The following is a 115,343-nucleotide window of genomic DNA, read 5'->3' on the forward strand; positions in this document are numbered from 1 at the left end:
AGCGTTCGTCCTGAGCCAGGATCAAACTCTCCATCAATGAACAGTTTAATCGAGGCAAATTAATGCTCTCAAAGGAACCTCAAACGAGGTTCAAAATACATAAGCTCTACTGGCTTAGTTCACTAGCACACTGTTGAGTTCTCAAGCAACACACTCCGGATTGACCGCTTTATCAGCGGCTTCATCCTCGGCATTTGTTCCAAGCGATATTCACAAGCTTTTGGTCGAGCATGCCTAAGCCTACGGTGTTAGTCGTAGGGATTCGGCGGCCGCTCGTGGGCCGACGCTGAACATTACCCGGTCCGATCCGCGGTGTCAACCCGCTCGTCCCGGCCTGGTCTCCGGGGCTTGCGGCCCCGGTGTGACCCGGTGTTCCTGGCGACGAAGAGAAGATTACATGCCCCGGAACGGGCCCCGAACAGGGGGGTCACTTAACGGCATCGCCGCAGGTCAGAAGGTATACGGAGGGCTACGACGACAGAGCGGGGCCGGTACGAAGAACGGCGGCCGGCGCCGAGAGGACTCGGACACCGGCCGCCGCTTCGTTCAAAGCCGCTCGGTCAAAGCACCGGGAGCAGGGTGCGGAGCTCGTACGGGGTCACCGCGCTGCGGTAGTTGTCCCACTCCACGCGCTTGTTCCGGAGGAAGAAGTCGTAGACGTGCTCGCCGAGGGCTTCCGGCAGGAGCTCGGACTTCTCCATCTCCGACAGCGCCTCGCCCAGGTTCTGCGGCAGCTGTGAGTACCCGGCGGCGCGCCGCTCGGAGTCGCTCAGCTGCCAGATGTTGTCCTCGGCGGGTGGCGGCAGCTCGTAGGCCTTTTCGATCCCCTTGAGCCCGGCGGCGAGGATGACCGAGTACGCCAGGTACGGGTTGCACGCCGAGTCGAGGGTGCGGATCTCCACCCGTCGGGAGGACGCCTTGCCGGGTGAGTACATCGGCACCCGAACGAGTGCGGAGCGGTTCGCCCGGCCCCACGAGACCGTGGTCGGCGCCTCGCTCCCGCTGATCAGGCGCTTGTAGGAGTTCACCCATTGGTTGGTGACCGCCGAGATCTCCTTCGCGTGGTGGAGCACCCCGGCGACGAAGGCCTTGCCGGTCTCCGACAGCTCGTGCGGGTCCTCCGCGTCGTAGAACGCGTTGCGGTCGCCTTCGAACAGGCTGACGTGCGTGTGCATCCCCGACCCGGGCTGGTCGGTGAACGGCTTGGGCATGAACGTCGCGCGCACACCCTGGGTCAGCGCGACCTCCTTGACGACGTAGCGGAACGTCATCACGTTGTCGGCCATCGTCAGCGCGTCGGCGTAGCGGAGGTCGATCTCCTGCTGGCCTGGGGCGCCCTCGTGGTGACTGAACTCGACCGAGATGCCCATCGCCTCGAGCGTCTCGATGGCGTGCCGGCGGAAGTGCGTCGCCGTGGCGTGGCTGGCCTGGTCGAAGTAGCCGCCGTTGTCCGCCGGCTCCGGCTCGCTGCCGTCCTCGGGGACGCTCGAGAGCAGGAAGAACTCGATCTCAGGGTGGACGTAGCAGGTGAACCCCGCTTCCGCCGCCTTCGACAGCTGACGGCGCAGGACGTGCCGTGGGTCGGCCCACGACGGCGAGCCGTCCGGCATCGCGATGTCGCAGAACATCCGCGCCGAGTACGGCCCGCCCTCCGGCGTCTCCCACGGCAGCACCTGGAACGTCGACGGGTCGGGCTTGGCGACCATGTCGGATTCGTACACCCGCGCGAAGCCTTCGATGGCCGAGCCGTCGAAGCCGATCCCATCGTTGAAGGCGCCTTCGAGCTCCGCCGGCGCGACCGCGACGGACTTGAGGAACCCCAGCACATCGGTGAACCAGAGTCGGACGAAACGGATGTCGCGCTCCTCGAGCGTGCGAAGCACGAATTCCTGCTGGCGATCCATGGCCGCACCCTAACGACAGCGTGTTAACGGCGTGTTTCGCGACGCGCCGATGGTGACCCAGTCAATGCGGGCGGGTCACGTCGCGAGCACCGGAGCGGGCTTCTTCGCCCGGGTGATGGCCAGCGAAGCGACCGACGCGAGCACCGCCAGGACCGCCGCCGAGTACCAGGCGAGGTCGTAGTTCCCCAGCTGGTCGCGGACCAGGCCGGCCGCCGAAGCCGCGAAGGCGGCGCCGAGTTGGTGGCAGGCGAAGACCCAGCCGAACACGATCGGGCCGGCGTCGCCGAACGCGCGGACACAGAGCGCGACCGTCGGCGGGACCGTGGCCACCCAGTCTAGGCCGTAGAACAGGATGAACGCCCACATGCTCGGCTGCACCGAGCCGGTGAACAGCTGCGGCAGCAGTGCCAGCGAGAGCCCGCGCAGGGCGTAGTAGACGCCGAGCAGGATCCGCGGGTCGACGCGGTCGGTGAGCCAGCCCGAGAAGATCGTGCCGACGACGTCGAAGACGCCGACCAGTGCCAGCAGGCCCGCGGCGGTCGTCTGCGGCATGCCGTGGTCGTGCGCGGCCGGGACGAAGTGGGTGCCGACCAAGCCGTTGGTCGTCGCGCCGCAGATCGCGAAGCCGGCCGCCAGCAGCCAGAACGTCCGGGTCCGGGCCGCCTGGCCCAGCACCGAAAGCGCCCGGCGCGCCGAGCCGGTCTTCGACGCCGGGCGCGCGACCTCCACGTCGGCCGGCGCGCCGTAGGCCGTGGTGCCGACGTCGGCCGGGTGGTCGCGGATCACCAGCAGGACCACCGGGACGACGGCGAGCGCGGCGATCGCGATCACCAGCGACGCCGTGCGCCAGCCCGAACCCACCGCGAGGTTCGCGATGAGCGGCAGGAAGATCAGCTGGCCGGTGGCGCCCGCCGCGGTCAGGACGCCGGTGACGACACCACGGCTGCGGACGAACCACCGGGCCGCGACGGTCGCGGCAAAACTCATCGCCATCGAGCCGGTGCCCGCGCCGATCAGCACGCCCCAGCAGAGCACGAGCTGCCAGCTCGCGGTCATGAACACCGTGCCGGCCGCGCCGAGGGCGATGACGAACAGCGCCGTCGCCGAGACCCGGCGGATGCCGAAGCGCTCCATCAGCGCGGCCGCGAACGGCGCGAAGAGTCCGTAGAGCACGAGGTTCACCGAGACGGCGGAGCTGATCGTCGCCGTCGACCAGCCGAATTCCTCGTGCAGCGGGTCGATGAGGACGCCGGGGGCGGAGCGGAAGCCGGCGGAGGCGAGCAGCGCGACGAACGCGGCACCGGCGATCAACCAGGCGCGGTGCAACTTCGGGGCAGGGCGGGTCTCGACAGTCACCTCAGCAGTTTCATCGCGCGCGGCAGAACCCGAAAGTGGCCGGAAGGACATCCTCCGTAAGGATCGGGCCAACAGTAGGCTTTGGGGATGGCCCGCCTCGCCCTGCTGCTCGTGCTCCTGCTGACGGCCGGCTGCACCGGATCGCCCGACACGCGCGGGCCCTTCCCCGCGGGCGCCGAGCTGGTCCGCGACGCCGCGACGTCGTTCGCCTCGGTGCGGAGCGTCCACTTCGCGGCCGGGGTCAACGGGGTGCTCGAGGGCTTCCCGCTCCGGCAGATCGAGGGCGACGCGACCCTGGACGACGGCGGGACCGCGACCGGTACGGCCGACGTCCAGGACGGTGACGGGCACACGAAGTTCCCCTTCGACGTGCGCGACGGGCAGGGTTCGTTGCCCGAGGCGTACGCGGTCAGCGCGTTCCTCGGCCCGGCCGGCGGGCTGAAGCGGCTGCTCGACGGCTTCACGGACGCCAAGACCGAAGGCCGCGAGAACGTCGACGGCGCGGCCGCGCTGCGGGTCGGCGGCCGGGTTCCGGCCCCCGTCGCGCACGGCGTGCTCGCGCAGGTCGACGCCGATCTCAACGTCAAGGTGTGGGTCTCCGACGCCCTGCCCCGGCGGTTCGTCCGGCTGTGGGTGCAGATCCCGGCCCCGGACAACCATCTCAGCCCGGTGATGATCGAACTGTCGCTGACCAAGCAGGCGTAACTACTGCCCCGAGCACCGGGTTCCGTCCGGGGGCACCGTGCCGTCGACGAGGTAGTCCGTGCCCGCCTGGTCGACGCACTTCACGCCCTGCAGGAACACCGTGTGCTGGGTGCCCTCGAAGGTGAGCAGGGCGCCCTTCAGGCCCTTCGCGAGGTTGACCCCGGCCTGGTACGGCGTCGCCGGGTCGTTGGTCGTCGAGATGACCAGCGTCTTCGCCAGGCCTTCGACGTTCGGCACGTGCGGCTCCGAGGTGTTCGGCACGGGCCAGAACGCGCACGCGTCGCGGGCCGCGCTCGCCGGGCGGCCGTCGTCGAGGAACGGCGCCACCTTCACGTACTCCTCCTGCGCCTTGAGGATGACGTTCGGGTCGGTGACGCGCGGGTCGTCGACGCAGCGGATCGCCGTGAACGCGTCCTGGGTGGTGCCGTAGCGGCCGTCGGAGTCGCGCTCGTTGTAGATGTCGGCGAGCTTCTCCAGCGTCGCGCCGCGCTGCTGCTTCAGCTCGTTGAGGCCCGAGTTCAGGGCGTCCCAGAGGCTCTCCTGGTAGAGCGCCTGGATGACGCCGGTGGTCGCGTCCTCGTAGGAGAGCTTGCGGCCGTCGCCGACCGGCACCGGGAAGTCGATCAGCGGCCGGACCAGCCCCTGGAAGGCCTTGACCGCGGCGTTCGGGTCCGAGCCGAGCGCGCAGTCCTGCTGGGCCGCGCACCACTTCGCGAACTGCGTGAACGCCGTCCCGAAGCCCTGGCCCTGCGCGACCAGCGACTCGACCGCGTCCTGCTCCGGGTCGACCGCGCCGTCGAGCACCATCGCGCGGACGTTCTTCGGGAACGCCTCGGCGTAGGCCGACCCGATCCGGGTGCCGTAGGAGTAGCCCAGGTAGGTCAGCTTCTCGTCGCCGAGGACCGAGCGGAGGACGTCCAGGTCCTTCACGACGTCCCGGGTGCCGACGTTGGCCAGCATCCCGGTGCCGTCCTCGGTGCGCTGGGCGCACTTGGCGGCGAAGTCCTTTTCCTGCGACTCCTGCTTGAGCACGCCCGGCGGCGAGCCGTCGGTCTCGCTGTCGTCGGCGCGGTCGGCGTCGCGCTCGGCGTCGGTCAGGCAGTGGATGGCGGGCTGGCTGGCGGCGATCCCCCGCGGGTCGAACCCGACCAGGTCGAAACGCTTGCCGAGCCCGGTGCTCGTGGCCGGCTTGACCAGCCCGGCGGCCGCGACCATGCCCGACGCGCCCGGGCCACCTGGGTTGACGACCAGCGACCCGATCCGCGCGCCGTCGTCGGTCGCCTTGTGCCGGAGCAGGCCCAGCGTGATCGTGTCCCCGGCCGGCTTGGCGTAGTCCAGCGGCACGGTCAGCCGGGCGCACTGGACGTCTTTCGCCTGGAACGCCGACCTCGCGTCCTCCGATGTCGCGTAAGGTGCGCAGTCGGCCCAGGTCAGGCTTTGGCCGTAGAAGCGCTCCAACCCGGCGGGCACCGGCCCGGACGGCGGGTGCGACTCGGTCGTCGGCGCCGGTGGCGCGGTCTTGCCGGTGGACGTGCAGGCGGTCAGCGAGACCGCGAACAGCACGGATGTCGCGATCGCGGTGATCCGGCGGGCACGGGACCTGGCGCTGGGATGAGGGAACACGGTTGGATCGTCCCATCCGGCCGCGGAACTCGAACGCACCACCGTGGCGTTGGGTGGTGGAGGCCGGTCGAGCGAGAGAGAACGGGAGACCAGGGGTGGCAGCACTGATCAGCCGGGTGGGCAAGAAGCTCCGCCGGATCATCCAGCGGCCGGGCAGCGTCGAGCTGACCCGCTACGAAGCACTGCTGCCCGCGGTCGAGAAGCTCGAACCCGAGCTGGAGAAGCTCTCCGACGAGGAGCTGACCGAGCGGGCGAACAAGCTTCGCGAGACGCTGAAGGAAACCGCTTTCGGCGACAACCAGCTGGTCGAGGTGTGCGCGCTGGGCCGCGAGGCCGCCCGGCGGGCGCTCGGCGAGCGCGCGTTCGACGTGCAGGTGCTGGGCACGATGGGCCTGCTCACCAAGCACGTGGTGCAGATGGAGACCGGTGAGGGCAAGACGCTCGCCGGCGCGCTGGCCGCGGCCGGGTACGCCCTGCGCGGAAAGCGCGTGCACGTCGTCACCGTCAACGACTACCTGGCCCGGCGCGACGCGGAGTGGATGGGCCCGGTCTACGCCCTGCTCGGCGTGTCGGTCGGCTGGGTCGAGCCGGCGCACACGCGGGAGCAGCGCAAGGAGGCCTACGCCAAGGACGTCACCTACGGCGCCGTCGCCGAAATCGGCTTCGACGTGCTGCGCGACCGCCTGGTCACGCACGTGGACGACCTCGTCCAGCCCGCACCCGAGGTCGCGATCGTCGACGAGGCGGACTCGGTGCTCGTCGACGAGGCCCGCGTCCCGCTGGTGATGGCCGGCTCGATCGACCACACCGACGCCGACGAAGAGGTCGCGAAGGTCGTCCGGCGGCTGCGCCTGGGCCTGCACTACGAGACCGACAGCGAGGGCCGCAACGCCTGGCTGACCGACGCCGGCGCGTCCGTGGTCGCGAAGTCGCTCGGCCTGGAGGTCGACGACCTCTACGGCGAGACCGCGTCGGACCGGCTGCCCGCGGTGAACGTCGCGCTGCACGCGCACGCGCTGCTCACCCGCGACGTCGACTACCTGGTCCGCGACGGCAAGGTGCAGCTCATCAACGCCGCCCGCGGCCGCGTCGCCGAACTGCAGCGCTGGCCGGACGGCCTCCAGGCCGCCGTCGAGGCGAAGGAGCAGGTCAGCGCCACCGACCGCGGCGAGATCCTGGACTCGATCACCGTCCAGGCGCTGCTCGCGCGGTACCCCGAGGTGGCGGGCATGACCGGTACCGCGGTCGCCGTCGCCGAGCAGCTGCGGGAGTTCTACGAGCTCGAGGTCGCGGTCATCCCGCCCAACACCCCGAACATCCGCGAGGACCAGGAAGACCGGATCTTCGCGTCGCCGTCGCAGAAGCTGCGGGCGATCGAGGAGGAGATCCGCACGGTGCACGAGACCGGGCGGCCGATCCTCGTCGGCACCCAGGACGTCGCCGAGTCGGAGGAGCTGGCCGAGAAGCTCGCGAAGGTCGACCTCGAGTGCGTCGTGCTCAACGCGCGTAACGACGCCGAAGAGGCCGCGATCATCGCCGAGGCCGGCAAGAAGGGCGCGGTCACCGTGTCCACGCAGATGGCGGGCCGCGGTACGGACATCCGGCTGGGCGGCACCGACGGCGCGACCCGCGAAGAGGTCGTCGAGCTGGGCGGGCTGCACGTCATCGGCACCGCGCGGTACCCGTCGAGCCGGCTCGACGGGCAGCTGCGCGGCCGCTCCGGCCGGCAGGGCGACCCGGGCAGCGCGATCTTCTTCGCCAGCCTCAACGACGAGCTCGTGCTGTCGAACGCGCCGGACGTGCCCGAGGGCATCACCGACGACGAGGAGACCGGCGAGATCACCGACCCGGCGGCGCTGCGGCAGCTCAACCACGCCCAGCGCGTCGCGGAAGGCGTCGACCTCGAGATCCACCGGAACACCTGGCGGTACACGCGGCTGATCGAACGGCAGCGCGGTGACCTCCTGGCCCACCGCGACAAGGTGCTTCGCACCGCGTACGCGGCGGAGCAGCTGGAGAAGGCGCACCCGGAGAAGTTCGCCGAGCTGAAGGAGAAGCTCGACGACCAGGACAAGCTGGAGCAGATGTGCCGCGAGGTGCTGCTGTTCCACGTCGACCAGCTGTGGTCCGACCACCTGGCGTACCTGACCGACGTCCGCGAGAGCATCCACCTGCGCGCGCTGGCGCGGGAGACGCCGCTGGACGAGTTCCACCGCGCGGCGATCCCCGAGTTCCACAAGATCATCGGCGAGGCGAACACGCGGGCGGCGAAGACGCTCGAAGAGGCGGAGCTGACCGACGAGGGCATCGACCTCGGCGAGGCCGGCGTCCGGCGGGCGAACACGACGTGGACCTACCTGGTGCACGACAACCCGTTCGACTCCGACTTCGAGCAGACCATCAAGAAGGTCCGGAGCATGATCAAGCGCAAGTAGCGGGACCGGTCGTGAGTGGGAAACAGGGTCGGCACACTGTTTCCCGCTCACGACCCGCCGCGAACGGCCTGTGGCATTTCGCCCACATTCGCTCGGCCGGGCGGGTGGCCGTGAGCCAGAATGGCGGCATGCCGCAACTGCGCATCGCGCTCGCCCAGGTCAACCCCACCGTCGGTGACCTCGACGGCAACGCCGACCTGCACGTCGACTGGACCCGCCGGGCCGCCGAAGCCGGCGCCCACGTCGTGGTCTTCCCCGAGATGTCCCTGACCGGATACCCCGTCGAGGACCTCTCGCTGCGCCGCACCTTCGCCGCGGCCTCCCGGGAGGCCGTCGAGTCGCTGGCGCGCCGCCTCGACGGGGCCGGCTGCGGTGACGTGCTGACCTACATCGGCTACCTCGACCTCGACGAGGCCGGCCCGCGCGACGCCGCCGCGGCCCTCTACCGCGGCGAGGTCGTCGCGCGGCAGTTCAAGCACCACCTGCCCAACTACGGCGTGTTCGACGAGCACCGCTGGTTCAAGCCGGGCACCACGCTCGACGTCGTCCGGTTCCACGGCCTCGACATCGGCATGGTCATCTGCGAGGACATCTGGCAGGACGGCGGGCCGATCTCGGCGCTCGGCCGCGCCGGCGTCGACCTCGTCGTGGCGCCGAACGCGTCGCCGTACGAGCGGTCCAAGGACGAGCAGCGCCTGCCGCTCATCGCGCGGCGCGCCGCCGAGGCCGGCGCCCCGCTGGTCTACACCAACCAGGTCGGCGGCCAGGACGACCTCGTGTTCGACGGCGACTCGCTCGTCGTCGCCGCGGACGGCGCCGTGGTGGCGCGCGCGCCACAGTTCGTCGAGCACCTGCTCGTGCTCGACATGGACCTCGCCGCGGGCGGGCACGCCGGCGACGGCGAGCTCGAAGGCCTGCACGTCCGGCGTCGCGTGCTGAGCTCGGAGCCGCTGCCCGCCTACGAACCGACGGCCCGGCCGGTGATCAGCGAGCCGCTGTCCGACGAGGCCGAGGTGTGGTCGGCGCTGGTCGTCGGGCTGCGGGACTACGTCCACAAGAACGGGTTCTCGTCGGTCACCTTCGGGTTCTCCGGCGGTATCGACTCGGCGGTCTGCGCGGCGCTGGCCGCGGACGCGCTGGGCGGCGACAACGTCTACGGCGTCTCGATGCCCTCGCGGTACTCGTCGGGCCACTCGAAGGACGACGCGGCCGACCTCGCCCGCCGGATCGGCGCGCACTACCGGGTCGAACCGGTCGAGGACATGGTCCGCGTGTACGTCGAGCAGCTTTCCCTGACGGGCCTGGCCGAGGAGAACATCCAGGCACGGACGCGGGGCATGCTCCTCATGGCACTGTCCAATCTGGATGGTCATCTGGTGCTGGCCACGGGCAACAAGACCGAGCTGGCCGTGGGGTACTCGACGATCTACGGCGACGCGGTCGGCGCGTTCGCCCCGATCAAGGACGTGTTCAAGACGCACGTCTGGCAGCTGGCCCGGTGGCGCAACGCCACAGCAGCCCAACGCGGCGAAATCCCGCCGATCCCGGAGAACTCGATCTCGAAGCCGCCGTCGGCCGAGCTGCGGCCCGGCCAGATGGACTCCGACTCGCTGCCGGACTACGCGCTGCTCGACGACATCCTCGACGACTACGTCGAGGGCGACCGCGGCTACGCCGACCTGATCGAGGCCGGCTTCGACCCGGAGACCATCGACCGCGTGGTGCGGATGGTCGACAAGGCCGAGTACAAGCGGCGCCAGTACCCGCCGGGCACGAAGATCACGTTCAAAGCCTTCGGCCGCGACCGGCGGCTGCCGATCACCAACGCGTGGCGCGAGGGCAAGGCCTAGCCCGGCTGCTTCAGCTCAGGGCGACCTGGCGGCCTTCCGGCGTCCGGACGGCCGCCGTCAGACCGGCCCGATCGGCGCGGCGGACCAGCAGTTCGAGGCCGAGCGCGTCCGTCACCGCCAGCACCGAATCCGGGTCAGGGTGGTGGCCGGTGACCATCAGCAACGGCAGGGACGGCAGGCCGCGCGTCGTCGGGTGCGGGGTGCCGCCCCAGTCGATGAGGAACGGGTGCAGGGTCCCCGGAGGGCTCGGCGGGGTCAGGCGCCAGCGCAGCAGCTCGCCGTCGCCGGTTTCGCGGGACATCTCGATCGCGTCGCCCGGGTCGAAGCCGTGGGAACGGGCCGCGGCGATCGTCGCGTCGAGGTCGGTCGTGCGGACCGCCCAGGCCACCAGGGCCGGTTCGGTCAGATCGTCGATCCCGAACGGCCGGGGCCGTCCGGGCTCCGGTTGCGCCGGGTCCGGGCCGATCACCTCCAGGTACATCCCGGCGCCGAGGTCGGCGAGGTGGTTGGCGGTGCCTACGCCGACGTGACGGCCGCCGGGCGCGGGCGTGACCCCGGTGAGTTCGGTGACGCGGGCGACGGCCTCGGCGAGGTCCGGGCCGGCGTAGACGAGGTGATCGAGCACGGGGACATCATCCCGCGCCGACGGCGCTCGCCGCATCGACCAATCCGTGGCCGTAGAACGTCGTGCCGGCGTGGGTCTCCCGGCAGACGGCGTCCGGTGTTCCGTCGCCGTTCGGGTCGTAAGGGTTCGGGCACGGCAACGGCGTCGCCGTGTCGAAGAGGGCGCGCTTGATCCGCTCGGCGCCCCAGCTCGGGTGCCGGCTCGCGATCAGGGCGGCGACGCCGCTCGCGTGCGGCGCGGCCATCGACGTCCCGCTCGCCGACCGGTATTCGCCGTTCGGCCAGGTCGACCAGACGCGCGCGCCAGGCGCGGCGACGCTGATCCGGGAGGCGGAGTAGTTCGAGAAACTCGCCTTGAGCAGCTTCTCGTCGAGCGCGCCGGTGCCGACGACGCCGGGCAGCTCGTGCGGCAGCCGCGTGCAGGTCGGGTCGATGCGGCGCTCCACCGGGGTGCTGTCCGCCGGGCTGTCGCGGTCGACCGAACGGGTGTCGAGATCGATCCCGGCGTTGCCGGCGGAGGCGACCACCAGGACGTTCCGGCGCTGCGCGTACGCGACCGCCCGGCCGACGGCCAGCTTCGCCGCGGCCTGGTCCGGCTGGTCGTCGCAGTTGTAGCGCCACGGGATCGAGCGGTAGCTGTTGTTGGTCACGGCGAACCCGTGCTCGGCGGCCCAAACGAACCCGCAGACCATGCTTTCGGCCGTCTCGGTGTCGTCGAGTTCGGCCAGCTTCACGGCGGCGATCCTCGTTCCGGGCGCGACGCCGACGACGCCCTTGCCGTCGCGGGCCGCGGCGATCGTGCCCGCGACGTGCGTGCCGTGGCCGTCGAGCGTCGGCCGCCAGGCGCCGGGGCTCCGGTCCGCCCAGCCCGAGAGGCAGGAGACCGAGCTCTTGGGGTCGAAAGTGTTCTTCAGGTCGGGGTGAGTGTCGTCGACGCCGACGTCGAGCACGCCGACGACGGTGCGTTTGCTGCCTTCGGTGACCTGGTGCGCTTCCGGCAGGTGCAGCGCCGGGACGTCCCAAGCCGTCCCCTCCGGCGGGACCAGGCCGGAGTTCGGCGAGCCGGGGCCGGTGTAGCGGACGTCCTTGCGGGGCGCGAAGAACTCCTTCGGGATCTTCGCGGTGCGCGTCGCGCCGACGGCGTCGATCCCCGGTGTGCGACGGACCTTCGCGGCGAAGTCGTCCTTCGCGGTGTACGCGACGACGACGCCGATCTGCGGGTAGGACGCGACCACGGTGCCGCCGGCCTTCTCGACCGTCCGTTCGGCCCACCAGGTGTGCAGTGGGCCGGCGTGCGTGACGACGACGTGCGGCATGACCAGGGGATCCGCGGCCGCGGGGGTAGCGGCCAAGCCGAGCAGCAGTGCCGTCACCAGGATTGCTCGCCGCACATGTCCTCCTCGAATCGCCCAAACCGAACTTAGCGATCATTCGCGGCGGCGGTACCCCTCTTCCGTCGTGGGTTCGGTCGTAGGCTGGCGGGATGACAACGGGGTTCACGGTGTTCGACACGGCGATCGGGGCCTGCGGGCTCGCGTGGCGCGACGACGTCGTGATCGGCACATCGCTGCCCGAGGGCAGCGCTTCGCGGACCCGCGCGTGGCTGGTCCAGCGGTTCCCCGACGCCGTCGAGGGGACGCCGCCGGCGCCGGTGCGAGCCGCGGTCGACGGGATCGTGGCGCTGCTCGCCGGCGCGCGTCAGGATCTGGCCTCGGTGGAGCTGGAATTTTCCGGCGTACCGGAGTTCAACCGCCGCGCGTACGAGATCGCGCGGACGATCCCGCCCGGCAAGACGCTGACCTACGGCGACATCGCGCACCGCCTCGGCCGGCCGGGGTCCGCGCAGGCCGTCGGGCAGGCCATGGGGCACAACCCGTTCCCGATCATCGTGCCCTGCCACCGGGTCCTCGCGGCCGGCGGCAAGGACGGCGGGTTCTCGGCCCGCGGCGGGGTCGAGACGAAACGCCGGATGCTCGTGATCGAAGGCGCGCTGGCCGACGAGCCGACACTGTTCTGAGCCTCCCGGCCGTGCGCGGAGGGGTATCGCGCGTGACTGGAGAGGCATCTCGCGTACCCAGACGGTCGACTCGCGTACCTGGCGGGTCGGCTCGCGGCGGGGTGGCCGCGAGCCGGGCCTGGTCAGGCTGGTTGGGTGGTTGGCTTCCAGGGCTTGATCCACGGGGACTCCGGCCAGCCCTCGGCCGCCGCCATCAGGGGGATCGCCGTGCCGCCGTCGATGTGCTCGCGGATGATGTCCGCGTGGCCCGCGTGGCGGGCCGTCTCCTGGATCAGGTGCAGCAGCACCCAGCGGACCGACCACGCCTCGACGTCCTGCGGAAACCACGGCACGCCCTTCGGCACCGGGACCGCCTGGCCGAGATCGTCGATGCCCGCGATGACCTCGGCCGTGCGGGCCGCCACCTCGTCGTAGCGCTTCAGCACGCTCTCCAGGGTCTCGTCCGGACCCAGGCGGTGCGCCGCCTCGTACTCCGCGACCGCCTCGCCGAACGGCTTCCGCGGCACCTGCAGCACCGTGTCCAGCCAGCCGTCCTCGGTGCTCGCCACGTGCTTGATCAGTCCGCCCACCGAGAGGGAGCTCTTCGTCGAGGTGAGTCTCGCCTGTTCGTCCGTCAGGCCGTGGGCGGCCAGCTTGAGCACGTACCGCTGCTGCTCCAGGAAGCTCAGCAGCCCGTCACGCTCGTCCGCCACCGGGCGCACGTTTCCCGCCATGTCGTTCCTTCCTCCGGGAATACCTGCCGCGATCGTGCCACCCACCACCGACATTCCGGCGGGAATTCCGCTATCGAGGAGCCTGCCGCGCCGCGGGCTTGCTGACCCGTGACCAGGTCGACCGAGTCGTCACGCCTGCGGACGGACGAACGGGAACAGGACGGTCTGGCGGATCGACGCGCCGGTGAGCATCATCAGCAGCCGGTCGACGCCCAGCCCGAGGCCGCCGGTGGGCGGCATGCCGTGTTCCAGGGCGAGCAGGAAGTCCTCGTCCAGCTCCATCGCTTCGACGTCGCCGCTGGCCGCGCGCAGCGACTGCGCCTCCAGCCGCCGTCGCTGCTCGATCGGGTCGGTCAGCTCGGTGTAGGCGGTGCCGACCTCGGAGCCGAACGCGATGAGGTCCCAGCGTTCGGCGAGCCGGGGGTCCTCGCGGTGCTGGCGGGTCAGCGGTGAGACGTCGGTCGGGTAGTCCGTGTAGAAGGTCGGCAGCACGGTCGCGCCCTCGACGAGGTGCTCGAACGCCTTGAGGACGAGGTCGCCGTGGCTCGGGTCCTCCCCCACCGGCACGCCCGCCGCGACGCACAGCCGCCGCAGCTCGGCCACCGGCGTGCCCGAGTCGATCCGCTCGCCCAGCGCCGCCGAAACGGCCTCGTGCACCGGGATCACCGGCCAGTCGCCGGAGATGTCGTGCTCGACGAGCTTGCCGTCGGCGTCGGGCCTTCGCACGATCTGCGCGCCGTACGCCGCTTCGGCCGCGTGCTGGACGAGCTCGCGCGTCAGCGTCCTCATCGTGTCGTAGTCCGCGTACGCCTGGTACGCCTCGAGCATCGTGAACTCGGGGTTGTGGGTCGCGTCGACGCCTTCGTTGCGGAAGTTGCGGTTGAGCTCGAAGACGCGCTCGACCCCGGCGACGCACAGCCGCTTCAGGTACAGCTCGGGCGCGATCCGCAGGTACATCCGCATGTCGTAGGCGTTGATGTGCGTGACGAACGGGCGGGCGTTGGCGCCGCCGTGCACCGTCTGCAGCATCGGCGTCTCGACCTCGAGGTAGTCGGCGTGGTGCAGCCGCTCGCGCACCGCGCGGACCACTTTGGACCGCAGCCGCAGCATGTTCGTCGACTCCGGGTTGACCGCGAGGTCGAGGTAACGCTGCCGCACCCGCGTCTCCGGGTCGGTGAGGCCCTTCCGCTTGTCCGGCAGAGGGTGCAGGCACTTCGCGGTGACCGTCCACTCGTCGACGAGCACCGAGAGCTCGCCCCGCTTCGACGTCACGACCTGGCCGCTGACGCCGACGTGGTCGCCGAGGTCGACGCCGGTCCGCCAGCCGGTGAGCTCCAGCTCGCCCGCCTCGAGCATCAGCTGGATCTCACCGCTGAAGTCCTTGACCCGCGCGAAGCACAGGCCGCCGAGGACGCGCATCGCCAGCACGCGCCCGGCGATCCGGACCCGGTGCCCGGTGACGGTGTCCGGGGCCAGGTCGCCGAACTTCTTCACGACATCGCCGATGTGGTCGTCGCGGCGGAACCCGACCGGGTACGGGTCGATGCCGGCTTCGCGCAGCTTGGCGAGCTTCGCGATGCGGACGCGGACCTGCTCGGGCCGCCGGGCCGCCGTGACCACGGGCACCGCCGTGGTTTCTTCGATCTCCTGGACGCGCGCGACGAAGCCGTCGCTGACCGTCTCCAGCCGCAGCGACCGCGACCGGCCGGTCGGGACGAACCCTTCGAGCGCGCCGGCGACGATGCCGACGCGCGGCAGCCGCCGCGCCGACTTGTAGCAGAGGAACCGCGGCTCCCAGTCCGGCCCGTACTTGGCGTTGGACCGGTACAGCGACTCCAGCTGGAAGAACCGCGACGCGACGCTCAGCACGCCGCGCCAGGCCCGCAGCACCGGGCCCGCGCCGATCCGCTCGCCCTCGGAGAACACCGCGCGGAACATCGCGAAGTTGAGCGAGATCCGCTGCGCGCCGAGGTGCTGCGCGGCCGCGACGACCTCGGCGATCATGTACTCGTTGAGGCCGTTCTCGGCGTCGCGGTCGCGGCGCATGAGGTCCAGCGAAAGCCCGCGCCGTCCCCACGGGACGAACGAGAGGAGCCCGCGCAGCTCGCCGTGGACGTCGTAAGCCTCCACCATCACGCTGCGGCCGTCGCTCAGGTCGCCGAGCCGGCCCAGCGCCATCGAGAACCCGCGTTCGGTCTCGGCGCCGCGCCAGGCCTGCGCCCTGGCCAGGAGCTCGGTCATCTCGTCGTCGGGGATCTCGCCGTGCCGGCGGACCCGTGAGGTGTAGCCGGCCCGCTCGATGCGCTTGACGGCCTGGCGCACCGAACGCCGCTCCGGGCCCGCGAGGCTGAACTCGCGGACGTCGAGCACCGCCTCGTCCCCGATTTCCAGGGCCCGCAGCCCGGCGCCGGCGTACACCTTCGCGCCGCGCTCGCTCGCCCCGAGCACGCCCGGCGTCCAGCCGTAGGTGCGCGTCTCGTCGAGCCACGCGCTGACCGCGTCCGGCCACGCCTCGGGGTCCCCGATCGGGTCGGCGCTGGCGACGCTGGTGCCGCCGAGCACCCGGTAGGTCACCGCCGCGCGGCCGTTCGGGGAGAAGACGACGCTCTTGTCGCGCCGGGTGGCGAAGTAGCCGAGAGAGTCGTCCTCGCCGTGCTCGGCGAGCAGCTCACGCACGCGAAGCTCTTCGCCGTCCGTACGCAGGCGGCGGCTGCGTACGCCGCGGAAGAGCGTGTACAGCGCCGCGGTGGCGATCGCGGTGGCGCTGAGGTCGATGAGCACGTCCAGCCAGCCGGGCCCCTCGCCGACCCCGATCCGGCGCAGCTGCAGGTTCTCACCGGTGGCGTGGTTCACCACCCAGGCGAAGCGCTCCCACGTGTCGCCGAGGTGCCCGGGGAACGCCTCCGCCAGCCCCCAGCCGACCAGGATGACCGCGGCCAGCCCGACGAACAGCATGGTCAGGCCGTCGCGCCAGGCGCTCGGCGCGAGCCGGGCCGGGAACGCCGGGCGCAGCGCCAGCAGGAGCACGATCAGCCCGATCGACAGCAGATCGGCCACGGTGAGCGCCCACAGCTGGACCGGGATGTGCCGGACCTGCCTCGACCCGAGCGACAGCAGCTCGGGCGACCACAGCAGCGTCGCCTGCAGGGCCACGGTGAGCAGCAGCCCGCCGACCTGGAACAGCACCAGCGTGTAGAGCGCCGCCGTCTTGCGCCGGCGCAGGGCCCCGCCGAGCACCACCAGGAGCAGCACCATGATCAGGCTCGCGCTGGTCGGCACGCTCAGGCCGGAGAAGGCCATGTCGATGCCGTTGAGGAGGCGTCCGTGCGGGCCGTCGGTGATCAGCAGGAGCACCGAGAACACCGCGCCCAGCTGGACCACGGTCGCGACGATGCCGGCCGCCTTCGCCTTCCAGGCGGGAACGCGGGGACGCGTGCTCGCGAGGGTTCCCATCGTTGGTTTCGTCGCCTTTCGCGGCCGATCTGGGGTCATGCCTCTTCCTGACGTCAGTTAACACAGGTTGGTTGTCCCCCGGCATCAACCTGAAGGCTGACCGCGGCTCGTCCTTGGGGGTGTGAAGCTGGTCGCACCAGGTTGGGGCCGGTCCGGGGGCGTGTCACGCTTTGGGACGCCCCTGTTCCACGACCCGGGGACCTCACCGAGGCCTCGAGGGAAGGACGGTCGACGACGATGTCTGCCACCGCGAACGGGCCCGCCGAAGAAGCGGCCCCCTACGGCACCGGATCCGCCGCGAAGCCGGCTACGGGCCGGAAGGTCCGCGTACACCACCTGCGGGAGCTGAAGGAACGCGGTGAGCCGTGGCCCATGCTCACCGCGTACGACATGTACACCGCCGCGCTGTTCGACGAGGCCGGGATCCCGGTGCTGCTCGTCGGCGACTCCGCGGCCAACAACGTCTTCGGCTACGACACCTCGCTGCCGGTGACCGTCGACGAACTGCTGCCGCTCGTCCGGGCCGTCACCCGGTCGGTCAAGCGGGCGCTGGTCGTCGCGGACCTCCCCTTCGGCTCCTACCAGCTCTCGCCGCAGCAGGGGCTGGAGACGTCGGTGCGGTTCATGAAGGAGGGCCGGGCGCACGCCGTGAAACTCGAGGGCGGCCGCCGGTTCGCCGCGCACGTCGAGGCGCTGACGTCGGCAGGCGTCCCCGTGATGGGGCACATCGGGTTCACCCCGCAGAGCGAACACAATCTCGGCGGCTACCGGGTGCAGGGACGCGGCGAAGCGGCGGAAGCGCTGCTCGCCGACGCGCTTGCGCTGCAGGAGGCCGGGGCGTTCGCGGTGGTGATGGAGATGGTGCCCGCCGAAGCCGCGAAGCGCGTCACGGCGGAGCTGAAGATCCCGACGGTCGGCATCGGCGCCGGCCCGGACTGCGACGCGCAGGTGCTCGTCTGGCAGGACATGGCCGGACTGCGGCGCGGCAAGGCACCCCGGTTCGTCAAGCGCTACGCCGACGTCGCGACGGTCCTGCAGAACGCGGCGACGGCGTTCGCGGAGGACGTCCGGCGGGGCGAGTTCCCGGCGGCGGAGCACGCTTTCCACGACTGAGCGGCTCACCGGCGCTTGAACCGTTCCGCGAGCGCCGGGTCGTTCTCCCACCACAGCGCCGACGCTGCGGCGCCCGAAGCGGCTTCGTCGTCCAGCTGGGCGTCGATCTGCTTCGCGCGCCGCTCGTCGTCGCGGGCCCAGCGGACGAAGAGCGCCACCACGAACGGCAGTCCCGCGACGTCGCCGCCGATCCACAGCACGCCCGCGCCGATGATCTGGTCGGTCCGCGGGTCCGGGCCCCGGCCCGGGTGCGCGGCCGCGTAGTGCGCCGGGGCGAGCAGCGGGCCGAGCCACAGCACCAGGCCCAGCGCGCCGTCGAAGATGACCTCGGTGAACGCGATCCACACCGACACCAGGTGCGGGTCCGCCCGTGGCGTCGGGTCGAGCCCGAGGCGCGTCCAGAAGTACGTGAAGCCCGCCAGCACGAGCGCGAGCCGGACGAGGCCGTCGACCACCGGGGACCGCAGCGAGAGGTCGTAGAGCGGCGTCAGGTACAGCACCAGCACCGGCGCGACCAGGGCGAGCGTGACGACCGGCGGGAACGACAGTGCCCGCGCCACCGGGCCGCGGCCGTGCTTCCGCGCCCACCGGGCGGGGACGGTGTCGAGCAGTAGCCGGAGGGGCGCGCCCAGTGCGAGCAGCAGCGGGGTGATCATCAGCAACGTCGTCGTCTGGACCGCGCGCACCCAGAAGAACGTCGTGTCGTAGACGGCCAGCGCCGAGCAGGTGACCACCAGGATGGTCGCGAGCCCGGCGAGGAACGCCGTCGTGCGGCCCGGCGGCCATTCGCGGCCGCGCGCCGCGCGGACGTAGAGCACGCCCAGGACGAGCACGGCGAGCACCGCCGGGGCATCGAAAGTCAGCGGCACGTCAGACCGCGAAGAAGATCAGGCTGCCGATTCCGGCGACCACACAGTAAACGGCGAAAGGGGTCAGCGTGCGCGTTTCGAAGTAACCCGTGAGGAACCGGACGGAAATGTACGAAGCGATGCCCGCGACAACGCTGCCGACGAGTGCCGGGCCGAGCGAAGCCTGGTTCTCCGGGGCGAACAGCGTCGGCATCTTGAGCACGCCCGCCGCGAGGATGACCGGCGTGGCGAGCAGGAACGCGAACCGCGCGGCGTCCTCGTGCCCGAGCCCGCGGCGCAGCCCGGCGACCATCGTGATGCCCGAGCGGCTGATGCCCGGCAGCAGCGCGAGGATCTGCGCCGCGCCGATCAGCACGGCCTCGCCGATGCGCAGCTTCGCCAGCCGGACGTCGGTCGCCTCCTCGACGGTGACCGCCCGCATGACCAGGGTTTCCTCCGCGGAGAAGTCCACAGTGTCCGCTTCCCCGGCGGGACGGCGGCGCGAGAACTTCTCGGCGGCGTAGAGCACTCCGCCGTTGAGCGCGAGGAAGATCGCCGACGGCACGGGCTTGCCGAGGTAGTCGCGCAGCAGTCCTTCGAGGAGCAGGCCGGCCAGCCCGACCGGGATGGTGGCCAGCACGAGCAGCCACGCGAGCCGCTGCTCCGGGGTGCGGATCTCCCGGCGCCGGATCGACGTCCACAGCCCGCCGACGATCCGCACCCAGTCCTTCCGGAAGAACACCACGAGCGCCACCGCGGTGGCCACGTGCATGGCCACGAGCACCGCGAGGTACGGCGAATCCTTTCCGATGCTCAGGTCCCGCTGCCATTCACCGCCGAGCCAGGCAGGCAACAGGATGCTGTGGCCGAGACTGGACACCGGAAACAATTCCGACACCCCTTGCAAGGCACCGACGACAATTGCCTCGACATAGGTCACCGCGGACATTTCGTACCCCTTTTTCGCCGCCCGAACCCGGAAACTACCGGCCCGCGGGTGAGCGCCCCGCAAGGGGGATACGCGAGCCCGATATCCACCTTCAGTGTTCACGTATATGAACATCAGTCATGTTCTTGACTGACGTTCGACTTGTGGCTTAGCGTTTAGCCCGTCGCCGCCACGACGAAGCTTCGATCCCTCGACGAGGAGGACGGAAATGCGTGAGCGGACTGCCGGCCGTCATCGCCACCCCGGCGGCAGCGCGCCCCTGCGACCCACCGAAGGCGGCTGACCCCCCGGACCGGGAGCCCGCTCAGCCCGGCGGCGGGGGCGGGCTCCCACCTTTCTTGGCCGTCGTTCCGGTATCCGGCGGCGGGTTGCCGGGACGACGGCCGAGACCCTGCGGCACAGTGTCGGCATGGACGAGCTCTACCCGCCCATCGCCGCTCGGGCCGAAGCGTTCCTGGACGTCGGCGACGGGCACCGGATCCGGTGCCAGGAGGCGGGCAACCCCGCCGGGAAGCCGGTCGTGGTGCTGCACGGCGGCCCCGGCAGCGGGATCGCGCCGATGGCGCGGCGGCACTTCGACCCCGAGGCGTACCGGATCGTCCTGTTCGACCAGCGCGGGTCAGGCCGGTCGACACCGGGCGTCGAAGACCTCTCGGCCAACACCCTGTGGCACCTGGTCGCCGACATGGAGGCCCTGCGCGAGCGGCTCGGCATCGAGCGCTGGCAGCTCTTCGGCGGCTCGTGGGGCGCGACCCTCGCCCTCGCCTACGCGGAGACGCACCCTTCCCGCGTCAGCGAAATCATCCTGCGCGGGGTGTTCACCGTGCGGCGGAGCGAACTCGACTGGATCTACCGCGGCGGCGCCGCCCACCTGTTCCCGCGGGAGTGGGAAGCCTTCCTCGCCCCGATCGCCCCGGACCGCCGAGACGACCCCCTGGCCGCGTACGCCTCCTTGCTCGACGACCCGGACGAAGAGGTGCGGCACCGGGCCGCGGTCGCGTGGAGCACCTGGGAAGGCGCGACGGTTTCGGTGCGGCCGCAGGACACCTTCGTCCGCCAGTACGCCGAACCGGCGTTCGCGCTGACGTTCGCGCGGCTCGCCGTCCACTACTTCGGCCACGGCGCCTGGCTCGACGACGGACAGCTGATCCGCGACGCGGGCAAGCTCGCCGGCATCCCCGGCGTGATCGTGCAGGGCCGCTACGACACGGTGTGCCCGCCGATCACGGCGTACGAGCTGCACCAGGCCTGGCCCGGGTCGGAGCTGAAGCTGCTCGAAGGCGCCGGCCACGCGGTGACCGACCCGGGCGTCCTCGCCGCCTTGCGCGCGGCGACGGACTCCTTCCGGCCCTGACCCCGGCCGCCCGAGGCCGTGTCTCCCGACAGTGCTCGCGCAGCCCGGAAAGCCGGAGCGCGGGCCGCGCGGTATCGCTCGGCGGCGCGGGGTCCTCACGCGTCCCGGTGGGTGATCGGTTGGGCATCGCCAGCCTCAGAGTGCGCTCATCACGTGCTTGACGCGGGTGTAGTCCTCGAGGCCGTACAGCGAGAGGTCCTTGCCGTAGCCGGACTTCTTGAACCCGCCGTGCGGCATCTCGGCGACCAGCGGGATGTGCGTGTTGATCCAGACGCAGCCGAAGTCGAGCTTCGCGGCGAGGCGCATCGCGCGCTGGTGGTCGCGGGTCCAGACCGACGACGCGAGGGCGTACTGGACGCCGTTCGCGGCGGCCAGCGCTTCGGCTTCGTCGCCGAACCGCTGGACGGTGATGACCGGGCCGAAGATCTCGTTCTGGCTGATCTCGTCGTCCTGGCGGACCCCGGAGACCACGGTGGCCTCGTAGAAGTAGCCTTCGTCACCGACCCGGTGTCCTCCACAGTGGACGGTCGCGTGGTCCGGGAGCCGGTCGACGAACCCGCCGACCTTCTCCAGCTGAGCCAGGTTGTTCAGCGGGCCGTACGCGACGTCTTCGTCGTCCGGCTTACCGGTCTTCGTCGCTTCGGCCTGCCGGGTGAGCGCGGCGACGAAGGTGTCGTGCACCTCGTCGGCGACCAGGACGCGGGTGGCGGCCGTGCAGTCCTGGCCGGCGTTGAAGTAACCCGCGACGGCGATGGCCTCGGCGGCGGCTTCGAGATCGGCGTCGGCGAAGACGATGACCGGCGCTTTGCCGCCGAGTTCCAGGTGCACGCGCTTGACGTCGACGGCGGCGGACCTGGCCACTTCGATGCCCGCCCGGACCGAGCCGGTGATCGACACCATCGCCGGGATGTCGTGCTCGACCAGCGCACGACCGGTGTCGCGGTCGCCGCAGATCACGTTGAAGACGCCGGGCGGGAAGAACTCGCCGGCGATCTCGGCGAGCAGCAGCGTCGACGCCGGAGTCGTGTCGGACGGCTTGAGCACCACGGTGTTGCCGGCGGCGAGAGCGGGCGCGATCTTCCAGATGGCCATCAGCAGCGGGTAGTTCCACGGCGTGACCTGCGCACAGACCCCGACGGGCTCACGTCGGACGAACGACGTGTGCCCCTCCATGTATTCGCCCGCGGCGCGGCCTTCGAGCACCCGCGCGGCCCCGGCGAAGAACCGGACCTGGTCGAGAACCATCGGGATTTCCTCGGCCATGGTCAGCGCGATCGGCTTGCCGGTGTTCGCGGACTCGACGCGGACGACCTCGTCGGCGCGGGCTTCCAGGGCGTCGGCGAGCTTGAGCAGCGCGAGCTGGCGCTGGGCGGGCGTCGTCGCGCGCCAACTCTCGAACGCGGTCGCGGCCACGGTGAGCGCGTTGTCGACGTCCTCGGGCCCGGCGATCGGGGCGGTGCAGTAGGGGCGCCCGGTCGCGGGATCGACGATCTCCGCCGTCCGGCCCGGCTTGGATTCGACGTACGCGCCGCCGACGTAGTGCTTCAGCTCCTGCGGCGGGGTGGGTGGGCAGGTAGAAGACACGGTGACTCCTCGGTGCTGGCGGGAGCTAAAACATATGACCCCATATGTAATATGACAAGAGCATGAGGCAAGATTGGTGCGAACGGGTACCGGCCGGAGGGGCACGATGCGCCAGGGCATGTCGCACAGCGCGCGATCCGCCATGTTCGCGCCGCTCGGCCAGGTCGGGCGGGCGGAAGCGGTGGCGGCGCGGCTGGTCGACGCCATCACGCTCGGCCTGCTCGCCGACGAGGAGCAGCTACCCAGCGAAGCCGACCTGGCCGCGCAGTTCGGCGTCTCGACCGTGACGGTCCGGGAAGCTCTGGTGGCCCTTCGGCACCAAGGCCTGGTCGAGACCCGGCGAGGGCGCAGCGGCGGCAGCTTCGTCCGCGCGCCGGCCAACCCGCCCTCGGACGCCTGGCGCGAGCGGCTGCGCGAAGTGTCCCTGTCCGACCTGCGCGACGTCGGCGACCACTACCTCGCGATCGCCGGGGCCGCCGCCAAGCTCGCCGCCGAACGCAGCTCACCCGAGGACGTCGCGCGGCTGCGGCTGGCCACCGGCGACCTCCGCACGGCGCACGGCATCGACTTCACGCGGGCCGAGCGGCAGTTCCACCTGGAGGTCGCGGCGGCCGCGCAGTCGCCGCGGCTCACCCACGAAGAGGTCCACCTGCAGAGCGAGCTCGGCGGGCTGCTGTGGCTGTCGCTCGGCCCGCACGGGACACATCCGCACGAGGAGCACGCGGCGATCACCGCCGCGATCGCCGGCGCGGACGGCGACCTGGCCCGCAAGCTCACCGAAGAACACGTCCTCGGCGCACTCGACCGGCTCGCGGACGTGCACCTCGACCTGCTCGCCCCGTACTCTGCCGATGGCCACTGATCCGGCCCGTGGCTCCGCTCCAACCCGCGCATCGAGGTGAGCACTGTGAACGACACCCGCACGCTGGCCGGCGACGAGGTCGTCGAGCAGGTTTCCGCGTTGGTGGAAGGGGTTTTCGAGCGGTTGAAGCCCCTGCTGGCAGCGGCCGAGGCGGTGCTGGCCGACGCTCCGGCGGCCGCGGCGCTGCACCGCATCCGGCCGCAGGTCACCGAGGTACTCGGCGGCCTGATCGTCGGCGCGGGGTTCGTCAGCGCGCCCCACGTGCTCACCGACTCGGAGTTCGGCTTCGAGTGGTGGTCGGCGGGTTCGCCGCCGTCCCAGCTGTTCATCAGCCTTGATCCGGGCAGCGAGAACTTCCTGGACTACACGCGCCAGTCGTGGTTCACGGTCCCGCGCGACACCGGGCGGCGGCACATCAACGGCCCGTACGTGGATTACCTGTGCACCGACGAGTACACGCTGACGTTCACGATCCCGGTGTTCCTCGCCGGGTCCTTCGCGGGCGTGGTCGGTGCCGATGTGTTCGTGCGCGAGTTCGAGCGCGCGGTGCGTCCCCGGCTGCGATCCCTGGGGCGCGGGGCGGCGCTGCTCAACGCCCAGGGGCGGGTGATCGTGTCCAACAGCGTCCGGCAGCCGACGGGGTCGCTGGTGCGGGAGGCCGACGTCCCGGCCTGGTGGACGTCCGGCGCCGAGCCGGGGCCGGCCCTGCGCCGCTGCGGCGACTCGCCGATCGTGCTGGCGCTCTAAGCCTGGAGCGCCACCCAGAGTTCCGCGCGGACGCCGGGGGAGTCGAGGTCGCGGCCGAGGAGTTCCGCGACCTTGGTGATGCGGTTGCGGAGCGTGTGCCGGTGGACGCCCAGCCTCGCCGCCGCGACGTCCCAGTGGCCGTGGTGTTCCAGCCAGCAGCGCAGCGACGACTCCAGGTCGCCGCGACCCGTCGCGTCGTGCTCGCGCAGCGGGGCCAGTGCGCCGTGGGCAAACGCTTGCGCCACCACGGGATCGATGAGGGACAGCAGGCCGCGGCCGGTGTGCTCGGCCGCCGACACCAGGATCTTGTCCTCGGCCTCGGCGACCTGGGCCGCCAGTTCCGCCTGCTCCAGCCCGGCGGCGAAATCCGCCGCGGACACCGGCCCAGCGACGCCGCCGTAGAGGCCACCGATGTGGAGTGCCGCCGCCGCCACGATGTCGACCACCGTGCCCGAACCGAAGGCGACGACCGACGCGCCCCACCGTGCCGCGAACACCGGCTCGCCTTCCAAGGCTGCCAAGAGCTTGCGCCGTGAAGCAGGCGTCCCGGCGAACACCAGCACCGACCACGGCGCGTCCGGAGCCTCGCCACCGGAAGTGGTCAGCACCCGCGACGCCAGCTCGCCCTGGCCACCGACGAGCAGCTCCAGCAGCCCCGACCGCAGGGCCTGCCGCGCCGCGGCCTGCGCGCGATCCTGTTCCAGCGCCAGGGAAAGCACCGACACCGCCGTGTTGACGATGTGCCGCGCCGCCGTGTCGAGCGGTGCCGCGGTCCCCACCGCCAGCACCCGGCGCGCGCTGGTGTCGAGCGTCTGCAGCACGACCTCTTCGCCGTCGAGCGAGAAGGCCCGCGTGCCGGTCCGAAGCCGCTCCAGCTCTTCGCGCAGTGAAGCGCCGTACGCACGTGCGCTCGCCGGAGCGGCTTCGGTGACGGTGGTGCGGTCGAAGAGCAGCACCCAGCCGTCGACCAGCTTCGCCAGCTTCCGCAACACGCCCGGCGGGCCGCCCTTGCCGACCGCCGTGCGGGTCAGCTCCTGCTGGGCGCGGCCGATCCGGACCGTCGTCGCGTACTCGTCGGCCGCCACCGCCCGCGAGACCGCGCGGGTGATCGCGATGAACGGCGTCTCGCGCGGCACCTCCAGGACCGGAAACCCCACCGAAGCCGCCGTCGACACGAGCGCGTGGGGCACCTCGTCGTGGCTCAGCCCGACACCGAAGCCGAGCCCGGCGACACCGGCCTCGACCAGCCGGCGCACGTAGGCCGGCGACGTCTCTTCGTCGAGGGCCAGGCCGGTGGTGAGCAGCAGTTCGCCGCCTTCCAGGAAGGCCTGCGGGTCGGTCAGCTCCGTCGGGTGGACCCAGCCGATGGGCCGATCCAGGAGGTCGTCGCCGGTCAGCACCCGGAGCCCGAGCGGGCGGTCGGCGGTCAGTCCGGCCAGCGTCAGTGCCATAACGGCATATTCTACGCCCGGAATTCGCCAGTTCGGCCAGCTGACGGCCGTCGCGCGCGGACCCATCCTGAGGACGTCCACCCCGCCGCTTCCGCAGGAGCACGCCGTGACCGCAAGCACCACCGCCGGGCCGCAGGCCCCGGCGCCCCGGCAGCGCAGGCTGCGCACCGAGATCCCCGGCCCTGTCTCGCGCGAGCTGCAGGAACGCCGTGTGCACGCGGTCGCCGCCGCGGTCGGCTCGGTGCTGCCCGTCTACGTCACCTCCGCCCGTGGCGGCCTGCTCACCGACGCCGACGGCAACGCGCTGATCGACTTCGGCTCCGGCATCGCGGTGACCAACGTCGGGCACTCCGCGCCGGCGGTGGTGGACCGCGTCCGCGAGCAGGCGGGCTCGTTCACCCACACCTGTTTCATGGTCACGCCGTACGAGGGGTACGTCGAGGTCTGCGAGGCGCTGGCCGAGCTGACGCCGGGCGGCCACGCGAAGAAGTCGGTGCTGCTCAACTCCGGCGCCGAAGCCGTCGAGAACGCCGTGAAGATCGCCCGCGCGGCAACCGGGCGCCAGGCCGTCGTCGTGTTCGACCACGCCTACCACGGCCGCACCAACCTCACCATGGGCATGACCGCGAAGTCGGTGCCCTACAAACACGGCTTCGGCCCGTTCGCGCCCGAGGTCTACCGGGTGCCGGGCTCGTACCCGTACCGGGACGGGCTGTCCGGTCCCGAAGCGGCCGCGCTGGCGATCGACCGGATCGAGAAGCAGATCGGCGGCGACCAGGTCGCGGCCGTCGTGCTGGAGCCGATCCAGGGCGAGGGCGGGTTCATCGAGCCCGCGCCCGGCTTCCTGCCCGCGCTTTCCCGCTGGTGCACCGGAAACGGCGTCGTGTTCGTCGCCGACGAGGTGCAGACCGGCTTCTGCCGCACCGGTTCGTGGTTCGCGTGCACCGACGAGGACGTCGTGCCGGACCTGATCGCGACGGCCAAGGGCATCGCGGGCGGACTCCCCCTCGCGGCGGTCACCGGCCGCGCCGAACTCCTGGATGCGGTGGCGCCAGGCGGCCTGGGTGGCACCTACGGCGGCAACCCGATCGCCTGCGCCGCCGCGCTCGGCTCGATCGCGACGATGAAGGCCGAAAACCTGGCTGCGTCGGCGAAACGCATCGAAGGTGTCGTCTTGCCGCGACTGCGCGCGCTGGCTTCGGAAACGGGCGCGATCGGCGACGTCCGTGGGCGCGGCGCGATGCTGGCGGCGGAGTTCGTGCGACCGGGTACCACCGAGCCGGACGCGGATCTCACCAAGCGCGTCGCGGCGGCCTGCCACCGGGCCGGCGTCGTGGTGCTGACCTGCGGCACCTACGGCAACGTCGTCCGGCTGCTGCCGCCGCTGTCCCTGTCCGACGACCTGCTCGACGAGGGCCTTTCGGTCCTCGAACACGCTGTCCGCACGGAGGCCCGCTCGTGACTTTCCCCTTCTGGGTCGCCGGGAAGCCGGTGACCGGCGGCCCGACGGCTTTCGTCCACCATCCGTTCGACGGCTCGCCGGCCGGTTCCCACTTCGTCCCCTCCCCTTCGGACGTCGAGACGGCGGTCCAGGCCGCGCACGACGTCGCCGACGAGTTCGCGACGCTGCCCGCGCACGTCCGCGCCGGCGCCTTGGACCACGTGTCCCGGGCTTTGGGTGAGCGGTCCGAAGAGATCGCGCAGCTCATCACGGCCGAGTCGGGCAAGCCGCTGAAGTGGGCGCGCGGCGAGGTCGGCCGCGCGGTGTCGACGTTCCGCTGGGCCGCCGAGGAAGCCCGCCGGTTCTCCGGCGAGCTGCAGCGGCTCGACACCGACCCCGGCGGCACCGGCCGGCTCGCGCTGGTGCGGCGGGTGCCCCGCGGCCCGGTGCTGGGCATCACGCCGTTCAACTTCCCGCTGAACCTGGTGGCGCACAAGGTGGCCCCGGCGATCGCGGTCGGCGCGCCGATCGTGCTCAAGCCCGCGCCCGCGACGCCGCTGACGGCGTTGGTACTCGGGGAAATCCTGGCCGGAACGGATCTCCCGGCTGGCTCGTGGTCGATCCTGCCGGTGGACAACGAGACGTCGTCACGGCTGGTCGAGGACCCGCGGCTGCCCGTGGTGTCGTTCACCGGCTCGGTCCCGGTCGGCTGGGCCATCCGCGACCGCGTGCCGCGCAAGCACGTGGCCTTGGAGCTGGGCGGGAACGGCGCGGTGCTCGTCTGTCCGGATTGGACGGACCTCGATTTCGCGGCGCGGCGCATCGCCACCTTCGCGATGTACCAGGCCGGGCAGTCGTGCATCTCGGTGCAGCGGGTCTACGCGCACTCCCAGGTGTTCGACGCGTTGCAGGAGAAGGTTCTGGAGGAGGTGCGCGCACTCCGCACGGGCGACCCGCGCGCCGAGGGCGTCGACGTCGGCCCGCTGATCGACGAGGACGCCGCGGCCCGGGTTTCGTCGTGGATTTCGTCGGCGGTCTCGTCCGGTGCCCGCTTGCTGACCGGCGGCGGGCGTTCGGGCGCCACGGTGGAGCCGACGGTGCTGGCGGACGTGCCCGGGGACGCGTCCGTGCTGGTCGAGGAGGTCTTCGGGCCGGTGGTCTCGCTGGTCCGGGTGGCCTCGGTGGCCGACGGGGTGGCGCGGATCAACGCGTCGCGGTTCGGGCTGCAGGCGGGCGTCTTCACCCGTGACCTGCCGACGGCGTTCGAGGTCTCGGCTTCGCTGAAGGTCGGCGGGGTGCTGGTGGGCGACGTGCCGAGCTTCCGGGCCGACCAGATGCCGTACGGCGGGGTGAAGGACTCCGGGATGGGCCGCGAGGGCCCGGCGTCGGCGATGGCGGACTTCACCGAGGAGCGCGTCACGGTCCTCACCGGACTGACGCTCTAGAGCAGGCCCGGGACCGCGAGGCCGGTTTCGTAGGCGACGATCACCGCCTGGACCCGGTCTCGCAGCCCGAGCTTGCTCAGCAGGTTGCTGACGTGCGTCTTCACCGTGTGCTCGCTGACCACCAGCTAGGCTCCTCGGTGGTTGCGGTGCTGCCTTCGATCATGGTTTTCCGCGCCGCGGAGCGGATCGCCGGTGAGAGCGATTCCACGTCTCCCTCTTGAGGACCAGAGACCACCGAGCGCGGTCGTCAAACCGCTCGCCGCACGACCGGCCACGGCGTAGGTTCGTGGCCGACGACAGGAAGGGCACGTGAGTTTGCCGCGCAAGAGTTCCCGGCCCCTCACCGTCGACGGCGTCGAATACCGGTGGACCGTGCGCCGCAAGCCGACCTACGGGCAGGCGATCGGCGGGACCATGACCTACGCCGTCGAACTCGCCGACCGGCCCGGCGCCACCCTGGTCGTCGACACCGGGCGGCCGCGGCCGGACAACTGGCTACATCTGCCCACCGAGCCCATCCGCCCGGCCGAAGTCGCCGACGGCATCCGCGCCGCTGTGGCCCGGGGGTTCGACTTCACAACCCCGCGAGCGCGGTCGTCAGCGCGGCGTGCGCGTCGACCAGCGAAGGCCCGTACCAGGTGAGGTGGCGGCCCGAGACCAGGACGTACCGCGCGTCCGGGAAGTGGTCCGGGCCGTCGTCGTCGGTGAAGACGTACGGCTCGTCCGGCAGCACCAGCAGGTCCGCGTCCGCGCTCAGGTGGGCCCGCAGCTCTTCGACGTCCGGCCGCGGGTAGCGCTCGGTGTCCCCCGCGTAGACGTTCGCCACGCCGACCCGGCGCAGGACGTCACCGGCGAAGGTGTCGCGGCCCAGGACGATCCACGGCTTGCGCCACACCGGGACCACCGCGTGGAACCGCACCGGCCGGACTTCCCGCCAGACCTCTTCGGCTTCGACCAGCCAGTCCGGCTCCTCCAGTTCGTACGCCTGGGTCAACAGGCGCCGCAGCGACCCCAGCGCGGCCGGAACGGACGCCGCCGCGGCCATCACCCAGACCGGGATCCCGTTGGCGCGCAGGCCTTGCACGTCCTCCGGGCGGTTCTCTTCGGAGTTGGCCAGCACCAGGTCCGGCGCCAGGTCCAGCACGCGGTCGAGATCCGGGTACTTCGACCCACCCACCCGTGGCACTTCCAAAGTGGACGGATGAGTGCAGTAGTCGGTGGCGCCGGCGAGCCGTCCGGGCGCGCTCACCTCGACCGCTTCGGTCAGGGACGGCACCAGCGACACCACCCGGGCCACCGGTCCCTCGATCGGGACCGTCTCGCCCAGGTCGTCCACGAGTTCCGAAGTCCTCATGCGCGTTCGAACGACACCTTTCGCTTCTCGACGTCCACGGCGGTCAGCCGGACCCCGATCCGTTCACCGGCGGTCAGCTTCTCCCCCGCGCACTTCGCCATCACCGTCGGGTCCTCGACCAGGATCTCCGCCTTGTTCTCGTCGGCCCGCAGCACGACCGCGCTGAACTCGCCGCCGACGTGCTCGGCCAGCACCCACGCTTCGACCTGGTCGATGCACGCACGCTCGACCTTCGCGGCGAGGGTGTCCGACGCGCTCATCCGCTCCGGGACGTCCGCCAGCGCCGCCCGCGCCCACGCCGGCGGCTCGCGGCCGGCCGACACGGCGAGGCAGATCTCCGTGGCGAACCGGTCCACCAGCCGCCGGATCGGCGCCGTGACGTGCGCGTACGCGCCGCCGATGCCCGCGTGCGTGGTCAACGCGGGCAGCTCGCCGTCGAACGCGGTGTAGCCCGCGCCGCGCAGCAGCCGCGTCGTGTCGGCGTAGAGCGCCATCGACGCCGGCTGGCCGGGGTCCAGTTTGGCCAAGAACTCCGAAACGGTCTCCTCGGGCGCCCAGGCGATGCCGAGCGCGTCGGCCGAACGGCGCAGCCAGTCGACGGCTTCGGGCTCCGGGTCGGGCAACGTGCGCAGGACGCCGACCCGCGCGTCGATCATGATCCGCGCCGCGGCCATCCCGGTGAGCAGCGAGATCTCGGCGTTCCAGGCGTCGACGGCCGTGCGCGGCCGGCGGGCGAGGACCCAGCCGCCGTCCGGGTCGCCGCTGATCTCCTGCTCCGGCAGCTGCAGCTCGACGGCGCCGCGGCGCACGGCCAGCTCGCGGCGGCGCCGGCCCAGCTCGGGCAGCGCGGCCACCGAGGGGTGCGGGTGGCCGGCGTCGAGCGCGGCCTGCACCGTCTCGTAGTCGAACTGCTCGGTGGACCGGACCAGCGCGCGGCGCACCCGGATGGCCGTCGGCTCACCCGCGTCGTCGGTCTCGATGGTCCAGAGCACCGCGGGCCGGATCTCGCCGGGCAGCAGGCTCGCCGCGCCTTCGGAGAGCACCGGCGGGTGCAGCGGGACGTTCCCGTCGGGCAGGTAGAGCGTCTGCCCGCGCAGGCGCGACTCCCGGTCGAGCGCGCCGCCGGGCGGGACGAACGAGGCCAGGTCGGCGATCGCGTAGTGCACGCGGAAGCCGCGCGCGGTCCGCTCGACGACCATCGCCTGATCGAGGTCCTTGGACCCGGGCGGGTCGATGGTGACGAGCGGCAGGTCCGTCGCGTCCTCCCGGGGACCCGCCGAGGCCAGCGGATCGAGCACCGCGGCCTCCGCTTCGGCCAGCACCGCGGGCCCGAAGGACTCCGGCAGCGAAAACTCGGCACGCAGGGGGCCGAAGTCCCCGCCTGCCGAGTGTGTCCTGATCACGAGGGGAGGCACCCCTCAACCCTAACCCCGACGGGGCCCGGAGATCGCCCGATCGGGCGCGGGCCGGTCGGGTGTACGTTGACCTTGGCAATAATGAAAACCGTCTTCATTCCCAGGAAGGGCTCCGACAAGTGAAGATCGCGTTCGTCGGCAAGGGCGGCAGCGGCAAGACGACGCTGTCGTCGCTGTTCGTCGCGTACCTCGCCGACGCCGGCAAGCCGGTGCTGGCCATCGACGCCGACATCAACCAGCACCTCGCGGTGGCGCTCGGCGCGACCGAGGAGGAGGCGCTGGCGTGGCCGACGCTCGGCGACAACATGGCCCTGATCAAGGAGTACCTGCGCGGCGACAACCCGCGGATCCCCGACGCCGCGTCGATGATCAAGACGACGCCGCCGGGGCGCGGTTCGCGGCTGGTCCGGCCGTTCGAGGACAATCCGGTCTTTTCCACCTGCTTCCGGCAGCTGGGCGGCGTGCGGCTCGGCGTCACGGGCCAGTTCGACGAGGACGACCTCGGCGTCAAGTGCTACCACTCGAAGGTCGGCGCGGCGGAGCTGCTGCTGAACCACCTGGTCGACGTGGACGGCGAGTACGTCGTGATGGACATGACCGCGGGCGCCGACGCGTTCGCGTCCGGGCTGTTCACGCGGTTCGACGTGACGTTCCTGGTCTGCGAACCGACGGTGCGCAGCATCGGCGTCTACCGGCAGTACGCGGACTACGCGCGCGACTTCGGCGTGCGGCTCGTCGTGGTCGGCAACAAGGTCACCGACACCGACGACGGCGAGTTCCTGCGGGAGCAGGTCGGCTCGGCGTTGCTCGGGTGGATGTCGGCTTCGCGGCACGTACGCGCGGCGGAGCGCGGCGCGGCCCGGCCGATCACCGAGCTGGAACCGCACAACCTGGAGACGCTGCGCGCGATGCGGGCGACGGTCGACGCGGAGCAGCGCGACTGGACGCGCTACCAGCGTCAGGCCGTCGAGTTCCACCTGCGCAACGCCCGGGCATGGGCCGGCGCCGACCTGGCGGACCAGGTCGACCCGGAGTTCGTGCTGGGGCCGCAGTTGCCGGTCGAGTCGGCTTAGTCGTCGTTCCAGCCGGCATCGGCCGCGTCGGCCTGCCGGGTGCGTTCCTTGGCGATGTCGAGCGCCCGGCGGGCGGTGGCCTCATCCGGGTACGGGCCCAGCAGGTCGACGCTGCGGCCGCGTTCGAGGTGCTCGACCTTGTGGGTGCGGGTGTTGTAGTACCACCCCGGGTCCGGGTTCGGGTCTTTGGACATGACTCAAGCCTGACACCCGACGGCCCGGCTGTCAGCGCTTGTACCGGTACGGGATCTCGGTCGGCTGCCCGGTCGGGCCGAAGTCCTGGGGTTCTTCGGGCTCTTTGGGTTGGTCGGTGAACTCGTCGAACCAGCCACGGGCGGTGCCTCGTGGCGGGGTATCGGCCTCGGAGCGACCGGAGGGCTGAGGCAGGGGCGTGTCCCGGCCGGGGAACACGGGGTGGGCGTTGGGCGCCGGCGGGACGGGCGGCATGGTTCCGGGGCCCGGGAAGACGGGCCTGGCCGGGGCGGTGTGGCGGGCCGGGAAGGGCTGGGGTGTCGATTCCGGACCGGGGAAGACCGGCTTGGCCCGGGGGGCGGGGTTGGCCTGGGGGGCGGGGTTCGGGGCCGGGCCGGGGCTTGGCGCTGGGTTGGTGCCCTGGGCGGGGCCAGGGGCCTGGTTGGAGCCGGGCCCGACGCCCGCGGCCGGGCCGGATGCTGGGCTAGCGCCGTGGACGGGGCCAGAAACCTGATTGGAGCCGGGTTCAGCACCGGCGGCCGAGCCCGGTGCCGGGCTGACGCCCGGAGACTGGCCGGCGCCCTGGGCGGGGCCAGAAACCTGGTTCGAGCCGGGCCCGACGCCCGCGGCCGGGCCCGGTGCAACAGCCGGGCCGGGTGCTGGGCTGGTGCTCGGAACCTGGCCGGTGCCCGGTGCCGTACCGGCAGGCGGACTGAAGCGGGGAGCCGCGGGGTCAGCGGGCCCCCAGGGTGGCCTCGGCAAATTCGAGCCGGCGGCAGGCGGTTGCGCCTGCGGAGAGACGGGCTCCGGCGCCACGGCAGGCAGCTGAGGTGGCGGGGTGGCAACGGGCGCTTGCGGCGGCGAAATGGCGGACTGCACCGGCTGCGGCACGGTGGGCGGCCCCGGCTGGAAATCAGGCGCCACCGGGTGGATCGGCTTGTCCTCGGCCGGCGTCGCCGCGGCCACCTCGGACTCGGCCGCATCCGACGGCGCAGCCTGAGTCGCAGTTTCCTCCGCCTGAGGCGGGTTCTCGACTGACGGCGAAGCCGCGGACTCGGGCCGGACCGCAGGCTCAGGAGACGCCGTCGGAGCTTCTGCGGCAGGCGGTTCCGTGCCGGAAATCTCCGGCTCGACTACCTCGGTCGGCAACAACTCGGCGGCGGGCGGCTCCTCGGCGGCGAGTGATTCTCCCTCGGGGGCCGGCGGTTCGACTGTGGACGCCGCAGACGCAGGCTCGCGCGGGCCAGCCTCCTCCTGCGGGATCTCGGGTTCCACCCCCGCCACCGGCGCATCTGGCCCAGTCACCGCGGCTTCCGTGTCCGGCGCAGACGCCTCCGGCCGAGCCACCTCAGCTTCCGCCTCCGGAGCAGATTCCTCCGGCCGAGCCACCTCAGACGCAACCGCCGCTTCGGTCACCGGCTGCGGCGAGTGATCTGCCTCATCGGAGACCTCCGATGCGACCGGTTCAGCTTCAGCCACCTCACGCGGGGCTTCGGCGACCGGCTCCGGAGCCGCGTGCCACGCGGCCGACTGTGGCGACTCTGGCTGCTGCGGGGCCTTCACCGGCCCCGGCAGGTCCGCTTCAGCCGCCACCGACCACTCAAGCTCCGTCGGCTCGGCACCCGACGAAGCAGTCGGCGAAACAGCCGGCGAAGCGGAAGTGCTCGGCGCAGCGACCGGTTCGGCGGCCGGGTGCGCGACCGGCATAGCCGAAGCCGGACCCTGGCGACCCCACGTCCCCGGCGGGACTGCCTCCTCCGCCCGGCTCCACCCCGGGCTCGGCGCCGAGGCGGCGTCGTCAGGACGTCCCCACCCCGGCGATCGCGGCTCCTCATACCCCCCGGGCACGTGCTGCTCCGGCGTCCCCGGGACCGACTGGGCCGGGGGCGGGTGCGGCGTCGTCCGCCACACCGGGGCCGGGCCGATGTTCATGGGCGCCGGCGCCTGGCCCGGCGGCGCCCCCGCTCCGGGGGGCGGCGGTGCCGGGCGGCCCGCCGCCCTCGGGATCGGGTCCAGGCACGACACCAGCACCGTCGTGTTCAGCGGGTCCTCGACCTTGCGGCCACTGCGCTCGCGGTAGACCATCTCGCCGTCGGCGTCCATCTCCACCAGGTAGCCCGCCTCCGCGAGCTGTTCCTCGTCGAGGTCAGCCAGCTTCTCGTAGCGCGAGGGCACCACCCGGTAGATCGGCCACGCCAGCGACGCGTGCTCCGCGTGGAACTGCGCCAGCAGCGCCGCCATCTGCTGCTGCCACGGCAACGACATCCCCTCGGCCAGCGACCGCGGCACCACGACGTACCCCGCGTCCACGCCCGGGTAGCCCTGGCCCAGCTGGTCGGCGAGTGGGGTGCTGGACGCGGGACGAGCCGGCTGCCGGGGCGCCTGGGGCGCGCCGAACAGCGCCGCCGGGTCCTGGGGCTCGCCCGCACCGGACTTGCCTCGCCTGCCGAATTTCCGTCCCACGTGCTCATCCTCTGCCAGTACGCGGCCACCTGCTCGTGGAAGCGCCGCGACGTCGGGTGAATCGGTTCCGCTTTCGGCCGAATCCTTCGACCCCTGTTCGTGTCAAGGGCACTCACCCATGCTAAACGCCGGGGCGGACCGCCTGCGGCACCACTTCACGCTCGTCGAAGGAGAAGGCCCGCGTGTGCACCGGGACGCCGGTCTGCTGCGCCTCGACGATCTTGCCGTCGCCGAGGTACATCATCACGTGGTGGATGGTGTTCGGGTCCGACGGATCGTTGGCGAGGAACAGCAGGTCACCGGGCTGCGCGTCGCGCACCGGCAGGAACGCGCCGGCGTGGTACTGGTCGCGGGAGACGCGCGGCAGGATGATCCCGGCGGCCTCGTACGCCCGCAGCATCAGCCCCGAACAGTCGTACGAATTCGGGCCCGTGGCGCCCCACACATACGGCTTGCCCTGCTCGCCCAGCGCGAAACTGATCGCCTTCCCGGCCGCCTGGCTCGGCGGCAGCAGCTCGCCCATGCCGGTGCCGCAGGCGACGACGTCGGCGACCTCGCCGACGTCCTCCACCAGCGTCGCCGCCATCGGCTCCCACTTGTGGTACCGGTCCGGGAAGCCCGAGCGCTCGACGGCCTGCGCGGCGTCGCCCGGGCGCTTGTTCTCCCAGTCCGGCACCGCGAGCAGCACGTCGTAGAACTTGTTGACCGCGTACTGCGGGTTGGTGACATCCGAGATCGAGCCCCAGCCCATCGACGGGCGCATCTGGAAGATGCCCTGGGAGTCGCGGTCGCCGTAGGTCAGGTTGTGCAGCCCCGACTCGGTCATCCCGGCCTGGATCGCGACCTGCCAGGCGCGCGGCGCCAGCGACCGCTGCTTGCCGACCGTGACGATCAGCGCGACGATCCCGCGCTGCTCGTCGTCCAGCTTCGACGCGTCGACCGTGCCGCGGTCGCCCTGGCCGGGCTGCGTCGGCCCGACCGAGGCGTCGCAGCTCATCAGCGAGACGCCCCTGGCCTGCGCCTGCCGGCTGTCGACGACGACCTTCGCGGCGACGGCCGTCACGATCAGGGCGCCGATCGCGACGAACACGATCAGTCCCAGCCACAACCCCAGTCGCCGCACGGTCAGCTCGCCTGGTCGTAGTCGGCGACCCGCCAGCCGGCGTTGGTGTTCACGACCGTGATGCTGAGCTTCGGCCCGTCGGTCGGGATCGTCAGCTGCACCGAGCTGGTGTAGGACGTGCCGACCTGTGGCTCACCGGTGACCTTCGTCGCCGGGATGTTCGCCGGGTCCACCGACGACATCACCGGCAGGTACTCCTCGGTGGTGAACGGCTTCAGGTTGGCCAGCCACTGCTCGGAGGTGATGCCGGCCGGGTGGTTCACCCAGGCCGCGGCCCATTCCTTGGCGACGCGGATCGCGTCGTTGTTCGGCGCCGCCGACGTCGGGGTCACCAGCGGCGCGGAGAGGCGCGTCGGCAGGTTCGACGTCGGCACCGGCGCCGCGACGCCGGGGGGCGTCGCGTGGGCGGACGTGGTGGTCCCGGGGGGCGCCGCCGCCTTGGCCTGCGGTTTGCCGACCACCTTCGGCAGCAAGATGCCGAGCGCGGTGACCAGGATCGCCAGGAACACCAGCGTCCCCATCAGGTGGCGGGGCGAGCGCAGCGGCCAGCCCCACAGCCGGCGGTAGACCGCGGTGCGGCCGCGGTTGGTGCGGATCGGCATCGGTCACCGCCCCATCACTTGGTCGGTCTCACGGGGTTCTTCACGGACCTCGATGCCCCGCGACGGCCGGTACAGCACGAAGACCGGCTTGCCCGCGACGACTTCGGGGTCGACACGGCGTGGCTGCGCCCGCACGCCCGGCGTCCGAGGCGCGTCGCTGGAGCCGGACTCGGGCGTGCGCAGGTCGGACGGCACGACGACGGGCTCGGGCTCGTCGCTCCAGCGCCGGTCGGCCACCGGGGAGGTGTCGACGCGGCGGCTCTCCTCGCCCCGGAGCGTCGGACGCCCGCCGGAGCCGACGACGACGTACTCGCCCGGATCGCCGTTGACGGGGTTGTACTGGCCGTACACCGGGGAGCCGGGGCGGCGGCCCGCGGGAAGCGCGCCGGCCGGGGCGCCGTTGATGGCCCCTGGCCAGGCACCGGACCAGGCGGCGGCCGGCCGGGACGCGCCCGAGCCGCTGTCGAGGCGCTGGGCGTTGGCGAAGATCGTGGCCTCCGGCCGGAACCGCCCCCCGCCGACGGTGGCGCCCATCGGCCCACGCTGCTCGCCGTCGACGACGTCGTCGGTGTCGCGCACGTTCTGCCAGAACTCGTCCTGCGGAGTCGGGCCGTTCTGGTGGCGCCGGAACCGGGAGAAGATCCCGCCGCCCGGCGACGGCACCGCGGCGCCGACCATGCTGACCGACATCTCGACCATCTGCCACAACCGCCGCACCGGGCGCCCGACCATGAACAGCAGCACGGTGATCAGCCCGGCGAGGACCATCTGCGTGAGCATGTTCAGCGAGCTGCCGGCGGCGAAGATCGCCTGCAGCAGCAGGGCGTGCACCCCCGCGAGCACCGAGAGCACGACGAGGTTGAACGCGACACCGCCGGCGACCTTGAGCACGCGGCGCAGGATCTCCGGGTGCAGCAGCGCGACGAGCCCGATCAGCGGCGCGGTGAGCGCGAAGAGGCGGATGAGGACCTGGGCCAGCAGCACTGACGCTTTCGCCAGGAGCTGGAAGAGCGAGTAGACGAGGGCTTGGCCGAGCGAGAGGAAGCCGGCACCGGTGCGGCCGCCGGCTTCGCCGGTGAAGTAGCCGGTGGCGGGGCCGAGCTTGGTGGAGATGTCCTTGAAGGCGTTCTTCTTGCCGTCGATGACGGACTGGTTGCCGTCGTCGCCGTTGCGCAGCTGTGCCCACGTGAACGCCTGCGCGTCCAGCAGCGGACGGCCGAACTGGTCGGCCTGCGGTGCGGTCGGCGAGCCGAACTCCCCGCGCACCCAGTTCTTGTAGACGATCTCGTTGTGCAGGCTCGTCGGCAGCACGTGCCGGATGACGCGGTCGTCGGATTCGTCGACGAACCCGGCCTGGATGTTCGTCGTGGTCTGGACGATCGCTTTGTCGATCGGATCGAAGTACCGCAGCATCGCCAGCGACGACGCCGCGAGCCAGACCCCGGCCAGGGCGTAGAGCGCGCGTTTGCTGACCGAGGCGAGGTCGCCGCGCCAGATGTTGCGGAACATCATGATCGACAGGATCAGCGCGACCAGCCCGAACAGCTGGGCGTAGATGTTGTTGTAGACCTTCTCCGCGCCCGACTTCACCGCGCTGTAGAGCGGGTTGAGCAGGCCGCCCTCGAGCACGGTGTAGTGCAGCGAGTTCGTCGCGCCGACGATGTTCTTGCCCAGGTTGAACAGCTGGTTGCCGCCCCAGGTGTCCAAAGTGGAGCCCGCAGGCGTCAGGCTCAGCGAGGAACAGTCCGTCTCGAAGGTGTTCCAGACGAACCCGGCGTAGCTGTAGTCGACGTACGCGCTGCCCGCCTCGCCGTGGCCTTCGGCGGGATCGATCGCGCCGACCATGCCCGCGCCGGGGCGTTCCGGGTTCGGCGCCTCACCGCAGGCCGCCGCGCTCGCCGCCGGTGCCGTGGCGATCGCCTGCAGGCCGAGGACGAGCATGACGGCGAACATCGTCGCCTTGCGCCCCGGCGCGCGCCGCCCCGGCCGCGGACCTTCCTTGATCCGCCGCTTGAGCGAGTGCCACCCGGCGGCCAACGTCAGCAGGACCGCCAGAGTCAGCACGGTGTTCATGCGGCGTCCCGGCCGGTGCCGCCCTTTCCACCCGTCCGGGCGTGCTGCTGGCCGTGACCGTTCGCACCGTTCGGTGGTTGGACCCCGCCCTCCACTTCGCCCGTCTCCGACGCCAAGGGGTCCGGGGCGCCGAGGAGGTTCTCGTCGGCCAGGCCGACCTCCAGTTCCGCCGCCAGCTCGAAGTCCTGCTCCAGCTCGATGTCGTCCTCGGGAGGCGCTGCCACGTACTGCTTCGTCTCCTCCGTGCCGGGCAGGGCCAGCTCGTGGCCCGGGCGGGGCTTGGCCGCGTCCTTCGAGCCCGGCGTCGTGTCCATGACCGCGCGGAGGTGCTCCAGGTGCGGGCCGGAGAAGTCGACGCGGATGCGTTCGACTCCGCCGGCGCCGTCGCCGAAGATGAACTGGCGGGGCTCCAGGTCCCGCTCCAGGCCGCGCTGGGCGCCCGGGCGGCGGCCCAGTGCCGCGACGACCTGCTCGTAGCCCACGCCCACCGGGACCTTCAGCAGGCGCAGCGCGTCGGCTTGGGCGTCGTCGTCGTCGAGGCGGCCGACGAACACCGAGTCCAGCAGGGTCACGAAACCCTGGATCTTCAGGAAGTCCGCCGGGATCTGGGAGGACAGCAGCACCCGGACGTTCCACTTCCGCGAGTCACGCGCGAAGCGGTTCATCAGGACGCGCCCGGTCGGGACCTCGGACAGGAAGAAGGCCTCGTCGATCCAGACGCCCTTGCGCATCTCCTTCGGCTTCTCGTACACCGACCGCTGGGTCAGCCACGCCGCCAGGTTCAGCATCTCGACGCCGAGGGATTCCGCGTCCGTCCAGTACTCGCGCGGCACGCCGTCCTTCGGCAGGGTCAGCCCCGCCATCGTCAGCACGGTCAGCCGGTCGTCGCGGGTCTCCGAGTACGGGTCCGCGTCGGTCTCCGGGATGAGCAGCGCCATCCGCTCGCGCATCTCGTCGAGGAAGTCCGCGACGACGCACGCGTGCTCGTGGTGCTCGCTCGAATCCCGCCGCAGCGCGTCGATCACCTGCCCGGGATCCGCGTCGAAGCGGCCGCCGACGGCGCGAACCGCGCGCAGCAGCACGATCCGGGTCTGCGCCATCCGCGACACCTCGTACGGCAGGACACCGGACAGGACGTCCAGCACGAGACGTCGCCGCGTCGCGCCCGCGAGGGCCTTCTCCCGGCGCCAGGAACGCTCGGGGTCGTCCTCGTCCATGAAGTGCTCGATGAGCGGCTCGGCGACCACCCGGTACGGGTTCAAGATCCCCGGCTGGGCGTTGAGCAGGTTGATCGGCCGCGCGTACGGCCGCAGCTCCGGCAGGTCGCACAGCCGCGACAGCGGGCCGGACGGGTCGAGGACCGTCCAGTTCGCCCCGGCCCGCAGCGTCTTGTAGACGATGCCACCGCCGAGGAACGACTTACCACCACCCAGGCCGGCGACCATCGCGGTCAGGCCGGAGCCGTCGCGGATCTCCTGGGCCATCCAGGGGTCCCAGGCCACCGGGCGCCGGGTCGCCGTGCACGTCTCGCCGAGCAGGATGCCGCGGCGGTCGCCGACCTCCGCGGTCGCCGTCGGGACCGCCGAGGACGCCCAGACCACCGAGCCGCGGCGCATGTACGCCGCCGAGGCCAGCGGCTCGCCCGGGATGAACTCCCTGGCCATCGCGTACTGGGCTTCGGGGTGCTCGATGGCGATCTTCGGCTTGTACAGGTCGAGCAGCTGCTGGGCCAGGCGCAGCGCGTCACGCTCGGTCGGTCCGGACACCGCCAGCCGCCACCAGGACCGCACGCGGGTGGCGAGCGCGGTGAAGCCCGACGTCATCTCGTCGTCGATCTCCAGCACCCGTCCGGCCTGGCGCGACAGCGACTGCGGCGGTTCCAGCTCGTGCTCGTCGGTGTAGTGCTTGACCTGCGAGCGCACCTTGTTCATCTGGCGCTGCAGTTCGCTGGCGACCTCTTCGGGGCGCCGCACGTAGATCCGCGCCGACACCTCGACCGCGGCGGGCAGCCGGTCGGCGTGCTGGATCCACGGGTCGTCGACCTCGGGGATCTGCAGGCCGTGCATCTGCCCGACGGTGAGGACGGCCAGGTGCCGCGAGACGCCGGCGTTGGAGCCGGTGCGGCCGCGCACGGTCACGGTCGGCGCGTACGGGTCGGCGTAATAGTCGGCGGCGTCGGTGAAGCTGGCCAGGTCCTCGGGCTCCCAGGCCGCGCCCGGCACGGCGGGCATGTTCCGCGGCGCGGGCAGGCCCAGCGAGCACGAGCGGTGCATCAGCCAGGACATCTCCTCGGCGTGCGCCGGCCGGCCTTCCAGCCCGGCACTGCCGATGACCTGGTCGAGGTGCTCGACCTCGGAGTCCAGCGCGGCCAGCTCGGCGTCGACGGCCTCGGGCAGGATCTTGCGCAGGACCGGCGCGGCCCGCTCGACCGCGCGGTCGACCATCCGCCGGGTCTGCACCTGGACGCCTAGATAGACCTCTTTTTCGGCCATCGAACGGCCCATCAGCTGCTGCTGCTCGCCGATCAGGTAGTCGTCGAACGACAGCGCGCCCGGGACGTCGCCGGGGCGGTTGTGGGCGTTGTAGACGTGCGCCTCGGCCCACATCCGGATCGGGTACGGCCGGTTCGTCACGCGGAGGTGGAGCCAGCGGCCCTGCAGTTCGGCGTACTGGCCCGCGATGGCCGCGATGAGGTCGCGGCGCTGCGAGTCGGAACGGAACGACCAGCGCTGCGGCGCGAGCCGGTACCAGGCGTAGACCTCGTAGCCCGAGCGCACCAGGTGCCCGTCGATGCTTCGCACCGCGATCGACGGGGTATACGCGGGAATCGCCTGCTCACCGGGCAGGCGCGCCTTGTTCCCCGAGCCGTTTCGCGACGCGCGGACCTGCTCGGGCGGTTGCCACGCGCCCGAGTGTGCGTCTCGTCCCTGCTTTCCTCGGCTACCGCCGCGACCGAACAACGACTACCTCCCGGCCCGGGCCGCACTGCTGCGGCCCCGACGCGCTCGTGGTGTTCCCTGGACCAACCCTTGAGCCAGCGCAGTGGCGCGGTGCGCCTCCGCCGAGGCGGTGGTGACGGACCCGGCACCCGGCGGCCCGCCGTGGTGCCGGTACTGCCGCCGCCGGCGGTGCTTCGGCACCGGGCGGGTCGCCCGCACCCGGACGCGGCTGGCGCTGACGGCGCCGCCCGTGCCCGTGGTGCGCTTTCTCGGGGTGTTGAGCTCGCGGCCCGCCATCGCGACCACGGTGCCGAGCGGGCGCTCGTGGCTGATCTTGGCCGTGAGCAGCCGGGTGATCGCGATGGTGGCGATGAACCCCCACGCCGTCGAGAAGAACCCGAAGCTCCACCCCGCCCAGCGTTCGACGCCGAGCACGACGAAGAACGTCGGGATGCCGATGAGCCAGGCGACGTACCTGGCTCTCCAGGGAAAAGTCGCTTTCGGTGGGCCGAGCCACACGGCGTCGACCCGGTAGACCTCGTCATCCGTCCTGATGCGCACGCGGCTCCCGCCTCAGCCGGTGAACAGGCCGGCGATCCACTGGCCCACGTTGACGCCGGCGCCGCTGACCGCGAGCCCGATGATGGCGAGCGCGATGACCACGCCGGCGAGCCGGCGCATGACACCGGCGTTGTCGCCCTTGCCGCCGCCCAGCCACAGCAGGAGGAGGGCTACGGCCAGCAACACCAGGGGGATGACGTTGTCAATCAGCCAGGTGCGCACGTTTCCCGTGCCCAGCTCGCCGGCGGCCAGCGTGTCGAGGGTGGTCAAGGTCGTCATCGCGATACTCCCGGTGCGCGGTGGGGGCCGCGCGGTTCTGGCTCAGGCGGTGCTTCGAACACATCATGGGGGCTACGAGGGGTAATCGTCAAAGCGCGCTGCGTAAATACCGGCTGTGCTCCTCAACCGGTCTGGCACGCCAGGCACCCGTAATCTCCACGCCCACCATCATCGCGGCAAGGGTCCTCGGGTTAAAGCCCGGCCACCCATACTTCTCAGTGTGCTGACGAACTCACCCCAATGCCCGGAATTTGCTCACTGTAAGTACTTGCCGTGTGGCCGTTGTGCGGCCTTGAACAGTGTGACATGACACGAACGGCTCTGTCGCACGAGTCCGCTCTGTGACGCCTCCTCGGCCGGTCCACACCCATGTCGATCTTGGACGGCCGGGCTGTCCGTCACAGGGCGCTCAGAATCCCACCAGTTTTTCACTACATAGCGTGATCTTGGTTCTCATGGCCGTCCTTGGGTGAACACCCCGGCGGGATAGGCGCCCGCCTCGACGACGCGGGCGCTGAGGCCCCGGCACAGCTCCTCGAGCCGGGCGGTCTTTTCGGCCCCGAGGCGGTTCCACGGCCCGCGGGCGGCGCTCTCGGTGGCCACCTCGATCCGGTCGCGGACGGCGATGCCTTCTTCGGTGAGCGCGCCGCCGTCGTCGAGGAGCCCGCGGTCGCGGAGGCCGGCTTCGGCGGCCTCCCACTGTTCGTCGCTCCAGCCGCGGGTGAGCTTGGCGGCGGCGGTGACGAACCCGCGCCCGGTGGCGTGGTGGCTGATCAGAGCTTCGATCCCGCTCAGGCCGTTGAGCACGAGGGCCGCGATGTGGCCGTCACCGCGGTACTCGCGGAGCAGAGTGATGGCGTGCCAGAGAACAAGGTGCGGCTCCCCCGGCCACCCGAGCCCGGCATGGGCGGCGTAAAGCGGCCGCCCCTCCCCCGTACAGCCCGCGGCGGCTTCGCGGGCGAGCTCGGCGGCCTCGGCGACGTCATCGCTCTTGACGTGCTCCCCGAGAAGCCGGGTCAGCGCTTTGTCGACACCGTCGAGCCGCGCCTCGAGCACCTGCTCGGGCGTCGCCAGGGTCCAGGCCCGCGGAATGACGCGGGCGACGACTTCGGGGTTGAAGTTGTAGAAGGTGGCGGCCACGACCTCGGGGCCGACCGCCCCCATGGCGGCGGCCCGCCCGGCGAAGTACGGCATCCGCCCAGGCCGCAAACCGACCCCGGTGAGGGCGGCATCGACCTCGGGCACGAAGTACACGAGGGCATGCAAGGAATCAAAGGCCGTCTTGAACCGCTTCTCATCGCCCGCCATCCAGCCACCCTACCCCCGAGTAACCACCAGGCGGAACCACACACCGGCGCAGCCAGGCGTACCGGAAGGGTCGGCTCGCGTACCCGGAGGGCGGTACCCGGTCGTGAAGAGACGGACGAGCTGGCATGTAAGCCGGATCCTGTTCCCCGGTCGCCTTGCGGCTCGCGGGGCGGCGATCATCCATCTCGGCCTGCCGTTGCCGGCAGGCTCCAGCGGCCTACCCGCAGGCTCGGACGGGCCGTCCTCGAACGCCTGCGCAGGAGCTCGGAAGCTCCCTCTTGACCTTGCTCCGGGTGGGGTTTACCTAGCCGTCCCGGTCACCCGGGACGCTGGTGGTCTCTTACACCACCGTTTCACCCTTACCCCCGTCCGGAAACGGAGGCGGTCTGTTCTCTGTGGCACTTTCCCGCGGGTCACCCCGGGTTGCCGTTAGCAACCACCCTGCCCTGCGGAGTCCGGACTTTCCTCGGGCCGGGTCGCCCCGGCTCGCGACCGCCCTGCCAGCTCGTCCGCAGCTGGATGGTAGCTCAGTAGCCCGCCACCGCCTCGCTGTGGTGGCGGGGGTGGACGGGCGCCGGGGGCTGGTGCTGCGCGGGTGCGGGGTGCTGGCGGGCGAGCTCGGCCGTCCAGTGGAGGACGGCGGCGGGGCTGTCGAGGCCGATGAGGCCGACGAGTTTCCCTTGGCGGACGAAGCCGGTGATGGGGCGGGTGCCGGGAACGGGTGATTCGAGGAGGACGGTGTCGGTGGCGAGGCCGGGGCGGCCGGCGACCTGGATGCGGACACCGTGTTGTTCGGACCAGTAGCGGGGCACCGGGGTGTAGGCCGGCGCGCCGTGGGGGCCGGTGAGGAGGTTCTGGGCGGCGGCGCGGCTCATTTCGACGGCGTTGAGCCAGTGTTCGTCGCGCTGGGGTGTGGGGTCGTAGCGGAGGTTGGGCCAGCGGGCGACGTCGCCGGCGGCGACGATGGTGGACGAGCCGACGACGTGGCAGGTGGGGCCGCAGACGACGCCGTCGTCGAGGGGGAGCTTGGCGCCGCGGAGCCAGGAGACGGCGGGCACGCTGCCGACGGCGACGACGACGCAGGCGACTTCGATGGCGCGGCCGTCGGTGAACTCGAGGCCGACGGTGGTGGGTGCGGGGCGCCAGCGGCGGATGGTGGTGCCGAGTTCGAGGCGGACGCCGCGGGCGGTGTGGAGCGCGGTGAGCCATTCGCCGATGTCGGGGCCGAGGACGTCGGCGAGGAGGGGGCGGCCGCGGCCGATGAGGACGACGTCGCGGTCCATCTCGCGGAGGCTGGAGGCGACTTCGCAGCCGATGAAGCCGTCGCCGATGACGGCGACCGGGCCGGGGTTGGTGGCGAGGGCGCGCTGAAGGGCGATGGTGTCGGAAAGGGTGCGGACGACGACGATCCGCGGGTGGCCGTGGGGGGCGCCGGGCATGCGGCGGGGTTCGACGCCGGTGGCGATGATGAGGCCGTCGTAGCGGAGTTCCTCGTCGCGGAGGTGGACGATCTGCCGGTTGGGCGACAGCGCCGTGACGGGGGTGTCGAACCGCCATTCGGCGTCGACTTCGAGGGGGTCGGCGAGGAGGGTGTCCGCGCGGCTGACCCCGCCGGTGAGGAGCTGCTTGGACAGCGCCGGGCGGTGGTAGGCGATGCCGGGTTCGGCGCCGAGGACGACGAGTTCGCCGTCGAACCCGAGTTCGCGCAGCCGTTCGGCGGCGCGCAGGCCGGCGAGGCCGGCTCCGGCGATCACGATGCGTTCGCTCATCGGGTGGCTCCCAACAGGTGGATGGCTCTCATCGGGCAGGCGCGGGCGGCGGCCCGCACGTTCGGGACTTCCTGGGCTTCGGGCCGTTTCTCGTACTCGAGCTGCCCGTCTTGGCCGAGCTGGAAGACCTGGGGCGCTTCGGACTGGCAGACGCCGTAGGCATGGCAGCGTTGGCTGTCGACGTCGACTCGGAGCGTGGCCGGTTCGGGGCTTTGGTCGGCGGGTGAGGCGGCGATCAGCCCGGCACGGGCGAGGACCGGGGCGGGCAGCACCCGCAGGACGGACAGGAGGACCGGCGGGACGAGCACGGTGATCCCGGCGAGCCAGACGACGGCGAGGTGGCCGTCGGCGACGGCGCCGAGCCAGGCGTGCACGGCGAGCAGGCCGATGGCGAGGTAGCCGGCCTGGTGGAAGCGGAGCCAGCGGCCTTCGCGGGCGCGGCGCAGGCCGGCGGTGACGGACACGGCGATCACGAGTTCGAGGCCGGCGATGCCGAGCGCGTGCCGCGGGGTGCCGTTGTAGAAGGGGACGAGCAGGTCGGTGACGCCGAACGGGTCGTCTTCGAGGAAGAGGAAGGCCAGCCCGTGCAGGGTGCCGGTGGCGAGGGTGAACGCGGCGAGCAGGACGTGCCCGGTGCGCAGCGCGTCCTGGCCGCTGAACCGGCGCACCCAGCCGGTGGCGGCGAGGACGCCCCAGCACAGCGTGAGGCACATGCAGAGATAGGTGAGGCGGCCGGACAGGGCGGCGACCTCGGCGATGCCGGTGTCGTGGGGCGACACCGGCATCAGCGCGGCTGAGGGGGACATGGGGCGGCTTACCTCCGGGTGCGCGGCTGGGTCCTGCCGGGGGTTCCGAGCAGGCGGAGCAGGCCGAACGTGGCGACGGTGGCGACGGCCACGAGGACGGCGCCGACGACGAAGTCGCCGACGCCGAGCGTGTTGTCCTCGGTGGCGGAGACGAGCAGGGACGTGGTCTCGGCGAGGCCGGTGCTCTCGAGGAGCGTCAGGTGCCCGAGGGCGGTGTCGACGGCGGTCTGGGCGAAGGCGCGGACGTCGTCGTCGCGGGTGCCCGCGCGGACGTCGGAGGCGAGGCCGAAGAGGGTGCCGTACTCGGCGCGGAGCCGGTTGACGTAGGCGCGGTCGAACTCGTCGCCGGAGTCCGCGGCGATGTCGTCGGCCCAGACGCGTTCCTGGTCGGTGGGTTCGCCGGGCAGGGTGATGGCGAGCCGGTCGGCGACCGCGCGCAGGGCGACGTCGAGGCGGGCCTGGTCGTCGGCGATGCGGCCGGCGACCGCGCGGACGCGCCGGTTGGTGGCCCGCTCGGCGGCGAGCCTGCTCGACGGCACGGCCCACAGCGTGTGCTGTTTCAGCCGGGTCAGCAGGGTGCGGTCACTCTGCTGCAGTTCGCCGGCGGATGCCGGCAGGGCGCAGCCGAGCACGAGCGCGGTCGTGGCGGCCAGCAGCGCCACGAATCGGAGCGGCATCCCCGTTGTCCCTTCGCGAAGGAGTCCTCACCGGGGGTTACGGAGAACAGGCATGATCCGGTTCTCGTCGTCACCTTTTAGTGACTGTGACGTACATCACATGACACATTTTGAACCACTCAAGAGAAGCTGCCGTGGCCGCCGCCACTAATTGAGCACGGAAACTAATGCATATGGCCTATTAAGTCGTTTTGCGCTACGCTCCGATGGCCCCACGGTCCGCCAGTCAGGTGAGGTTGCGAGCTTTATGGAAGTATTGGGCAGAGCCAGTAGCGGCCACGTCGGCTACGCCTCGTCCGCCACCGCCCTCGACGTCGGCCCTACTCCGCCGGACGACCTCGTCCCATTGCTGTACAAGGACTTCCGCGCCACCCTGTTCAGCCAGGTGTTGGCACTGACCAACCATGATCGTCAGTGGACCGAGGATGTGGTGCAGGAGACCATGATCCGCGCGTGGCAGCACTCCGACACGCTCGAGCGCGAGCCCGGAATGCTGCGCGGCTGGCTGCTCACAGTGGCCCGCCGGATCGTCATCGACGGCTGGCGGAATCGCCGGGTCCGCCCGCAGGAGGTCGCCCTGGAACTCCCGGAAACCGCCCAGACCGCCGACCGCACGGACAGCTCGTTAGCCGCGCTAACGATTACCCAGGCATTGTTGGAACTGGACGAGAAATATCAGTCCGTCATCTCGCAGACCTACCTCGCCGGAAACACAGTTCGGCAGGCGGCGACAATTCTTGGAATTCCCGAAGGAACCGTCAAATCGCGCTTGTACACGGCGATGCGGCAATTGCGGAAGGCGCTCGGGGAAGTGACGGTGCAATGAGGGAGTGGCACCCGCCGCATCGGGACGCCGCGGCCTACGGGCTCGGCGTCCTCGATGATCCGGGGGCGTTCGAAGCCCACTTGAGCGGCTGCGCCCACTGCCGGGTGCTGGTCGCCGAGTTCCGCTCGGTGACCGGCGCGCTGACGCAGGCGTCGCAGCTCGGCTATCTCCCGTGGGGCCTGACCCCGGATCCCGGTCAGGAGGCGGGCCCTGGGCCCTCCGAGAGCTACCCGCCGCCGCCTGGCAAGGGCGCGGTGCGGCGCCGGAAGTCCTGCGCGGTGCGGGGCAGTCGGGGCTCGGCGGCCGGCCCGCTCCTGCTGCTCGTGCTCGGCATGGCCGTGACGGCCCTGAGCGCGGCCCGGCCGGCCACCACGAGGACCCGGTTCGCATCCACTGCGTCCATCGTCTCCCCTGCTCAGGTCGTGGCCGGTACCGGCGCCAAGCTTCGGGATCTCCCGTGGCGGGCCGGTTTCAAGTAGTCTGCCCGAACCCAACATGAAAGTCCTTACGGTGGATACCGAAGTAAATCCCGAGCACCCCGTCAGCGGGGCTTCGGTACCGAAGCGTCCCGCCCCGCGGCTCCCCGGCCGCGAGCCCGAGCTCAACCACCTGACCAGCCTTTTCCCCGTCGCTCTCGGCGGCACGGCCGCCAGCGCGGTGCTGGCAGGCGAGTACGGCATGGGCAAGAGCGCCACGCTGCACACCGCCGCGGCACTGGCCGCCGACGCGGGCTTCGTCGTCGCGGTCGCCACCGGGTCGCGACTGGAGAGCCACCTGGCCGGCGGGGTCGTGCGTCAGCTGGCGGACGCGCTGGAGAACTCGGGCCCCGCGCGCCCGCGCACACCGCACCCCGCCGAGCCGTGCGGACCGGCCGGCGAGGGCGAAGCTCTCGAACGCTTCTACCGGATCGTCCGCGACGCGGCCGGGCAAGGTCCGCTCTTCCTCGGCATCGACAACGTGCACCTCGCCGACGTCTGGTCCATGCGGTGCCTGGCCTACCTCCGCAACCGCGTGCTCGACCTGCCGGTGATGATCGTCCTCACGTCCCAGACCGGCCACCCCCCGCACAGCGAGGTGGCCCTGCTGGAGATGGCGGGCTCCACACCGGCCACCATCACGCTGAACGGCCTCGGCGACGCCGCCGCGGCAGAGATCCTCGGGCTCGCCCCCGGCGAGCTCGCCTCCGCCTGCCGCGAGGCGACCGGCGGCAACCCGTACCTGCTGCAGGCGCTGCGCCCGCGGCTGCTGCCCGGCGCGGACCCGCACGAGCTCGGCTCGTCGCTGGTCGGGCAGGTGCTCCACACGCGGATGCAGGAGTTCCCGCACGCGCCGGCGATCCTGAACGCGGCCGCGATCCTCGGCGAGGACGCCGGTTTCGACCTGCTGGCCCAGCTCGCCGGCGTCGACGAGCTCGACGCGCTGCAGGCGATCGACACCATGGTCCGGCTGCACGTGCTCAACAACAGCAACCGGCCGACGCTGACGTACTCGTTCGTCCGCAACTCCCTGCTGAAGGACATGCCGCAGACGACGCGGGCGGTCAGCCACGCGCGGGCGGCGAAGCTCCTGTCGGAGGCGGGCGCGCCGGCCGAGCGCGTCGCCGACCACCTGCTGGACGCCACGTCGATCCGGATCCCGTGGGGCGTGGACGTGCTGCGGCAGAGCGCGCGCAACGCGGTGTTCTCCGGACAGCCCGAGCTGGCCGCGCGGCACCTGCGGCGGGCGCTGGAGGAGCGGTTGACGTCCGGGCGCCGGATGGCCGTGCTGCTGCAGCTGGCCCACGCGGAGTTCCAGGTCGACCCGCCCGCCGCGGCGAAGCGGGTGCGAGAGGCCGTCGACACCATCAGCAACCGCGAGACGGCCGCGTTCATCGCCACCGTCATGCTGCTGACCCTCTGCGGCGGGCAGGACGCCCGGCTCGGGATCAGCGCGGCGGGCCAGATCGCGGCGCGGCTGGACGCCGGTGGGCCGGAGGCCGTCTGGCCGCTGCTGTGCATGACCTACCTCGCCGAGGCGGGCAGCAGGCTCGGCCCGCCCCCGGAGTTCCGCGACTTCGAGGAGCAGTGGGCGCCGCTGACCGACCCGGCGGCCCAGCGGAGCCGCTCGGCGCTGCTGGCGCTCGACGCCGTCCGCAGCGGCGACTCGGCGCAGGAGGCGCTCGGGCACTTCGCGGACGCGCTGACCGGCGACGACGGCGAACTCTTCGAACAGCACTACTTCTTCACGCTGGCCACCGCGGTGCTCGCGGACGAGCCGGTGCACGTCGACCGGCTGTGCCGGGTCCTCGACGTCGAGCGCGAGCCGTGGGACGTGCACGTGCCGCACGGCGCGCTGCCCACCCTGGCCCGCGGCATCGCGCTGCAGGCCAGCGGCGACCTCCAGCGGGCCAGCGTGCACTTCGAGTCGCTGCTGCGCCGGTTCGACGAGCGCGGCGGGACGACGACCTGCCCGGTCGGCGTGCTGTGCGCGGCGAAGCTCGTCGAGTGCTGGGTGGACCTGGGCCGGTTCGAGGCGGCGACGTCGCTGCTGGACCGGATGGACTTCGTCGCCAGCCAGGGCCTGTTCACCCACACCTACCTGCTGTACGCGCGGGGCCGCCTGCGCGTCGCCACCGGGTACACCCGCTTCGGCTTCGAGGACCTGCTCAGCTGCGGCCGACGGCTCGCGCACCACGGCATGCGGTTCCCGGGGTTCGTGCCGTGGCGCGCGCACGCCGCCCGCGCCGCGCTGGCCCTCGGCCAGGCCGACGACGCGGCCCGGCTGGCCGAAGAGGACATCAACGCCGCGGCCCGCTGGGGCGCGGCGCGGCCGCTGGGCACGGCGCTCACCACGCTCGGGCTGGTCCGGGAGGACGACGAAGCCGAACGGGCGCTGAGCAAGGCGATCTCGACGCTGCGGGAGTCGCCGGCCCGCCTGCAGCTGGCGACGGCGCTGACCGAGCTCGGCACGCTGCAGGCGCGGCACGGCCAGTCCGAAAAGGCCATCGAGACGCTGCGGCAGGCCGTCGAGCTGAGTGAGCACTGCGGCGCGCGGCCGCTGGCCCGCCGCGCGGCGGAGGAGCTGCGGTCGGCACGGCGCGCGCTGACCCCGGCCAAGGAGAACGAGTACGGGTTGACGCGGCAGGAGAACCGCATCGCCGTGATGGCCGCGCAGGGCCTGACCAACCGCGAGATCGCCACGGCGCTGCACCTCACCCGGCGGACGGTCGAGCTGCACCTGTCCGGCGCGTACCGCAAGCTCGGCATCCCGGGCCGCGCGGAACTCGGTGGCGCGCTGGCGAAGTCGCAGCGCGGCAGCTAGCTGGCGTCGCGCGTTGTTCGACGTTCGGGCCGAGCGCCCCAATGTGGCGTTCGGTGCGTCCAACGCACCCAAAGTGGCGTTCGGTGCGTCCAGCGCACCCAATGTGGCGTTGGTTGCGTCCAACGCACCCAAAGTGGCGTTCGGTGCGTCCAGCGCACCCAATGTGGCGTTGGTTGCGTCCAGCGCACCCAAAGTGGCGTTCGGTGCGTCCAGCGCACCCAATGTGGCGTTGGTTGCGTCCAGCGCACCCAAAGTGGCGTTCGGTGCGTCAGACGCAACCAGCGCCACATTGGGGCGCAACCCCTGACCCTGTCAACGAACCTCGGACGCGCGGCAGCTAGGTCCACTTCGGACACCGGGATGAGCAGCCCCCGGTTTCCACGCTACCCGGAAGCACCGACAGAACCGGGCGCTCGGCGGAATTGTCGGTGCCCGCCGGTAAAGTGGAAGACGGGGGGCGCCCCTGGCGGCTGGTGCGTCCGAGGCCGTCGGTTAGCGTGCGCGAGTGAACTTCTGGGCGGCTGCGGGCAGCCTCGCGCTGCTGGCCGCGGTGCTGGTCTTCGCGATCGTCCGCCCGCGTGGCTGGCCGGAAGCGGTCGCCGCGGTGCCGGCGGCGGGTCTCGCGCTCCTGCTGGGCCTGGTGCGGCCCGCCGCGGCCGGGCACCGGGCCGTGGAAATCCTCCCGACACTGGGCTTTCTGGCCGCGATTCTCCTCTTGTCCTTTTTGGCCAGTGTGGACGGCGTGTTCAGCTGGCTCGGCAACCGGCTCGCCGAGGCGTGCCACGGCAAGCCGCGCCGGCTGCTGGTGCTGACCTTCGCCGCGGCGGCCGGGGTGACCGCGGTCCTCAGCCTGGACGCCACGGTCGTGCTGCTCACTCCCGTGGTGCTCGCGACCGCGGCGAGCCTCGAGATGCCGGCCCGGCCGCACGTCTACGCGTGCGCGCACCTGGCCAACTCGGCGTCGACGCTGCTGCCCGTGTCGAACCTGACGAACCTGCTGGCCTTCGCCGCGTCGGGGCTGACGTTCGCCGGGTTCACGGCGTTGATGGCGTTGCCGTGGCTGGTCACGATCGGCATCGAGCTGGTGGTGTTCCTGCGGTTCTTCGCTGCGGATCTGCGGCCGCGGGAGACCGCCGAACCGCGGCAGCACCTGGAGACGCCGACGTTCGCGCTGGTCATCCTGGGATTGACGCTGGCAGGCTTCGCGGTGGGCCAGCTCGGCCACGTCGAGCCGGTGTGGATCGCGGCGCTGGCCGCGTTGATCCTCGGGGTGCGCGCGCTGGCGGTGGGCACGATCCGGCCGTGGCAGCTGGTCAGCGAGGCGGCGCCGCAACTGTGCCTGTTCGTGCTGGGCCTGGCGGTGGTGGTGGAGGGGGTGTCGGAGCACGTTCTCGGCGGCGTGCTGCGTCAGGTCCTGCCGACGTCGACGGGCCTGGTGGACCTCCTGGTGGCGGCCGGGGTGGCGGCGTTGCTCGCCAACGTGGTCAACAACCTCCCGGCGACGCTGATCCTGTTGTCGGTGCTGGGCCCGCACCCCGCGCCGGGGGTGCTGCTGGCGGTGTTGCTGGGGGTGAACATCGGCCCGAACGCGACCTACCTCGGCTCACTGGCGACGCTCCTGTGGCGCCGGACCCTCCCGCAGCACCCGTCGGCGAGGACGTTCCACGCGCTGGGCGCGATCACGACCCCGTTGTGCCTGGCCGCGGCGACGCTCGCCCTCTGGCTGAGCCTCACCCTGGCCACCTGACGCCGCGAAACCCGTAACTGGCGTGATCAGGCCCGGATCTCGCGTGATCAGAACCGGAACTCGCGAGTTACGGCTCTGATCACGCCGGTTACGTGGCCGATCACGCGAGTTACGGCATCGTGATCGTCTGGCCCGGGTGCATCGTCGGGCCGCAGTCGTCCAGGGGGCCGCCGAAGCGGTCCGCCGCCACCTCCGGGATCGTCTTCGCCGCGTAGTCCTGCGCCGCCTTGAGCTTGGCCGGGTCGGTGGCCACGTCCCTGCGGACCCAGTCGCCGTTGCGAAGGCCCTCGATCGGGGAGCTGTAGATCAGCACGTAGTCGCGGTCGAGGCGCGGGTCCAGCGCGATGCCGTTGCCCGCCGCCCATGGGCCCCACGAGTGGATGAACGTCGGCTTCACCGTGTCGAACACGTAGTCGCGCAGGCCCGCCTGGTCGTTGTCGTGCACCAGGTCGGCGATCGGCTTGTTGACCAGGCCCGCCATGTCGACCAGCTCGAGCCGGCTGGTCATCGACGAGCCGCCGAGGTCGGGCAGCAGCAGCGACGCCTTCCGCAGGCCGAGGATGTCGGCGTAGGTGTTGAAGCCGCGGCCGAAGCGGTCGGCCACCAGGCACGCCGTGATGTTGGGGTTGTTCGCGAACTTGTCCGCGGCCTGGGCGAACCCGATGGCCGACGGGACGAACGCGCCCACGAGCACGACGACGACGCCCACGCGCAGCAGCGCCCGGCGGTGCTTGAGCAGCTCACCGGCCGAGAGGGTGCCCGCGATGACCGCCAGCGCCCAGATCGGGCTGGCGAACCGGTGCTGGTACATCCAGTCTTCGACCATCACGCCGTACGCGACGATCCCCAGCCCGAGCGGCACCAGCAGCGCGATCAGCGGACGCCGCCACGGCGCCTTGACCAGCGCGAACGCGATCACCAGGGCCAGCACGACCACCCCGGCCCAGCCCGCGTACTTCACGAGTTCGAGCGGCCGCTCCAAGGCGGCCAGCCCCGGCAGGCCCTGCTGCTTCGCCACCGACGGGTTGGCCAGCAGCCGGCCGAACTCGGCGTGGCGCCAGACGACGTACGCGCCGAACGGCACGGCGAACGCCGCCACCGACAGCAGCGCCAGACGGAAGCTCTTCCAGAACAGTCCCGAGCGCAGCAGGAACAGCGCCGCGAGCGGGTACGCGCCCGCGTAGATCAGCCCTTCCGGCCGGGTCAGCGCGGCGAGCGCGACGAGCACGCCGGACCACAGCGCGACCTTCGGCGTCAGCAGCTTGTCGCGCTTCACCGAGACGAACAGCGTCACACCCAGCGTGACGACCACGAACGCGAACAGTGAGTTCTCCAGGCCGGACACGACCCAGATGACGAAGGACGGGATGGTCGCCAGTGTCAGGCCGGCGACCAGCGTGGCCAGCCAGGCGAAGCGGGGGAAGATCTGCTTCGCGGCGACGTGGCACGCCGTCAGGACGCCGCCGGTGAACAGCAGGCCCAGCGCCTTCGGGAACAGCACGTAGTCCGGGATGCCGAACAGCAGGCCGTGGTCGAAGAGGCCGACGAGCTTGCCGAGGCCGAGCAGCACCATCCACGTCGGGTCCGAGAAGCCCTCGACCGGCGGGGCGCCCGGCTGCAGCACCGGGCCGAGGCCGTCGGCGAAGCTGCGGGCGTAGGAGAACGTGATGGCCGCGTCGTCGACGATCCAGTGGCCGTAGCGGGCGGCGTGGACGGCGACCGCCGCGACGCCGGCGAGCACGGCCAGCACCGGCGCCAGCCGCGCGGCCCAGCCCCGCGCGGTCGTGGTGGCCGCGGGGTCCTCGGGGAGGTCGCTGGGGGAGGTCTCGGTGAGTGCGCTAGCCGTCATGTCCTCGTCACTGTTCCGCCCGCAGGCCTCTGCCGGTGGGATGCGCACGAGCTGGCGCCCCATGAAGTGGACCCGAGGCCGGGCCCGCCGCCGCGGCGTCGCGGTCGAGACACTCTAGCCAATACCCCATGAGGGGTCGGCCACGCGTCGGCATCGAGCGTGATCCACCCCACACTTCCCTGAATTTCTCAGCCCGGTCAGGACAGGTGCGAGGTGTCGTTCACGAGGCGGACCGACGCGTTCCCGTCCGGGTAGAACTCGACGATCGACAGCGACGCCAGATCGAGGTGCAGCCGGAACAGCAGCTGCGGCCCGGCGTCGAGCCCCATCCGGAGCAGCGTCTTGATCGGCGTCACGTGGCTGACCAGCACCAGCGTCCGGCCGCCGTGCTCGGCGATCAGCTCGTCACGGGCCTTGCGGACGCGCCGGTGCACGACGTCGAAGCTCTCCCCGCCGGGCGGCGGGACCGAGCTGTCGCCGAGCCACGAGCGGTGCAGTTCGGCGTCGCGGTCGGCCGCTTCGGCGAACGTCAGCCCCTCCCAGTCGCCGAAGTCGGTCTCGATGAGGCCGGGGTGGGTCTCGACGCGGCCACCGAGCGCGTCGGCGACCGCCTGCGCGGTCTGCTTCGTGCGGGTGAGCGGCGAAGAGATGATCGGGACAGCCTCGCCGTCGACGACCAGGCCGTCGGTCGCGGCCAGCCGCTTCGCCGCCGCCGCGGCCTGCGCGCGGCCCAGTTCGGTGAGCGGGACGTCGCCGCGGCCGGAGTAGCGCCGCAGCGCCGACATCTCGGTCTGGCCGTGGCGCAGCAGGAGCAGCCGGGTCGGGGTGCCGGTCGCGCCGGTCCAGGCCACCGTCGCGCGGTCCGGCTTCCGGGTCGGCAGCCGCGGCCGAACCGGTTCTCCGGGGGTGCGGGTGGCGGAGCCCCCGGCCCGGGGCGAAGCCCCGGATTCCGCTGCCGCGGCGACGGGCTTCCCGGCGGCCGCGTCCATGGCCTCGTTGGCCAGCCGGTCGGCGTGCGAGTTCTGCGCACGCGGGATCCACTCGTACCTGACGCGGGAGAAGCCGGCGGCCAGCTCCTTGGCCCGCTCGGCGAGCGGCTGCATGTCGGGGTGCTTGATCTTCCAGCGCCCGGACATCTGCTCCACCACGAGCTTCGAGTCCATCCGTACGTCCACAGTGGACGCACCGACCTCGGCCGCGGCGGCCAGGCCGGCGATCAGCCCGCGGTACTCGGCGACGTTGTTGGTGACCACGCCGAGGCTTTCCTTGCGCTCGGCCAGGACCTCGCCGGTGGCGGGGTCCTTGACCACCGCGCCGTAGCCGGCCGGGCCCGGGTTGCCCCGGGAGCCTCCGTCGGCTTCGACAACAACATGCGTTGGGGGGTCCGCGGGGGCGGAGCCCCCCGGGCGGGGTCCGGGGGTTGCACCCCCGACAACACCGTGCGAGCTCACAGGCCCGACTCCAGGGTCCGGACCAGGATCGCGCCGCAGTTCTCGCACTGGATGACCTCGTCCTCGGGCGCGCCCTTGATCTCGTTGACCGTGTTGCGGTCCAGCTCCAGCTGGCAGGCGCCGCAGCGGCGGGCGCGCAGCAGCGCGGCCCCGATCCCCTTGTGCTCGCGGACCCGCTCGTACAGCTTGAGCAGCGGCTCCGGGAAGCGCGGCAGCAGCTTCGCGCGGTCTTCGTCGCGGCGTGCGCGGGTGGTGTCGAGGTCCTTGAACGCGTCGTCGCGGCGGACGATCGCGGCGGCGACCTGAGCCTCGGCCTTGTCGACCTCCGCGCCGGTGCGCTGCGCGTCCAGGCCCAGTGCCTCGCGCTGCTCCATCAGCTCCAGCAGGTCGTCCTCCAGCGCGCTCTGCCGGCGCTGCAGGCTCTGCAGTTCGTGCTCGATGTCGGTCATCTGCTTGGAGTTCACCGACCCGGACGCGAGGAGCTTGCGGTCGCGGTCCTCGCGGGCGCGCACCGACTCGATCTCCTTCTCCTGGCGGGCGATCTCGCGGTCGAGGTCGGAGGCGGCGGTCTCCACCGACACGAGCGCGTCGCGGCGCTCGCGGGCGGCCTTCTCCCCCGCGTCGATCTCGGCCAGTTCGGGCAGGGTGCGGCGGCGGTGCGCGGTGCGCGAAAGTTCGGCGTCCACCTTGGCGAGCTCGAGCAACTGGCGCTGCACGGCGGGTTCGGCCTTCACTGTGCTCCTCTTAATTCGATTTGCGCTCGGCGCGGACGTTCCACGGGTCGGTGCACCGCGTGGAGACGTGAACGTCGACGTTACCCGCAAACTCCCGCGCCACGACCGCCGAGGCTTGCCCGCACCAGGGCCATTCGCTGGCCCAGTGGGTCAGCCCGACCAGCGCGGGCACCGCGTCCGGGTTCGCCAGGTGCTCGCCGGCGGGGTGATGCCGCAGGTCGGCGGTGACGTAGGCGTCGACGCCGGCCGCGGTGGCCTGCGCCAGGTACGAGTCCCCGGCGCCGCCGGACACCGCGACGGTGCGGATCGGGCGGTCCGCGGCGCCCGCCCCGAGCACCCCCGGCACGGTCGGCGGCAGGGCGTCGGCGACGCGCTGGACGAACGTCGCGAACGGCTCGGCGGCGGGCAGTTCGCCGAGCCGGCCGATGCCGGTGACCCCGTCGGCGTTCGGCGCCAGCGGGCCGGTCACGCGCAGCCCGATCGCCGCGGCCAGCGCGTCGGAGACACCGGGGTCGGCGGAGTCGGCGTTGGTGTGCGCGCAGTAGAGGGCGATGCCGTCGCGGATCATCCGGTGCACCAGCGCGCCCTTGGCGGTGTCGGCGGGCACGCCGTGCACCCCGCGCAGCAGCAGCGGGTGGTGCGCGACGATCAGCTGGGCGCCGAGTTCGGCGGCTTCGTCGACGGTCTCGGCGACGGGGTCGACGCAGAAGAGCACCCGCGTGACGGGTTCGGCGGGATCGCCGCAGACGAGGCCGACGGCGTCCCACGACTCGGCGAGCGCGGGCGGGTACGCCCGTTCCAGCACGGCGATGACTTCGGAGATTTCGGAGTGCGCGGACACCCGGCGATCCTCGCATGGAGATTTCCGATCACGCGCCTTCGGCCCTGGCTCGTCACGGTGACGGTGGGCCTCGCCGGGTCCCTGCTCTCCCCGGTGACCTGTCCGGCCCGCTGGGGGCGCCCCCGGCGGCGTCGGATCGTCGCCGCCGCGAGCGCCGGGTGAGCGTCAGTTGCAGTTGCCGCAGCAGCCGCAGCCCTGGCCAGTGCACTTCGAGCAGCACCCGTGCATGATCGCTCTCCTTTCGGTTCGCGTCCTCGCGAGCTCGACGCTAGGTGCCGGTCACGGGCCGCTGGTACCGCCGAGCGGGCGGGTGACCAGGTGAACCCGGCCGTTACGCTCGCGACGTGACCCACATCGTCTTCGTCTGCTCCGGCAACATCTGCCGCTCCCCGATGGCCGAGCTGGTGTTCCGCGCCCGGCTCGGCGACGCGGGTCTCGGCGACGCCGTCCGGGTGACGAGCGCGGGCACCGGCCCGTGGCACGTCGGGGAGCCCGCCGACAAGCGCGCCCGCGCGACGCTGAAGGCGCACGGCTACCCGGCCACGCACGTCGCGTCCGAGGTGTCGGACGAGGACCTGGCCGCCGACCTCCTGCTCGCGGCGGACTCCGGGCACGCGGACTTCCTGCGTTCGCGCGTCGGCGACCCGGCGAAGGTGCGGCTGCTGCGGTCGTTCGACCCGTCGGCGCCCGAGGGCGCCGAGGTCCCGGATCCGTACTACGGCGGCGACGAGGGCTTCGAAGACGTCCTCGCCATGATCGAACGCGCGGTGCCCGGGTTGCTGGAGTGGGTCCGCACCCGGTCCTGACCGGCGTCACAACACTTTCGGTGCCGCCGCACCGGGCGGTTCGTCCCGGCCGGAAACCGCGGGTGACGGAGGTCGGCGGGCGGCCGGGCCCGGGTACGGCCTACCGTGGTGGGGTGCGGTTGCGGTTCCTGCTCCGGCCCGGGTGGCTGGCTCTGACGGCGGTGGTGTTCACCTTCGCCATCTGCTGCTTCACGCTCTTGGCGCCGTGGCAGTTCAGCCGCAACACCGAACGCGAGCAGCAGAACGCCGCGCTGGAGGCGTCGTTCACCGCCGCGCCGGTGCCGCTGGCGCGGCTGCTGCCGCCGGGGACCGTGCCCGGCCAGTACACCGAATGGCACCTCGTTTCGATCACTGGTCAGTACCTCCCGGACAAGGAGGTCGTCGCGCGGCTGCGGACGGTCCAGGGCGAAGGCGCCTTCGAGGTCCTGACGCCGCTGCGGACCACCGACGGCACGGTGGTGCTGATCGACCGCGGATACGTCCGGCTCGACAGCAAGTCCGGTCTGCTGCCGTACGCGCCGCCACCGGCTGGGACGGTGCAGGTCACGGCGCGGGTGCGGGCGGACGAGACCGACCCGAAGAACCGGGACGCGTTCGCCGACGCGTCGACCGGCGGGCGGTTGCAGAGCTACGTCGTCGATTCGCGGGTCGTCGCGCGGGCGGGGAAGCTCGACATCCGGCCCGGGTACTTCCAGCTCGACCTCGGCCAGCCCGGCGTGCTCGGGGCGCTGCCGCTGCCGCAGACCGACTCGGGGCCGTTCCTGTCGTACGCGCTGCAGTGGATCGCGTTCGGGACGATGGCGCTGCTCGGGTGGCTGTACTTCACGGTCCGGGAGCTGAAGCCGGGTGGGGCGCTGACCACGTCTTCCGGTGCTGAGGGATCTTCGGGGCCGTCCTCCGGAGAGCGGACGCGGCGGAAGTCCGTCGCGGAGATCCTGGCCGAGGACGAGGCCGAGTACGCCGAAAGTGGTCCTTCGAAGTAGGCCGGAAATGGCCCTGTGACGAGGCCACTTGCGCTGGTGATACTCGGGTCATGCTGATCCACCCGTGGGACGCCGCCCAGGACGATTCCGAATGGCGGGAGTGGCTGACCGGCCACGACTTCGGCCAGCTGATCGCCGGCGGCGCAGGCCGCGACCTGCCGGTGGTCACGCCCGCGCACTTCGCCTTCGACGGTGACCGCACGATCGTCACGCACCTGGCCCGCCCGAACCCGATCTGGCCGCTGCTGGCGGAGCACCCGCGGGCGCTGCTGACGGTGGTCGACGACTACACGTACATCCGCGCGGACTGGAACACGGCGGCCGGAGCGGACCCGGCTCGCGGCGTCCCGACGTCGTACTACGCGACGGTGCAGCTCGAGGGCGACGTCCGGCTGGTCGACGACCCGGCGGCGAAGGCCGCGCTGCTGGACAAGCAGCTCCGGCACTTCGAGCCGGACGGGGCACGGGCCGCGGTCAGCGCGACGGAGGCCCCGGATCGGCGGCTGCTGCCGGGGATCCGCGGGATCGAGTTCACGATCACGGGCGTGCGGGCGAAGTTCAAGTTCGGGGGCAACCGGACGGCCGAGGACCGCGAGCGGATCGCGACGAAGCTGGCGGAGCGGGGCGGCCCGCTGGACGACCAGGCTTTGGAGCAACTGCGCCGCCGCGGCTGAGAGAGCCCGGACAGCCCCCGCCCGTCCGTGGCAGGGTTTGGGCAAAGTCGCTTTCCGCCGACTCTGCCGCAGCCACCGCTCGCCAAGAGACTTCGCCGGAAACTCCCCCGCCCGTCCCTGGGGGGCGTCCCCGGATCCAGTCTATCGGCGGCAGGCGACAGGAACGCCGAAAAGCCTGCTGAGCGGCGGGACTGTCCACATCCGGACTCGGCTGTGGACTACCGCGCGCCGAGCTCTCAGCGTGACCGGCGCCAGAGGCTCGCCACCGCCGCCAGCAGCACCGAGGTCACCCCGGCCAGCCAGCCCACCACCCGGGACAGCTCCACCGCCCGCGTCACGTGGCCGGCGTCCGGGTTGCGGCCCACCCCCAGCACCGGCAGCTCGGCAACCCCGTGCGGGTACACCGTCCGCCCGCCGACGCGGACCTCCAGCGCTCCCGCGAACGCCGCCTCCACCCGGCCCGCGTTGGGGCTCGGGTGGGCGATCGTGTCGCGGCGCCAGGCCCGCCACGCGCCGCCCGCCGAGCCGCCGACCACCGGGGCCGCCAGGACCGTCAGGCCCGCCGCCATCCGGGTCGGGACCAGGTGGACCAGCTCGTCGAGGCGGTCGATCGCCCAGTGTCCCTGACGGCCGGCGCGCGCCCGGCGCAGCAGGCTGACCGCCCGCGCGCCCAGCAGGCCCGGCACGCCCGCCACCGCGCCCCACACCAGCGGCGCGACCACGGCGTCGGAAGTGTTCTCCGCCAGCGTTTCCACCGAGGCACGGGACAGCGCGACCGCGCCCAGCCCGTCGGCCACCCGGGGGTCCAGTTCGGACAGTGTCGAGCGCGCCGGCTCGAAGCGGCACTCCTCGAGGTCGCGTGCGAGCTCGGTGCCCTGCAGCGCCAGCCCGGCCGCGCCGAGCACCGCCCACGTCGTCACCGCCGTCGCCGAGGCCTGCACCAGCGGGCGGCCACGGCCGGCCCGCTCCACCAGCAGCCCGCCGGCCACCAGAGCGCCCGTCACGAAAGCGCCCTGACCCGGCCGGTGCGCGAGCCTGCGGAACGCCGTCACCGGGGGACGCCGCCGGGCGTCGCCGAGGGCGCCGTCCGCCGCCACACCCAGTACCAGTCCGATCGCGCGCGCCGCGCTCACCAATGCCCCCCGGCCGAAGAAAGTCCAGTTCCGGTGGAGGCTACTCGACGCCGGGAGCCGCGTCCGCGAGCAGGGCGATTTCGTCACGTGCCTGGACGACGATGTCCCGCATCGCCCGCTCCGCCCGGTCCGCTTCGCCGGCGGCCACCGCGGCGGCGACCTCCAGGTGCAGGGCGACGGCTTCGGGCTGCGGCTCCGGTGGCATCAGGCCGTGCCCGGTCCGCCCGGTGAGCACCTCCGCGACGACCTCGGACAGCTGCGCGAACATCGGGTTCCCGGACGCGGTGAGCAGCAGGTCGTGGAAGGCGATGTCGAACTCGAGGAACGTCGAGAGGTCGCGGGCCTTCGCCGACCGCGCCAGCCGCTCCCCCAGCGCGCCCAGCCGGCCGCGCTCCTCCGGCGTCGCCCGCAGGGCCGCGTACCGCGCCGCGCACGGTTCGATCGCCGAGCGCAGTTCGTTCAGCGTGGTGAGCGCCGCCGGGCGCGTGGGCCCGTCGAGCTGCCAGCGGATCAGGCGCGGGTCGTAGTGGTTCCACTCCCCCGGCTCGCGGACGATCACCCCGACCCGCCGCTTGCTGCTGGTCAGCTGCATCGTCTCGAGCACCCGGACGACTTCGCGCGCCACCGTCCGCGAAGCGCCGAAGCGCTCCTGGAGCTCTTCGGAACGCAGCACGGTGCCCGGTTCCAGGGAACCGTTCGCGATCGCCGCGCCCAGCGCGTCCAGTACCTGCTCGTGCCTGTCGTTCCCCACCCCCCGAGGCTAACCTCTGACTCGATTAAGTAGTACTTCTTCTTGAATAAGTAGTACTTTTGGGTTTCACTCGCCTGGGCACAACGAAGTGGGAGGTGCGGATGACCGTCATCGTGGTGATGGGGGTGTCAGGCTCCGGGAAGACGACGATCGGCACGGCGCTCGCGAGCGCGCTGGAGGTCGAGTACGCCGAAGCGGACACGTTCCATCCGAAGGCCAACATCGCCAAAATGACCGCGGGAACCCCGCTGACCGACGCCGATCGAGCCCCCTGGCTGGAAGCCATCGCGGGCTGGATCCGGGACCACCGGGCCTCCGGCGGCGTCGTGACGTCGTCCGCGCTCAAGCGCCGGTACCGCGACGTGCTGCGAAGCGGTGGCGACGTCTGGTTCGCCCACCTGCACGGCGACCGCGAAATCCTCGCCGAGCGGATGCGGACCCGCTCGGGCCATTTCATGCCGGTGTCGCTGCTGGACTCGCAGCTGGCCGACCTGGAACCCCTCGAGCCGGACGAGCCCGGCGCGATCTTCGACATCCGTGAGACGCCCGCGGCGATCACCGAGGCCGCGCTGACCGCCTTCCGGGAGCAGGCGTGAACGCCGTCCTCGCCGCCGGCTGGACCGGCCACGACACCCGCCTGATCGCCGCGACCGTCGTCGCGATCGCCGTCATCGTCGTGCTGATCACCAAGGTGAAGCTGCACCCGTTCCTGTCGCTGGTGCTCGGCTCGCTGGTGCTCGGCCTGACCGCCGGGATGCCGGTCGACAAGCTGATCAAGAGCTTCACGACCGGCGTCGGCAGCACCGTCGCGTCGGTCGGCATCCTCATCGCCCTCGGCGCGATGCTCGGCAAGCTGCTGGCCGACTCCGGCGGCGCCGACCAGATCGTCGACACGGTGCTGGGCAAGGCCCGCGGCGGTGCGCTGCCCTGGGCGATGGCGCTCGTGGCGGCCTTGATCGGGCTGCCGATGTTCTTCGAGATCGGTCTGGTCATGCTGATCCCGGTGGTGCTGCTCGCGGTCAAGCGCACCGGGAAACCGTTGATGCTGCTGGGCATTCCGGCCGTCGCGGGGCTTTCCGTGCTGCACGGCCTCGTCCCGCCGCACCCCGGCCCGCTGGCCGCCGCCGGCGCGCTCAACGCGAACGTCGGGGTCACGCTGGCGTTCGGCCTGCTCGTCGGGATTCCGACGGTGGTCGTCGCCGGGCCGTTGTTCGGCAAGGTGGCCGCCCGGCTGGTGCCGGACGCGCAGCCGCCCGAACGGCTCGTCCCCGAGCGCGCCGACACGGACAAGCCGCGGCCGAGCTTCGCCGCGACGCTGACGACGGTGCTCCTGCCGGTCGTGCTCATGCTGGCGAAGGCGCTGTCGGACATCCTGCTGACCAAGGAAAGCCAGGTCAGGAAGATCCTCGACTTCGTCGGCGACCCGCTGATCGCGCTGCTCGCGGCGGTGCTGGCCGGCATGGTGCTGCTCGGCCGCCCGGCCGGGCTCGACCGCGCCCGGCTGTCCACTGTGGTCGGTGACTCGCTCGGCCCGATCGCCGGGATCATCCTCATCGTCGGTGCGGGCGGCGGGTTCAAGCAGACGCTGGTCGACGCCGGGGTCGGCGACGTCATCACCGGGCTGGCCAAGGACGCGAACCTCTCGCCGCTGCTGCTCGGCTGGCTGGTCGCGGTGGCGATCCGGCTGGCGACGGGCTCGGCCACGGTCGCGACCGTCTCCGCGGCGGGCATCGTCGCCCCGCTCGCGGCGACCATGGACCCGTCGCAGAGCGCGCTGCTGGTGCTGGCGATCGGCGCGGGGTCGCTCTTCTTCTCCCACGTCAACGACGCCGGGTTCTGGCTGGTCAAGGAGTACTTCGGGCTCTCGGTCGGACAGACGCTGAAGAGCTGGTCGGTGATGGAGACGCTCATCTCGGTGGTCGCCATCGCGCTGATCCTGCCGCTGTCACTGGTGGTCTAGAGAACGACACCTTCGATCACGTCCGGCAGCAGCACCACGACGTAGGACAACACCGCGGCCGGGGCGATCAGGATCGCGAACCGCTTGAGCTTGCCCGCCTGGAATCCCTGGCGGGCAAGCAGGGCGAGCGTGCCCGCCAGGGCGAGCACGCACAGCACCACGCCCCGGTCGAGGTCGAAACCGTCCTCGCGGTAGGTGTCGGCGAGCAGCAGGCCGATCGCCGCGCTCGTCGCGCACACGCCGCTCCAGGTGTCCGACCCGATGGCGTGGAACAGCCACCCCAGCACCAGCCCCGCGACCACGGCGAGGACGCACCACAGCAGGAGAGTCCCGGTTTCGACGCTGTACGGCATGCCCGGGTACTTGATCCCGTAGAACAGCTTCTTGCCGACGTAGAACGCCGGCACCGCGCAGATCAGCAGGGCGACGCCCCTCGCGCAGGCCGAACGGACGTCCCGGCGCGCGGCCGCGAGCGCGACCAGCAGCACCCAGAACCCGAGACTGTGCGCGATCAGGCGGAACGCCGGCTGGTAGTAGCACCACGACGCGAAGAGGCCGGCCAAGAGGCCGACGACGCCGCAGGTCACCACATGGCGATCCCGCCACCCCCAGGAAGCGGACATCGGGCCACCTTAGCGACCATTGACATGTGACCATTTGGTCACCTATTCTCGACGACGTGCCCGACGACGACCTGGTGTTCAAGGCGCTGGCGGATCCGACCCGCCGGTTCCTCCTCGACCTGCTCTTCGAGCGCGACGGCCGCACGCTCACCGAGCTGGAGACCCAGGTGGAGATGACCCGCTTCGGCGTCATGAAGCACCTGAAGCTCCTGGAAGAGGCCGGGCTCGTCGTCACACGCAAGGAAGGCCGGGAGAAGCGGCACTTCCTCAACCCCGTCCCGATCCGCCAGATCCACGACCGGTGGATCGACAAGTACACCGAGCGCCAGGTCACCGCGCTGCTCGACCTCAAGAACGAACTGGAAGGCGAAGACCCATGACGAACACCGTGCAGGTCCACCGCGTCTACATCAAGGCCACCCCGGAGCGCGTCTGGGAAGCCATCACCAAGCCCGAGTGGACGCGGAAGTACGGCTACACCGGCCTCGCCGACTTCGACCTCAAGGTCGGCGGCAAGCACCGCACCCGCCCGACGCAGGAGTTCATCGACGCCGGGCACACCGGCGACCTCGTCGACGGCGAAGTCCTCGAAGTCGACCCGCCGCGCAAGCTCGTCATCACCTGGAAGCTGCTCCTGGGCCCCGAGCCGATGGCCGCCGAGCCGTACACGACGCTCACCTACGACATCGAGGCGACGAAGACCGCGGGCACCCGGCTCACCGTCACCCACGACGTCACGGACGCGCCGCTCACGGCCGAGATGGTCGCCGGCGTGCACGAGGACGTCAACGCCGGGCCTGGCGAGAGCGCGGGTGGCGGCTGGGCCTGGATCCTCTCCGACCTCAAGTCCCTGCTGGAGACCGGGGAAACCATCGTTCCCGCGCCGTGAGGGGGTCTGGCGTGACCTGTCTCGCGCCGCTTCGAGACAGGTCACGCCAGAGCTATGCGCGCTGGGTCGCCGCCTTCAACGACGCCTTCGCGGCGTCGGAGGCGCCCAGCGTGTCCAATCCGAACAAAGCCGCCCCCACCACGGGGTCGACGTCGACGACGCGGACCACCGCCCGGGGCGCGACCTTGAGGCACCGACGTTCGATCTCCGCGATCACCGGCGCGCCGACGCCGGTCAGCACCCCGCCCCCGAGGACGATCTCGGGAGCGTCCTCGGTCAGGTCCAGCTCGCGGAGGATCACCACGGCGAACACGCTGACCTCCTCGACGAACCGCGTCACGATGTCCTGCGCGACCTCGTCGCCCGCCGCCGCGACTTCGAACAGCAGCGGGCACAGGCCGTGGATCGACGCCGGGTCGATCTCCTCGAAGTGCAGGCCCTGCACGACATCCAGCAGCGTCGGCTGCCCGAAGTAGCCGGCCACGGCCGCCTGGAGCGCCGTCCGCGGGCCGCGGCCGTCCTCGGCGCGCACAGCCCACCACAGGGCCTCTTCGCCGAGCCGGTAGCCGCCGCCCCAGTCGCCGGAGATCTTGCCCAGCGCGGGAAAGCGGTGCACGCGGCCGTCGGGGCCGACGCCGGCGCCGTTGATCCCGGCGCCGCAGACGACCGCGACGCCCACCCCCGCGCTGCCCGCCCGAAGCAGCGCGAGAGTGTCGTTGCCGACGGTCAGCGTGTCGCTCCAGCCGCGGGCCGCGAGGGCCGCGTGCAGCACCTCTTCTTCCCGGGGGAAGTCGAGCCCGGCCAGGTACGCCGAGGTGTGCACCGCGAACGGCCTCTCGCCGAACGCGGGGTAGGCCGCCAGCACCAGTTCCTCCAGCGCCGCGACACAACCCGCGACGCCGATGTTCTGCGGCGACGCGCCGGGCCCGCGCGACTTGCCCAGCACCACGCCGTCTTCCGAGATCACCAGGACCTCGGTCTTGCTGTTGCCGCCGTCGATGGCGATAACCGCAGGCCTCATCCGCGCGCCCAGGGCAGGTACTCGCGGTTGATCTGCACCAGCGAATCCGCGAGCGTGTCGGCCTTCGAATACTGGCCGACCAGCGGGTGGGCCAGCAGCGCGTCGGCCACGCGGTCGCGGCCACCCTTCAGCGCCGCTTCCAGAGCCAGGAACTCGTACGACGTCGTCGCCGCGATGAGCCCGGCGAAGTTCTGCTCCACCGGCGGTTGCGGGATCGCCGTCGCACCCGAAGCGTCCACAGTGGAGCGCGCCTCGATGACGGCGTCGTCCGGCAGGAACGGGAAGGTCCCGTCGTTGCGGACGTTCACCACGTGCTCCTCGGCCGGGCCGCCCGCGGTCAGGGCGTGCACCAGCTGCACGGCGGCTTCCGAGTAGTACGCTCCGCCGCGCTTTTCGAGGGACTCCGGCTTGGTCACCTGCTCCGGGTCGAGGTAGATCTTCAGGAGTTCTTCCTCGACGTCGCTGACGACGTCCGCGCGCGGCCGCTCGGTGCGCTGCTTGGTGACCTGCTCGTCGTGCGCGTAGAAGTACTTCAGGTAGTACGACGGCACGACGTTCATCCGCCGCAGCCACTTCTCCGGCACGGTGACCTCGCCGGCCAGGTACCCGAGGTGCTCCGCCAGCAGCTCGGGCAGCCGGTCGACGCCGTCGACCAGTGCGCCGCGCTCCCAGCTCAGGTGGTTGAGCCCGGTGTGGACGAGCTTGACGTCGTCCGCGCCGACACCGAGCAGCCGCCCGAACTGACGCTGCAGGTTGATCGCGACGTTGCACAGCCCGACCGCGCGGTGCCCCTCGTTGAGCAGCGCGCGGGTGACGATGCCGACCGGGTTGGTGAAGTTGACGATCCACGTGCCGTCGCCGGCGATCTTGCGCACCCGGTCGGCGATGTCGAGCACCACCGGCACGGTGCGCAGCGCCTTCGCCAGACCGCCCGCGCCGGTCGTCTCCTGCCCGACGCAGCCGCAGACGTGCGGGAAGGTCTCGTCGGAGCGCCGTGCCCGCTGCCCGCCGACGCGGAGCTGGATCAGCACGGCCGAAGCTCCGTCGACGCCCTCTTCCAGCGACTGCGTCGTGCGGACCCGCGCCGGGTGGCCGGCGTGGTCCAGGAGCCGTTGACTGAACCCGCCGACGGCTTCGGCGCGGTAGGCGTCCGGGTCGACCAGCAGGATCTCGTCGACGTCCAAAGTGGACCGGCGACCGGCGATCCCGTCGATCAGCTCCGGCGTGTAGGTGGACCCGCCACCGACGACTGCCAGCTTCATCCCTTGACTCCCGTGAATGTGATGCCCTTGACGAACGACTTCTGCGCGAACACGAACAGCACGATCACCGGCGCCATGATCAGCGCGGTGGCGGCCATCGTCATGTTCCACTCGACGTGGTGCATGCCGCGGAAGGACGCGATCGCCAGCGACAGCGGCCAGTGGTCCTGGTTCTCGCCGGTGTAGAGCAGCGGCCCGAAGTAGTCGTTCCAGGTGAACAGGAAGCAGAACATGGCGGTGGCCGCGATCCCGGGCTTGGCCATCGGGATGAGCACGCGGTACATCGCCTGGAACTCGTTGCAGCCGTCGATCTTCGCCGCTTCGAGGTAGTCCTTCGGAATGGTGAGGAAGAACTGCCGGAGCAGGAAGATCGAGAACGCGTCGAAGAAGAAGTACGGCACGATCAGCGGGACCAGCGTGCCGGTGAGCCCCATCCGGACCCACAGGTCGTACAGCGGGACGATGGTGACCTGCGGCGGCAGCAGCATCGCCGCCACGGTCAGCATGAAGAACAGGTTCTGCCCACGCCACCGCAGCTTCGCCAGCGCGTACGCCGCCGGGATCGCCGAAAGCAGCGCCCCCACCGTCGCCAAGACCGAGTACAGCAGGCTGTTGCCGAAGTACTCCAGCAGCGGCGCCTTCTGGAACACCTCGACGAAGTTCTCGAAGTGCCATTCGCTCGGCCACAGGCTCGCCGTCATCGCCTGGTCGCTCTTCATCACCGCGGTGAGGAACACGAACAGCAGCGGCAGCATGAAGATCACGCCGAGGGCGATCCCGATCGCGTGGGTGGCGATGTAGGAGAGCCGCTTGTCCCAGTCGCGCTTGAACCGCACCCGGGGCGGCACGGACGCCGGCGGCTTGCGCGCGGTGTCGGACAGCGTGATCATGCCCACGCTCCGTTCATGCGGGACACCCGCACCCGGTCGGGGGCATGAACAGGCTGGCGCAAGTGTATGTTCATGCCCCCTCCTCCTGATGCTGGGACTTCCGCAGCTGCCGCACCAGAATCCACGTGAAGCCCGCTGAGACGATGAACAGCAGCACCGCCATCGCCGCCGCGTAGCCCATGTTGAAGTAGCGGAAACCCTGGACGTAGAGCCAAATCGGATAGGTCAGCGTCGAGTTCTGCGGTGCGCCGATGAGTTTCGAGTTGCCGGCGACGTCGGCTGTCCCCGCTGACGCGGACGCGGCGACGATCGCCTGGGTGAAGAACTGCAGCGCGTAGATGATCGAGTTGACCACGCCGAACAGCAGCACCGGCGAGATCGACGGCAGCGTGACGTGCCAGAACCGGCGGATCGCGCCGGCGCCGTCGAGCTCCGCTGCTTCGTACTGCTCGGTCGGGACGTCCAGCAGCGCGGCCAGGATGATGATCATCAGCTCGCCGGAACCCCACAGCGCCAGCAGGGTCAGCGCGGGCTTCGACATCGCCGGGCTGTTGAACCAGAGCCCGCCGTCGATACCGACCAGCCGCAGGAACCGGTTGACCGGCCCGAACTCCGGGTTGAACACGAACACGAACGCCAGCGTCGCGGCCGCGGGCGGGGCCAGCGTCGGCAGGTAGCACAGGGTGCGCACCAGGCCGACGCCCGACTTGAGCCGCGAGATCACCGACGCGATGCCGAGGGAGAACACCACGCGGCAGACCGTCAGGACGACCACCAGCCACAGCGTGTTGTACGCGGCCGTGCCGACCAGCGGCTCGCTGGTGAACATCCGGACGTAGTTGTCGAACCCGATGAACTGCGGCGGGTTGATCAGGTCGTACCGGGTGAAGGAGTAGTAGACCGTGGCGATCAACGGGTAGCCGAAGAAGATCAGGAACCCGAGGAACGCCGGGGCCATGAAGAACAGGACGGTCCGGCGGCGCTTGGCCCGGCGGGCCCCCGCCCGCGCCTTGTCAGGCGCGGCCGGGGAACCATCGGTTTTGACGGCTAGCGTGGTCATCCGCCCGCGCCCTTTTGCTTCAGTTCGTCGTCGATCTGCGCGTCCACCTTCTTCAGGCCTTCCGTCAGATCGGGCACCGAACCGGCCTGCCACTTCTCGGCGAAGTCGTTGACCGCCTTGAGGTGCGCGTCGCCGATCGGGGTGGTCTGGTTGGCGACCAGCTTGCCGCTGTCGTAGATGTCGAGGAACGTCTTGAACTGCGGCTGCAGGTCGAGGCGCGGCGAGGTCAGCGACGCCTTGGTGCTGGGCACGTTCTTCAGGCCGTTGGCCATGTCCACCAGGGTGTCGGTGTCCAGGGTGACCTGCTTGATGAGCTCCCACGAAGCACCGGGGTTCTTGGCGCCCTTGGGGATCGCGATGATCGTGCCGGTGGTGAAGCCGCCGCCGTAGTGGTCGGCCATGCTGTCGAGCACCGGCGCGGGCGCGGTGGCGTAGTTGAGCGTCGGTGCCTGGTCCTTGAGGAACGCGGTGCGGAACTCACCGTCGTAGATCATCGCCAGCTTGCCCTTGTGGAAGCCGTTGTCGGCCGAGTACTCGTCACCGAGGCCGGCCTTGAACTGTTCGACCTTGTCGTGACCGCCGAGGAAGTCGATCATCTTCTTCTGGAACTCGAACATCGCCTTCCAGCCGGGGTTGGCGGCGAGGTCCGACTTGCCGTCCGGGCCGAGGAACGGCGCGCCGAAGTTCGGCGCCCAGTACTGGGCCTGGTTGGCGTAGAACGGCATCGAGGGCAGGAAGCCGGCGACCTTGATCGAGCCGTCCGGGTTGAACTCGGTGAGCTTCTTGGCGTCCTCGAACCACTCCGTGGTGGTCTTCGGCGGCGAGGTGATGCCCTTCGCCGCGAACATGTCCTTGTTGTAGTAGAGCCCGAAGACGTCGGCGAGCATCGGCATCGCGCACCGCTTGCCCTGGTACTCGGTGTAGTTGCGGACCGCGTCCGGGATCTGGTTCAGGTCGATCTTGTCGCGCTCGATGTAGGGCTTGAGGTCCTGGAAGCTGCCGGTGGAGCACCACGCGCCGAGGTTGTCGGTGTAGAAGGAGATCGCGACGTCGGGCGGGTTGCCGCCGCGGATCGACTGGGTGAGCTTGTCGTCGTCCTGGTTGCCCTCGTGCTTGATCTCGATGTTCGGGAACTTCGCCTTGAGCTTGTTGAGGCCCGCGGTGACCACGCCGTACTCGCGGTCGGTGAACTTGGAGTACACGGTGAGCGTGAGCTTGTCGTCCTTGCCGGGCGCGGCGGCCGTGTCACCCCCGCTCGGGGCGGCGGCGCCGGAACAGGCGCTGGTCAGCAGGACGGACGCCGCGGCCGCGACGGCTAGCAGCGAGCCGCGGCGGGTCCGGGTGGTAGGGGGCATGGCCCTCCTCCTCATCGGTTGGGGCTACTCGGTCGGGGACGGGTGCTTCCGGCCTCGGGCCATGCGCGACCCGAGGAGCGTGGGGGTGACGACGCCGAAGACGTCCTCCCGGGTGGTGGCCAGCGCCGACTGCAGCGCCCCCGCGCGGACGGCGTTGCCCTGCACCGACGCGCAGCCGACGGGCGTGCGCGGCAGGACCAGTTCGTGCAGCTTTTCCTGCACCAGCGCGGCGAAGCCCGCCCCGCCGGCGCGGCTGGTGTCGCCGCAGAGGAGCACGAGCTGCGGGTCGGCCACCGCGACGAGGTTGGCGATGCCGCCGGCGACCCGCTTGGCGAGGTCGTCCAGGAACAGGTGCCCCTTCGGCGCTTGGGCGACGGCGTCCCAAGCGGTTTCGGCCTTGATGCCGTGCGCGGCGGCGAGGCGGCAGACGGCGGGCGAGTCGACCAGGTTGCCGAAGCGGGCACCGGCCTCGGGCCAGACGTCACCGGTGTCCACAGTGGCCGGATCGGGCACGCGCATCCAGTCGATCTCGCCGCCCCCGCCGGTGGCGCCACGCAGCAGCCGCCGTCCGATCACGACGGCGCCACCGACGCCTTCGGACAGCCACACCATGACGAAGTCGTCGACGTCCTGCGCCTTCCCGGCGGTCATTTCCTCGACGGCGACCAGGTTGACGTCGTTCTCGATCATGACGTCGACGCCGAGTTCGTCGCTGAGCTTCTGCGGGACGTCGAAGCCGAGCCAGCCGGGGATGTGCGGGGCGGAGGAGAGCAGGCCGGTCCGCGGATCGAACGCCCCTTGCGCGCCGATCACGACGTGGGCGAGCTGGTCCCGGGTGATCCCGGCTTCCCCGGCGACGTGCTCGAGGGCTTCCCCGAAGGTCCGGACGACATCGGCGCCCGCGTGGACGGGCAGCGGGGTCCGGTGCTCGGCGAGCACGACCCCAGCGACGTCCGCGACGACGAAGTCGGCGACGTGCGGAGTGAGATCCACGGCGGCGACGAACGCGAGGCCGCCGTTGGCCGCCCAGAGCTGGGCGCGGGGGCCGCGGCCGCCGCCCCGCACGCCGGCCTTGACGACGACGTCGTCCAGCTCGAGCCGGGTGAGGAGCTGCGCGGTGGCGGGCTTGGACAACCCGATGGCCAGCTCCAGTTCGGCGCGCGTGAGCGGGCCCTCACGGAGGAGGACCTCGATGGCCGCGCGATCGTTGATCTCGCGCAGCATCCGCGGGCTACCGGCACGCACTCGTCGTCTCCCGACTTAATTAGGATACTTTACAGACGGTTTCCGGGGACTGTAGTGAGCCGCGGCACAGCCGTCAACGCCCTCCGGAAACGGCCGGGTAACGCTTGACACGGCCGCAGGCCACCTGGCCGTAACGTGCACAGGACGCAACGAAAACGACCCCGGCGGGTCGCCGGGGTCGCTTCTGTCGCAGTTCGTGTTCGGGCGGTTACTCCTTCGCGCCCGCCCAGGCCTTCAGCATCACGCGGGCGATCGACGAGTTCCCCGGCAGGATGATCTCGGCCGCCCCGTTCGCGATCGGCGTCGGCCGGGCCCCTTCGGCGCGAGAGCTGTTCTCGAACGCCGCGCGCACCTCGGCCCGCGACACCCACAATGCTTCTTCGATCTCGCCGTCCGCCGGCACCAACGGCAACGACCGGTCCGCCCGGGCCGTGAAGCCCAGCATGATCGACCGTGGGAACGGCCACGGCTGGCTCCCCAGGTACCGCACGTCGGACACCGAAGCGCCGACCTCCTCGCGGATCTCCCGGACCACGCAGGCTTCCAGGGACTCCCCCGCCTCGACGAACCCGGCCAGCACCGAATAGCGCCCCGCCGGCCAGATGGGCTGGCGGGCCAGCAACACGTGCGAGCCGTTGACGCCCTCCAACGAATGGACCAGGCAGATCACGGCCGGGTCCGTGCGCGGGTATTCCTCACGCCCGCAACCGGTGCACTTGCTCGCCCAGCCGAACTGGATCAGCTCCGTCGGGTGCCCGCAGCGCGTGCAGAACTTGGCCTGACGACGCCAGTAGCGCAACGCCTGCGCCGTCGTGAACAGACCCGCCGACGTGTCGTCCAGCAGGTCGCCGTACCCCCGCAGCTCGACCCAGACCTCGCCGTCGGCGCGCGGGACCTCCTCGACGAAGCCCCAGCTGCCCGCCATCTTCACCGTGTCGGCCTCGCCGGACGGCCCACCCGGCAGCGACCAGTAGTCGACGTCCTGCCACTCGCCGAGGAACACCGCGTCCGCGGGCGGCTCGGCGCCGAAGTCGACGGCTTTGCGGAACGCCAGCACCGAGGATCCCTCGACGACCGGGGTGCGCCCGGTGTCGTCCAGCAGGACGACCCGGGCGTCGGCCCATCGCGACAACAGCCGTGAAGGGTTGGTGCGCAAGTCTTCCTGACGGTCCACAGTGGATCGAGACAGGGTCGGCAGCGCACCGAGGGCGAACGGGGCGGACATCAGGCCGGCTCACCCACGACGACGTCGCCGAGGGCCAGGAGCTTGCGCTCCAGGACGCCCGCGTCGCCGACCACCACGCCGGTGAACCGCTTGGGGGCGAAGTACTTCAGCGCCGCCTCGGCCACCTCCTCGGCGGTCACCGCGGCGACCCGCGCCGGGTGCTCGTTCAGCCACTCCAGGCTCAGCCCGGTCGAAGCCAGCGCCAGCACCTGCCCGGCCAGCCCGGACTGCGACGACGTCGAGGTCAGCAGCGAGCCGATCGCGTACTGCCGCACCGATTCCAGCTCGTCGCCGGCCGGCGGGACCTGCCCGAGGCGGCCCAGCTCGTACCGGGTCTCCAGCAGCGCCGGCGCCGTCGCGTCGGTGGCCGTGTCCGCGTCGACGTTGACCACGGCGGTGCCGTCGGTGAACTCGAACCCGGAGTGCGCCGAATACGTGTACCCCTTGTTCTCGCGGATGTTCTCCACCAGCCGCGACGAGAAGTACCCGCCGTAGGCCAGGTTCGCCAGCTGCAGCGCCGCGTAGCCCGGGTCGGTGCGCGGCACGGTCTGCGCCGAGAGCCGGATCTGCGACTGCACGGCACCGGCCCGCGGCACCAGCCGCACGCTCGGCCCGGCCAGCTCCGGCAGCGGGGGCAGCCGCACGGCGGAGCGGTCGGACGCCCAGCCGCCGAGCACCTTCTCCAGCTCGCCGATCACCGCTTCCGGGTCGATGTCGCCGACCAGCACCAGCACCGAACCCCGCGGCAGCACCGACGCCCGGTGCAGCGCCCGGACCTGCTCGGGCGTCACGACCGCGACGTCCTCGGCCTTCGGCACCTCGCGCGTCGCCGGGTGGTCGCCGTAGCGGTGCTTCTGCAGCGCCTCCCGCGCGATCGTGCGCGGCTGCGTCCGGGAGACGGCGATCCGCTCGACCAGCCGCTCCTTCTCACGGGCGATCTCGTCGTCGGTGTACGTCGCTCCGGTGAGGACGTCGCCGAGCACGTCGAGGAACGTCGGCAGCTTGTCGGCCAGCGCGGACCCGGTGAACACCAGGCGTTCCGGGTCGACGCCGGTGCCGATGTCGCCGCCGATCAGCGCCAGCTCGGCGTCGATCTCGATGCGGTCGCGGCGCGCGGTACCGGTGAGGATCGTCTCGGCGAGCACCTCGGCGGTCGCCGGGTGCAGCGCGTCGTCGCCCGCGAACGGGATCCACACGCGCGCCTCGACCAGCGGCACGGTCGCCTTGCGCACGGCCAGCACGCGCAGCCCGTTCGCCAGCGTGGTGTCCACATGGGACAGATCGACGGCGGCGCGCTGCTCGCCGAGCGGCGGCAGCGGCCGGGGACCCCGCGCGGTGCGGCCGATCTCCTCCGCGCTGCGGTGCGTTGCAGAAGTCACTGCTCGTTGGTCCCTTCCGAAGCGGGCTTGACCACCAGGACGGCGCGCGCGTCCGGGCGCAGCGCCTTGGCCGCCGCCGAAACGGCTTCCGAGGTGACGGCGGACATCCGGTCCGCGAGTTTGTACACCAGCGACGCGTCGCCGTAGAGCAGTTCGAACGAGCCGAGCGCGAGCGTCCGGGACACCAGCCTGTCGTGCTCGGAGTGCAGGCTCGCGGCCCAGCGGGCGGTGACCTTGCGCAGCTCCTCCTCGCTCGGCGGCGTTTCGGCGAGCCTCTCCAGCTCGTCGTCCAGCGCCGCCAGCACGCGCTCGCGCGACACCTCGTGCGGGTGAATCAGGGTGATGGTGAACGTGTCCGGATCGCGGGCCTCGAACGGCCCGAACAGCCCGGCGCCGGCGCCGATGTCGACGACCAGTGGCTCGCGGTGCACCAGCCGCTGCTGCAGGCGGGAGCCGTCGCCGTCGGTGAGCACGCCGGCGAGCACCAGGTACGCCAGGTAGCCGTCGACGTCGTTGATCGGGTCCGGCATCCGGTAACCGATGCCGAGCGCGGGCAGCGGGGCGTGCGGGTCTTCGACCTCGCCGCGCAGCTCGGTGGTCGGCACCGGCTCGGCGAACGACGGCCGCCGCGGCGCCGGCCGGTGCGGGACGTCGCCGAAGTGGTTCTCGATCAGCTTCGTGGCGTTCTCGACCTCGAAGTCGCCGGCCACCGTGAGCACGGCGTTCGCCGGCGAGTAGTAGGTGTCGAAGAACGCCGCGCAGTCGTCGACCGTCGCGCTCTCGAGGTCCTCGAAACCGCCGTAGCCGTTGTGCGCGTTGGGGAACGACGAATAGAGCACCGGCGGCAGGGAGATCCACGGGAACCCGCCGTACGGCCGGTTCAGCACGTTGAGCCGGATCTCTTCCTTGACGACGTCGATCTGGTTCGCCAGGTTCTCCGCGGTCAGCTTCGGCGCGCGCATCCGGTCGGCTTCGAGGAACAGCGCGCGCTCCAGCGCGGCGCTCGGCAGCACCTCGAAGTAGTCCGTGTAGTCCGGGTGGGTGGACCCGTTGAAGGTGCCGCCGCTGGACTGGACGTGCCGGAAGTGGGCGAGTTTTTCCAGGCTCTCGCTGCCCTGGAACATCAGGTGCTCGAAGAGGTGCGCGAAACCGGTGCGCCCCTCCGGCTCGGAGCGGAAACCCACGTCGTAGTGCACGCTGACGCCGACCACCGGCGCGGTCGCGTCGGGGGCGAGAACCACCCGCAGACCGTTGTCGAGGGTGTATCGGACGAGCTCGGGATCGGCCATGGCCCCACCCTACGACGGGTCGCCGATTCCCGGCTTCCCGGCTCGTGAGTGAGAAACAGTGTTTTATCCCTGTTTCTCACTCACGAGGCTTCGGAGGCGGCCACCGCGGGCGGCGGCGAAGGTGCCCGCGAGCGCCGTCGCGAAGGATCCGGCCTGGTCAGGGCGGATGTCGCCGTCGTGCCAGTACACCGGCGGCGGGTGGTCGAGCCTGTCGAACGCGGCCACCCACGGGCCCAGTTCGCCCAGAGCGAGCGCGTACGGCAGGCCACGCGAGAACACCAGTTCACGCTGCGGCTCCGTCAGGTCTCCGGGCCGCACCGTGGCCAGCTTCACGGCGACACCGCGCAGGCGTCGCGCCACGTCGACGCCGGCCCGCCGCCGCGCGGGCAGGGCGGCCGACGTCACGACCGCGGCGACCCCGGCCAGCACCACGATGACGCCGAGCTGGGCGTAGCCGACGGTGAGCGCCGGCAACACGGTCAGGAACACGCCGTAGAAGACGACCCGGACCCCCACGCGGCCGAGCCGCCGGGGACGCCGTGCCAGCCAGCCGCGGCGGACGACGTCGGCGGACAGCTCGGGCGAGGGGATCTCGACGTGCCGCCGCCGCAGTTCGGCGAGGGTCACGGTCTCCTCCGGCACGACGGCCGCGAAGACCGCACGCTCGAAGGCGGTGAGGTGCTCGTCGGCCGGGTTGCGGCGGGACAGGCGCCAGCCGGCGTCCTCGGCACTCACCCACAGGTAGTTGCGGACGGCGAGGTCGAGGACGGTCGCGGCCAGGTCGGCGGGGCCGGGCCGGCCGTGCACGAGGACGCCGGTGTGGCCCGGCAGCACCCCTTCCGGGGACGCGAACTCGCCGCTCTCCGCGACCAGCTCGGCCTTCGGCGGCTCCCCCGCACCGTCGTCACGACGCCGGGCGAAGACCACCAGCGCGGCCGTGACCAGCAGCAGCCCGCCGAAGCCCGCCCAGGCCCAGCCGACCGGGGCGGTGAGCACGAACGCGCCGCCGATCGTCTTCGACGGCACGATCGCCGCGTTCGCGGGGACGGTGCCGGCGGGCAGCTCGACCGTCGCGGTCATCCGCTGTCCCGCGGCCAGGTTCTGCTGGCTGAACCGGGTCAGCCCGGCGTGGTCGATTTGCGCCGCGCCGCACGGGAAGTCCGAGTCCGGCGGCCCGGCCAGGCAGTCCACGGCGGTCGGGATCTCGGGCGCCGCGAAGGACGCCCGGATGAACTTCAGGTCGGTGCTCCAGCCGCCGGCCAGTTCCCAGGTGACCAGGTTCCCGGCGACCGCACCGTCCACTGTGTACCGGACGATCGAGGTGCCGGCGGTGAGGTGGACGGTGAACGCGTCCTGGTCGACCGACGCCGTGCCACTGCCCTCCAGCACGACGTCGCGGACGCCGTAGACGCGGTCGCGGTGGTGCGGCGCGGCGACCCGCAGCGCGACCCGGCGGTCCATGGTGACGCCGTTGGGCACGGAGATCGCTTCGGCGACCGACAGTGAGCCGTCGCGCTCCACCTTCAGCTGGATCTCGGCGCTCTGCGGCAGGGCGGGCAGCGGCGGCTGGTCCTGGGCGGTCACCGGCGCCGCGACCAGGAAGAGCGCGAGGACCACTCCGGTGAGCACGATCAGCGGGTCGCGGTGGCGCGGCCGGACTCGGTGAGCAGCCCGTCGAGCGCGGTCAGGAAGGACGGGAAGTGCGTGCCGAACCGGCGCAGGTCGTGGTCGGTCTCCGTCCCGCCGTACCAGTACAGTCCGGCCGAGCCGTCCGGGCTGTGCTGGTGGAGCCCGGCGAAGGCGCCGAGCCAGCGTTCGGTGTCGCCCAGCACCACCGCGTACGGCAGCGACCGGGAGAACACCAGCTCGCGGTCGGCCGGCGGGATGTCCTCGGCCTTCGCGGTGTGCAGGTAGTCGAGCAGGCCGCGGACCTGCCCGGCCAGCACCCGGCCGCGGGCGGTGCGGGACGGCAGCAGCGCCGCGGCCGCGGCGACGGCGAGCCCGGCCAGCGCGACGGCGACGCCGAGCAGCGCGTACCCGGCCGTGAAGGTGAGCACCGCCGTGGCGACCAGGCCGAGCGCGAAGATCCCGGCGCCGAGCCAGGTCGGCCGCCCGCGGGTGCTGTCAGGGCGGCGGGAGAACCAGCGCTTGGTGACGACGTCGGCGTACATCGCGTCGCTGATCGGGCGCAGGTCGAGCCCGCCGCGGGCGCGCAGCTGCGAGACCAGCACCGTCTCGGTGCCGTCCGGCAGCAGGGTTTCGCAGACCGCGCGCTCGAAGTCGCGCAGGTGCTCGTCGGGCGGGTTGCGGCGGGCGAGCTGCCAGTCGGGCCCCGGCACTTCCGCCAGCCAGAGGTAGTTCCGCACCGCCAGGTCGACGACGGTGGCGCTGATGTCGACGACGTCGACCGTCTCGTCGACGACCGTGCCGACCTGGCCGGGCAGCACGCCGTCCGGGCTCGCGAAGAAGACGCGGTCGCCGTCGCGCAGCAGGACCTCGACCGGGCCGGTCACGGTGGTGAGCGCGCTCGCGTCCTGCTTGCGGCGCCGCCACACGAAAACCGCGCCGGCGACGAGGAAAACGACCAGGACGGCGAAGGCGGCGCCGGTCGGCGGCGTCAGCGCGAAAGCGTTGGCCAGCAGGCCGATGGCGGCGAACTTCGCGTTCGCCGGCGTGGTGCCGGGCGGCAGGCCGACCAGCAGGTCGACGCGGTCGCCGGGCCGGACGTCGTTCTGTTCGAGGCGCACGACGCCGGTGTGGTCCAGCTCGGCGAGGGTGCAGCGCTGGTTCGAGCCGATCGGGCCGGCGAAACAGTCCACAGGGGACAATTGCGGCGTAGGGGCGAGAAACGACGCGGTGAGCTTGGCGAGCGGGGCGTCGAAGCCGCTCGCGACCTGCCAGCGGGCCTGCTGGCGGCCGTTCTGGTCGGCGATGGCGCCGTCGACTTCGTAAGTGACGGCCGAAGTGCCGCCGGTGAAGGTGAGGACGAGCTGATCGCCGGTGACCTGGCTGGTGGCGGCGCCTTCGGTCTCGACGTCGCGGACGGCGAAGACGCGATCCTGGTCGTCACCGGCGGGCACCCGCAGCGGGACGCGCGCGGTGAGCCGCTGTCCACCAGGGACGGTGACTTTCTCGGAGACGAAAAGAGCACCGTCGCGGAGGACCTGGAGGGCGACGTCGGCGGCGGCCCCGTCCGGCGGCGGCGGCACGTCGGCGCCGCCCGGCAGCTGGGGTTTCTTGCCCTGCTCGGTGGGCGAGTTCGGCAGCCTCGGTCCGCCCGAGGGCCCACCCTGCGCGGCGGCGGGCCCGGCGGCCGCGAGGCCGGCCAGCGCGGCCACCGCGGCGGCTGTCCCCCATTTCCTCCACACAGCACCACACCCTAGGGCACCGATCTGTGCCGACACCCGGAACGGCGAGATCGTCGCTGGTGACGCCGGTTCCGACGTCCTAGCTCGGCGGGGTGAAGGGATTTTCGACGGGAGGCACCGGGGTGCCGGACGGCGGCGTCGGCGGATCCGGCTGGGCCGCGTAACCAGACTGAGCCGCGAAACCCGGCTGGGCCGCAAAACCCGGCTGAGCGCCGTAACCAGGCTGAGCCGCGGAGGCCTGAGCCCGCGCCGTGTACGCCTGGAACGCCCGGGCGTGGTCGCGGTTGCGCCGCTCGGCCAGCACCGCCGACAGGAACGCCCACGGCGGCACCCCGGGCGGCACCGGCGTGCCCAGCGCGTTGCCCACCTGCTGCGCGAGCCCCCAGCCGAGCGCGTGCGCCGCCTCCGGGCGCAGCTCGCCGAACCGGGCGAGGAACTGGCGGCTCGCCAGCGCGAGGTCGTCCGGGAGCCGGGTCAGGTCGAGCTGCGCCGCCCAGCCTTCGAGGCCGGGGGGCATGCCGATCGCCGAGTGGCCGCCGCTCTCCGGCACCCGATCGCGGACGACCAGCGTCCCGGCCAGGAAGTCGCCGACGCGGCGGCCGTCGGACGAGCACAGCGACACGATCACCGCGACCGCGCCGAACAGCCCGAGCGCCCAGAAGTCCACGACGAACCCGGCGAGCCCGCGGACCAGCGCGTGCCGGAACCGGATCGGCCCGCCGTCGACGCGCACCACGCGCAACCCCACGGCCATCTTGCCCAGCGACCGGCCGCGCGAGAGCGTCTCGAACAGCACCGGGTAGCCGACCATGATCAGCACCAGGAACACCAGCGCCAGGGTCAGCGCGAGCGCTTCGTCGGCGAACGGCACCGCGATCGTGAGCACGAAGATCGCGCCCACCAGCAACGCGAACTGCACGAGCACGTCCAGCGCCATCGCCAGGGCGCGGCTGGCGAGCTTGGCCACGCGCAGGTCCAGGACGACGGCTTCGCCGGTGACCAGCTCGGATTCCTCGTGCACAGACCCAGCGTAGCGGCGGACGACGCCGGATAGGCTGGGCGCGGGAGGTGCCAGCGTGGATGTGGACGTCTTCGTCGCGACGCACGCGGCCGAGTGGAACCGGCTCGGCGAGCTGACCCGGCGCGGCGGCAAGCTGACCGGGCCGGAGGCCGACGAACTGGTGACGCTCTACCAGCGGACGGCGACGCACCTGTCGATCGTCCGCTCGGTCGCGCCGGACCCGGCGCTGGTCGGCAGGCTGTCCGGGCTGGTCGCGCGCGGCCGGTCGGCGATCTCGGGGTCGCACAACCCGGCGTGGCGCGAGGTCGCGCTGTTCTTCACGCGCCGGTTCCCGGCCGCGGTGTACCTGTCGCGGCGCTGGTGGATCCCGGCGGCGCTGGTGTCGATCGCGGTGATGGCGGTGATCGCCGTCTGGGTCGCGGGCGACCCGCACGTGCGGGCGTCGATCGCGACCCCGGACGAGCTGAACGAGCTGACCAGGCCCGGCGGCGAAGCCGAAAGCTACTACTCGACCGGGCCCGCGACGTCGTTCGCGGCTCGCGTGTGGACGAACAACGCGTGGGTGGCGGCGACGTGCCTGTTCCTCGGCATCGCGCTGGGCCTGCCGGTGATCGGCGCGCTCTGGCTGAACTCGCTCAACGCCGGGCTGATCATCGGCGCGATGAGCGCGGCAGGCCGCGGCGACGTGATGATCGGCCTCCTCCTCCCGCACGGCCTCCTGGAGCTGACGGCGGTGTTCGTCGCCGCGGGCACCGGGCTCCGGCTCGGCTGGACGGTGATCGACCCCGGCCGCCGGTCGCGGACCGTGGCGCTGGCCGAGCAGGGCCGCTCGGTGGCCGTCATGGCGCTCGGCCTGGCGTGCGTGCTGCTCGTGTCCGGGATCATCGAGGCGTTCGTGACGCCGTCCGGCTGGCCGACCTGGCTCCGCGTGGGCATCGGCGTCGTGGTCGAAGTGGCTTTCCTGGTCTACGTCTTCACACTCGGACGGCGCGCGGCCCGCGAGGGCGAAGTCGGCGATCTCGACGCCCGCGACACGGGGGACGCGCTGCCCGAGTCAGCCTAGGCACGAACCCTCGAAGGCGATCGACGACGCTAGAGCCGGCCCGCCGCCTTCAGGGCCAGGTAGCGGTCCGCGAGGGCCGGTGGGAGCTCCTCCGGGACCGCGTCCACGACGCTGACCCCGTGCCGGGCCAGCCGTTCGGTCACGCGCTGACGCTCGGCCATCGTCCGCGAGGCCGCCGCCGCGTCGTACACCGCTTCCGCGTCGCCACGGCCGGCCAGCATCTCCGCCACCCGCGGGTCCGCCACCGACGCCACCACCAGCTGGTGCCGCGCGGTCAGCGAGCTGAGCACCGGGAACAGCCCCTCCTCGAGCGGCGCCGCGTCCAGGCCCGTCAGCAGCACCACCAGCGCGCGACGGCGGGTCCGCCGCAGCACTTCGGCGACCATGCCCCGCGCGTCCGTTTCGATCAGCGACGGCTCCAACGGCGCCATCGCGTTGACCAACGACGTCAGCAAAGCCGCCCCCGACGAACCCTGGACCGCCGCCCGCAGCCGCCGGTCGTACGCCAGCAGGTCGACGCGGTCGCCGGCCCGGGACGCCAGTGCCGCCAGCAGCAGCGCCGCGTCCATCGCCGCGTCGAGCCGCGGGGCGTCGCCGACCCGGCCCGCCGAGACGCGGCCCGTGTCGAGCACCAGCACCACGTGCCGGTCGCGCTCGGGCCGCCACGTCCGGACCATCACGTCCGCCGCCCGCGCCGTCGCCCGCCAGTCGATCGAGCGGACGTCGTCGCCGATGACGTACTCGCGCAGCGAGTCGAACTCCGTGCCCTGGCCGCGGATCAGCACCGCGTTGCGGCCGTCGAGCTGCTGCAGCCGCGCCAATCGCGAAGGCAGGTGCTTGCGGCTGTGGAACGGCGGCAGCACGCGGACCGTCCACGGCACCGCGTGCGAACCCTGCCGCGCCGCCAAGCCCAGCGGCCCGACCGACCGGACCGTCACCCGCGCCGCCGCCCGGTCGCCGCGCCGAGAAGGCCGCAACGCCGTCACCAGAGCCCGCCGTTCCCCCGGCGGGACGCGCACGGCGTGCCGCTCGGCAGCGCCCGTGCTCGGCGGCCACGCGTCACGCAGCTGCCCGCGCACCGTCCGGCGGCCGGGGTTCGCGACGACCAGCGTCACCTCGCACGGCTCGCCGAGCCGCACGGACGTGTCACCGGAACGAGAAAACCGCAGCGGCCGCACGCTCCCGGCCAGCACCAGATCGACGACGACCAGCATCAGCAGGACTCCGCCGACCGCGAGCAGCCCGGTGTCCGACGGCGCGAGCAGCCCGACCACGAGCGCGCCGAACAGCGCCAGCAGCCCGAGCCTTCCGGTGACGGCCATGTCAGCGCGGCACGGGCACGGACGCGAGCACGCGGTCGAGGACACCGTCCGCCGTGACGCCCTCGAGCTCGGCCTCCGGCCGCACGTCCAGACGGTGCCGCAGCGCGGGCCGCGCCAGCGCCTTGACGTCGTCGGGCGTGGTGTAGTCGCGCCCGGCGAGCCAGGCCCAGGCCCGGGCGATGGCGAGCAACGCCGTGGCGCCACGCGGCGAGACGCCGATCCGCACCGAAGGCAGCTGCCGCGTCGCCCGGCACAGGTCGACGACGTACCCGATCACCTCGGGCCCGACCGTCACGCGGGCCACCGCTTCCCGCGCGGCCGCCAGCTCGGCCGCGCCCGCGACCGGCTTCAGGCCCGCCGCCGCCAGGTTGCGCGGGTCGAAGCCCTGCGCGTGCCGCCACAGGATCCCGATCTCGTCCTCGCGCGACGGCGTCGGCATGGTGAGCTTCAGCAGGAAGCGGTCCAGCTGCGCCTCCGGCAGCGGGTAGGTGCCCTCGTACTCCACCGGGTTCTGCGTGGCGATGACGATGAACGGGTCGGGCAGCGGCCGCGACTTGCCGTCGAGCGAGACCTGCCGCTCCTCCATCGCCTCCAGCAGCGACGACTGCGTCTTCGGCGGCGTCCGGTTGATCTCGTCGGCGAGCAGCAGGTTCGTGAACACCGGCCCCTCGCGGAAGGAGAACTCGCCGCTGTGCGCGTCGTAGACGATCGACCCGGTGACGTCGCCGGGCATCAGGTCCGGCGTGAACTGCACGCGCGTGGTCTCCAGGTCCAGCGCCGCGGCCAGCGCCCGCACGAGCAGCGTCTTCGCCACGCCCGGCACGCCTTCGAGCAGCACGTGCCCCCGGCAGAGCAGCGCCAGGATCAGCCCGGTGACCGCGGCGTCGTTGCCGACGACGGCCTTGCCGACCTCGGCGCGCAGCGCGATCAGCGCGTCGCGGGCCCCGGTCGCGTTTTCGGTACCGCTGGTCAAGTTCGCCCTGCCTCTCGTTCCACCGTGTCCAGTTCGCCTGCCAGCCGGACCAGCGCCGGGTCGTCCGGCACCGGCGGGCCGTAGAGGACCGCGCCGACGTCGTTCGGGGGCCGCCCGGTCCGCGTGCTCACCGAAGCCACCAGCGCCGCCGGGTCGGCGTCGCGCGGCAGGCCCAGCGTGGTCCGCAGCCTGGCCCGGGCCATCTCACGGAGCGTCTCCCCCGCGTGCCCCGCGGCCTTCGCCCGCCGGTACAGCCGGGCGCGGCCCTCGGCGGTTTCGGCCGCGCGGACGACGACCGGCAGCGGCTCGGTGACCACCGGGCCGAGCCGCCGCGCCCGCCAGAGGGCCAGCAGCGCCACCGCGATGAACGCCTGCGTGGCGCCGTAGTACCAGCCGTCCGGGATCAGGTCGAAGATCGGCTTGCGGGTGTCGTCCAGCGCCGGGTCGGTCGCCGACGGCAGGTACCAGACGAGCTTCGGGTGCGGCCCGAGCAGGTGCAGCGCCAGCGCCGCGTTGCCCTGCTCGGCGAGCCGCGCGTTGGTCAGCGGCGCCGGCGAGCCGAGCAGCGTCGTCGTGCCGCCCGCGTCGGCGAGCTGCAGGAGCGTGCCGCCGCCGTCCTCGCCGGGGTAGCACGAGCGTGCGCCGGGCGAGGCGTATCCGATCCCGCCGAGCGTGACGTCGCCCGCCGCGATCGCCGCGGCCACCGTGCACCGCGGGTCCAGCGTGCCGACTTCGCTCTCGCCGACCGGGTGCACCAGCGGCAGCGAGTCGTCCAGCGTCGGCGCCCCCGGCGTCATGAGGACGACGTCCGCGGCGCGCTCACGCAGCGCGTCGAGCCGCTTCGCCGGCACCAGGTCCGGCTGGGTGACGAGCAGCGTCGCGTCTTCGCCGATCGCGTCGTCCGCCTCGGCCATCGTGCGCGCCGTCCGGACGTCGACGCCCTGGTCCCGCAGGAGTTTCGCGAGCGCGTGCGCGCCGTCGGGTTCGTAGGAGCCGGGTTCGAGCGCGCCGTGCGTCTGCTCGCCGCGGCCGAGCAGCAGGACGGCGGCGGCGGCGAAGATCAGGGCGACGAGGGCGAGCGGGACCCGGGCGCCACGCCAGATCCGGCGCAGGTCCGGCGAGACCGCTGTGCTCATGCCGCCTCCGCGGGAAAGAGCACGTCGGCGGGGCTCACGAGCCCGCCATGGCGACCGGCCGCGCACGGCGGCAGCGTTCGTCCAGCTCGGTCAACGCGCGGTAGGCGGCTTCGGTGCCATCGCGGCCGCCGTAGTGGACGTCGTCGAAGAGCCGCGCGCCCTGCCGCAGCTCCGTCGCGACGTCCGGCAGCAGCACCCCCGCCTCGGCAGCCGCCTCGTCGGCCGTCCGGCCGGAACGGACGTCGAGCAGCGCACGTTCCTCCAGCGCCCGCACGACGGCCCGGAAGCGATCGCGGACGGCGTCGTCGTACCGGCCGGCCGACACGGCTTCGGCGGCCGCGCGGCGGTAGTCGTCGGCGCTCTTGCGCGTCGCGCCGAAGACGGCCCGCTCGGCCTTCGCCGCGCGGGCGATCTTGCCGGTGCGCAGCCGGATCACCACGACGAGCACGATCAGCAGCACGAGGACCAGCAACAGCCCGAAGATCCCGCCCGGGACCGCCGACGACAGGCCGTCCAGCAGCTTCTCCAGCTGCTCGCCGAGCCACTGCCCGATCTGCTGCAGGAAGTTCGGGCGCGCGTCCCGGTACTTCGGGTCGGACAGCTCCTCCGCGGCGGCGCGCCGCGCGGCGTCCCGATCGATGTCGACCGGGACGTCGGTGAGCAACCCTGTCACCACGCCTGTGGCGGCTGCACTCCGGCCGCCCTGGCCAGTTCGATGTCCATGCCCTCGCGGCGCATCCGCTGGTCGAGATAGACGATCACGGTGACCAGCGCGACGAACGGGATGGTGATGGTGCCCGAGATGATCTGGCCGACCGACTGCAGCAGCAGGTCGCCGGTGTCGGGCACGACCACCCGCGACGGGTTGACGAGACCCGCGAACAGGCCGCTGCCGATGTTGAACGGAAGCTGGATGATGCTGCTGACCACCGATTCGAGCAGCCCCGCCAGCAGCAGGATGCCGAACACCCGCCAGAACGCGCCCTTGACCAGCTTGGCCGACCTCGAGAACGCCTCCCGAAGGGTGCCGCGCTCCAGCACCAGCGCCGGATTGGCCAGTGACCAGTACACGTAGGCGACGATCCCGGGAACGAAGCACAACAAGCCGCCCACTGTCGTGGCGATCGCGTAGAGAAACCCGACTCCGAGCAGCGGCAGCAGCCGCGGTCGTACCTCGCTCCAGGCGATCGCGAAGGTCACTTCACGCCCGAGCACGGCGCGGCCCATGACGGCAGCGAGCAACCCGTTCGCCACCGCCATGAACAACGTGGTCAGCAGCGCCGTCGGCACCAGCGCGAGCAGTACGTCGCCGAGGGCGCCGAACATGGCGCCGGCCACCTCCTCGTCGGTCGAGCCCGGGCCGAGGTCGGCGGTCGAGGCCAGGTTCTGCAGATCGGCGAGGACGAATTTCTGAACGAAGAACGTGATCGCGGCCGTGATCACGGCCATCACCGCGCCGATGCCGAGGATCAGCAGCGGGTGCCGGCGGATCGTGGTGATCGCGCCGTCGAGGATGTCGCCGATGTTGAGCGGCCGCAGCGCGATCACGCCGGGCTTGCCGAGCCCGTGCGGGTGCCAGCGCGGGGGCGGCGGGCCGGGCGCGTACTGCGGAGCGCCGTAGGACGGCTGTCCCGGCGGCTGCCAGCCGGGCGGCGGCTGCTGCCAGCCGGGCGGCGGCGCGGGTGGCGGCGGGGCCGGAGTGGCTTGCGGGTCCGGCGCCTGCCACCCGCGTGGCGGCGTGGCCAGTGACGCGCCGTGATCTTCCGGCGGCTTCGATTCACCCGATCCAGGAGTCGGAGCCTGGGGGATTCCCTGGCTCGGTGTCGGCGTGTCGGCGCCTCCGCCGGTGTCTGTCATCGAAGCCCCTCGCCTGCAGTGCTTGCTTACCGACACTCTCTCAGAGCCGGTTGCACCCGGCCAGACCTGGGGTGACGACCGTGCGCCGTGACTACCCGCGCACAGACGGGTGCGGGAGCACCCGTTCCCCCGATATGCTGAACGGCGGATCGGGTACCCCCGGTCCGTACCGAGACCCTTCGGGACTGCCTAGATGACGCAACCGCCCCACGGCCAGGTACCGCCTCGCGGAACCGTCCAGCCGCCGCCGGTGCCGGATGCGCAACCGGATCTTCCCTGGCTGGGCCACCCGCGCACCGTGTCCGCGCCGAAGCGCCGTTCACCGGCCGCGATGCTCGGCGTTTGCCTCGGCGCGGTGGCCGTGCTGGTACTCGGGCTGGTCGCGATCGTGGCGCTCAACCGCACCGAAGCGCCGCTCACGAACGCCAACTACCGCGACGCCCCGACGTCCCAGGACGTTCCTTCGCAGCTGCCGCCCGGCGGCGCGGGTGCCCCGGCCTCGGCGTCGAACCCCCTGCCCGAGCCGTCGACGCCCAGCGCGACCGGCCCGCAGAAGGTCCTCAAGCTCGCCGACCACCCGATCCTGCAGGATCCGAACGCGGGCCTGCAGAACCGCGTCTGCACGCTGCCGACGTGGCAGAGCACGCAGGCGGGCGCGGAAGCGTTCTTCACCGCGGCCAGCAAGTGCCTCGACGCGGCGTGGGGCCCGTTCCTCCTGGCCTACCGCCTGCCGTTCACGCCGCCGGCACTGCACTTCCCGACCGGCGCGAGCTTCGAGACCGAATGCGGCACCATCCAGGTCGGCATCGCGACCGCCGCGTACTACTGCGAAAACAACCTGTACGTCCCGTTCCGCGGCCTGCAGACCGACCAGTACGGCAACAACCCCGGCGTCTACCTGGCCCTGTTCGCCCACGAGTACGGCCACCACGTGCAGGAGGTCGCCGGGCTGATGGACGCGGCCTGGCAGAAGATCTACGAGGCCGGCCAGAACAGCCCCGCCGGGCTCGAGATGTCACGGCGCAAGGAACTGCAGGCCCAGTGCTTCTCGGGCATGTTCCTCGGCGCGCACGTCGACCAGGGCGGCACGATCGGCCGCGACATGTACAACAAGGCCTGGAACGACCAGGAGACCCGCGGCGACAACACCTCCCGCAGCCACGACCACGGCACCAACGCGCACTACGCGTCCTGGTGGCGGGCGGGGGCGACGAGCAACCGGATCGCCGACTGCAACACCTTCGCGGCGCCGTCGTCCGAGGTCAGCTGACCTTCGCGACGGGCCTCGGCCGCGGCGGCGTGCGGAGCACGAGGTAGACGTACATCCCGCCGGAGAAGCAGGCGAACACGAGCAGCGCCAGCCCGAGCGGGCGCCGCGCGTCCGACGAGCCCGCCGACGTGTCCGCTTCGCGGACGGCGACCGCGCCCTGGTCGGGCAGCACCTCCGGCACGCCGACGTCGATGCGCTCGCCCTGGCCGTGCCCGCAGCCGTTGAGCGTGCCCTCGTGGGTCTTCCCGGCGACGGTGAACCGCACGGTCTCGACGGCGTCCGGCTTGTCGCACGGCGCCGGCTTGGTGACTTCGGCCTGCACCGGCGCGCCGAGGTCGTCGTTGGCGATGCCCAGCAGCCCGGGCCCGGCCAGCCACGCGAGCAGCACGACGAGCACGCCCGCCGCGGCGGGGATCGCCACCGTGGGCCACTTCAGGGCGAGGGATCGCGGGGGCACCTGGTCATGGTTCCAGATCCGGCGGGCAAAACCCAGGCGCTCGCCGCCGCGGCCGTCACCGCTGCTGGATCTTCTCCGCCTGGGTGACCTTCTTGACGTAGAGCAGCTTGTCGCCGGGTTCGATGGCGTCGGCCTGCGGGGCGTCGACGCGGTAGAGGACGCCGTCGCGGACCACCCCGAGGACGATGTCCGGCAGGTGCCGTGGCGACCCGCCCTCCTCCGACGGCTCGACCGGCCGCTCGGCGATCGTCAGGCCTGATTCAGGAGTGAGCAGGTCCTCCATGATGTCCACGACCAGCGGCGTCGACGTCGCCATGCCGAGCAGCCGCCCGGCCGTCTCGCTGGACACCACGACCTGGTTGGCGCCCGACTGCTTGAGCAGGTGGACGTTCTCCGCCTCCCGCACCGACGCCACGATGTGCGCCTTCGGCGCCAGTTCGCGGGCGGTGAGCGTGACGAGGACCGCCGTGTCGTCGCGGTTGGGGGCGACGACGACCGCGCGCGCGTGCTCGACCGCGGCGACGCGCAGGACGTCCGCCCGGGTGGCCGAGCCGTGCACGGCGACGAGGCCGAGCACGCTCGCCTGGTCGAGGGCCTGCTGGTCGGTGTCCACGACGACGATCTGGCCCGGGGAGACGTTCTCGTCGCCGAGCAGCGCGTTGACGGCGGACCGGCCCTTGGTGCCGAACCCGACGACGACCGTGTGGTCGCGCACCTTCGTCCTCCACTTCTGGATCTTGAACGCCTGCCGGGAGCGCTCAGTGAGCACTTCCAGGGTGGTCCCGACCAGGACGATGAGGAAGAGCACCCGCAGCGGAGTGATCACCAGCACGTTCACCAGCCGGGCGGACGACGTGGCCGGCGCGATGTCGCCGTAGCCGGTGGTCGACAGCGAAACGGTCGCGTAGTAGAGGCTGTCCAGCAGGGACAGACCGTCACCGTTCGCGTCGCGGTAGCCGTCGCGATCGAGGTAGACGATGATCACCGTGGCCAGCAGCGCGAGTGTCGCGCCGATGATCCGCTTCACGATCGCGCGGAGCGGGCTGACCGTCAGCTCGGGCATCCGCAGGATGCCGACGAGTTCGTGGTCGGGCCGATCGGTGAGACTGCCCAGCGGAAACCGCTTCAGGGCCTTCATGCGTCCGCTCCCGGCGGCGGATGGTGGCCGGCGTCACTCACGCCCGCAGGATAGCCGAACCGGGTGACGGGCCGCCGCGTGGAACGATGAGGTCATGGCTACCCCGGCTCCTTCCCCACGGCCCGCGCACCTCCTGGCCGGACTGCTGACCCTCGGCGGTCTCATGCACTTCGTGAAGCCGAAGCCGTACGACGCGCAGATCCCCGCTTCCCTTCCCGGCTCCGCACGGACGTGGACGTACGCCTCCGGCGTCGCCGAAATCGGTGTCGCCGCAGCGATCGCCGCGCCGCGCACCCGCCGCCTCGGCGGGCTGGCCGCGGCACTGCTGTTCGTCGCCATCTTCCCGGCGAACGTGAAGATGGCCGTCGACGCGCAGCGCAAGCAGGCCCCGGCAAAGTTCCGCGCGATCACGCTCGGCCGCCTCCCGCTGCAGTGGCCCCTGGTGGCCTGGTCCCTGAAAGTCCGCGACTCGGCGTGATCCGGGCCGTAACCCGCGTGATTGAAGCCGTGACTCGCGTGATTGAAGCCGGATCTCGCGAGTTACGGGCCCAATCACGCCAGTTACGGCGCCAATCACGCGAGTTACGGGTCTGATCACGCTTCGGGGATGTCGCGGAGGAGCTTGCGGAGTCCTTCCGCGTCCAGGAGGTCTGCCGGGCGGATCGTGCGATTCGCGCGGACGTAGTGGAACGCCGCGCGGACCCGCTCCACCGGGACGTTCTTCAACGCCGCCCACGCGATCCGGTACGCCGCCAGCTGGACCGCCAGTGCCGGGAGCCGGGACTCCGCCGGGACCGCGCCGGTCTTCCAGTCGACCACCGTCCAGCCGCCGTCGGGGTCGGCGAAGACCGCGTCCATGCGGCCGCGCAGGGTGATGCCCTCGACGTCGGCCGAGAACGTCACCTCCACCGCCACCGGCACTCGGGACGCCCACTCGCTCTTCTCGAACTCCGTCTGCAGCTCTTCGAAGTGCGCGTCGGGGGCCTCGCCGAAGTCGGCCGCGCCCGGGAGGTCGTCGATCTCGATGAGCTGGTCGCCCGCGAACCGGCGTTCCAGCCAGCCGTGGAACTCGGTGCCGCGGCGGGCGAAGCTGTTGGGCTCCACCGGAAGCGGCCGGCGCAGGTCCGTCGCCAGCCGGTCGGCGTCCTCGGCCAGCGCGACCAGCTGGCTCACCGAAAGCCGCGACGGCAGCGGGACCAGCTTGACGTGGTCGTCCTTGCGCGCCCACTCCTCGAGCAGCACGTCCGTGTCGGTCAGCCAGCCGTCGGGATCGTCCTCTTCGGACTCCTCCTCGTCGGCGGGGGAAGCCAGCGCCTCGGACACCAGCTCCACCCCGGTCTGCACGCCGGTGCGGCGGTCGGCCAGCGGATCCACCGGCCACCGGGACGTCCGCGAGTCCGACACCAGCGGGTTCTGGTCGTCCACCGACGGCTCCGGCGCCCACTCGGCGAGCTGCCCGACGCCCGTTTCGCGCAGGACGTCGGCGATCTCGGTCAGGAACTCCGACGGCCCCTTCGCCCGGCTGCTGCTCTCGTTCCACCAGTGCCCGGACACGATCAGCGCGTGCTCGGACCGCGTCAGCGCGACGTAGCAGAGCCGCCGCTCCTCCGACTGCTCCCGCTCGACGAACCCGGCTTCGTGCAGCTCCAGTCCTTCTTGGACTTCTTTGCGGTCTTGACCTTCGGCGATCCGCAGCTCCGGCAGGTCCGCCGAGTCGCCTCGCAACGCCGCGGGCAGCGACGTCGCGGTCCGCAGCCACGACGACGACCGCCGCCGTCCGGGGAACACCTCGTGCACCAGGTGCGGGACGGCGACGACCTGCCACTCGAGGCCCTTCGCCGAGTGCACGGTGAGCACCTGCACGCGGTCCGGCACGACCTCGACCTCGCCCGGGGTGAGCCCGTCTTCGGCGTGCGCGGCCGTGTTCAGGTAGTCCACAAAGGACAACAACGTCGCCGTCGGCGCCGTCTCGGCGTAGTCCACGACGACCTCGGCGAACGCGTCCAGGTGCGCGCGCCCGGCGGATCCCGGCCGCGCCAGCGACTCCACGTCCAGGAGCATCGTGCGCTCGACGTCGGCGACCAGCTCCGGCAGCGACTGGTCGAGCCGCCGCCGCAACGCGGAAAGCTCCCAGCCGATCCGCCGGATGCGCTGGTAGCCCTCGTCGGAATACCGTGCCGGGTCCCCGGGTTCGTCGATCGCGTCGATCAGCCCGGCCTGCTCGACGCGCTCCACGACCAGCTCGGGAGCGTCCGAAGTGGACTTCTCGGGGCTCGACAGCTCCCCGGCCCGCCGCCACAGCGCGGCGACGTCGGCGGCCGCCAGCCGCCAGCGCGCGCCGGTCAGCAGCCGTGCCGCGGCGCTGCCCGACAACGGATCCGCGAGCACCTTCAACGTCGACACGAGGTCCGCGACCTCGGGCTCGTCCAGCAGCCCGCCGAGCCCGACGACCTCGACCGGCAGGCCGCGCGCCCGCAACTCGGCGGCGATCGGGGCCATGTCGGCGCGGCGCCGCACCAGCACCGCGGCGGTCGGCGGCTTGCCGGTCTGCTCCTGCACGGCGTGCCAGCGCCGGGCCAGCGCGTCGGCCACCCACTCGCGTTCCGCGCGGACGTCCGGCAGCAGCGCGCACGCGATGTCCGCGGGACCCGCGCCTTCGCGCGCCCGCAGCCGTTCGACGCCGAGGCCGCGTGCGCGCAGCGGCTCGGCGATCGCGTTGGCGAGCTCGAGGATCTCCGGCGGGTTGCGGAAGCTGGTCAGCAGCCCGAAATCGTGCGCGGGCACCAGGCCTTCGCCGTCGAACCGCGGGAAGTCCGTGGTGAACCGCGGCAGGTTGGCCGCGCTGGCCCCGCGCCAGCCGTAGATCGCCTGGGCCGGGTCGCCGACCGCGGTCACCGGCATCGGCTGGTTCTCGACGCCGCCGAACAGCGCCCGCAACAGCACGCGCTGGGCGTGCCCGGTGTCCTGGTACTCGTCGAGCAGCACGGCGCCGAAGCGCTCCCGCTCACCCCGGACGACCGACGGGTAGCCGCTCGCCAGCTGGGCGGCCAGCGACATCTGGTCGGCGAAGTCCAGCGCGCCTTCGTTGCGCTTGCGCCGGTGGTAGGCCTCCACGAGCGGCAGCAGCGCGAGCCGGAAGTGCTGCGCCGCCATGATTTCGGTGAGCTTCTGCGGCAGCGCGGCCCGCTGCCCCTTGGCGCGCGGCGCGTTCTCGATGACGCGGCACATCCACGTCGTGTACTCGGCCAGCTCGTCGGTCGACACCAGGTGCTCGCCGAGTTCGCCGGCCAGCGCCAGGACGTCCGCGGTCACCGTCGGCGGGACGCGGTCGGTGTCCAGCTCATTGTCCCAAGTGGACACGACGCGGTGGGCGAGCTGCCACGACGACGTCTCCGACAACAGCCGCACGCCGGGCTGCACCGGCAGCCGGAGCCCGTGCTCGGACAGCAGCCGCCCGGCGTAGGCGTGGTAGGTGAGCACTGTCGGCTCGCCGGCGACCACAGTGGACCGCAGCCCGCCGGTGGGGTCGAGCCGGTCCAGCAGCCCGGAGCCGGCGAGCCGCCGCAGCCGCGCGCGGACGCGTTCGCCGAGCTGGCGCGCGGCCTTGCGGGTGAACGTCAGGCCGAGCACGCGGTCGGGGCTGACGATCCCGTTCGCCACCAGCCAGACCACGCGCGCGGCCATGGTCTCGGTCTTGCCCGCGCCGGCCCCGGCGACGACCAGCGACGGCTCGACCGGCGCGGCGATCACGGTGGCCTGTTCGGGGGTCGGGCGGTGCAGGCCGAGCGCGTCGGCGAGTTCGGCGGGCTCGACCGGGTTCGCGATGACGAGCGGGCTCACGCGCCCACTCCGCACGGGCTTGCTGAACTCACCAGCTGGTTCACGGTCCCGGCACCTGCCTGCCCTCAGGCCGCAGCGGGCAACACCCTCGCGCGGGACACCGGTCGCAGTCGGGGTTCTCCTGCGCCTGGTAGTCCGGCCCGGACGCGGAGGCGGCCGCGTTCCGGACCAGCTCCAGCCACTGCCTGCCGCCCGTTTCGTCCATCGGCGGCTGGGACCGTTCGGTGGATCCGGTCTTGTTGTTGGCCTTCGCGACGTACACCAGCCGCGCCCCGCCGGCCTCCGTCCGGCCCTCGATCGCGCCGAGCAGCACCGCCAGCTGGTAGGCCGCCAGCTGTGGGTGCGCTTCGGCGTCCGCGGCGGACACCGGGACCTTGCCGGTCTTGATGTCGACGATCACCGGGCGGCCTTCGCTGTCGAGCTCGACCCGGTCGACGCGGCCGCGCAGCAGCACCCGGACCTCGTCCTCGCCGCCGGCCGGCAGCTCGACCTCGATGTCCTGCTCGACGCCGGATTCCTTCAGCTCCGCCCGGCTGCGTTCCAGCCAGGTCGTGAAGTTGCGAAGCATCTGCTCGACGCGACGACGCTCGCGCCGGGAGAACCACGGCGCGCCCGCGTCGACGCGCACCCACGCCTCGTCCAAAGCGGCCTGCAGTTCGGCGTCGGTGCTGCCGGACGCGACGGCCTGGGCGAGCCCGTGCACCAGCGTCCCCGTCACCGCCGCCAGCTGCGCCGGGTCGCTGCCGCCGTGCCGCTCGATCATCCAGCGCAGCGGGCACTTCGTCAGGATCTCCACTGTGGACGGTGAGATCCGGATCAGGTCGCCGGGCGGGTGCACCGGCGTGCCGGTGGACGCCGGGAGCAGGCCGTACCACGTGCTCGGGTGCGCGCCGGGCACGCGAGCCTCGGCCAGCCGCGCGAGCTGCTTGGCCGCACGACGTCGACGCGAAGGGTCGGCCTTGTCGTCGCAGACGACCTCGCGCAGCTCCCCCACCAGCTCGGCGAGCACCAGCGACCGGCCCGGCGGCTTCATCCGCGAGTCGAGCCCACCGTCGTCGGCGCCGTTCTCCTCCAGGTCGTCGAGGAACCGCGACGGCTGCTCGTCCTCCCCCGACACCGCGGTGACCAGGAGTGTCTGCTTCGCCCGGCTCATCGCGAGGTAGAACAGGCGCCGCTCCTCGGCGAGGATCGGCGCGGTCTGGGACACGGCGTCGTCGTCGACGCCCGCCATCAGGTCCTTGAGCCGCTCCACGCCGAGCACCGAACCGCGCAGCCGCAGGTCCGGCCAGGCGCCCTCCTGGACACCGGCGACGGCGACGACCGTCCACTCGCGACCCGCGGCGGAGTGGGCGGTCAGCAGCGAGACGCCGTCGGCGGGGACGGCGGCCGGGGCGAGCGTGTCGCCCGCGATCTGTTGCGCGCCAAGGTAATCCGCGAAGGAGGCGACACCGGAGCGGGGCAGCCGGTCGACGTACCGGCCGGCCGCGTCGAACAGCGCGACGACGGCGTCGAGGTCGCGATCGGCCTGCGCGCCCAGCGATCCACCGCGTTCGACCTGCTTCAGCAGTTTCTGTTCCAGCCCGCTTTCGCGCCACAGCTGCCACAGCACCTGCTCGACGCCGTCGCCGCGGGCCACGGCCTGGTGCGTCACGCGCAGCAGCCCGCCGACGCGCCGCACCGGCTCGGCCTCGGCGTCGGCCAGCCCGGCGAGGATGTCCCCGCCGCGCAACGCTTCGACGAGCAGTTCGTCGCTCGAGCGCTGGCCGCCGCCGGCCAGTTCGAGCCGCCGCAGGCCGCGCCGCAACCGGCGCAGCGCCAAAGGATCCGCCCCACCGAGCGCCGACGACAGCAGCATCTCGGCGAGGTCGATGTCGAGCAACTCCGGCGAAGGCGCGAGCTTCAGCACGGCCAGCAGCGGCCGGACCGCGGGCTGGCGCGCCAGCGGCAGCTCCTCGGTGGCCGACCCGATCGGGACGCCCGCCGCGCGCAAAGCGCGTTGCAGCACCAGGAAGGTCCGCGCGGGCGACCGGACGAGCACCGCGATCTCCGACCACGGCACGCCGTCGACGAGGTGCGCGCGCCGGAGCTGGTCGGCGATCCAGCTCGCTTCGGCGGCCGGCGTCGGCATCACGCGGACCCGCACGGTGCCCCCGGAAGCACCCGCGGGCGGGACGATCTTGCGGTGCGGCGACGCGCCCGGCAGCGTCGCGCCGATCTTCGCGACCGCCAGGCGCACCGCCGGGGCGAGCCGGTGGGACGTCGTGAGCGTGACGGTCCGGCTGCCGTCCGGGTCGGCGTCGGCGAACAGGCTCGCGTCGGCCCCACGGAAGGAGAACACGTTCTGGTCGGGGTCACCGGCCACGACGAACTCGGCGGCGGTGTGCCCGATCATCCGGACCAGGCCGGTCTGCAGCGGGTCGAGGTGGTGGGCGTCGTCGACGAACAGATGCCGCACGCGGGTGCGCTCGCGCTCCCGCAGCTCGTCGTCGTCCTCCAGGGCGAGCAGCGCGGAGGTGACCAGCTCGGCGGCGTCCAGCGCGGGCGCGCTCGCCACGCCCAGCGCGTTGCCGCCCGCACCCTGCAGCTGCGTGACCTCTTCGTACTGCGCCCAGAACTGCCCCGCGGCGATCCATTCCTCGCGGCCCCGGCGGCGGCCCAGCTCGGCGAGGTCCGCCGGGCCGAGCCCGCGCTCGGCCGCGCGCATCAGCAGGTCGCGCAGTTCCTCGGCGAAACCGGGGACCATCAGGGCCGGCCGCAGCTGTTCCGGCCAGTACTCGGCCTCCTCGTCGAGGTCGCCCGCCAGCAGTTCGCGGACGACGACGTCCTGTTCGGCGCCGGCGAGCAGCCGGGGCGCCGGGAGTTCTTCGGCGTTGGCTTCCAGCCGCAGCAGCGAGTAGGCGTAGGAGTGGACGGTGCGCACCAGCGGTTCGCGGACGGTCCGGGGCAGCGGCCGCGCCAGGTCGGGGTCGGCGGTCAGCCGCCGCGTGATGTCGGCACGCAGCGCGTCGGCGGCCTTGCGGGACGTGGTGAGCACCAGCACGCTCTCCGGGTCGGCGCCCTCGGCGATGCGGCGCGTGGCGGCCGAGGCCAGCAACGTCGTCTTGCCGGTGCCGGGACCGCCGAGCACGCGGAGGAAACCCCCGGGTGCGGAGAGCACCCGCCGGGCGCCTTCGTCCCAGGTGAACGTGGGTGAGCCGACGATCGGCGGGCGCACCAGCCGCGCGTCCGCCCGTCCCGTTCGCCTCCCGTGCACCCCGCGATGGAACCACGCCCGGTCCCCCGGGTGGTGCACCGGCACGGCTTGACAACAGGCGAGTGCGGTGAAGGCGCCGCATGGTGCGCCGGGCGGCTGCGGAATGAGGCTTATTTTGGTTAGCCCGGCGCAACGGGCTGTGACTTGCCTGCGAAGAGCGACTCTTGCGCCGGGCGACGGCAGAATAAGCCTCACTGTGTCGGTGGTGTCCGGCAGAGTGTCGGGTATGGACGACGTTCTGCACGAGCGAGTGCGGGAAATCATCGAGTCGGTACCGGCCGGCACGGTCGCGACGTACGGCGACGTCGCGGCGCTCGCCGGAGCGCCTTCGCCGCGGATGGTCGGCGCGATCCTCGCCGAGGACGGGCACGACCTGCCGTGGCACCGCATCCTGCGCGCGAACGGCACCCCGGCGCCGCACCTGGTGCACGACCAGCTCGAACGGCTGCGCGCGGAAGGCGTGCTGGCCGACGGCCAGCGCGTCGACCTGCGCAAGTACCGGTGGAAACCGGACGGCGCCGAGGACCCCGGCCCGGAGGGACTGTTCTAGGCGCCCCCGCGGCTTCGGGTGGGGTCTTGAAGCCCTTGACGATCAGCCAGACGCCCAGTGAGAACTCCCACAGTGCGATGGGAACCGCGGCGGGATCGGACCCGCCCGCGACGAGGGCGGTCATCCTCGAAGGGGCCGTCGGGGCTTGATCCGCCGCGATGTCGCGAATGATGGCCATGTTCGCTCCTCGGTCGGATCGAAGTGCGACCTCCCCGCCGTCCTCAACCACGGCGGGGGAAGCTGAACCCTCTGGCCAGCAGCCAGATCGGGAGGATCAGCTCGAAGAGGCCGCCCGGCACCAGCGCGGTGAGCCCGATGCCCCGGGTGACGTCGAGGACGCCGAACAGGTCCAGCACGCACCCGGCCAGCAGCGTCGGATAGCCGATGACACCGAACCACACGATCCAGCGCGGGACGAGCCTGGATCGGTGGAGCAGGGCTGTCATGCACATGCCCGCCGCGGTGTTGACCAGGTAGATCATCAGGACGGCGGTGCCGTGCTGCGCCCGCAGCAGCGCGCCGAGGCTCGGCGACGCGGCTCCCTCGACCGTGCCGTCGGCCAGTCGCGCCGCGAGTTCGATCGCCAGGAGCGGGACGGCGAGGTAGAACAGGCTGGCGGCGAGTTCGGCGACGCGGAAGCCGACGTGTGCCAGAGCGAGTGCTTCGCCGTGGCGTTTGAGGAGTGGGTACAGCAGGACGGCGATGCCCACGACCCCGAACTGCCCGGCCACCAGCACGGCGCCCGTGGCCAGGGCGGTGGTGTGCGCGGAGGCGCCGGTCAGGAAGTCGGACCGGTCGAGGACGCCGGCGTTGAGCGCGTCGGCGAAGACGAACGCGATGGTGACGGCGAGGAAGAGCAGCCCGACCAGTGCGGCCGTCTTCCTGGTGGACGCGGTCGTCGGGTCGTCCGGCGGTGCCGTCCGCGGGTCGGTGGCGGTCGGTGGGCGTGCCTTTTCCGGTGCGGACATCGGAGTTCACCCTCGGGTCGACGGGATGGGATCGGGCTGCGGCGCCGGTCGGCGCGGGGTGAGGCGGGGACCCCGGATCACGAGCCACAGCGCCAGCAGGAATTCACCGATGAAGGTGTAGGAGCCGATGGACGGCCACGCGCCGGGGGACAACACGACGCCGACGCTGTCGATCAGGTAGCCGGCCCCGGCGATGGCCAGCAGGACGCCGAGGAACCGGGGAACATAGCCGGACCGGTAGGACAGGTAGCCGAGGGCGAACAGGTGCGCGGCGAACAGGATGAGGGCGACGTTCCACAGGTCGTCGAACGCGGTGATCCCCAGCAGCACCTGGGCGTGCGCCTGATCCGCACCGGACACCGGGACGTGGTCCCCGTCGCCGAGCAGGCGCAGCACGTCGAGCAGGCGCGCGATCGCGACCATGAACACGCCCGCGTACACGAGCCTGAACGCCGCCGCGAGCAGCGACAGGCTCTCGCTCACCGGTCTGAACACCCGGTACAGGCCCCAGGCCACCACGACGTCGAGCACGATCACCAGGAACAGGCACAGGATCCCGAACCGGAACAAACCTTCCGACGCCGCGATGTCCGCAGCCGTCCGCTCCGCGTCCCCCGGTGTCACCGCGCCGTCCACGGCGACGAACTTCGCGAAGCCCGCCAGCACGGACATGAGCAGCAGAGCGACACCCGCGGTGACGGCGGCCGCGCGGATCGTCAGGTTCGCCCCACCTTCCTCTACGGGAAGGGACGGCCGCGGCCCCGAGGCAGAAGGTTTCCGAGGGTCGATTGTCATCGACTTCCCCTCACGGGAGGTCTGAGGTCGGTCATCCGGCGGCATGCCGGAGCCGGCGCACATGCGGACGTGTCGCGGCATCCCCGGGGTTCTTGGGCGTCGACGCCGGTGAAGGCGTCGAGGGCCGAGCGTGAGGCCAGGTGCCGCGGTCAAATTCTGTACGCCGTACAGACCGTGTGCCTCGTCCAGGGGGAATGTCAAGGAAGGACACTCGATTGATGGCCGTGTTCGCCGACCGCTCGAGGCCGGTGCCTCAGGCCGATCCGGTGCCGAAGAAGCGGACGGGCCCGGTAGCTACTAGGCCGCGCCGAGCGTCGTGACCAGCAGCTTCACCAAGGCCCCGAGGCGCTGGCGCTCCGGCTGCACCGTCTCGACGCCCACCTCTTCCAGCGGGGCCGCCGTCACCGGGCCGACGCACGCGCACACCAGCGGGCCGCGCAACGCCGCCAGCAGCTCGTCGTAGCGTCCGTACGACCGGGCCAGCGCCAGGAAGTTCGCCGCCGCCGGGGCGCTCGTGAACGCCAGCCCGCCCAGCTCGCCCGCCACGGCCGCGTCGATCAGGTCGTGCACCGGCGTCACGTCCGCCGGGGAAAACCACCGATAGGGTTGCACCACCACCACGGCCGCCCCGGCGCGTTCCAGGGGGTCCGTGTGCTCCGGCAGCGGCGTGCCGTGCAGCTGGACAGCCACTCGCGCGCCGTCGAGCCCGGCCGAGGCGAGGGCGCCGAACAGTTCCGCGTTGCTTTCCGAAGCGGCCGAAAAGGACTCCCGCAGCCCGGCTCCGCGGACCGCGCCGACGGCCTTCGGGCCGCGCGCGTAGATCCGGGACTCCCCCAGCGCCGTGATCAGCCGGTCACGCAGGCCCCACGTCTCGGCCGCGGCCAGCCAGCCGCGGAACCCGGCGCCGGTCGTCACCGCCGTGAAGTCCACCCGCCCGGCCAGCACCGCTTCGGTGCCCGCCCGCAGGTCGGGGTCGGCGTCCAGCGGCACGATGGTGATCGTCGGGGCGTGCCGGACGTCGGCGCCGTAGCGTTCAAGAGCCGCGATGAAGTCGTCGGCCCGGCGTTCGGCCGTGACGCCGATGGCGATCCCGCTCAGCTCACCCATAGATCGCGCCCATCTCCTCGATCGCTTCCGCCAGCTCGGCCCGCAGGTCCGCCGGTTCGAGGACCTCCAGGTGCGGCCCGAAGCGCAGCAGCTCGCCGATGGCCGGCTCACCCGGCTCCACCGGCAGCTCCACGGTGAGCCAGCCGGCCGCGTCGGGCCGGGCACCGCCGTCCCGGGCCGCCCGCAGCGCGCGGGCCCCGACGGCACCCGCGTAGAACGGTACGAGAGACTGCGCCCGCGGTGACAGCCGCACCACCGCCACGCGCGGGAACATCCGGCGTTCGAACTGCTCGGACCACTCCTGCCAGTACCGCGCGAGGTCGAACCCGGCCGGCCGCTCGAACACTTCGCCGAGGTCTTCCAGCTCCAGCACCCGCGAGATCCGGTAGGTCCGGTCGGTGCCGGCACAGCGGCCGGCGAGGTACCAGTTGCCCGCCTTGAGGATCAGGCCCAGCGGCTCGACCTCCCGCTCGACGACGCGCTGCCCCCACCGTTCGTAGCGGATCCGGATCCGGTGCGACGACCACACGGCGTCGGCGATCGCGGACAGCGTCGGCAGGCTTTCGATGCCCCGGTGCCAGCCGGGAACGTCCAGGTAGAACCGCTCGGCGACGCGTCCGGCGCGGTCGCGCAGCTCCGCCGGGAGCGCGGCGTACAGCTTGAGCTGGGCCGCCGCGAGGACCGTGCCCAGACCCAGCTCGGCCGCGGCCACGGGCAGCCCGGCCAGCGACAGCGACTGGGCCTCTTCTTCGGTCATCCCGGTGAGCCGGGTGCGGTAGCCGTCGACCAGCCGGTACCCGCCGGTGCGGCCGCGGTCGGCGTACACCGGGACGCCGGACGCCGACAGCGCGTCGATGTCCCGGTAGACCGTGCGCACCGAGACCTCGAGCTCCTCCGCCAGCTCCTCGGCCGTCATCCGGCCGCGGTTCTGCAGCAGCAGGAGGACGGACAGGAGGCGGCTCGCACGCATGAACCCAAGTATGGCGGAAATACCTGACACAACCTGACAGGTATGACCGGCAGACTGTCTCTCATGAACACATTCACCATGAAGAACTGGGACGAAAAGATCGTCAGCGGGACCGAAGGCGGCCCCCGGGTGGCGTACGCGCACGCCACGATGGCGTACGACGGCGTCATCGAGGGTGAGTCGATCTGCGACCTTCTGCTGTACTACGCGGGCGAAGGCTACGAAAGCGGCCAGACGACGTCGCCGAGCTTCGAGCGCTTCGAAGGCAAGGTCGACGGTCGCGAAGGGACGTTCGTCGTGCGGCACGAGTACACGTTCGACGCCAAGGGCATCGCGTCGACGTTCAGCGTGGTCCCCGGCTCGGCCACCGGCGCGCTGGCCGGGCTGACCGGCAGCGGCACCGTCGGCGGCACGATGGGCGAGGAGAAGATGGGGTACACCTTCGAGTACGCGTTCTAGGAGCCGCAAGTGGACCGTCGCCAGGTACTCGCCTACCGCATCGCCGAACACGGCCTGCACCGCTCGGCGCGGGACGTGGCCGGCCTCGCCGTCGTCCGGGCCGGGCTGCAGGACAGCGTGCGCGACACCGCGCTGCTCGCCCTCGTCGCCCGGCTCGACGGCCCGGTGTCCCTCGAGGACGACGAGCGGCTGGTCCTGGCCTGGACGCTGCGCGGGGCGCCGCACTACCACCTCCGCGCGGACCTGCCCGAGCTGATCCGGGCGCTGGTCCCGCTGGACGACGCGGACGCGCTGGCGCGGATGCTGTGGCAGCGCAAGGAAATGGCGGCGACCGGGCTGGCTGCGCGCGAAGTGGTGTTCACGGCGGCGGCGGCCATCCGGAAGGTCGTCACGGAGCCGATGACGAAGGGCGCGGTGAGCGCGGCGGTGACGAAGATGCTGCCGCCGTCGTTCTCGCGGTGGTGCCGGGGCTGCAACGCGACCCACATCCAGGAGCAGCTGATGCGCGTCGCCACCCCGCACGGCGGCGTCCGCCTGGTGGCGGGGGCGTCCCCGGCGACGCTGGCCCCGCTGGAGGGCCGCGGCCGGCTGCGCAAGACGCCGGACCCGGCCGCGGCGACCGAAGTGGTGGCCAAGTACCTCCGGCTCAACGGCCCGGCGTCCCCGGGCGAAGCGGCGGAGTTCGCGGGCACGGCCCGCGCGGTGGTGGACCGGACGTGGCCGGCGGACCTGGCCGAGGTGAAGGTCGAGGGCAAGACCCGGTACCTGCCCGCCGACCGGCTCGAGGCGCTGGAGAACCCGCCGGAGCCGGACCTCGTGCGGCTGCTGCCGCCGTGGGATCCGTTCGTCCAGGCCCGCGACAAGGCCCTGCTGGTCCCGGACCCGGCGCGCCGCAAGGAAGTCTGGAAGATGCTGGGCAACCCGGGGGTGCTGCTCGCCGACGGCGACATCGCGGGAACGTGGCGCACGAAGGGCAGCGGCGCGAAGCTGACGTTCACGCTGACGGCGTTCGACCCCCTGCCCCCGGCGGTCCGCGAGGAGGCCGAGGCCGAAGCGGCCCGGGTCGCAGCGGCGCGGGGGTTCGAGAAGCACGCGGTCAGCTGGGTCGGCTGACCCCGGTTCACGGCCAGTCTCAAGCGCCCCAATGTGGCGTTCGGTGCGTCCAACGCACCCAATGTGGCGTTCGGTGCGTCAGATGCACCCAACGCCACATTGGGGCGCTTCACTCCCGGACTCACAGGCTGTGGGCGTCGATGTCGCCGTAGGCCGTGGTCGCGTGGATGGTCAGACCCGCCGTGCCCTCGCTGTTCTTGAGGGCGTTGCGGATCCGGCCGTAGGTGGTGCCCGCGTCGAGGGACGCGGAGACACCTTCGGCCACGCCGACCGAGACGTCCCCGGCCTGGGTGCTCAGCACGAGGCTGCCGCGCACCGCCTCGGCGATCCGGATGTCGCCCTTGCCGGTGGTGATCTCCGCGGGACCGGTGAGGCGGCCGACCGAGACGTCACCCGCGTGGGCCTTCAACCGCAGCCCGGCGGCCTCGTCGAAGACGACCTCGCCGTGCGCGCCCTCGACCGTGACGTCGCCGAGGCGGCCGACACCGCGAAGCTCGACACTGGCGGCCTTGGCCTCGACGTGGGAGCCGGCGGGCAGTGAAACAGTCACGTCGAGGCTGCCCGACGGGCCGAAGTACTGGTTCTTCGCCGCGGCCTCGATCCGCAGGACGCCGTCGCGGTAGCCGACCTTGGTCTGCTCCGCGACCTTCACGTCACGGCTCCTCGCGGGGTCGGCGGGCCGGATCTCGACCGTGGTGTCGGCCCGCTCGGCGGCGACGAACCGGACGCGGCCGGCGGGGATGTCGAGGATGGTGGCGATCGGGGCGGGGGTGGCGAACTTCTGCATCGGATTCTCCTTGGTGGCTCGGTGTGTGAAACCACCATCGCCGGTCGCGCTGACACCGGAAGGCCACCGCGCTGACACGGCCGCTGACACGCCGGTCAGGCGTCGACCGCCAGCCGATATCCCCGCTTCACCACCGTCTGGACCACCTTCCCGCCGCCCAGCGACGTCCGAAGCCGCCCGATCGCCGTCTCCACCGCGTGCTCCTCCCCGCCGCCGGGCAACGCCGAGATCAGCTCGCGTCGCGAAACCACCCGGCCCGGCGTAGCCGCCAGCGCCCGCAGCAGCGCCATCGGCGCCGGGGCCACCTCGCGCCACTCGCCGTCCACGATGGCCGCCTGGCCGCGAAGCTCGATCGACCGGCCGCCCGCGCGGAGCCGGGGCGACCGCGTCGCCAGGGTCTCCGCCACCGTCCGGGCCAGCGCCCCGATCCGCGCCCGGTGCGGCTGCACCGTCGGCACCCCCAACGCCGCCAGCGGCGCCGCCGTGATCGGGCCGACGCAGGCCGCCACCACCGGGCCCGACAACGCCGCCACCAGCCCCGGCAGGCGCCCCGTGCGCCGCGCCAGGCCGAGCAGCGAAGCCACCGCCGGCGCGCTCGTGAACGGCAGCGCGTGGATCGTCCCGTCGAGCACGCCGTCCAGCAGCCGGTCCACCGGGCCCGGGTCCACCGGGCCGACCCAGCGGTACACCGAGATCTCGATGACCTCCGCCCCGGCCGCGCGCAGCGTGTCCACGAAGTACGGCAGCGGCTCGCCGTGCAGCTGCACCGCGATCCGCATCCCCTCGACCCCCGACGAGAGGAGGTGCTGCAACAGCTCCGCGTTGCTCTCCGAAGCCGGCGAATACGACTCCGACAGCCCGGCCGCCCGAAGCGCGCCCGTCACCTTTGGCCCCCGCGCCAGCAGCGAAGCCGCCGAAAGGCGCGAGACCAGTGCTTCCCCCAGTCCCCAGCCCTCGGCGGCCTCGAGCCAGCCGCGGAAACCGATGCCGGTGGTCGCGACGACCGCGTCCACCGGCGAAGACAGCAACCGGGTGGTCGCCGCGTGCAGTTCGGTGTCGTCCGTCAGCGGCACGATCCGGATCGCCGGGCCGTAGCGGACGCTCGCCCCCTTGCGCACCAGCAGCGCGCCGAGCTCGTCAGCCCGGCGCGCCGCGGTGATGCCGATCACGAAACCGGCCAACGGGAGCACTTCCGTCACGAAGACTCCACTTCGACCACGCCTTCCCGTACACGCACGTCGTACACCGGGACCGAGACGCCGTCGGCGTCCAGGCACTTCCCGCTGTCGAGAGCGAATCGTTCCTTGTAGACCGGCGAAGCCACCACCGGGACGCCGCCCGCGTCGCCGACGATGCCGCGCGAGAGCACCGCCGCGCCGCTGCACGGGTCCCAGTTGGACAGGGCGTACCAGCGCTCACCCGGCAGCCGGAAGATCGCCACCTGCACGCCGCCGTCCAGCAGCGCCGCCACGCCGGCGCACTCCGGCACCGCGGTGGCCGGGCAGACCGCCGTCCAGGTTCGTTCGATGGACGTCGTCATCGGCGCACCTCCGGAACTCCCAGCATCACGGGAACTTTCTGCTCCCGCTCCGAGCGGAACGAGATCGCCGGGTCGGGCGTGCCCGGCGCGTTGACGAACGAGGTGAACCGGGCCAGCTTCTCCGGGTCCTCGAGCACGCCCTTCCACTCGTCGGCGTAGTTGTCGACGTGCTTGGCCATCGCCGCGTCGAGGTCTTCGCAGATGCCGAGCGAGTCGTCCACGATCACCGCGCGCAGGTGGTCGAGGCCGCCCTCCATTTCTTCGATCCACGGCGCGGTGCGCTGCAGCCGGTCGGCGGTGCGCACGTAGAACATGAGGAACCGGTCGATGGTCCGGATCAGCGTCTCGGTGTCCACATCGGACACCAGCAGGTCGGCGTGGCGCGGCGTGGTGCCGCCGTTCCCGCCGACGTAGAGGTTCCAGCCGTTCTCCGTGGCGATGATGCCGAAGTCCTTGCTGCGCGCCTCCGCGCACTCACGGGCGCACCCCGAAACCGCCGACTTGAGCTTGTGCGGCGACCGCAGGCCGCGGTAACGCAGTTCCAGCTCGATCGCCAGCCCGACGCTGTCCTGCACGCCGTAGCGGCACCACGTCGACCCGACGCACGACTTCACCGTGCGCAGCGCCTTGCCGTACGCGTGCCCGGACTCGAACCCGGCGTCGACCAGCTTGCGCCAGATCAGCGGCAGCTGGTCCACGGTCGCGCCGAACAGGTCGATCCGCTGGCCGCCGGTGATCTTGGTGTAGAGGCCGAACTCCTTGGCCACCTCGCCGATCGCGATCAGCTTCTCCGGCGTGATCTCGCCGCCGGGAATCCGCGGCACGACGGAGTAGGTGCCGTTGCGCTGCAGGTTCGCCAGGAACCGGTCGTTGGTGTCCTGCAGCGTGACCTGCTCGCCGCCGAGCACGTGCCCGTTGCCGAGGGTGGCCAGGATGGAGGCCACCGCCGGCTTGCAGATCGCGCAGCCGCTGCCCGAGCCGTAGCGGGCGACCAGCTCGCTGAACGTCGCGATCCGGGTGGCCTGCACGATCTCGAACAGCTCCGCGCGGGACTGCGCGAAGTGCTCGCACAGCGCCTTCGACTGCTCGACTCCGGCGGCGCTGAGCAGCTTGCCCAGCAGCGGGACGCACGAACCGCAGGCCGTGCCCGCGCGGGTGCACGCCTTCAGCTTCGGGACGGTGTCGCAGCCCTCTTCGTGGATCGCCTGGGTGATCGCGCCCTTGGAGACGGCGTTGCACGAGCAGATCTGGGCCGCGTCGGGCAGCGCGTCGACGCCGACCGCGGCGCCGCCGCCCGCCGGGGCGAGGATCGCGCCCGGCTCGGCAGGCAGCGGACGGCCGACGAGCGCCCGGAGGGTGTTGTACTCGGTGGCGTCGCCGACGAGCACGCCGCCGAGCAGCGTCTTGCCGTCGTCGGTGACCACGAGCTTCTTGTACGTCCCGGCGACCGCGTCGTTGACGGCGACTTCGAGAGCGCCTTCGGTCGCCGCGTGCGCGTCGCCGAAGGACGCCACGTCGACGCCCATCAGCTTCAGCTTCGTGGACGTGTCCGGCTCCGGGAACGTCCCGGAGCCGCCGGTCAGCTGCGCGGCGACGATCTCCGCCATCGCGTACCCGGGCGCCACGATGCCGTACACCTTGCCTTCGACCGCCGCGCACTCGCCGATGGCGTACACCGACGGGTCGCTGGTCCGGCAGGAGGAGTCCACGAGCACCCCGCCGCGCGGGCCGACTTCGAGGCCGGACTGCCGCGCGAGGTCGTCGCGCGGCCGGACACCCGCCGAGAACACGACCAGGTCGACGTCCAGCTCGGTGCCGTTGCCCAGCTTCGCCAGCAGGCGGCCGCGGTCGGCCTCGATGGCGTTGGTCGACGTTCCCGTGTGGACGGTGACGTCCAGCGCCGTGATCATCCTGCGCAGCATCGACCCGCCGCCCTCGTCGACCTGCAGCGGCATCAGCCGCGGCGCCATCTCGACGACGTGCGGGGAAAGACCCATGTCCCGCAACGCCTTCGCGGCCTCCAGGCCGAGCAGGCCACCGCCGATGACGACGGCCGCCCGCCGCCCCTTGCCCGGCTTGTGCGCCGCCTCCCGGATCGCGTCGAGGTCCTCGATGGTCCGGTAGACGAAGCAGCCGGGCAGGTCGTGTCCGGGCACCGGCGGCACGAACGGCCGCGAGCCGGTGGCCAGCACGAGCGCGTCGTAGGAAAGCGACTCCCCGGACGCGATCGTGACCGTCTTCGCTTCCCGGTCCACTTCGGTGACCAGCGCGCCGAGCCGGAGCTCGACGTGCGGGTCGTCCGCATAGTCCGAGCCGGGAAGGGCCAGCGAAGCCGGGTCCCAGCCGTCCACATAGGACGTCAGAGCCACCCGGTCGTACGCCGGGCGCAGCTCCTCGGCCAGCACGACGACGCGCCAGGTTCCTTCGGTGTCTTCCGCGCGCACCGCCTCCACGAGCCGATGGGCGACCATGCCGTGTCCGGCGACGACCAAGGTGGGCATCTCAGACCTCCGCTCCCGCGAGCGCCAGACCGCGCTCACTCGTGGGCTGTTCGGCGGGCTTCCGCAGGTAGACCGCCCAGGTGACGGCGAAGCAGAGCCCGTAGAAGATGAGGAATCCGACGAAGGCGGGCACGCCGCTCTTGGTGTCGGCGAACGACTGCCGGAAGGCGAGGTTGATCAACAAGCCGCCTTCGGCGCCGATCGCGCCGGCCAGGCCGATCAGCGCGCCGGAAAGGCGACGCGCCTTGAGCAGCTCGGCCGCCTCTTCGGCGCCGTTCGAGATGGCGATCTTCGCCTTGGCGCGGAAGATCGCCGGGATCATCTTGTACGTCGAACCGTTGCCGACGCCGGCGAGCACGAACAGCACGATGAACGCGACCGTGAACAGCGTCAGAGACTTCGACGTCGAGGCCAGGATCAGCACGACCGTCGCCAGCGCCATCCCGGTGAACGTGGCGAACGTGATCTTGCCGCCGCCGATCCGGTCGGACAGCCAGCCGCCCACCGGCCGCGAGAGCGAGCCGAGCAGCGGGCCGAGGAACGTCACCGCGGCCGCCTGCAGCGGGGTGCGGCCGAACTGGTTCTGCAGCACCAGGCCGAAGGCGAAGCTGTAGCCGATGAACGAGCCGAACGTGCCGATGTAAAGGAACGACATCACCCAGGTGTGCGGCTCCTTGACGACCTCGCGCATCGCCTTGGTGTCGCCCTTCATGCTGGCGAGGTTGTCCATGTAGAAGTACGCGAGCACGGCGGCGACCACGATCAGCGGGATGTAGATGTAGAGCACCAGCCGCGGCGCGGTCGCGCCGGCCGTGCCGATCACCAGCAACCCGACCAGCTGGATCGCCGCGACACCGAGGTTGCCACCGCCGGCGTTGAGGCCCAGCGCCCAGCCCTTGTGCTTTTCGGGGTAGAAGGCGTTGATGTTCGTCATCGACGACGCGAAGTTACCGCCGCCGACCCCGCCGAGGGCCGCGACCAGCAGGAACGTGCCGAGCGACGTGCCTGGGTGCAGCACGATCGCGGCCAGCGTGGCCGGGATCAGCAGGAGCACGGCCGACACGACCGTCCAGTTGCGGCCGCCGAACTTCGCGACGGCGAAGGTGTAGGGCAGCCGCATCAGGCCGCCGATCAGCGTCGGCGTCGAGACCAGCAGGAACTTGTCGGCGGGAGAGAAGCCGTAGTCCTTGCCCATGAACAGGACGATGACCGACCACAGGGTCCAGATAGAGAAGCCGATGTGCTCGGCGAAGACCGAGAACCACAGGTTGCGGCGGGCGACCTTCTTGCCCGTGGACTCCCAGAACTCCTCGTTCTCGGGTTCCCAGTGTTCGATCCAGTGCTTTCCTTGGTGGGCCACGGTGTTCTCCTTCGTGCGGCGGTTCGGGGTGGTCATTGCGCGGCGAGCCAGTTCGCGATGCCGCCGACGGTGTCGCTGCACCCGCCGCAGCCCGTCGTGGCTCGCGTGGCCCGCGCCAGTGCGGGAGTATCGGTGGCCCCGGCCTTCCAGGCCTCGATCAGCCGGCCCTTGGTGACGTTGTTGCAGCGGCAGATCACCGCCGCCGCCGGCAGGTCCGCCGGGCTGGCCGCCGGGGTGCTGCCGCTGGGCAGCGCCCGGCCGAGCAGGACGGCGAGCCGGTCTTCCGGCAGCAGCGTCCCGCGGTCGTGGAACTGGGTGATCGTCGCGGCCGCGTCGGGCAGGCCGAGCAGGATCGCCCCGGTGACGCGGTTTTCGCGGACGACGAGCTTGCCGTACCGGCCGCCCGTCGGGTCGTTGAACGTCAGCACCTCGACGTCGGCGTCCCCGGCTTGGAGCTGCGTCTCCCCCAGCGCGGCCAGGTCGATGCCGCGGGCCTTGAGCCGGGTGACCGCCGTGGTGCCGCGGTAGCGAGCGGCCGCGTTGGTGCCGGTGAGGACGTCGGCGAGCACCGACGCCTGCTCCCACGCCGGCTGGATCAGCCCGGCCGGGGCGCCGGGGTGGCGCGCGCAGTCACCGATGGCGTGGATGCGGCCGTCGCTGGTGCGGAGCACGTCGTCCACCAGGATGCCCATGTCGACGTCGAGGCCGGCTTCCGTGGCCAGGCGCGTCTCGGCGCGGACGCCGGCGGCGACCACGACCAGGTCGGCCGGGACGAGGCTGCCGTCGTCGAGCTTGAGGCCGTCACCGGGGAGGTAGCGGGCGGCGGTGGCGCCGAACTTGAACGTCACGCCCATGTCGGTGAGCTGGCGGGCCAGCACGTGCCCGGCGGCCGGGTCGAGCTGGCGTTCCATGACGTGCCCCAGCGGGTGCACGACCGTCACCTGGTTGCCGCGCCCGGCCAGGCCGCGGGCGGCTTCGAGGCCGAGCAGCCCGCCGCCGAGCACCGCGACCGGCGCGCCGAAGCGGGCGGCGTCGAGGATCTTGGCGCAGTCGTCGAGGCTGCGGAAGGCGACCACGCCTGGCCCGGCTTCGAGGCCTTCGACCGGCGGGATCCACGGGTTGGCGCCGGTGGCGAGCACGAGGGCGTCGTAGTCCAGCGTGGATCCGTCGCCGAGCTCGACGCAGCGCTTCTCGCGGTCGATGCGGGAGACGTCGACGCCGAGCCGCAGGTCGATGTTGTGGCGCGCGGCCCACTCGTCGTCGTGCAGGCGAACGCTCTCGGCGCTCATCCCGCCGGCGACGACGGCCGACAGCAGCACCCGGTTGTAGGCGGCGTGCTTCTCGGCGCCCAGCACGGTCAGCCGGACGCGTTCGGCGATCGGGTCGCGGCGGCGGATCTCGTCGGCCAGGCGGGCACCCGCCATGCCATACCCGACAATGACAACTTCTCGGGGACTCATGCGGCACCATCCACAGTAGACAGGGAAACGGCACACACCTTGAACTCCGGCATCCGGGAAACCGGGTCGAGCGCCGGATTGGTGAACAAGTTGGCGCGCTGCTCACCAGGGAAGTGGAACGGCAGAAAGACCAGATCGGGCTTGAGGCTTTGCACGAACCGAACCTTCGCGACGGTCTCGCCGCGCCGGGACCGGATCCTCGCCGGGTCACCTTCTTCGAGCCCGGCACGCTTCGCCGTGTCCGGGTGAACCTCGACGAACACCTCCGGCACGACGTCGTTGAGCTCGTCGATCAGCCGGGTCTGCGCGCCCGACTGGTAGTGCTGCAGCACGCGGCCGGTGGTGGCCTGCAGGGGGAACTCGTCGTCCGGCACCTCGGCCGGGCCGGTGTGCTCGACCGGCACGAACCGGGCGCGGCCGTCCGGGTGGGCGAAGGAGTCCAGGAACATCCGCGGGGTGCCGGGGTGGTCGTCGGCGGGCACCGGCCAGTGCAGGGCTTCGCCCGCGCGCAGCCGGTCGTAGCTGACGCCGGAGTAGTCGGCGATGCCGCCCTTCGACGCGACCCGCAGCTCTTCGAACACCGTTTCGGCGTCGGCCGGGAACCGCCCGGCCGGCTGGCCGAGCCGGTCGGCCAGGCCCGCCAGGACGTCCAGGTCGGACCGGACGCCGGGCGGCGGGTCCAGTGCCTTGCGGCGCAGCAGGACCCGGCCTTCGAGGTTGGTGAGCGTGCCGTGCTCCTCGGCCCACTGCGTGACCGGGAGGACGACGTCGGCCATGGCCGCGGTCTCCGACAGCACGAAGTCGGCGACGACCAGGAAGTCCAAGGCCCCCAGCCGGTCCTGGACGCGCTGCGAGCGCGGCGCCGAGACGACGACGTTGCTGCCGAACACCATCAGCGCCTTCGGCCCGCCGTCCTGGCCGAGCGCCTCCAGCAGCTCGGTGGCCGAGCGGCCGGGGCCGGGCAGGCTGTCCGGTTCCACGCCCCACACGCCGGCCACGTACTCGCGGGCGGCCGGGTCGTCGAGCTTGCGGTAGCCGGGCAGCTGGTCGGCCTTCTGGCCGTGCTCGCGCCCGCCCTGGCCGTTGCCCTGGCCGGTGAGGCAGCCGTAGCCGGAGCCCTTCCGGCCCGGCAGGCCGAGCGCGAGGGCGAGGTTGATCCAGGCGCCGACCGTCGCGGTGCCGGTGGCGTGCTGCTCGGTGCCGCGCGCGGTGAGGATGTAGGCGTTGCGGGCGGCGGCGAGCTTGGCGGCGGCGAGGCGCATGTCGGCGGCCGAGACGCCGGTGACGCGCTCGGCGCGCTCCGGCCACCACGACGCGGCGATCCGCCACATCTCCGCGAAGCCGCTCGTCCGGTCGTCCACATAGGACTGGTCGAGGTGGCCGTCGGCGACGACGGCGTGCAGGATGCCCAGCGCCAGCGCGAGGTCCGTGCCCGGCGCGGGCGCCAGGTGCAGGCTCGCCAGTTCGGCGGTCGGGGTGCGCCGCGGGTCGATGACGATCAGGTCGGTGCCGCGCAGGTGCTGGGTGAACGGCGGCATCGTCTCGGCCGGGTTCGCCCCGGCGAGCAGCACGACGTCGGCGCTCTTGAGGTCGGTGACGGGGAACGGCATCCCGCGGTCGGCGCCGAAGGCCTTGATCCCGGCGGCCGCGGCGGACGACATGCAGAACCGGCCGTTGTAGTCGATCTGCGAGGTGCCGAGCGCGACCCGGGCGAACTTGCCCAGCAGGTAGGCCTTCTCGTTGGTCAGCCCGCCGCCGCCGAAGATCGCCGTCGCGTCCGCACCGTGCGCGTCGCGGATTTCGAGGAGCTTGCGGGCGACGAGGTCGAGGGCGAAGTCCCAGCTGACCGGCTCGAGCGCGCCGTCCACCCGGATCATCGGGGTGGTCAGCCGCGACGACGAGGTGAGCAGGCTCCCGGACGTCCAGCCCTTCTGGCACAGGCCGCCGGCGTTCACCGGGAAGTCCCGCGGCGTCACGCGGGCGCCGTCGAGGCTCATTCCGCACTGCAACGCGCAGTACGGGCAGTGGGTGTCGACCTGCGGCACGGGGCACCTCCTCGGCGCTTCGGGGTTGCCCTGACGCTAAGGAGGCCGTGTTAACCGGATTCGACCGAATGTTTCAGGCAGTTGACATTACGGCGGAACACGCGACGCCCGGACGGTGAGATCCGCGTCCACGGAACGGGACTCCGGAGGTCAGCGAGGTCCGATCCGGACGTAACCCGCGAACTTGCGACGTCGGTCACAAACCGCCCGGGATGTCGTTCACGTCATGCGAGGGGTCAGCGGCCCATTGCCGTACTCGTCGTGAAGCCGCCGTTCGAACCACCACGGCGACGAGCTGAACGGGTCGGGCGACGTCCGGGCCGCGAACCGGCGATCGGCCTGGGACAGGAGGGCGCCGATCAGCGCCCGATCCCGCCGGGGCAGGTCGTTCAGCCTCCGGGCGAGATCGGCTCGGGCGCCGACCGGGTCGCAGCCGGAGCAGGGGCAGACCGGCCACGAAAGCCGGAAGGGCGGCCGGGTGGCGCGCTGCCAGCTCCAGAGCAGCCCGGAGACGGCACCGGGCCACAACCCGGCGTCCACTTCGGCGAAGGCGAGCTGCCGCGCGGCGCGGCGGGAGAGGTACGGGATCTTGGCCGGCGGCGGCCCCGCGACGTCGAGACGGCGGGTGCGGCGCAGGCTTCCGGGCCGCCTACGCGGCATGGCCCTTTCGGCAGATGATCACGAGACCATGATCCCGGCCGGGAGGCACCGCGTCAACGCCCTTAAAGGACGCCGGAGACTTCGCGCGCCGCGGCTCGCAAGCCGTCGAGCGAGGCCTGTGTGGACCTCGGGTTCAGGGCGTTGGCCGCCAGCCGGAACAGCACGGCGCGCAGCAGCAGTTGCGACCACTCCGGCAGGTGCGCCCAGCGTTCGAGCAGCTCACGGGTCGCGCCACCCCAGGCGAGCGCGTCGACCGCGACGATCGCCGCGCCGTACTCACCCGGCCGGTAGTACGGCACGAAGTCGACGAGGCCGGGGGCGGCGGCACCGTCGAACAGCAGCCCGGCCAGCAGCTCGCCGTGCGCCACCTGCGGGTGCAGCCGGATCGGGCGGCGGGCGCCGGCGAGGACCTCGAACCAGCGGCCGCCCTTGGTCTCGTCGAGCGGGACCTCGAGTTCTTCCCAGGCGATGCGGTCGGCGACCGCGTCGACGTCCTGCCGCGCGCCGAGGAAGTCCGGCCGGGGCAGGCCGGTGGTGGCCCGGTGCAGCCGCACCGCCGCCAGCACGGACTCGTCACCGCGGTGCTCGGGCGTGCCGGGGACGAACCTCGACGCCGTCCAGTCGCCGACGATCCAGCGGCCGTCGGTGGACCGGACCGGCTTCGCGACCCGCAGGCCCGGTTCGTCGACGTAGTCGAGCGCGCGGGCGGTCCACAGGGTCTTGGCCTTGTCGGCGACCGGCTTGAGCACGAGGTCGCCGCAGCGCCACGCCACCGAATCCGGCAGCGGTTCGCTCGCGTCCGGATCGCCGCCGAAGGCCGCGCAGACGCGGGCCGGCGGTCTTTCGAGGGTTGTCCGCACGAGTCGTGACGGTACCCGGCCGAGTGTTCCACAATGGCGAAGACGCGCTGGTCACACGGTTTGCGGATCCCGGCAAACGCCCCAATGTGGCGTTGGTTGCGTCCAACGCACCCAATGTGGCGTTCGGTGCGTTGGACGCACCGAACGCCACATTGGGGCGGATGGGCCCGCTGTCAGTAGGTCGGCAGGCTCGGGTCGATCTGCCGCGCCCAGGCGAGCACGCCGCCACCGAGGTGCGTCGCGTCCTTGAAGCCGGCCGCGTGCAGGGCCGCGAGGGCCTCCGCCGACCGCGCGCCCGACTTGCAGTGCAGCACGATCGGCTTGTCCTGCGGCAGCTCCGCCAGCGCCTCGCCGGAAAGGATCCGGTCCTTCGGGATCAGCGTCGCGCCCTTGATGTTGACGATCTCGTACTCGTGCGGCTCGCGGACGTCGATCAGCGCGAAGTTCTCGCCGCTGTCGAACTTGGCCTTGAGCTCCGGCGGGGTGATCGTGCTGCCCGACGCCGCGGAAGCCGCCTCGTCGGACACCACGCCGCAGAACGCCTCGTAGTCGATCAGCTCGGTGATCTTCGGGGTTTCCGGATCCTTGCGGATCTTCACCTCGCGGTACTTCATCTCCAGCGCGTCGTAGCTGATCAGGCGGCCGAGCAGCGGCTCGCCGATGCCGGTGATGAGCTTGATCGCCTCGGTCACCATGATCGAGCCGATGGACGCGCACAGCACGCCCAGCACGCCACCCTCGGCGCAGGAGGGAACCATGCCCGGGGGCGGCGGCTCCGGGTAGAGGTCGCGGTAGTTGAGGCCCTTGCCGTTCGGCGCGTCCTCCCAGAACACGCTGACCTGGCCCTCGAACCGGAAGATCGAGCCCCACACGTACGGCTTGCCCAGCAGCACCGCGGCGTCGTTCACGAGGTAGCGCGTCGCGAAGTTGTCGGTGCCGTCGACGATCAGGTCGTACTGCTCGAAGATCTCGAGCGCGTTCGACGAGTCCAGCCGGTCGGTGTGCAGGTGCACCTTGACCAGCGGGTTGATCTCGGCGATCGACTCCTGCGCGGACGCGGCCTTGAGCT

95 protein-coding genes, 1 other RNA gene and 2 pseudogenes (1 of these 98 running past the window's edge) are annotated in these 115,343 nt (G+C 71.9%); 29 read left to right on the plus strand and 69 right to left on the minus strand.

Features of this window, described 5'->3' with window-relative positions; all coding sequences use genetic code 11:
* Positions 1 to 560 precede the first annotated feature (560 nt).
* Together glnA and AB0M82_RS13405 are read right to left on the minus strand one after the other, a co-directional pair.
* Positions 561 to 1,904 (minus strand): type I glutamate--ammonia ligase, encoded by a 1,344-nt coding sequence (gene glnA / locus AB0M82_RS13400; protein WP_364721015.1) that lies wholly within the window; start codon positions 1,902 to 1,904, stop codon positions 561 to 563.
* A 75-nt stretch (positions 1,905 to 1,979) separates the two neighbouring features.
* Complete coding sequence (locus tag AB0M82_RS13405; protein WP_364721017.1) at positions 1,980 to 3,260, minus strand: MFS transporter; 1,281 nt, start codon at positions 3,258 to 3,260, stop codon at positions 1,980 to 1,982.
* A gap of 87 nt (positions 3,261 to 3,347) precedes the next feature.
* Between AB0M82_RS13405 and AB0M82_RS13410 the strand changes: the two genes are divergently transcribed.
* Positions 3,348 to 3,965 (plus strand): LppX_LprAFG lipoprotein, encoded by a 618-nt coding sequence (locus AB0M82_RS13410; protein ID WP_364721020.1) that lies wholly within the window; start codon positions 3,348 to 3,350, stop codon positions 3,963 to 3,965.
* Here the strand turns inward: AB0M82_RS13410 and AB0M82_RS13415 are convergent, their stop codons facing one another.
* A complete protein-coding gene (locus tag AB0M82_RS13415) occupies positions 3,966 to 5,528 on the minus strand; it encodes an alpha/beta hydrolase (protein ID WP_364721439.1) in 1,563 nt (520 codons plus the stop codon).
* Between the two features lie 155 nt (positions 5,529 to 5,683).
* Here AB0M82_RS13415 and secA2 point away from each other — a divergent pair, with 155 nt between their 5' ends.
* Together secA2 and AB0M82_RS13425 are read left to right on the plus strand one after the other, a co-directional pair.
* A complete protein-coding gene (gene secA2 / locus AB0M82_RS13420) occupies positions 5,684 to 8,023 on the plus strand; it encodes an accessory Sec system translocase SecA2 (RefSeq protein ID WP_364721022.1) in 2,340 nt (779 codons plus the stop codon).
* 128 nt (positions 8,024 to 8,151) lie between these two features.
* Positions 8,152 to 9,873: an NAD+ synthase gene (locus AB0M82_RS13425; RefSeq protein WP_364721024.1), complete on the plus strand. Its 1,722-nt coding sequence runs from the start codon at positions 8,152 to 8,154 to the stop codon at positions 9,871 to 9,873.
* 10 nt (positions 9,874 to 9,883) lie between these two features.
* On the opposite strand, the gene AB0M82_RS13430 is transcribed toward AB0M82_RS13425, so the two are convergent.
* Both AB0M82_RS13430 and AB0M82_RS13435 read right to left on the minus strand, forming a co-directional pair.
* Positions 9,884 to 10,498 carry a VOC family protein gene (locus AB0M82_RS13430; RefSeq protein ID WP_364721026.1) on the minus strand — a complete coding sequence of 205 codons (615 nt, stop codon included), beginning with the start codon at positions 10,496 to 10,498 and terminating at the stop codon, positions 9,884 to 9,886.
* Positions 10,499 to 10,505: 7 nt separating this feature from the next.
* Positions 10,506 to 11,888, minus strand: a complete 1,383-nt coding sequence (locus AB0M82_RS13435; RefSeq protein ID WP_364721028.1) for a S8 family serine peptidase — start codon at positions 11,886 to 11,888, stop codon at positions 10,506 to 10,508.
* Between the two features lie 92 nt (positions 11,889 to 11,980).
* Here AB0M82_RS13435 and AB0M82_RS13440 point away from each other — a divergent pair, with 92 nt between their 5' ends.
* Positions 11,981 to 12,514 (plus strand): methylated-DNA--[protein]-cysteine S-methyltransferase, encoded by a 534-nt coding sequence (locus AB0M82_RS13440; RefSeq protein ID WP_364721031.1) that lies wholly within the window; start codon positions 11,981 to 11,983, stop codon positions 12,512 to 12,514.
* 122 nt (positions 12,515 to 12,636) lie between these two features.
* Here AB0M82_RS13440 and AB0M82_RS13445 read toward each other — a convergent pair whose 3' ends face one another.
* Complete coding sequence (locus AB0M82_RS13445; RefSeq protein ID WP_364721034.1) at positions 12,637 to 13,227, minus strand: DinB family protein; 591 nt, start codon at positions 13,225 to 13,227, stop codon at positions 12,637 to 12,639.
* 129 nt (positions 13,228 to 13,356) lie between these two features.
* Entirely contained in the window at positions 13,357 to 16,680 is a 3,324-nt protein-coding gene (gene lysX / locus AB0M82_RS13450) for a bifunctional lysylphosphatidylglycerol synthetase/lysine--tRNA ligase LysX (RefSeq protein WP_364721037.1), read from the minus strand.
* Positions 16,681 to 16,917: 237 nt separating this feature from the next.
* Between lysX and panB the strand changes: the two genes are divergently transcribed.
* On the plus strand, positions 16,918 to 17,793 hold the full coding sequence (gene panB, locus AB0M82_RS13455; protein ID WP_364721039.1) for a 3-methyl-2-oxobutanoate hydroxymethyltransferase: 876 nt from the start codon (positions 16,918 to 16,920) through the stop codon (positions 17,791 to 17,793).
* Positions 17,794 to 17,798: 5 nt separating this feature from the next.
* On the opposite strand, the gene AB0M82_RS13460 is transcribed toward panB, so the two are convergent.
* A complete protein-coding gene (locus AB0M82_RS13460) occupies positions 17,799 to 18,662 on the minus strand; it encodes a cytochrome c oxidase assembly protein (protein WP_364721041.1) in 864 nt (287 codons plus the stop codon).
* A 1-nt stretch (position 18,663) separates the two neighbouring features.
* Positions 18,664 to 19,590 carry an undecaprenyl-diphosphate phosphatase gene (locus AB0M82_RS13465; RefSeq protein WP_364721044.1) on the minus strand — a complete coding sequence of 309 codons (927 nt, stop codon included), beginning with the start codon at positions 19,588 to 19,590 and terminating at the stop codon, positions 18,664 to 18,666.
* A gap of 409 nt (positions 19,591 to 19,999) precedes the next feature.
* On the opposite strand from AB0M82_RS13465, the gene pip reads away from it, so the two are divergent.
* Positions 20,000 to 20,944 carry a prolyl aminopeptidase gene (gene pip / locus AB0M82_RS13470; protein WP_364721047.1) on the plus strand — a complete coding sequence of 315 codons (945 nt, stop codon included), beginning with the start codon at positions 20,000 to 20,002 and terminating at the stop codon, positions 20,942 to 20,944.
* Positions 20,945 to 21,079: 135 nt separating this feature from the next.
* Here the strand turns inward: pip and AB0M82_RS13475 are convergent, their stop codons facing one another.
* Positions 21,080 to 22,528, minus strand: coding sequence for a gamma-aminobutyraldehyde dehydrogenase (locus AB0M82_RS13475; RefSeq protein ID WP_364721049.1), 1,449 nt, complete (start codon positions 22,526 to 22,528; stop codon positions 21,080 to 21,082).
* Between the two features lie 106 nt (positions 22,529 to 22,634).
* Between AB0M82_RS13475 and AB0M82_RS13480 the strand changes: the two genes are divergently transcribed.
* Together AB0M82_RS13480 and AB0M82_RS13485 are read left to right on the plus strand one after the other, a co-directional pair.
* A complete protein-coding gene (locus AB0M82_RS13480) occupies positions 22,635 to 23,390 on the plus strand; it encodes an FCD domain-containing protein (protein WP_364721052.1) in 756 nt (251 codons plus the stop codon).
* Between the two features lie 45 nt (positions 23,391 to 23,435).
* Positions 23,436 to 24,137 carry a cache domain-containing protein gene (locus AB0M82_RS13485; RefSeq protein WP_364721055.1) on the plus strand — a complete coding sequence of 234 codons (702 nt, stop codon included), beginning with the start codon at positions 23,436 to 23,438 and terminating at the stop codon, positions 24,135 to 24,137.
* On the opposite strand, the gene AB0M82_RS13490 is transcribed toward AB0M82_RS13485, so the two are convergent.
* A complete protein-coding gene (locus AB0M82_RS13490; RefSeq protein WP_364721057.1) occupies positions 24,134 to 25,588 on the minus strand; it encodes a PucR family transcriptional regulator in 1,455 nt (484 codons plus the stop codon). The genes AB0M82_RS13485 and AB0M82_RS13490 overlap by 4 nt on opposite strands.
* Positions 25,589 to 25,694: 106 nt before the next feature.
* On the opposite strand from AB0M82_RS13490, the gene gabT reads away from it, so the two are divergent.
* Positions 25,695 to 27,050 (plus strand): 4-aminobutyrate--2-oxoglutarate transaminase, encoded by a 1,356-nt coding sequence (gabT, locus tag AB0M82_RS13495; protein ID WP_364721060.1) that lies wholly within the window; start codon positions 25,695 to 25,697, stop codon positions 27,048 to 27,050.
* Positions 27,047 to 28,474, plus strand: a complete 1,428-nt coding sequence (locus tag AB0M82_RS13500) for an aldehyde dehydrogenase family protein (protein WP_364721063.1) — start codon at positions 27,047 to 27,049, stop codon at positions 28,472 to 28,474. Before gabT ends, AB0M82_RS13500 begins: the two co-directional genes overlap by 4 nt.
* On the opposite strand, the pseudogene AB0M82_RS13505 reads toward AB0M82_RS13500, so the two are convergent.
* Positions 28,471 to 28,599 (minus strand): annotated as a pseudogene (locus tag AB0M82_RS13505) (LuxR C-terminal-related transcriptional regulator); the annotation flags it as partial. The gene AB0M82_RS13500 and the pseudogene AB0M82_RS13505 overlap by 4 nt on opposite strands.
* A 184-nt stretch (positions 28,600 to 28,783) precedes the next feature.
* Between AB0M82_RS13505 and AB0M82_RS13510 the strand changes: the two are divergent.
* Positions 28,784 to 29,116: a hypothetical protein gene (locus tag AB0M82_RS13510; RefSeq protein WP_364721065.1), complete on the plus strand. Its 333-nt coding sequence runs from the start codon at positions 28,784 to 28,786 to the stop codon at positions 29,114 to 29,116.
* On the opposite strand, the gene AB0M82_RS13515 is transcribed toward AB0M82_RS13510, so the two are convergent.
* Positions 29,049 to 29,828 (minus strand): helical backbone metal receptor, encoded by a 780-nt coding sequence (locus AB0M82_RS13515; RefSeq protein ID WP_364721067.1) that lies wholly within the window; start codon positions 29,826 to 29,828, stop codon positions 29,049 to 29,051. The two genes, AB0M82_RS13510 and AB0M82_RS13515, sit on opposite strands and share 68 nt — an antisense overlap.
* A complete protein-coding gene (locus AB0M82_RS13520; protein WP_364721441.1) occupies positions 29,825 to 31,231 on the minus strand; it encodes an RNB domain-containing ribonuclease in 1,407 nt (468 codons plus the stop codon). The genes AB0M82_RS13515 and AB0M82_RS13520 overlap by 4 nt, the downstream gene beginning before the upstream one ends.
* A 131-nt stretch (positions 31,232 to 31,362) precedes the next feature.
* Here AB0M82_RS13520 and AB0M82_RS13525 point away from each other — a divergent pair, with 131 nt between their 5' ends.
* A complete protein-coding gene (locus AB0M82_RS13525; protein WP_364721070.1) occupies positions 31,363 to 32,316 on the plus strand; it encodes an AAA family ATPase in 954 nt (317 codons plus the stop codon).
* Here the strand turns inward: AB0M82_RS13525 and AB0M82_RS13530 are convergent.
* The 13 genes from AB0M82_RS13530 to AB0M82_RS13590 all read right to left on the minus strand — a co-directional run bounded on the left by AB0M82_RS13530 (position 32,313) and on the right by AB0M82_RS13590 (position 47,108).
* Positions 32,313 to 32,510 (minus strand): hypothetical protein, encoded by a 198-nt coding sequence (locus tag AB0M82_RS13530; RefSeq protein WP_364721072.1) that lies wholly within the window; start codon positions 32,508 to 32,510, stop codon positions 32,313 to 32,315. The genes AB0M82_RS13525 and AB0M82_RS13530 overlap by 4 nt on opposite strands.
* A gap of 31 nt (positions 32,511 to 32,541) precedes the next feature.
* Positions 32,542 to 34,971: a hypothetical protein gene (locus tag AB0M82_RS13535; protein ID WP_364721075.1), complete on the minus strand. Its 2,430-nt coding sequence runs from the start codon at positions 34,969 to 34,971 to the stop codon at positions 32,542 to 32,544.
* Between the two features lie 121 nt (positions 34,972 to 35,092).
* Positions 35,093 to 36,094: a C40 family peptidase gene (locus AB0M82_RS13540; RefSeq protein ID WP_364721078.1), complete on the minus strand. Its 1,002-nt coding sequence runs from the start codon at positions 36,092 to 36,094 to the stop codon at positions 35,093 to 35,095.
* A gap of 2 nt (positions 36,095 to 36,096) precedes the next feature.
* The gene (locus AB0M82_RS13545; protein WP_364721080.1) at positions 36,097 to 36,696 is read right to left on the minus strand and encodes a hypothetical protein; all 600 of its coding nucleotides are present in this window, start codon (positions 36,694 to 36,696) and stop codon (positions 36,097 to 36,099) included.
* 3 nt (positions 36,697 to 36,699) lie between these two features.
* Positions 36,700 to 38,769 carry a magnesium transporter gene (locus AB0M82_RS13550; RefSeq protein ID WP_364721082.1) on the minus strand — a complete coding sequence of 690 codons (2,070 nt, stop codon included), beginning with the start codon at positions 38,767 to 38,769 and terminating at the stop codon, positions 36,700 to 36,702.
* Positions 38,766 to 41,729 (minus strand): ATP-binding protein, encoded by a 2,964-nt coding sequence (locus tag AB0M82_RS13555; protein ID WP_364721084.1) that lies wholly within the window; start codon positions 41,727 to 41,729, stop codon positions 38,766 to 38,768. Before AB0M82_RS13555 ends, AB0M82_RS13550 begins: the two co-directional genes overlap by 4 nt.
* 3 nt (positions 41,730 to 41,732) lie before the next feature.
* On the minus strand, positions 41,733 to 42,269 hold the full coding sequence (locus tag AB0M82_RS13560) for a hypothetical protein (RefSeq protein ID WP_364721087.1): 537 nt from the start codon (positions 42,267 to 42,269) through the stop codon (positions 41,733 to 41,735).
* A 12-nt stretch (positions 42,270 to 42,281) separates the two neighbouring features.
* Entirely contained in the window at positions 42,282 to 42,548 is a 267-nt protein-coding gene (locus AB0M82_RS13565; protein WP_364721090.1) for a hypothetical protein, read from the minus strand.
* 453 nt (positions 42,549 to 43,001) lie between these two features.
* Complete coding sequence (locus AB0M82_RS13570) at positions 43,002 to 43,856, minus strand: hypothetical protein (protein WP_364721092.1); 855 nt, start codon at positions 43,854 to 43,856, stop codon at positions 43,002 to 43,004.
* Positions 43,857 to 43,968: 112 nt separating this feature from the next.
* Positions 43,969 to 44,364, minus strand: an RNA gene (rnpB, locus tag AB0M82_RS13575) — RNase P RNA component class A.
* A 19-nt stretch (positions 44,365 to 44,383) separates the two neighbouring features.
* A complete protein-coding gene (locus AB0M82_RS13580) occupies positions 44,384 to 45,625 on the minus strand; it encodes an FAD/NAD(P)-binding oxidoreductase (RefSeq protein WP_364721094.1) in 1,242 nt (413 codons plus the stop codon).
* Complete coding sequence (locus tag AB0M82_RS13585) at positions 45,622 to 46,431, minus strand: ferredoxin (RefSeq protein ID WP_364721097.1); 810 nt, start codon at positions 46,429 to 46,431, stop codon at positions 45,622 to 45,624. Before AB0M82_RS13585 ends, AB0M82_RS13580 begins: the two co-directional genes overlap by 4 nt.
* Positions 46,432 to 46,439: 8 nt before the next feature.
* On the minus strand, positions 46,440 to 47,108 hold the full coding sequence (locus tag AB0M82_RS13590) for a DUF4142 domain-containing protein (protein ID WP_364721099.1): 669 nt from the start codon (positions 47,106 to 47,108) through the stop codon (positions 46,440 to 46,442).
* Positions 47,109 to 47,355: 247 nt separating this feature from the next.
* Here AB0M82_RS13590 and AB0M82_RS13595 point away from each other — a divergent pair, with 247 nt between their 5' ends.
* The 4 genes from AB0M82_RS13595 to AB0M82_RS13610 all read left to right on the plus strand — a co-directional run bounded on the left by AB0M82_RS13595 (position 47,356) and on the right by AB0M82_RS13610 (position 52,981).
* Positions 47,356 to 47,934 (plus strand): sigma-70 family RNA polymerase sigma factor, encoded by a 579-nt coding sequence (locus AB0M82_RS13595; RefSeq protein WP_364721102.1) that lies wholly within the window; start codon positions 47,356 to 47,358, stop codon positions 47,932 to 47,934.
* A complete protein-coding gene (locus tag AB0M82_RS13600; protein ID WP_364721104.1) occupies positions 47,931 to 48,413 on the plus strand; it encodes a hypothetical protein in 483 nt (160 codons plus the stop codon). The genes AB0M82_RS13595 and AB0M82_RS13600 overlap by 4 nt, the downstream gene beginning before the upstream one ends.
* Before the next feature lie 31 nt (positions 48,414 to 48,444).
* Entirely contained in the window at positions 48,445 to 51,234 is a 2,790-nt protein-coding gene (locus tag AB0M82_RS13605) for an AAA family ATPase (RefSeq protein WP_364721106.1), read from the plus strand.
* 505 nt (positions 51,235 to 51,739) lie between these two features.
* Positions 51,740 to 52,981 carry an SLC13 family permease gene (locus tag AB0M82_RS13610; protein ID WP_364721109.1) on the plus strand — a complete coding sequence of 414 codons (1,242 nt, stop codon included), beginning with the start codon at positions 51,740 to 51,742 and terminating at the stop codon, positions 52,979 to 52,981.
* Between the two features lie 109 nt (positions 52,982 to 53,090).
* Here AB0M82_RS13610 and AB0M82_RS13615 read toward each other — a convergent pair whose 3' ends face one another.
* From AB0M82_RS13615 to AB0M82_RS13630, 4 genes and pseudogenes are all read right to left on the minus strand, one after another.
* Complete coding sequence (locus AB0M82_RS13615) at positions 53,091 to 54,830, minus strand: hypothetical protein (RefSeq protein WP_364721111.1); 1,740 nt, start codon at positions 54,828 to 54,830, stop codon at positions 53,091 to 53,093.
* Positions 54,831 to 55,027: 197 nt separating this feature from the next.
* Positions 55,028 to 56,200 (minus strand): annotated as a pseudogene (locus AB0M82_RS13620) (bifunctional RNase H/acid phosphatase); the annotation flags it as partial.
* A 77-nt stretch (positions 56,201 to 56,277) separates the two neighbouring features.
* On the minus strand, positions 56,278 to 57,015 hold the full coding sequence (locus AB0M82_RS13625; protein ID WP_364721114.1) for a C4-type zinc ribbon domain-containing protein: 738 nt from the start codon (positions 57,013 to 57,015) through the stop codon (positions 56,278 to 56,280).
* A gap of 10 nt (positions 57,016 to 57,025) precedes the next feature.
* Entirely contained in the window at positions 57,026 to 57,856 is an 831-nt protein-coding gene (locus tag AB0M82_RS13630) for a Nif3-like dinuclear metal center hexameric protein (protein ID WP_364721117.1), read from the minus strand.
* Between the two features lie 344 nt (positions 57,857 to 58,200).
* Here AB0M82_RS13630 and AB0M82_RS13635 point away from each other — a divergent pair, with 344 nt between their 5' ends.
* From AB0M82_RS13635 to AB0M82_RS13645, 3 genes are all read left to right on the plus strand, one after another.
* Positions 58,201 to 58,662, plus strand: coding sequence for a low molecular weight protein-tyrosine-phosphatase (locus AB0M82_RS13635; RefSeq protein WP_364721119.1), 462 nt, complete (start codon positions 58,201 to 58,203; stop codon positions 58,660 to 58,662).
* 113 nt (positions 58,663 to 58,775) lie between these two features.
* Positions 58,776 to 59,645, plus strand: a complete 870-nt coding sequence (locus AB0M82_RS13640; protein ID WP_364721122.1) for an SURF1 family cytochrome oxidase biogenesis protein — start codon at positions 58,776 to 58,778, stop codon at positions 59,643 to 59,645.
* Positions 59,646 to 59,695: 50 nt separating this feature from the next.
* Complete coding sequence (locus AB0M82_RS13645) at positions 59,696 to 60,319, plus strand: FMN-binding negative transcriptional regulator (protein ID WP_364721125.1); 624 nt, start codon at positions 59,696 to 59,698, stop codon at positions 60,317 to 60,319.
* Between the two features lie 236 nt (positions 60,320 to 60,555).
* Here the strand turns inward: AB0M82_RS13645 and AB0M82_RS13650 are convergent, their stop codons facing one another.
* Positions 60,556 to 61,452 carry a cobalamin biosynthesis protein gene (locus AB0M82_RS13650; protein WP_364721128.1) on the minus strand — a complete coding sequence of 299 codons (897 nt, stop codon included), beginning with the start codon at positions 61,450 to 61,452 and terminating at the stop codon, positions 60,556 to 60,558.
* 40 nt (positions 61,453 to 61,492) lie between these two features.
* Positions 61,493 to 62,203 carry an FCD domain-containing protein gene (locus AB0M82_RS13655; protein WP_364721131.1) on the minus strand — a complete coding sequence of 237 codons (711 nt, stop codon included), beginning with the start codon at positions 62,201 to 62,203 and terminating at the stop codon, positions 61,493 to 61,495.
* A 101-nt stretch (positions 62,204 to 62,304) separates the two neighbouring features.
* On the opposite strand from AB0M82_RS13655, the gene AB0M82_RS13660 reads away from it, so the two are divergent.
* Positions 62,305 to 62,799, plus strand: a complete 495-nt coding sequence (locus tag AB0M82_RS13660) for a gluconokinase (protein WP_364721133.1) — start codon at positions 62,305 to 62,307, stop codon at positions 62,797 to 62,799.
* Entirely contained in the window at positions 62,796 to 64,163 is a 1,368-nt protein-coding gene (locus AB0M82_RS13665) for a gluconate:H+ symporter (RefSeq protein ID WP_364721136.1), read from the plus strand. Before AB0M82_RS13660 ends, AB0M82_RS13665 begins: the two co-directional genes overlap by 4 nt.
* Here the strand turns inward: AB0M82_RS13665 and AB0M82_RS13670 are convergent.
* Complete coding sequence (locus AB0M82_RS13670) at positions 64,160 to 64,786, minus strand: hypothetical protein (protein WP_364721138.1); 627 nt, start codon at positions 64,784 to 64,786, stop codon at positions 64,160 to 64,162. The genes AB0M82_RS13665 and AB0M82_RS13670 overlap by 4 nt on opposite strands.
* A 56-nt stretch (positions 64,787 to 64,842) precedes the next feature.
* On the opposite strand from AB0M82_RS13670, the gene AB0M82_RS13675 reads away from it, so the two are divergent.
* The gene (locus tag AB0M82_RS13675) at positions 64,843 to 65,166 is read left to right on the plus strand and encodes a metalloregulator ArsR/SmtB family transcription factor (RefSeq protein ID WP_364721141.1); all 324 of its coding nucleotides are present in this window, start codon (positions 64,843 to 64,845) and stop codon (positions 65,164 to 65,166) included.
* The gene (locus tag AB0M82_RS13680) at positions 65,163 to 65,675 is read left to right on the plus strand and encodes an SRPBCC domain-containing protein (protein ID WP_364721144.1); all 513 of its coding nucleotides are present in this window, start codon (positions 65,163 to 65,165) and stop codon (positions 65,673 to 65,675) included. Before AB0M82_RS13675 ends, AB0M82_RS13680 begins: the two co-directional genes overlap by 4 nt.
* A gap of 52 nt (positions 65,676 to 65,727) precedes the next feature.
* On the opposite strand, the gene AB0M82_RS13685 is transcribed toward AB0M82_RS13680, so the two are convergent.
* The 12 genes from AB0M82_RS13685 to AB0M82_RS13740 all read right to left on the minus strand — a co-directional run bounded on the left by AB0M82_RS13685 (position 65,728) and on the right by AB0M82_RS13740 (position 80,790).
* Positions 65,728 to 66,696, minus strand: a complete 969-nt coding sequence (locus AB0M82_RS13685; protein ID WP_364721147.1) for a BadF/BadG/BcrA/BcrD ATPase family protein — start codon at positions 66,694 to 66,696, stop codon at positions 65,728 to 65,730.
* Complete coding sequence (locus AB0M82_RS13690; protein WP_364721149.1) at positions 66,693 to 67,958, minus strand: 6-phospho-beta-glucosidase; 1,266 nt, start codon at positions 67,956 to 67,958, stop codon at positions 66,693 to 66,695. Before AB0M82_RS13690 ends, AB0M82_RS13685 begins: the two co-directional genes overlap by 4 nt.
* Entirely contained in the window at positions 67,955 to 68,848 is an 894-nt protein-coding gene (locus AB0M82_RS13695; RefSeq protein WP_364721152.1) for a carbohydrate ABC transporter permease, read from the minus strand. The genes AB0M82_RS13690 and AB0M82_RS13695 overlap by 4 nt, the downstream gene beginning before the upstream one ends.
* A 70-nt stretch (positions 68,849 to 68,918) precedes the next feature.
* On the minus strand, positions 68,919 to 69,908 hold the full coding sequence (locus tag AB0M82_RS13700) for a sugar ABC transporter permease (protein WP_364721155.1): 990 nt from the start codon (positions 69,906 to 69,908) through the stop codon (positions 68,919 to 68,921).
* The gene (locus AB0M82_RS13705) at positions 69,905 to 71,263 is read right to left on the minus strand and encodes an ABC transporter substrate-binding protein (protein ID WP_364721157.1); all 1,359 of its coding nucleotides are present in this window, start codon (positions 71,261 to 71,263) and stop codon (positions 69,905 to 69,907) included. The genes AB0M82_RS13700 and AB0M82_RS13705 overlap by 4 nt, the downstream gene beginning before the upstream one ends.
* 24 nt (positions 71,264 to 71,287) lie before the next feature.
* Positions 71,288 to 72,487: an ROK family transcriptional regulator gene (locus tag AB0M82_RS13710; RefSeq protein ID WP_364721443.1), complete on the minus strand. Its 1,200-nt coding sequence runs from the start codon at positions 72,485 to 72,487 to the stop codon at positions 71,288 to 71,290.
* 229 nt (positions 72,488 to 72,716) lie between these two features.
* Positions 72,717 to 73,733 (minus strand): NAD(+) diphosphatase, encoded by a 1,017-nt coding sequence (gene nudC, locus AB0M82_RS13715; protein ID WP_364721160.1) that lies wholly within the window; start codon positions 73,731 to 73,733, stop codon positions 72,717 to 72,719.
* Positions 73,733 to 75,112: a pitrilysin family protein gene (locus AB0M82_RS13720; RefSeq protein WP_364721163.1), complete on the minus strand. Its 1,380-nt coding sequence runs from the start codon at positions 75,110 to 75,112 to the stop codon at positions 73,733 to 73,735. Before AB0M82_RS13720 ends, nudC begins: the two co-directional genes overlap by 1 nt.
* Positions 75,109 to 76,401, minus strand: a complete 1,293-nt coding sequence (locus AB0M82_RS13725; RefSeq protein ID WP_364721166.1) for a pitrilysin family protein — start codon at positions 76,399 to 76,401, stop codon at positions 75,109 to 75,111. Before AB0M82_RS13725 ends, AB0M82_RS13720 begins: the two co-directional genes overlap by 4 nt.
* Before the next feature lie 63 nt (positions 76,402 to 76,464).
* Positions 76,465 to 78,030, minus strand: a complete 1,566-nt coding sequence (locus AB0M82_RS13730) for a DUF2207 domain-containing protein (RefSeq protein ID WP_364721168.1) — start codon at positions 78,028 to 78,030, stop codon at positions 76,465 to 76,467.
* Between the two features lie 2 nt (positions 78,031 to 78,032).
* Positions 78,033 to 79,769 (minus strand): DUF2207 domain-containing protein, encoded by a 1,737-nt coding sequence (locus AB0M82_RS13735; protein ID WP_364721171.1) that lies wholly within the window; start codon positions 79,767 to 79,769, stop codon positions 78,033 to 78,035.
* A gap of 79 nt (positions 79,770 to 79,848) precedes the next feature.
* Complete coding sequence (locus AB0M82_RS13740) at positions 79,849 to 80,790, minus strand: RDD family protein (protein ID WP_364721174.1); 942 nt, start codon at positions 80,788 to 80,790, stop codon at positions 79,849 to 79,851.
* A gap of 55 nt (positions 80,791 to 80,845) precedes the next feature.
* Here AB0M82_RS13740 and AB0M82_RS13745 point away from each other — a divergent pair, with 55 nt between their 5' ends.
* Positions 80,846 to 81,853, plus strand: a complete 1,008-nt coding sequence (locus tag AB0M82_RS13745; RefSeq protein ID WP_364721177.1) for a stage II sporulation protein M — start codon at positions 80,846 to 80,848, stop codon at positions 81,851 to 81,853.
* 29 nt (positions 81,854 to 81,882) lie between these two features.
* On the opposite strand, the gene AB0M82_RS13750 is transcribed toward AB0M82_RS13745, so the two are convergent.
* From AB0M82_RS13750 to AB0M82_RS13770, 5 genes are read right to left on the minus strand one after another with little or no spacing between them, the layout of a single operon-like run.
* A complete protein-coding gene (locus AB0M82_RS13750; RefSeq protein WP_364721179.1) occupies positions 81,883 to 83,175 on the minus strand; it encodes a DUF58 domain-containing protein in 1,293 nt (430 codons plus the stop codon).
* Between the two features lies 1 nt (position 83,176).
* Positions 83,177 to 84,148, minus strand: coding sequence for a MoxR family ATPase (locus AB0M82_RS13755; RefSeq protein WP_364721182.1), 972 nt, complete (start codon positions 84,146 to 84,148; stop codon positions 83,177 to 83,179).
* A complete protein-coding gene (locus tag AB0M82_RS13760) occupies positions 84,145 to 85,284 on the minus strand; it encodes a DUF4350 domain-containing protein (protein WP_364721185.1) in 1,140 nt (379 codons plus the stop codon). The genes AB0M82_RS13755 and AB0M82_RS13760 overlap by 4 nt, the downstream gene beginning before the upstream one ends.
* Positions 85,285 to 85,318: 34 nt before the next feature.
* Complete coding sequence (locus AB0M82_RS13765) at positions 85,319 to 85,957, minus strand: DUF4129 domain-containing protein (RefSeq protein ID WP_364721445.1); 639 nt, start codon at positions 85,955 to 85,957, stop codon at positions 85,319 to 85,321.
* Positions 85,954 to 87,141 (minus strand): hypothetical protein, encoded by a 1,188-nt coding sequence (locus tag AB0M82_RS13770; RefSeq protein WP_364721188.1) that lies wholly within the window; start codon positions 87,139 to 87,141, stop codon positions 85,954 to 85,956. The genes AB0M82_RS13765 and AB0M82_RS13770 overlap by 4 nt, the downstream gene beginning before the upstream one ends.
* A 250-nt stretch (positions 87,142 to 87,391) precedes the next feature.
* Between AB0M82_RS13770 and AB0M82_RS13775 the strand changes: the two genes are divergently transcribed.
* Positions 87,392 to 88,411 (plus strand): neutral zinc metallopeptidase, encoded by a 1,020-nt coding sequence (locus tag AB0M82_RS13775; protein WP_364721447.1) that lies wholly within the window; start codon positions 87,392 to 87,394, stop codon positions 88,409 to 88,411.
* On the opposite strand, the gene AB0M82_RS13780 is transcribed toward AB0M82_RS13775, so the two are convergent.
* Positions 88,404 to 88,832, minus strand: coding sequence for a hypothetical protein (locus AB0M82_RS13780; protein WP_364721449.1), 429 nt, complete (start codon positions 88,830 to 88,832; stop codon positions 88,404 to 88,406). The genes AB0M82_RS13775 and AB0M82_RS13780 overlap by 8 nt on opposite strands.
* A 91-nt stretch (positions 88,833 to 88,923) precedes the next feature.
* Positions 88,924 to 90,006, minus strand: a complete 1,083-nt coding sequence (locus AB0M82_RS13785; RefSeq protein ID WP_364721191.1) for a potassium channel family protein — start codon at positions 90,004 to 90,006, stop codon at positions 88,924 to 88,926.
* A gap of 94 nt (positions 90,007 to 90,100) precedes the next feature.
* On the opposite strand from AB0M82_RS13785, the gene AB0M82_RS13790 reads away from it, so the two are divergent.
* Positions 90,101 to 90,484, plus strand: coding sequence for a hypothetical protein (locus AB0M82_RS13790; protein ID WP_364721193.1), 384 nt, complete (start codon positions 90,101 to 90,103; stop codon positions 90,482 to 90,484).
* Positions 90,485 to 90,600: 116 nt separating this feature from the next.
* On the opposite strand, the gene AB0M82_RS13795 is transcribed toward AB0M82_RS13790, so the two are convergent.
* Together AB0M82_RS13795 and AB0M82_RS13800 are read right to left on the minus strand one after the other, a co-directional pair.
* A complete protein-coding gene (locus AB0M82_RS13795) occupies positions 90,601 to 93,846 on the minus strand; it encodes an ATP-dependent DNA helicase (protein ID WP_364721196.1) in 3,246 nt (1,081 codons plus the stop codon).
* Positions 93,847 to 93,886: 40 nt separating this feature from the next.
* Positions 93,887 to 97,060 (minus strand): ATP-dependent DNA helicase, encoded by a 3,174-nt coding sequence (locus AB0M82_RS13800; protein ID WP_364721451.1) that lies wholly within the window; start codon positions 97,058 to 97,060, stop codon positions 93,887 to 93,889.
* 265 nt (positions 97,061 to 97,325) lie between these two features.
* Between AB0M82_RS13800 and AB0M82_RS13805 the strand changes: the two genes are divergently transcribed.
* Positions 97,326 to 97,649, plus strand: a complete 324-nt coding sequence (locus tag AB0M82_RS13805; RefSeq protein WP_364721198.1) for an MGMT family protein — start codon at positions 97,326 to 97,328, stop codon at positions 97,647 to 97,649.
* A 221-nt stretch (positions 97,650 to 97,870) separates the two neighbouring features.
* Here the strand turns inward: AB0M82_RS13805 and AB0M82_RS13810 are convergent, their stop codons facing one another.
* The 4 genes from AB0M82_RS13810 to AB0M82_RS13825 form a co-directional block, all read right to left on the minus strand.
* Complete coding sequence (locus tag AB0M82_RS13810) at positions 97,871 to 98,617, minus strand: DUF4386 domain-containing protein (protein ID WP_364721200.1); 747 nt, start codon at positions 98,615 to 98,617, stop codon at positions 97,871 to 97,873.
* Between the two features lie 6 nt (positions 98,618 to 98,623).
* A complete protein-coding gene (locus AB0M82_RS13815; RefSeq protein WP_364721202.1) occupies positions 98,624 to 99,412 on the minus strand; it encodes a DUF4386 domain-containing protein in 789 nt (262 codons plus the stop codon).
* 297 nt (positions 99,413 to 99,709) lie between these two features.
* The gene (locus AB0M82_RS13820) at positions 99,710 to 100,519 is read right to left on the minus strand and encodes a uroporphyrinogen-III synthase (protein ID WP_364721204.1); all 810 of its coding nucleotides are present in this window, start codon (positions 100,517 to 100,519) and stop codon (positions 99,710 to 99,712) included.
* On the minus strand, positions 100,512 to 101,489 hold the full coding sequence (locus tag AB0M82_RS13825; protein ID WP_364721206.1) for a YafY family protein: 978 nt from the start codon (positions 101,487 to 101,489) through the stop codon (positions 100,512 to 100,514). The genes AB0M82_RS13820 and AB0M82_RS13825 overlap by 8 nt, the downstream gene beginning before the upstream one ends.
* Positions 101,490 to 101,552: 63 nt before the next feature.
* Here AB0M82_RS13825 and AB0M82_RS13830 point away from each other — a divergent pair, with 63 nt between their 5' ends.
* Complete coding sequence (locus tag AB0M82_RS13830) at positions 101,553 to 101,948, plus strand: DUF3224 domain-containing protein (protein ID WP_364721209.1); 396 nt, start codon at positions 101,553 to 101,555, stop codon at positions 101,946 to 101,948.
* Between the two features lie 9 nt (positions 101,949 to 101,957).
* Positions 101,958 to 103,061, plus strand: a complete 1,104-nt coding sequence (locus AB0M82_RS13835; protein ID WP_364721216.1) for a crosslink repair DNA glycosylase YcaQ family protein — start codon at positions 101,958 to 101,960, stop codon at positions 103,059 to 103,061.
* A gap of 121 nt (positions 103,062 to 103,182) precedes the next feature.
* On the opposite strand, the gene AB0M82_RS13840 is transcribed toward AB0M82_RS13835, so the two are convergent.
* The 10 genes from AB0M82_RS13840 to moeZ form a co-directional block, all read right to left on the minus strand.
* A complete protein-coding gene (locus tag AB0M82_RS13840) occupies positions 103,183 to 103,848 on the minus strand; it encodes a DUF4097 family beta strand repeat-containing protein (RefSeq protein WP_364721219.1) in 666 nt (221 codons plus the stop codon).
* A 95-nt stretch (positions 103,849 to 103,943) separates the two neighbouring features.
* Positions 103,944 to 105,047: a uroporphyrinogen-III synthase gene (locus AB0M82_RS13845; protein WP_364721222.1), complete on the minus strand. Its 1,104-nt coding sequence runs from the start codon at positions 105,045 to 105,047 to the stop codon at positions 103,944 to 103,946.
* Entirely contained in the window at positions 105,044 to 105,388 is a 345-nt protein-coding gene (gene nirD / locus AB0M82_RS13850) for a nitrite reductase small subunit NirD (RefSeq protein WP_364721225.1), read from the minus strand. Before nirD ends, AB0M82_RS13845 begins: the two co-directional genes overlap by 4 nt.
* The gene (gene nirB / locus AB0M82_RS13855) at positions 105,385 to 107,889 is read right to left on the minus strand and encodes a nitrite reductase large subunit NirB (protein ID WP_364721228.1); all 2,505 of its coding nucleotides are present in this window, start codon (positions 107,887 to 107,889) and stop codon (positions 105,385 to 105,387) included. The genes nirD and nirB overlap by 4 nt, the downstream gene beginning before the upstream one ends.
* 1 nt (position 107,890) lies before the next feature.
* Complete coding sequence (locus tag AB0M82_RS13860; RefSeq protein ID WP_364721231.1) at positions 107,891 to 109,285, minus strand: nitrate/nitrite transporter; 1,395 nt, start codon at positions 109,283 to 109,285, stop codon at positions 107,891 to 107,893.
* Positions 109,282 to 110,709 carry an FAD-dependent oxidoreductase gene (locus AB0M82_RS13865; RefSeq protein ID WP_364721234.1) on the minus strand — a complete coding sequence of 476 codons (1,428 nt, stop codon included), beginning with the start codon at positions 110,707 to 110,709 and terminating at the stop codon, positions 109,282 to 109,284. Before AB0M82_RS13865 ends, AB0M82_RS13860 begins: the two co-directional genes overlap by 4 nt.
* Positions 110,706 to 112,754, minus strand: a complete 2,049-nt coding sequence (locus AB0M82_RS13870; RefSeq protein ID WP_364721237.1) for a molybdopterin oxidoreductase family protein — start codon at positions 112,752 to 112,754, stop codon at positions 110,706 to 110,708. Before AB0M82_RS13870 ends, AB0M82_RS13865 begins: the two co-directional genes overlap by 4 nt.
* Positions 112,755 to 112,973: 219 nt before the next feature.
* Complete coding sequence (locus tag AB0M82_RS13875) at positions 112,974 to 113,414, minus strand: hypothetical protein (RefSeq protein WP_364721240.1); 441 nt, start codon at positions 113,412 to 113,414, stop codon at positions 112,974 to 112,976.
* Between the two features lie 62 nt (positions 113,415 to 113,476).
* Complete coding sequence (locus AB0M82_RS13880; RefSeq protein ID WP_364721243.1) at positions 113,477 to 114,274, minus strand: TIGR02569 family protein; 798 nt, start codon at positions 114,272 to 114,274, stop codon at positions 113,477 to 113,479.
* Positions 114,275 to 114,447: 173 nt separating this feature from the next.
* A protein-coding gene (moeZ, locus tag AB0M82_RS13885) for an adenylyltransferase/sulfurtransferase MoeZ (RefSeq protein ID WP_364721246.1) crosses the window boundary here: on the minus strand, positions 114,448 to 115,343 show its 3' portion. It continues 280 nt past the right edge of the window; only the last 896 of its 1,176 coding nucleotides appear in the window; the start codon falls outside the window, past its right edge; its stop codon occupies positions 114,448 to 114,450.

The sequence above is a fragment of the Amycolatopsis sp. NPDC051128 genome, from assembly GCF_040682715.1.
Lineage (GTDB): Bacteria > Actinomycetota > Actinomycetes > Mycobacteriales > Pseudonocardiaceae > Amycolatopsis.

What these genes read in the sequence shown, in the direction of transcription:
- glnA (WP_364721015.1), bottom strand. Translation starts at nt 1,904, where the DNA reads ATGGATCGCCAGCAGGAATTCGTGCTTCGCACGCTCGAGGAGCGCGAC.
- AB0M82_RS13410 (WP_364721020.1), top strand. Translation starts at nt 3,348, where the DNA reads ATGGCCCGCCTCGCCCTGCTGCTCGTGCTCCTGCTGACGGCCGGCTGC.
- AB0M82_RS13425 (WP_364721024.1), top strand. Translation starts at nt 8,152, where the DNA reads ATGCCGCAACTGCGCATCGCGCTCGCCCAGGTCAACCCCACCGTCGGT.
- AB0M82_RS13440 (WP_364721031.1), top strand. Translation starts at nt 11,981, where the DNA reads ATGACAACGGGGTTCACGGTGTTCGACACGGCGATCGGGGCCTGCGGG.
- AB0M82_RS13445 (WP_364721034.1), bottom strand. Translation starts at nt 13,227, where the DNA reads ATGGCGGGAAACGTGCGCCCGGTGGCGGACGAGCGTGACGGGCTGCTG.
- lysX (WP_364721037.1), bottom strand. Translation starts at nt 16,680, where the DNA reads ATGGGAACCCTCGCGAGCACGCGTCCCCGCGTTCCCGCCTGGAAGGCG.
- panB (WP_364721039.1), top strand. Translation starts at nt 16,918, where the DNA reads ATGTCTGCCACCGCGAACGGGCCCGCCGAAGAAGCGGCCCCCTACGGC.
- AB0M82_RS13465 (WP_364721044.1), bottom strand. Translation starts at nt 19,590, where the DNA reads ATGTCCGCGGTGACCTATGTCGAGGCAATTGTCGTCGGTGCCTTGCAA.
- pip (WP_364721047.1), top strand. Translation starts at nt 20,000, where the DNA reads ATGGACGAGCTCTACCCGCCCATCGCCGCTCGGGCCGAAGCGTTCCTG.
- AB0M82_RS13480 (WP_364721052.1), top strand. Translation starts at nt 22,635, where the DNA reads ATGCGCCAGGGCATGTCGCACAGCGCGCGATCCGCCATGTTCGCGCCG.
- AB0M82_RS13490 (WP_364721057.1), bottom strand. Translation starts at nt 25,588, where the DNA reads ATGGCACTGACGCTGGCCGGACTGACCGCCGACCGCCCGCTCGGGCTC.
- AB0M82_RS13515 (WP_364721067.1), bottom strand. Translation starts at nt 29,828, where the DNA reads ATGAGGACTTCGGAACTCGTGGACGACCTGGGCGAGACGGTCCCGATC.
- AB0M82_RS13530 (WP_364721072.1), bottom strand. Translation starts at nt 32,510, where the DNA reads ATGTCCAAAGACCCGAACCCGGACCCGGGGTGGTACTACAACACCCGC.
- AB0M82_RS13545 (WP_364721080.1), bottom strand. Translation starts at nt 36,696, where the DNA reads ATGCCGATCCGCACCAACCGCGGCCGCACCGCGGTCTACCGCCGGCTG.
- AB0M82_RS13550 (WP_364721082.1), bottom strand. Translation starts at nt 38,769, where the DNA reads ATGAACACCGTGCTGACTCTGGCGGTCCTGCTGACGTTGGCCGCCGGG.
- AB0M82_RS13565 (WP_364721090.1), bottom strand. Translation starts at nt 42,548, where the DNA reads ATGACGACCTTGACCACCCTCGACACGCTGGCCGCCGGCGAGCTGGGC.
- AB0M82_RS13570 (WP_364721092.1), bottom strand. Translation starts at nt 43,856, where the DNA reads ATGGCGGGCGATGAGAAGCGGTTCAAGACGGCCTTTGATTCCTTGCAT.
- AB0M82_RS13580 (WP_364721094.1), bottom strand. Translation starts at nt 45,625, where the DNA reads ATGAGCGAACGCATCGTGATCGCCGGAGCCGGCCTCGCCGGCCTGCGC.
- AB0M82_RS13585 (WP_364721097.1), bottom strand. Translation starts at nt 46,431, where the DNA reads ATGTCCCCCTCAGCCGCGCTGATGCCGGTGTCGCCCCACGACACCGGC.
- AB0M82_RS13590 (WP_364721099.1), bottom strand. Translation starts at nt 47,108, where the DNA reads ATGCCGCTCCGATTCGTGGCGCTGCTGGCCGCCACGACCGCGCTCGTG.
- AB0M82_RS13595 (WP_364721102.1), top strand. Translation starts at nt 47,356, where the DNA reads ATGGAAGTATTGGGCAGAGCCAGTAGCGGCCACGTCGGCTACGCCTCG.
- AB0M82_RS13600 (WP_364721104.1), top strand. Translation starts at nt 47,931, where the DNA reads ATGAGGGAGTGGCACCCGCCGCATCGGGACGCCGCGGCCTACGGGCTC.
- AB0M82_RS13615 (WP_364721111.1), bottom strand. Translation starts at nt 54,830, where the DNA reads ATGACGGCTAGCGCACTCACCGAGACCTCCCCCAGCGACCTCCCCGAG.
- AB0M82_RS13645 (WP_364721125.1), top strand. Translation starts at nt 59,696, where the DNA reads ATGCTGATCCACCCGTGGGACGCCGCCCAGGACGATTCCGAATGGCGG.
- AB0M82_RS13660 (WP_364721133.1), top strand. Translation starts at nt 62,305, where the DNA reads ATGACCGTCATCGTGGTGATGGGGGTGTCAGGCTCCGGGAAGACGACG.
- AB0M82_RS13670 (WP_364721138.1), bottom strand. Translation starts at nt 64,786, where the DNA reads ATGTCCGCTTCCTGGGGGTGGCGGGATCGCCATGTGGTGACCTGCGGC.
- AB0M82_RS13680 (WP_364721144.1), top strand. Translation starts at nt 65,163, where the DNA reads ATGACGAACACCGTGCAGGTCCACCGCGTCTACATCAAGGCCACCCCG.
- AB0M82_RS13685 (WP_364721147.1), bottom strand. Translation starts at nt 66,696, where the DNA reads ATGAGGCCTGCGGTTATCGCCATCGACGGCGGCAACAGCAAGACCGAG.
- AB0M82_RS13690 (WP_364721149.1), bottom strand. Translation starts at nt 67,958, where the DNA reads ATGAAGCTGGCAGTCGTCGGTGGCGGGTCCACCTACACGCCGGAGCTG.
- AB0M82_RS13695 (WP_364721152.1), bottom strand. Translation starts at nt 68,848, where the DNA reads ATGATCACGCTGTCCGACACCGCGCGCAAGCCGCCGGCGTCCGTGCCG.
- AB0M82_RS13700 (WP_364721155.1), bottom strand. Translation starts at nt 69,908, where the DNA reads ATGACCACGCTAGCCGTCAAAACCGATGGTTCCCCGGCCGCGCCTGAC.
- AB0M82_RS13705 (WP_364721157.1), bottom strand. Translation starts at nt 71,263, where the DNA reads ATGCCCCCTACCACCCGGACCCGCCGCGGCTCGCTGCTAGCCGTCGCG.
- AB0M82_RS13710 (WP_364721443.1), bottom strand. Translation starts at nt 72,487, where the DNA reads ATGCTGCGCGAGATCAACGATCGCGCGGCCATCGAGGTCCTCCTCCGT.
- nudC (WP_364721160.1), bottom strand. Translation starts at nt 73,733, where the DNA reads ATGTCCGCCCCGTTCGCCCTCGGTGCGCTGCCGACCCTGTCTCGATCC.
- AB0M82_RS13725 (WP_364721166.1), bottom strand. Translation starts at nt 76,401, where the DNA reads ATGGCCGATCCCGAGCTCGTCCGATACACCCTCGACAACGGTCTGCGG.
- AB0M82_RS13750 (WP_364721179.1), bottom strand. Translation starts at nt 83,175, where the DNA reads ATGGCCGTCACCGGAAGGCTCGGGCTGCTGGCGCTGTTCGGCGCGCTC.
- AB0M82_RS13760 (WP_364721185.1), bottom strand. Translation starts at nt 85,284, where the DNA reads ATGAGCACAGCGGTCTCGCCGGACCTGCGCCGGATCTGGCGTGGCGCC.
- AB0M82_RS13770 (WP_364721188.1), bottom strand. Translation starts at nt 87,141, where the DNA reads ATGACAGACACCGGCGGAGGCGCCGACACGCCGACACCGAGCCAGGGA.
- AB0M82_RS13785 (WP_364721191.1), bottom strand. Translation starts at nt 90,006, where the DNA reads ATGAAGGCCCTGAAGCGGTTTCCGCTGGGCAGTCTCACCGATCGGCCC.
- AB0M82_RS13790 (WP_364721193.1), top strand. Translation starts at nt 90,101, where the DNA reads ATGGCTACCCCGGCTCCTTCCCCACGGCCCGCGCACCTCCTGGCCGGA.
- AB0M82_RS13805 (WP_364721198.1), top strand. Translation starts at nt 97,326, where the DNA reads ATGGACGACGTTCTGCACGAGCGAGTGCGGGAAATCATCGAGTCGGTA.
- AB0M82_RS13810 (WP_364721200.1), bottom strand. Translation starts at nt 98,617, where the DNA reads ATGTCCGCACCGGAAAAGGCACGCCCACCGACCGCCACCGACCCGCGG.
- AB0M82_RS13815 (WP_364721202.1), bottom strand. Translation starts at nt 99,412, where the DNA reads ATGACAATCGACCCTCGGAAACCTTCTGCCTCGGGGCCGCGGCCGTCC.
- AB0M82_RS13820 (WP_364721204.1), bottom strand. Translation starts at nt 100,519, where the DNA reads ATGGGTGAGCTGAGCGGGATCGCCATCGGCGTCACGGCCGAACGCCGG.
- AB0M82_RS13825 (WP_364721206.1), bottom strand. Translation starts at nt 101,489, where the DNA reads ATGCGTGCGAGCCGCCTCCTGTCCGTCCTCCTGCTGCTGCAGAACCGC.
- AB0M82_RS13830 (WP_364721209.1), top strand. Translation starts at nt 101,553, where the DNA reads ATGAACACATTCACCATGAAGAACTGGGACGAAAAGATCGTCAGCGGG.
- AB0M82_RS13840 (WP_364721219.1), bottom strand. Translation starts at nt 103,848, where the DNA reads ATGCAGAAGTTCGCCACCCCCGCCCCGATCGCCACCATCCTCGACATC.
- nirD (WP_364721225.1), bottom strand. Translation starts at nt 105,388, where the DNA reads ATGACGACGTCCATCGAACGAACCTGGACGGCGGTCTGCCCGGCCACC.
- nirB (WP_364721228.1), bottom strand. Translation starts at nt 107,889, where the DNA reads ATGCCCACCTTGGTCGTCGCCGGACACGGCATGGTCGCCCATCGGCTC.
- AB0M82_RS13860 (WP_364721231.1), bottom strand. Translation starts at nt 109,285, where the DNA reads ATGACCACCCCGAACCGCCGCACGAAGGAGAACACCGTGGCCCACCAA.
- AB0M82_RS13865 (WP_364721234.1), bottom strand. Translation starts at nt 110,709, where the DNA reads ATGAGTCCCCGAGAAGTTGTCATTGTCGGGTATGGCATGGCGGGTGCC.
- AB0M82_RS13875 (WP_364721240.1), bottom strand. Translation starts at nt 113,414, where the DNA reads ATGCCGCGTAGGCGGCCCGGAAGCCTGCGCCGCACCCGCCGTCTCGAC.